Source organism: Novosphingobium sp. FG90, from assembly GCF_057808725.1.
In genome coordinates this window covers 1-104985 of record NZ_JBMDIO010000017.1, presented here as the reverse complement: position 1 = coordinate 104985, position 104985 = coordinate 1, and the positions used below count along the sequence as shown (strand labels likewise).

The 104985-nt window shown below is 66.4% G+C and carries 98 protein-coding genes and 1 pseudogene; 50 read left to right on the top strand and 49 right to left on the bottom strand.

The genetic code is table 11. From position 1 onward, the window contains the following. Window positions 1-77: 77 nt before the first annotated feature. Window positions 78-479, bottom strand: a complete 402-nt coding sequence (locus ACODRZ_RS15905) for a cupin domain-containing protein (protein WP_488971803.1) — start codon at window positions 477-479, stop codon at window positions 78-80. A gap of 287 nt (window positions 480-766) precedes the next feature. Here ACODRZ_RS15905 and ACODRZ_RS15900 point away from each other — a divergent pair, with 287 nt between their 5' ends. Further along, window positions 767-3649: a TonB-dependent receptor gene (locus ACODRZ_RS15900; protein WP_488971716.1), complete on the top strand. Its 2883-nt coding sequence runs from the start codon at window positions 767-769 to the stop codon at window positions 3647-3649. A 76-nt stretch (window positions 3650-3725) separates the two neighbouring features. Beyond that, complete coding sequence (locus tag ACODRZ_RS15895) at window positions 3726-4724, top strand: alpha/beta hydrolase (RefSeq protein WP_488971717.1); 999 nt, start codon at window positions 3726-3728, stop codon at window positions 4722-4724. 100 nt (window positions 4725-4824) lie between these two features. Here ACODRZ_RS15895 and ACODRZ_RS15890 read toward each other — a convergent pair whose 3' ends face one another. The 6 genes from ACODRZ_RS15890 to ACODRZ_RS15865 all read right to left on the bottom strand — a co-directional run bounded on the left by ACODRZ_RS15890 (window position 4825) and on the right by ACODRZ_RS15865 (window position 11940). After that, window positions 4825-5652 (bottom strand): aldose 1-epimerase, encoded by an 828-nt coding sequence (locus ACODRZ_RS15890; protein ID WP_488971718.1) that lies wholly within the window; start codon window positions 5650-5652, stop codon window positions 4825-4827. Then, window positions 5649-7097 (bottom strand): sugar porter family MFS transporter, encoded by a 1449-nt coding sequence (locus ACODRZ_RS15885; RefSeq protein ID WP_488971719.1) that lies wholly within the window; start codon window positions 7095-7097, stop codon window positions 5649-5651. The genes ACODRZ_RS15890 and ACODRZ_RS15885 overlap by 4 nt, the downstream gene beginning before the upstream one ends. A gap of 134 nt (window positions 7098-7231) precedes the next feature. Further along, window positions 7232-8122: an SMP-30/gluconolactonase/LRE family protein gene (locus ACODRZ_RS15880; RefSeq protein ID WP_488971720.1), complete on the bottom strand. Its 891-nt coding sequence runs from the start codon at window positions 8120-8122 to the stop codon at window positions 7232-7234. Beyond that, the gene (xylB, locus tag ACODRZ_RS15875; RefSeq protein WP_488971721.1) at window positions 8106-8897 is read right to left on the bottom strand and encodes a D-xylose 1-dehydrogenase; all 792 of its coding nucleotides are present in this window, start codon (window positions 8895-8897) and stop codon (window positions 8106-8108) included. The genes ACODRZ_RS15880 and xylB overlap by 17 nt, the downstream gene beginning before the upstream one ends. Before the next feature lie 132 nt (window positions 8898-9029). Then, the gene (locus ACODRZ_RS15870) at window positions 9030-10166 is read right to left on the bottom strand and encodes a fumarylacetoacetate hydrolase family protein (protein WP_488971722.1); all 1137 of its coding nucleotides are present in this window, start codon (window positions 10164-10166) and stop codon (window positions 9030-9032) included. 139 nt (window positions 10167-10305) lie between these two features. Further along, entirely contained in the window at window positions 10306-11940 is a 1635-nt protein-coding gene (locus ACODRZ_RS15865; protein ID WP_488971723.1) for a family 43 glycosylhydrolase, read from the bottom strand. A 113-nt stretch (window positions 11941-12053) separates the two neighbouring features. Here ACODRZ_RS15865 and ACODRZ_RS15860 point away from each other — a divergent pair, with 113 nt between their 5' ends. Further along, the gene (locus ACODRZ_RS15860; protein WP_488971724.1) at window positions 12054-13085 is read left to right on the top strand and encodes a LacI family DNA-binding transcriptional regulator; all 1032 of its coding nucleotides are present in this window, start codon (window positions 12054-12056) and stop codon (window positions 13083-13085) included. A gap of 174 nt (window positions 13086-13259) precedes the next feature. Here the strand turns inward: ACODRZ_RS15860 and ACODRZ_RS15855 are convergent, their stop codons facing one another. Then, entirely contained in the window at window positions 13260-14690 is a 1431-nt protein-coding gene (locus ACODRZ_RS15855) for a mannitol dehydrogenase family protein (protein WP_488971725.1), read from the bottom strand. After that, window positions 14687-16129: a glucuronate isomerase gene (gene uxaC / locus ACODRZ_RS15850; RefSeq protein WP_488971726.1), complete on the bottom strand. Its 1443-nt coding sequence runs from the start codon at window positions 16127-16129 to the stop codon at window positions 14687-14689. Before uxaC ends, ACODRZ_RS15855 begins: the two co-directional genes overlap by 4 nt. An 81-nt stretch (window positions 16130-16210) precedes the next feature. Here uxaC and ACODRZ_RS15845 point away from each other — a divergent pair, with 81 nt between their 5' ends. Continuing rightward, window positions 16211-17713, top strand: coding sequence for a UxaA family hydrolase (locus tag ACODRZ_RS15845; protein ID WP_488971804.1), 1503 nt, complete (start codon window positions 16211-16213; stop codon window positions 17711-17713). A gap of 80 nt (window positions 17714-17793) precedes the next feature. On the opposite strand, the gene ACODRZ_RS15840 is transcribed toward ACODRZ_RS15845, so the two are convergent. From ACODRZ_RS15840 to panC, 5 genes are all read right to left on the bottom strand, one after another. Next, the gene (locus ACODRZ_RS15840; protein WP_488971727.1) at window positions 17794-18354 is read right to left on the bottom strand and encodes a hypothetical protein; all 561 of its coding nucleotides are present in this window, start codon (window positions 18352-18354) and stop codon (window positions 17794-17796) included. Further along, window positions 18351-19706 carry a sensor histidine kinase gene (locus tag ACODRZ_RS15835; protein ID WP_488971728.1) on the bottom strand — a complete coding sequence of 452 codons (1356 nt, stop codon included), beginning with the start codon at window positions 19704-19706 and terminating at the stop codon, window positions 18351-18353. The genes ACODRZ_RS15840 and ACODRZ_RS15835 overlap by 4 nt, the downstream gene beginning before the upstream one ends. 25 nt (window positions 19707-19731) lie before the next feature. Further along, window positions 19732-20418: a response regulator transcription factor gene (locus tag ACODRZ_RS15830; protein WP_008829602.1), complete on the bottom strand. Its 687-nt coding sequence runs from the start codon at window positions 20416-20418 to the stop codon at window positions 19732-19734. A gap of 366 nt (window positions 20419-20784) precedes the next feature. After that, the gene (locus ACODRZ_RS15825; RefSeq protein WP_488971729.1) at window positions 20785-21549 is read right to left on the bottom strand and encodes a CsgG/HfaB family protein; all 765 of its coding nucleotides are present in this window, start codon (window positions 21547-21549) and stop codon (window positions 20785-20787) included. Between the two features lie 128 nt (window positions 21550-21677). Next, window positions 21678-22535 (bottom strand): pantoate--beta-alanine ligase, encoded by an 858-nt coding sequence (gene panC / locus ACODRZ_RS15820; RefSeq protein WP_488971730.1) that lies wholly within the window; start codon window positions 22533-22535, stop codon window positions 21678-21680. A 134-nt stretch (window positions 22536-22669) separates the two neighbouring features. Between panC and ACODRZ_RS15815 the strand changes: the two genes are divergently transcribed. Both ACODRZ_RS15815 and ACODRZ_RS15810 read left to right on the top strand, forming a co-directional pair. Beyond that, complete coding sequence (locus ACODRZ_RS15815; RefSeq protein ID WP_488971731.1) at window positions 22670-23482, top strand: division plane positioning ATPase MipZ; 813 nt, start codon at window positions 22670-22672, stop codon at window positions 23480-23482. A gap of 11 nt (window positions 23483-23493) precedes the next feature. After that, window positions 23494-23778: a J domain-containing protein gene (locus ACODRZ_RS15810; RefSeq protein WP_488971732.1), complete on the top strand. Its 285-nt coding sequence runs from the start codon at window positions 23494-23496 to the stop codon at window positions 23776-23778. Here ACODRZ_RS15810 and ACODRZ_RS15805 read toward each other — a convergent pair. The 8 genes from ACODRZ_RS15805 to ACODRZ_RS15770 form a co-directional block, all read right to left on the bottom strand. After that, entirely contained in the window at window positions 23775-24524 is a 750-nt protein-coding gene (locus tag ACODRZ_RS15805; RefSeq protein WP_488971733.1) for an SDR family NAD(P)-dependent oxidoreductase, read from the bottom strand. The genes ACODRZ_RS15810 and ACODRZ_RS15805 overlap by 4 nt on opposite strands. Window positions 24525-24538: 14 nt before the next feature. Then, window positions 24539-25420: an aldose 1-epimerase family protein gene (locus ACODRZ_RS15800; RefSeq protein ID WP_488971734.1), complete on the bottom strand. Its 882-nt coding sequence runs from the start codon at window positions 25418-25420 to the stop codon at window positions 24539-24541. 122 nt (window positions 25421-25542) lie between these two features. Continuing rightward, window positions 25543-27933: a phenylalanine--tRNA ligase subunit beta gene (gene pheT, locus ACODRZ_RS15795; protein WP_488971735.1), complete on the bottom strand. Its 2391-nt coding sequence runs from the start codon at window positions 27931-27933 to the stop codon at window positions 25543-25545. Between the two features lie 20 nt (window positions 27934-27953). Next, the gene (gene pheS, locus ACODRZ_RS15790; RefSeq protein ID WP_488971736.1) at window positions 27954-29051 is read right to left on the bottom strand and encodes a phenylalanine--tRNA ligase subunit alpha; all 1098 of its coding nucleotides are present in this window, start codon (window positions 29049-29051) and stop codon (window positions 27954-27956) included. 369 nt (window positions 29052-29420) lie between these two features. Beyond that, window positions 29421-29786, bottom strand: coding sequence for a 50S ribosomal protein L20 (gene rplT / locus ACODRZ_RS15785; protein ID WP_008829612.1), 366 nt, complete (start codon window positions 29784-29786; stop codon window positions 29421-29423). 13 nt (window positions 29787-29799) lie between these two features. Then, window positions 29800-30003: a 50S ribosomal protein L35 gene (gene rpmI / locus ACODRZ_RS15780; RefSeq protein ID WP_008829613.1), complete on the bottom strand. Its 204-nt coding sequence runs from the start codon at window positions 30001-30003 to the stop codon at window positions 29800-29802. A 202-nt stretch (window positions 30004-30205) separates the two neighbouring features. Continuing rightward, entirely contained in the window at window positions 30206-30652 is a 447-nt protein-coding gene (locus tag ACODRZ_RS15775) for a gamma-glutamylcyclotransferase family protein (protein ID WP_488971737.1), read from the bottom strand. Between the two features lie 3 nt (window positions 30653-30655). After that, window positions 30656-31465 carry an inositol monophosphatase family protein gene (locus ACODRZ_RS15770; protein ID WP_488971738.1) on the bottom strand — a complete coding sequence of 270 codons (810 nt, stop codon included), beginning with the start codon at window positions 31463-31465 and terminating at the stop codon, window positions 30656-30658. A gap of 167 nt (window positions 31466-31632) precedes the next feature. Between ACODRZ_RS15770 and ACODRZ_RS15765 the strand changes: the two genes are divergently transcribed. Next, window positions 31633-32577 (top strand): helix-turn-helix domain-containing protein, encoded by a 945-nt coding sequence (locus ACODRZ_RS15765; RefSeq protein ID WP_488971739.1) that lies wholly within the window; start codon window positions 31633-31635, stop codon window positions 32575-32577. A gap of 84 nt (window positions 32578-32661) precedes the next feature. On the opposite strand, the gene ACODRZ_RS15760 is transcribed toward ACODRZ_RS15765, so the two are convergent. Continuing rightward, window positions 32662-33597: a ribose-phosphate pyrophosphokinase gene (locus tag ACODRZ_RS15760; protein ID WP_488971740.1), complete on the bottom strand. Its 936-nt coding sequence runs from the start codon at window positions 33595-33597 to the stop codon at window positions 32662-32664. A gap of 982 nt (window positions 33598-34579) precedes the next feature. Further along, entirely contained in the window at window positions 34580-35560 is a 981-nt protein-coding gene (glpX, locus tag ACODRZ_RS15755) for a class II fructose-bisphosphatase (protein WP_488971741.1), read from the bottom strand. A gap of 171 nt (window positions 35561-35731) precedes the next feature. Between glpX and ACODRZ_RS15750 the strand changes: the two genes are divergently transcribed. Beyond that, window positions 35732-36079, top strand: a complete 348-nt coding sequence (locus ACODRZ_RS15750) for a hypothetical protein (protein ID WP_488971742.1) — start codon at window positions 35732-35734, stop codon at window positions 36077-36079. Between the two features lie 89 nt (window positions 36080-36168). Here the strand turns inward: ACODRZ_RS15750 and ACODRZ_RS15745 are convergent, their stop codons facing one another. Both ACODRZ_RS15745 and ACODRZ_RS15740 read right to left on the bottom strand, forming a co-directional pair. Next, the gene (locus tag ACODRZ_RS15745; protein WP_488971743.1) at window positions 36169-37476 is read right to left on the bottom strand and encodes a homoserine dehydrogenase; all 1308 of its coding nucleotides are present in this window, start codon (window positions 37474-37476) and stop codon (window positions 36169-36171) included. Window positions 37477-37549: 73 nt separating this feature from the next. Next, on the bottom strand, window positions 37550-38395 hold the full coding sequence (locus ACODRZ_RS15740; protein ID WP_488971744.1) for a hypothetical protein: 846 nt from the start codon (window positions 38393-38395) through the stop codon (window positions 37550-37552). A gap of 367 nt (window positions 38396-38762) precedes the next feature. On the opposite strand from ACODRZ_RS15740, the gene ACODRZ_RS15735 reads away from it, so the two are divergent. From ACODRZ_RS15735 to ACODRZ_RS15720, 4 genes are all read left to right on the top strand, one after another. Beyond that, window positions 38763-39425, top strand: coding sequence for a TonB family protein (locus tag ACODRZ_RS15735; protein WP_008829622.1), 663 nt, complete (start codon window positions 38763-38765; stop codon window positions 39423-39425). An 80-nt stretch (window positions 39426-39505) separates the two neighbouring features. Then, window positions 39506-40270, top strand: a complete 765-nt coding sequence (locus ACODRZ_RS15730) for a MotA/TolQ/ExbB proton channel family protein (RefSeq protein ID WP_488971745.1) — start codon at window positions 39506-39508, stop codon at window positions 40268-40270. Window positions 40271-40406: 136 nt separating this feature from the next. Continuing rightward, window positions 40407-40937: an ExbD/TolR family protein gene (locus tag ACODRZ_RS15725; protein ID WP_488971746.1), complete on the top strand. Its 531-nt coding sequence runs from the start codon at window positions 40407-40409 to the stop codon at window positions 40935-40937. Between the two features lie 24 nt (window positions 40938-40961). Then, window positions 40962-41396 carry an ExbD/TolR family protein gene (locus ACODRZ_RS15720; protein WP_488971747.1) on the top strand — a complete coding sequence of 145 codons (435 nt, stop codon included), beginning with the start codon at window positions 40962-40964 and terminating at the stop codon, window positions 41394-41396. Between the two features lie 74 nt (window positions 41397-41470). Here the strand turns inward: ACODRZ_RS15720 and ACODRZ_RS15715 are convergent, their stop codons facing one another. Together ACODRZ_RS15715 and pgmG are read right to left on the bottom strand one after the other, a co-directional pair. Further along, a complete protein-coding gene (locus ACODRZ_RS15715; protein ID WP_488971748.1) occupies window positions 41471-43948 on the bottom strand; it encodes a ligase-associated DNA damage response DEXH box helicase in 2478 nt (825 codons plus the stop codon). Between the two features lie 40 nt (window positions 43949-43988). Next, complete coding sequence (pgmG, locus tag ACODRZ_RS15710) at window positions 43989-45425, bottom strand: phosphoglucomutase/phosphomannomutase PgmG (protein ID WP_488971749.1); 1437 nt, start codon at window positions 45423-45425, stop codon at window positions 43989-43991. Window positions 45426-45592: 167 nt separating this feature from the next. Here pgmG and ACODRZ_RS15705 point away from each other — a divergent pair, with 167 nt between their 5' ends. The 5 genes from ACODRZ_RS15705 to ACODRZ_RS15685 all read left to right on the top strand — a co-directional run bounded on the left by ACODRZ_RS15705 (window position 45593) and on the right by ACODRZ_RS15685 (window position 50273). Next, window positions 45593-47128: a peptide chain release factor 3 gene (locus ACODRZ_RS15705; RefSeq protein ID WP_488971750.1), complete on the top strand. Its 1536-nt coding sequence runs from the start codon at window positions 45593-45595 to the stop codon at window positions 47126-47128. A gap of 99 nt (window positions 47129-47227) precedes the next feature. Continuing rightward, window positions 47228-47932 (top strand): endonuclease/exonuclease/phosphatase family protein, encoded by a 705-nt coding sequence (locus tag ACODRZ_RS15700; RefSeq protein WP_488971751.1) that lies wholly within the window; start codon window positions 47228-47230, stop codon window positions 47930-47932. A 162-nt stretch (window positions 47933-48094) separates the two neighbouring features. After that, window positions 48095-48433 (top strand): P-II family nitrogen regulator, encoded by a 339-nt coding sequence (locus ACODRZ_RS15695; protein ID WP_008832047.1) that lies wholly within the window; start codon window positions 48095-48097, stop codon window positions 48431-48433. A 14-nt stretch (window positions 48434-48447) separates the two neighbouring features. Then, entirely contained in the window at window positions 48448-49758 is a 1311-nt protein-coding gene (locus ACODRZ_RS15690; protein WP_488971752.1) for an ammonium transporter, read from the top strand. Between the two features lie 176 nt (window positions 49759-49934). Further along, window positions 49935-50273 carry a P-II family nitrogen regulator gene (locus ACODRZ_RS15685; RefSeq protein ID WP_488971753.1) on the top strand — a complete coding sequence of 113 codons (339 nt, stop codon included), beginning with the start codon at window positions 49935-49937 and terminating at the stop codon, window positions 50271-50273. Window positions 50274-50332: 59 nt separating this feature from the next. Here the strand turns inward: ACODRZ_RS15685 and ACODRZ_RS15680 are convergent, their stop codons facing one another. Then, window positions 50333-50758: a protein tyrosine phosphatase family protein gene (locus ACODRZ_RS15680; protein WP_488971754.1), complete on the bottom strand. Its 426-nt coding sequence runs from the start codon at window positions 50756-50758 to the stop codon at window positions 50333-50335. Between the two features lie 285 nt (window positions 50759-51043). Between ACODRZ_RS15680 and ACODRZ_RS15675 the strand changes: the two genes are divergently transcribed. The 6 genes from ACODRZ_RS15675 to queC all read left to right on the top strand — a co-directional run bounded on the left by ACODRZ_RS15675 (window position 51044) and on the right by queC (window position 56304). Next, the gene (locus ACODRZ_RS15675) at window positions 51044-51826 is read left to right on the top strand and encodes a cold-shock protein (RefSeq protein WP_488971755.1); all 783 of its coding nucleotides are present in this window, start codon (window positions 51044-51046) and stop codon (window positions 51824-51826) included. 177 nt (window positions 51827-52003) lie between these two features. Continuing rightward, window positions 52004-53194 (top strand): aspartate aminotransferase family protein, encoded by a 1191-nt coding sequence (locus tag ACODRZ_RS15670; RefSeq protein WP_488971756.1) that lies wholly within the window; start codon window positions 52004-52006, stop codon window positions 53192-53194. After that, complete coding sequence (argF, locus tag ACODRZ_RS15665; protein ID WP_488971757.1) at window positions 53194-54117, top strand: ornithine carbamoyltransferase; 924 nt, start codon at window positions 53194-53196, stop codon at window positions 54115-54117. Before ACODRZ_RS15670 ends, argF begins: the two co-directional genes overlap by 1 nt. After that, window positions 54114-55019 carry an Hsp33 family molecular chaperone HslO gene (gene hslO / locus ACODRZ_RS15660; protein WP_488971758.1) on the top strand — a complete coding sequence of 302 codons (906 nt, stop codon included), beginning with the start codon at window positions 54114-54116 and terminating at the stop codon, window positions 55017-55019. The genes argF and hslO overlap by 4 nt, the downstream gene beginning before the upstream one ends. 93 nt (window positions 55020-55112) lie before the next feature. Beyond that, the gene (locus ACODRZ_RS15655; protein ID WP_488971759.1) at window positions 55113-55514 is read left to right on the top strand and encodes a DUF3617 domain-containing protein; all 402 of its coding nucleotides are present in this window, start codon (window positions 55113-55115) and stop codon (window positions 55512-55514) included. A gap of 82 nt (window positions 55515-55596) precedes the next feature. Then, entirely contained in the window at window positions 55597-56304 is a 708-nt protein-coding gene (queC, locus tag ACODRZ_RS15650; protein WP_488971760.1) for a 7-cyano-7-deazaguanine synthase QueC, read from the top strand. A gap of 164 nt (window positions 56305-56468) precedes the next feature. Here queC and ACODRZ_RS15645 read toward each other — a convergent pair whose 3' ends face one another. From ACODRZ_RS15645 to ACODRZ_RS15630, 4 genes and pseudogenes are all read right to left on the bottom strand, one after another. Beyond that, the gene (locus ACODRZ_RS15645; protein WP_488971761.1) at window positions 56469-57485 is read right to left on the bottom strand and encodes an OmpA family protein; all 1017 of its coding nucleotides are present in this window, start codon (window positions 57483-57485) and stop codon (window positions 56469-56471) included. Window positions 57486-57674: 189 nt separating this feature from the next. Next, on the bottom strand, window positions 57675-58031 hold the full coding sequence (locus tag ACODRZ_RS15640) for a DUF2793 domain-containing protein (protein ID WP_488971762.1): 357 nt from the start codon (window positions 58029-58031) through the stop codon (window positions 57675-57677). 40 nt (window positions 58032-58071) lie between these two features. Continuing rightward, window positions 58072-58521, bottom strand: a pseudogene (locus ACODRZ_RS15635) (terminase large subunit domain-containing protein); the annotation flags it as partial. Next, window positions 58514-59023, bottom strand: coding sequence for a hypothetical protein (locus ACODRZ_RS15630; RefSeq protein ID WP_488971763.1), 510 nt, complete (start codon window positions 59021-59023; stop codon window positions 58514-58516). The pseudogene ACODRZ_RS15635 and the gene ACODRZ_RS15630, both read right to left, overlap by 8 nt. Before the next feature lie 188 nt (window positions 59024-59211). Here ACODRZ_RS15630 and ACODRZ_RS15625 point away from each other — a divergent pair, with 188 nt between their 5' ends. The 6 genes from ACODRZ_RS15625 (at window position 59212) to ACODRZ_RS15600 (ending at window position 63368) form a co-directional block, all read left to right on the top strand. Next, a complete protein-coding gene (locus ACODRZ_RS15625) occupies window positions 59212-59850 on the top strand; it encodes a YqaA family protein (RefSeq protein ID WP_488971764.1) in 639 nt (212 codons plus the stop codon). Between the two features lie 64 nt (window positions 59851-59914). Next, entirely contained in the window at window positions 59915-60871 is a 957-nt protein-coding gene (locus ACODRZ_RS15620; RefSeq protein ID WP_488971765.1) for a TauD/TfdA dioxygenase family protein, read from the top strand. 6 nt (window positions 60872-60877) lie between these two features. Further along, window positions 60878-61744: an alpha/beta fold hydrolase gene (locus ACODRZ_RS15615; RefSeq protein ID WP_488971766.1), complete on the top strand. Its 867-nt coding sequence runs from the start codon at window positions 60878-60880 to the stop codon at window positions 61742-61744. Window positions 61745-61751: 7 nt separating this feature from the next. After that, window positions 61752-62273: a nuclear transport factor 2 family protein gene (locus tag ACODRZ_RS15610; protein WP_488971767.1), complete on the top strand. Its 522-nt coding sequence runs from the start codon at window positions 61752-61754 to the stop codon at window positions 62271-62273. Between the two features lie 130 nt (window positions 62274-62403). Continuing rightward, window positions 62404-62709 (top strand): usg protein, encoded by a 306-nt coding sequence (locus ACODRZ_RS15605; RefSeq protein ID WP_488971768.1) that lies wholly within the window; start codon window positions 62404-62406, stop codon window positions 62707-62709. 113 nt (window positions 62710-62822) lie between these two features. After that, window positions 62823-63368 (top strand): NADPH-dependent FMN reductase, encoded by a 546-nt coding sequence (locus ACODRZ_RS15600; protein ID WP_488971769.1) that lies wholly within the window; start codon window positions 62823-62825, stop codon window positions 63366-63368. Window positions 63369-63530: 162 nt separating this feature from the next. Here the strand turns inward: ACODRZ_RS15600 and spt are convergent, their stop codons facing one another. The 3 genes from spt to ACODRZ_RS15585 all read right to left on the bottom strand — a co-directional run bounded on the left by spt (window position 63531) and on the right by ACODRZ_RS15585 (window position 65436). Further along, window positions 63531-64739: a serine palmitoyltransferase gene (spt, locus tag ACODRZ_RS15595; RefSeq protein WP_488971770.1), complete on the bottom strand. Its 1209-nt coding sequence runs from the start codon at window positions 64737-64739 to the stop codon at window positions 63531-63533. A 6-nt stretch (window positions 64740-64745) separates the two neighbouring features. Then, the gene (locus tag ACODRZ_RS15590; RefSeq protein WP_008827771.1) at window positions 64746-64985 is read right to left on the bottom strand and encodes an acyl carrier protein; all 240 of its coding nucleotides are present in this window, start codon (window positions 64983-64985) and stop codon (window positions 64746-64748) included. Window positions 64986-65073: 88 nt separating this feature from the next. Then, window positions 65074-65436, bottom strand: a complete 363-nt coding sequence (locus ACODRZ_RS15585; protein ID WP_008827772.1) for a response regulator — start codon at window positions 65434-65436, stop codon at window positions 65074-65076. Window positions 65437-65538: 102 nt separating this feature from the next. Here ACODRZ_RS15585 and ACODRZ_RS15580 point away from each other — a divergent pair, with 102 nt between their 5' ends. From ACODRZ_RS15580 to ACODRZ_RS15560, 5 genes are read left to right on the top strand one after another with little or no spacing between them, the layout of a single operon-like run. Next, complete coding sequence (locus ACODRZ_RS15580; protein WP_488971771.1) at window positions 65539-65772, top strand: DUF3572 domain-containing protein; 234 nt, start codon at window positions 65539-65541, stop codon at window positions 65770-65772. Beyond that, window positions 65769-66416, top strand: a complete 648-nt coding sequence (locus ACODRZ_RS15575; RefSeq protein WP_488971772.1) for an HAD family hydrolase — start codon at window positions 65769-65771, stop codon at window positions 66414-66416. Before ACODRZ_RS15580 ends, ACODRZ_RS15575 begins: the two co-directional genes overlap by 4 nt. Further along, on the top strand, window positions 66403-66867 hold the full coding sequence (locus ACODRZ_RS15570; protein ID WP_488971773.1) for a RidA family protein: 465 nt from the start codon (window positions 66403-66405) through the stop codon (window positions 66865-66867). The genes ACODRZ_RS15575 and ACODRZ_RS15570 overlap by 14 nt, the downstream gene beginning before the upstream one ends. Continuing rightward, on the top strand, window positions 66848-67630 hold the full coding sequence (locus ACODRZ_RS15565) for a glycerophosphodiester phosphodiesterase family protein (protein WP_488971774.1): 783 nt from the start codon (window positions 66848-66850) through the stop codon (window positions 67628-67630). The genes ACODRZ_RS15570 and ACODRZ_RS15565 overlap by 20 nt, the downstream gene beginning before the upstream one ends. Continuing rightward, window positions 67627-68769, top strand: coding sequence for a GNAT family N-acetyltransferase (locus tag ACODRZ_RS15560; protein WP_488971775.1), 1143 nt, complete (start codon window positions 67627-67629; stop codon window positions 68767-68769). The genes ACODRZ_RS15565 and ACODRZ_RS15560 overlap by 4 nt, the downstream gene beginning before the upstream one ends. A gap of 17 nt (window positions 68770-68786) precedes the next feature. Here ACODRZ_RS15560 and ACODRZ_RS15555 read toward each other — a convergent pair whose 3' ends face one another. After that, entirely contained in the window at window positions 68787-69122 is a 336-nt protein-coding gene (locus ACODRZ_RS15555) for an SEL1-like repeat protein (protein WP_488971776.1), read from the bottom strand. 323 nt (window positions 69123-69445) lie between these two features. Between ACODRZ_RS15555 and dksA the strand changes: the two genes are divergently transcribed. The 5 genes from dksA (at window position 69446) to ACODRZ_RS15530 (ending at window position 72726) form a co-directional block, all read left to right on the top strand. Beyond that, window positions 69446-69904, top strand: coding sequence for an RNA polymerase-binding protein DksA (gene dksA / locus ACODRZ_RS15550; RefSeq protein ID WP_488971777.1), 459 nt, complete (start codon window positions 69446-69448; stop codon window positions 69902-69904). A gap of 168 nt (window positions 69905-70072) precedes the next feature. After that, a complete protein-coding gene (locus ACODRZ_RS15545) occupies window positions 70073-70447 on the top strand; it encodes a PilZ domain-containing protein (RefSeq protein ID WP_488971778.1) in 375 nt (124 codons plus the stop codon). Window positions 70448-70512: 65 nt separating this feature from the next. Continuing rightward, a complete protein-coding gene (locus tag ACODRZ_RS15540) occupies window positions 70513-72042 on the top strand; it encodes an ABC transporter substrate-binding protein (protein ID WP_488971779.1) in 1530 nt (509 codons plus the stop codon). Between the two features lie 72 nt (window positions 72043-72114). Next, entirely contained in the window at window positions 72115-72504 is a 390-nt protein-coding gene (locus tag ACODRZ_RS15535) for a DUF4112 domain-containing protein (protein ID WP_488971805.1), read from the top strand. Between the two features lie 24 nt (window positions 72505-72528). Further along, the gene (locus ACODRZ_RS15530) at window positions 72529-72726 is read left to right on the top strand and encodes a hypothetical protein (RefSeq protein ID WP_488971780.1); all 198 of its coding nucleotides are present in this window, start codon (window positions 72529-72531) and stop codon (window positions 72724-72726) included. Here ACODRZ_RS15530 and arfB read toward each other — a convergent pair whose 3' ends face one another. From arfB to pabB, 4 genes are all read right to left on the bottom strand, one after another. After that, entirely contained in the window at window positions 72727-73137 is a 411-nt protein-coding gene (arfB, locus tag ACODRZ_RS15525) for an alternative ribosome rescue aminoacyl-tRNA hydrolase ArfB (RefSeq protein ID WP_488971781.1), read from the bottom strand. It lies immediately after the preceding gene. After that, window positions 73134-73808: an RluA family pseudouridine synthase gene (locus ACODRZ_RS15520; RefSeq protein ID WP_488971782.1), complete on the bottom strand. Its 675-nt coding sequence runs from the start codon at window positions 73806-73808 to the stop codon at window positions 73134-73136. Before ACODRZ_RS15520 ends, arfB begins: the two co-directional genes overlap by 4 nt. Before the next feature lie 159 nt (window positions 73809-73967). Beyond that, complete coding sequence (locus ACODRZ_RS15515) at window positions 73968-75134, bottom strand: pyridoxal phosphate-dependent aminotransferase (RefSeq protein WP_488971783.1); 1167 nt, start codon at window positions 75132-75134, stop codon at window positions 73968-73970. 158 nt (window positions 75135-75292) lie between these two features. After that, window positions 75293-77089, bottom strand: coding sequence for an aminodeoxychorismate synthase component I (gene pabB, locus ACODRZ_RS15510; protein ID WP_488971784.1), 1797 nt, complete (start codon window positions 77087-77089; stop codon window positions 75293-75295). Between the two features lie 125 nt (window positions 77090-77214). Here pabB and ACODRZ_RS15505 point away from each other — a divergent pair, with 125 nt between their 5' ends. Next, complete coding sequence (locus tag ACODRZ_RS15505; protein ID WP_488971785.1) at window positions 77215-78828, top strand: helicase HerA-like domain-containing protein; 1614 nt, start codon at window positions 77215-77217, stop codon at window positions 78826-78828. Window positions 78829-78953: 125 nt separating this feature from the next. Further along, entirely contained in the window at window positions 78954-81620 is a 2667-nt protein-coding gene (locus tag ACODRZ_RS15500; RefSeq protein WP_488971786.1) for a M1 family metallopeptidase, read from the top strand. A gap of 126 nt (window positions 81621-81746) precedes the next feature. Here the strand turns inward: ACODRZ_RS15500 and ACODRZ_RS15495 are convergent, their stop codons facing one another. The 3 genes from ACODRZ_RS15495 to ACODRZ_RS15485 all read right to left on the bottom strand — a co-directional run bounded on the left by ACODRZ_RS15495 (window position 81747) and on the right by ACODRZ_RS15485 (window position 86823). Continuing rightward, the gene (locus ACODRZ_RS15495) at window positions 81747-82526 is read right to left on the bottom strand and encodes a 3-hydroxybutyrate dehydrogenase (protein WP_330703261.1); all 780 of its coding nucleotides are present in this window, start codon (window positions 82524-82526) and stop codon (window positions 81747-81749) included. Then, window positions 82523-83692: a DUF3734 domain-containing protein gene (locus ACODRZ_RS15490; RefSeq protein WP_488971787.1), complete on the bottom strand. Its 1170-nt coding sequence runs from the start codon at window positions 83690-83692 to the stop codon at window positions 82523-82525. The genes ACODRZ_RS15495 and ACODRZ_RS15490 overlap by 4 nt, the downstream gene beginning before the upstream one ends. Before the next feature lie 377 nt (window positions 83693-84069). Continuing rightward, complete coding sequence (locus ACODRZ_RS15485; protein WP_488971788.1) at window positions 84070-86823, bottom strand: [protein-PII] uridylyltransferase; 2754 nt, start codon at window positions 86821-86823, stop codon at window positions 84070-84072. A gap of 260 nt (window positions 86824-87083) precedes the next feature. On the opposite strand from ACODRZ_RS15485, the gene lgt reads away from it, so the two are divergent. The 5 genes from lgt to ACODRZ_RS15460 all read left to right on the top strand — a co-directional run bounded on the left by lgt (window position 87084) and on the right by ACODRZ_RS15460 (window position 92482). Then, the gene (gene lgt, locus ACODRZ_RS15480; protein ID WP_488971789.1) at window positions 87084-87977 is read left to right on the top strand and encodes a prolipoprotein diacylglyceryl transferase; all 894 of its coding nucleotides are present in this window, start codon (window positions 87084-87086) and stop codon (window positions 87975-87977) included. Then, the gene (locus ACODRZ_RS15475) at window positions 87977-89023 is read left to right on the top strand and encodes a class I SAM-dependent methyltransferase (RefSeq protein WP_488971790.1); all 1047 of its coding nucleotides are present in this window, start codon (window positions 87977-87979) and stop codon (window positions 89021-89023) included. Before lgt ends, ACODRZ_RS15475 begins: the two co-directional genes overlap by 1 nt. Continuing rightward, a complete protein-coding gene (locus ACODRZ_RS15470; RefSeq protein WP_488971791.1) occupies window positions 89023-89511 on the top strand; it encodes a DUF2306 domain-containing protein in 489 nt (162 codons plus the stop codon). The genes ACODRZ_RS15475 and ACODRZ_RS15470 overlap by 1 nt, the downstream gene beginning before the upstream one ends. A 149-nt stretch (window positions 89512-89660) precedes the next feature. Then, window positions 89661-91085 carry a M16 family metallopeptidase gene (locus ACODRZ_RS15465; protein WP_488971792.1) on the top strand — a complete coding sequence of 475 codons (1425 nt, stop codon included), beginning with the start codon at window positions 89661-89663 and terminating at the stop codon, window positions 91083-91085. 11 nt (window positions 91086-91096) lie between these two features. After that, the gene (locus ACODRZ_RS15460) at window positions 91097-92482 is read left to right on the top strand and encodes a M16 family metallopeptidase (protein WP_488971793.1); all 1386 of its coding nucleotides are present in this window, start codon (window positions 91097-91099) and stop codon (window positions 92480-92482) included. A gap of 87 nt (window positions 92483-92569) precedes the next feature. Here the strand turns inward: ACODRZ_RS15460 and ACODRZ_RS15455 are convergent, their stop codons facing one another. Continuing rightward, window positions 92570-94609 carry a protein-disulfide reductase DsbD family protein gene (locus tag ACODRZ_RS15455; RefSeq protein ID WP_488971794.1) on the bottom strand — a complete coding sequence of 680 codons (2040 nt, stop codon included), beginning with the start codon at window positions 94607-94609 and terminating at the stop codon, window positions 92570-92572. Window positions 94610-94706: 97 nt separating this feature from the next. Here ACODRZ_RS15455 and ACODRZ_RS15450 point away from each other — a divergent pair, with 97 nt between their 5' ends. The 4 genes from ACODRZ_RS15450 (at window position 94707) to ACODRZ_RS15435 (ending at window position 98688) form a co-directional block, all read left to right on the top strand. Further along, complete coding sequence (locus ACODRZ_RS15450; protein WP_488971795.1) at window positions 94707-96368, top strand: alkaline phosphatase family protein; 1662 nt, start codon at window positions 94707-94709, stop codon at window positions 96366-96368. Then, window positions 96365-97606 carry an FAD-dependent monooxygenase gene (locus ACODRZ_RS15445; protein WP_488971796.1) on the top strand — a complete coding sequence of 414 codons (1242 nt, stop codon included), beginning with the start codon at window positions 96365-96367 and terminating at the stop codon, window positions 97604-97606. The genes ACODRZ_RS15450 and ACODRZ_RS15445 overlap by 4 nt, the downstream gene beginning before the upstream one ends. Before the next feature lie 132 nt (window positions 97607-97738). Next, window positions 97739-98152, top strand: coding sequence for a LysR family transcriptional regulator (locus ACODRZ_RS15440; protein ID WP_488971797.1), 414 nt, complete (start codon window positions 97739-97741; stop codon window positions 98150-98152). Further along, the gene (locus tag ACODRZ_RS15435; RefSeq protein ID WP_488971798.1) at window positions 98119-98688 is read left to right on the top strand and encodes a substrate binding domain-containing protein; all 570 of its coding nucleotides are present in this window, start codon (window positions 98119-98121) and stop codon (window positions 98686-98688) included. Before ACODRZ_RS15440 ends, ACODRZ_RS15435 begins: the two co-directional genes overlap by 34 nt. Window positions 98689-98796: 108 nt before the next feature. Here ACODRZ_RS15435 and ACODRZ_RS15430 read toward each other — a convergent pair whose 3' ends face one another. From ACODRZ_RS15430 to ACODRZ_RS15415, 4 genes are all read right to left on the bottom strand, one after another. Beyond that, window positions 98797-100149, bottom strand: coding sequence for a c-type cytochrome (locus ACODRZ_RS15430; protein WP_488971799.1), 1353 nt, complete (start codon window positions 100147-100149; stop codon window positions 98797-98799). Continuing rightward, entirely contained in the window at window positions 100146-101915 is a 1770-nt protein-coding gene (locus tag ACODRZ_RS15425) for a GMC family oxidoreductase (RefSeq protein WP_488971800.1), read from the bottom strand. Before ACODRZ_RS15425 ends, ACODRZ_RS15430 begins: the two co-directional genes overlap by 4 nt. Beyond that, window positions 101912-102667, bottom strand: coding sequence for a gluconate 2-dehydrogenase subunit 3 family protein (locus ACODRZ_RS15420; protein ID WP_488986212.1), 756 nt, complete (start codon window positions 102665-102667; stop codon window positions 101912-101914). The genes ACODRZ_RS15425 and ACODRZ_RS15420 overlap by 4 nt, the downstream gene beginning before the upstream one ends. Before the next feature lie 129 nt (window positions 102668-102796). Next, window positions 102797-104836, bottom strand: coding sequence for a TonB-dependent siderophore receptor (locus tag ACODRZ_RS15415; RefSeq protein WP_488971802.1), 2040 nt, complete (start codon window positions 104834-104836; stop codon window positions 102797-102799). Window positions 104837-104985: the final 149 nt, after the last annotated feature.

Here is a 104985-nt window from a genome sequence, read left to right as displayed (position 1 = left end):
GCCGACCCGATACACCGGAGCGACGTGTACGGCGCCGCTCCGGATGTTGGGGCTTGTAACCTATTTGGTTATGAATGTCAAGGTTTCACAGGCGGATTGGGATAGGCGATCACCAGCGACAGCGGTTTTTCTCCCCGTTGCCAGATGCCGACCACGGCGCCGTCATAAAGGTAGGCGGTCATTCCCGGCATCAGCTTCGCGCGCCTGCCGTCGGACACCACTTCGCCCTCGCCCGAGAGCACGTAGTAGACTTCGTCATGGGCGATGGGGTGTTCACCGATCGCCGCGCCCTTGTGAAGCACGCGGCGGCGGAATTCCATCGTGCGCGGGGCAGGTGCGGCATCGGAAATGCGATAGGCGGTGCTCATGCCGATGGCGCCGTGTGGAGGGGCCTCATCACGAACCGTATCGCGCTCGTCGATCACCGCCATCGTTGGTGCGGGCGCCGCGACCGCGGCTTGTCCGTTGGCGGCAAGCATAAGAATAAGAACGATAAAACCGGATTTTCCCTTGCCACTTTTCATGCCGAATCTCCCTTTGCCAGAGGTTCTTGACACCGCGACCTCACTGCTGCACATATTGATGACACCGGTTACCAAGGATCGCAAGGATGATCCTCGGAATGGGTGGGGCGATTTTTGGAGGTCGCCTGCGAAGCTCCGCAAGGGGCGGGAGTAGAGGTGCCGGAACCACGCGCGCGACAGTCGCGCTTTCTTCTGACACCGGTATCATTTTTGACCCGACGGGGTCGTGAGGGGATGTTGTCATGCGCCAGCATGTTACCGGAATTTCGCTTTTGAAGGCTGCCCTGTTCGCGGGCAGCGCACTCGTGTCGTCGGCTGCGATGGCGCAGGATGCCGCGCCCGCAGAGCAGCAAGCGACGGATGCCGCCGCGCCCGCGGACGAGACTGCCAGCGCGAACGACATCATCGTCACCGGCTTTCGCCAGTCGTTGCAGGCCGCGCTCAACGTGAAGCGCGAATCGATCTCGGCGGTCGACGCTGTCGTGGCCGAGGACATGGCGAAGTTCCCCGACCAGAACCTTGCCGAATCGCTCCAGCGCATCCCCGGCATCTCGATCCAGAAGGACGGCGGCGAAGGCCGCGCGATCACCGTGCGCGGCCTCAGCGCGCAGTTCACCCGCGTTCGCGTCAACGGGCTGGAGACGATCGCGACCAGTTCGGACGGCGCCTCCGCCAACCGCGACCGCTCGTTCGACTTCAACGTTTTCGCCTCGGAGCTGTTCAGCAGCCTCGTCGTCCACAAGACCGCCGAAGCCAGCCTCGACGAAGGTTCGCTGGGCGCGGTGGTCGATCTCAACACCGGCAATCCGCTGGCGGGCAAGGCGGGCTTCACCGGCGTGCTCAACGTGCAGGGTTCGTACAACGACCTGTCGAAGAACGTCGGCCCGCGCATGGCCGGGCTGCTGTCGTGGCGCAACGATGCGGGCACCTTCGGCGTCAACCTCTCGGCCGCCTATTCGCACACCGACACGATCGAGAACGGCAACAACTCGGTGCGCTGGGCGCAGGCCTATTTCAATTCGGTCGACGGAACGCCCTGCTACTACTCGGACGTCGGGCCGACCGGCGGCGTGCCGGTAAGCTCGGGCGGCGGCTATCGCCCCTCGGCGGCGTGCGACGCCGCCAGCCTCGCGTTCCACCCGCGTATCCCGCGCTACGGCGTGGTCGAGCATGATCGCAAGCGCCTCGGCCTGACCGGCTCGATCCAGTTCGAACCCACCGACAAGACCAAGTTCTCGATCGACGGGCTCTATTCCTCGTTCAAGGAAACCCGCGCCGAGCAGTGGCTCGAAGTGCTCGCCCGTTCGAACGAGCGCCGCTTCGACGTCGTCGATCCCGTGTACGACGACAACGGCAACATGGTCAGCGCGACCCTGAACAACGCTTACGTCCGCACCGAAAGCTACCTGCGCAAGTCGGAGACCGAGTTCTGGCAGGTCGGCGCGACCTGGGACCAGGACGTCAGCGACAGTTTCCGCTTCACCGTGCTGGGCGGCATGTCGCAGTCGAACGCCGACATCCCGGTCGAAACCACGATCGCCTACGACAACAAGAACGCCAACGGCTTCAGCTACGACTATTCGGACATGAAGTCGCCGGTGCTCAGCTATGGCATGGACGTCACGGACCCGGCGAACTTCCAGCTCGCCGAAATCCGCGATCGCCCGTCCTACGTGAAGAACAAGTTCAAGACCGCGCAGCTGCGTACCGAGTGGGACCTGACCGACGGCTTCACCGTCAAGGCCGGTGCGGTGTGGCGGCGCTACAACTTCCAGACCCAGCTGTTCATGCGCGATACCGCCGCATGCGGGGCCAACGGCACGCAGGACCTGATCCTCGGCACCGTGACCTGTTCGTCCAGCGTCTACGGCCTGCCGGTGACCTCGGGCATCTCGCAGCTAGTGAGCCTGGGCGATGCCGGACAGCCCGGCGGCACCACTAGCCAGTGGATCGTCGCCGATATCGCGAACGCCGCAGACTACACCAATCTCTATGGCCGCACCGCCAAGGAGGACTTCGGCAACAATCGCCGGGTGCAGGAGACGACCTCGGGCGGATACCTGCAGTTCGACGTCAAGGGCGACCTCTTCGGCCTGGAGTATGCCGGCAATGCGGGCATCCGCTATGCCCATACCGACCAGAAATCGACCGGCTACTCCGCAGGCGTCGCCGCGACCGTGCAGCGCACCTATGACGACTGGCTGCCTTCGATGAACCTTGCGTTCTACCCGCGTCACGACGTGATCCTGCGCGGTGCGATCGCCAAGGTCATCACGCGCCCCGCGCTGAGCAACCTCAATCCAGGCGGCTCGGTCGATGGGTTCAACTACCGTGTGAACTTCGGCAACCCGTTCCTCGATCCCTATCGCGCGACCAATTTCGATGCGTCGATCGAATGGTATTTCGCCCCGCAGGCACTGCTTTCGGTGGCTGGCTTCATCAAGAAGATCCAGAGCTTCCCGGTCGCCGGGCAGTACACCGCCACCCTGCCGCAGCTTGGCCTCGGCCGCGATGTGCTGGGCACCAGCACGCCTGCCTACATCAACTACGACCCCAATCAGGAATACGTGGTGTCGGCGCAGGTCAACGGCGAGGGCGCGACGCTCAAGGGCGTGGAAGTGGCGCTGCAGCTGCCCTTCACCTTCCTGCCGGGCATCCTGAGCCACACCGGCTTCCAGGGCAACGCCACTTTCATCCAGAGCAAGGCCGACTACACGATTACCGGTCCGGCGGTTTCAGCCTGTACCCGCGTGACGGCCGCCTGCTCCCTGGTCGGTGTTCCGGACACCTACACCAATACCCTGCTCGGCGTGTCGAAGCGCGCCTGGAACGCGACCGTCTATTATGACGACGGCAAGTTCAGCATCCGCGGCTCGGTCAGCTATCGCGGTCCGTTCGTGGACGGCACCAGCGCGACCAACAACATCTTCGAAGGGTACGGTTCGTACACCAGCGTCGATGCGGCGATCCGCTACAAGGCGACCGAATGGCTGGAACTGTCGATCGACGGCAACAACCTGACGGACGAGTACCGCTATCGTTTCAACGACATCTACGCGAACCGCAATTACGAGAACAATCACTTCGGGCGCACGATCCTGTTCGGCGCGCGCGCGAAGATCTGATCTCCTCCCCTGACGCGGGGTTCACGGGTTCCGGCCCGTGGGCCCCGCTCCTTTTTGTTTTCCAAGGGAGACCGGTGTGGATTTCGATCGCAGAACCCTGATCGCAGGTTCGCTTGCCGCTGCTGGCTTCGCCTCATCGGCCCGTGCCCAGACACCGCCTCCCGCTGCCTCCAAGGCGCTGCCGCCAGGTCTGCCGCAGCCGACCGAAACCATCGACCTGTGGCCCAGGGGAGCCCCCGCGCGCCTCAGGGCGCCGCTGACCGAGACGGTGGACGAACGCTCCACCGACGCCCTCGTCACCGACCGCGCGGTCCATGGCGTCACCCGCCCGCGCATGGTGGTGTTTCGCCCGGACCGGCCCAACGGCGCGGCGGTGATGATCACGCCGGGCGGCGGCTACGCTCGCATCGTGGTCGACAAGGAAGGCTACGAGATCGCGCGCTGGCTGACCGCGCGCGGCTTCACCGCTTTCGTCCTGTTCTACCGCCTGCCGGGCGAGGGCTGGTCGAGCGGCCCCGACACCCCGCTCGCCGACGCGCAGCGCGCCATGCGCCTGATCCGCCACCGCGCGAAGGACTTCGCGATCGACCCCGAGCGGGTCGCGGCGATGGGCTTTTCCGCCGGGGGACACCTCTGCGCCGACCTTGGCGCGCGGTTTGCCGCGAAAGTCTACGATCCCGTGGACGAAGCGGACAAGCTCTCCGCCAAGCCGTTCTGCGCCGCGCCGATCTATCCGGTGGTGAGCATGGACCCGGCCATCGCCCATGCCGGATCGCGGGGCCTGCTGCTCGGCCCCTCGCCGACGCCGGAGCTTGAGGCCGCGCATTCGCCCGACCGCGTGGTCCCCGCCGATGCGCCGCCGCATTTCCTCGTCCATGCCGAGGACGACGACGTCGTGCCGGTGGAGAACACCGTGCGCCTGCGCGCGGCGCTTAAAGCCCGCAAGGTGCCGGTCGAGGCGCATTTCTTCGCGCAGGGCGGCCACGGCTTCGGCCTGCGCCGCGCCATCGGCAAGCCGGTCGAGATATGGCCCGAGATGTGGCGGGCCTGGGCGCGGACGGTCGGGTTCGGGTGACGATGCACGTTGCCCTTGGGGCTTCGACAGGCTCAGCCTGAGCGGTGGTGAGAGGTTTACTCTATTTCCGCTCAGCCTGAGCTTGTCGAAGGGTCAGACGCTACGCCTGGACCACCATCGTCAAAGCCCGCGCCTCACCCGGCTCCAGCGCCGTCATGCCGCCGTCCGGGTGCGCGAAAGCATTCGGCATCGCCGTCGTCGGCTCGATGCACAGGAAGTCCTCACCGGGCGGGGCATAGAGGTGCAGGAAGCCGGCCTCGGGCGAAGTCACGCTGACGGTTCCGAGCCGCGCCTCGCCCTGCCAGCCGAACCAGCAGTTGTCGGTCAGCGCCACGGGATCGGGCACCGCTCCGGTCGCGAAGTCGCCGAAGGCATCGGCGGGCGCGGTCTCGCTCGGGATGAAGCGCGCGTCGCTGAGCCACGCACCATCGGCGGCGAAGGTCACCCGCGCACCGGGATCGCGCACGAAGTAAGGATGCTGGCCGAGCGCGCAGGGCATGGTGCGGTCGGACTGGTTGACCACCTCCAGCGTAACGCGCAGCGCGCCGTCTTCCAGCACGAAAGTCTGGGTGGCGGACCAGTCCCACGGCCAGTGCCCATCCGCCGAATGTATGCACGCGAGGACTGCGCGGTCGGCCTCTTCCGCGCGCACCATCCATGGCATGATCCAGCCGAGGCCATGGATCGGGTGCTCGAAGCCCGCGACATTGCGGGGCAGGGCATAATCCTCTCCCGCAAATGTGAAGCGTCCGTCCGCGATGCGGTTGGCGTAAGGCACCAGCGGGAAGCAGGCGGCGTCCAGCGGGCTGACGGCATCCGCCGGGGTGGGGCGCAGGATGTCCCTGCCGCCGACCGCGAACGAACCGATCGACCCGCCCAGATGCGGCAGCAGCGTCGCTTCGCTGCCGCCCGAATGCAGCTGGATCAAGCCGCCATCTCCTCAAGCGTGCGGCCGCGCGTCTCGGTGACCATCGCGCGCACGAAGAAGAACGAGAGGAAGGCGCTCAGCGCATAGAATCCATATGTCAGCGGCAGGCCGAGCCCGGCGGCCATCGCCGGGAAGCTGACCGAGATGCCGAAGTTGGCGATCCACTGCGCGAAGCCCGAGACCGCCAGTGCCGAGCCGCGAATCTGGTTGGGGAACATCTCTCCCAGCATCACCCACATGACCGGCCCCCAGCTGACGTTGAAGAACACGACATAGGCGTTGGCCGCGATCAAGGCCACAGTACCGGTCTGGTCCGACAGGGTCAGGTGGCCGCCTGCGAAGCTGCCGCTGGCGAAGCACACCGCCATCGTCCCCAGCGTCACCGCCATGCCCGCCGAGCCGACCAGCAGCAGCGGCTTGCGCCCCAGTTTGTCGACCAAGAGCACGGCCACGAGGCAGGCCAGGATCGAGAGCGTGCCCGAGAGGATGTTGATGAGCAGCGCGTCGCTCTCGGAAAAGCCGACCGACTGCCACAGGACCGCGCCGTAGTAGAACACGATGTTGATGCCGACGAGCTGCTGGAACACGGCAAGCCCGATGCCTGCCCATACCAGCTTGCGCAGGCGGCCGGTTGCGGGATCCCTGAGGTCGGCGAAGCTCGGCCGGTGGTGGTCGGCGGCGATGGAGAGGAGGCTCGCGCGGATGTCGGCGATCATCTTCGCGGCCGTTTCCGCGCCGAAGATGCGGGTGAGGACGGCCTGGGCCTCGGCCTCGCGCCCGCAGGCGACGAGATAGCGCGGGCTTTCCGGGATCATGAACAGCGCGAAGAGGTAGATCACGGCCGGGATCACCTGCATCCAGAACATCCAGCGCCATGCCGGCAAGTCCAGCCACAGTGGGTCGGTGCTGGAGCCCGCATGCTTCGCCAGTGCCCAGTTGGCGACGAAGGCGCCGGTCAGGCCGGTGATGATCATGATCTGCTGCAGGCTGGAAAGCCGTCCGCGGATCGAGGCGGGAGTGACCTCGCTGATGTAGACCGGCGCCAGCACGCTCGCCGCGCCGACGCCGACGCCGCCGATGAAGCGGGCGATGATGAACAGCAGCGAGGAGGTCGCCGCGCCCGCGCCAAGCGCGCTGACGACGAACAGGGCGGCGCCGATCATCATGACGCTGCGGCGGCCCCAGACATCGGCGAGGCGGCCCGCCACGAAGGCGCCCACCGCGCAGCCCAGCAGGATCGCGCCGACGTTCAGCCCGGTGCCCAGCGCGGAGAGGTCGAAGGCACTCTCCAGCCCGTCCTGCGTGCCGTTGATGACGCCGCTGTCGTAGCCGAACATGAAGCCGCCGATCGTCGCCACCGCCACGATCATGGCGACGAAGGCCATGTTGACCTTGCCCCCGTACTCCACGCCAGCGGGCGCGCTGCCCATGTCTATCGCCGCCATTCGCTCACATCCTCTTTTTATAAATCAGGTCTGCCTGGTCATGTCGTCAGAACCAAGCCTTCCATTCGCCCCAATCCCTGCCGGTCATTGCGAGCATGACGCCGCAATGACGAGGGGCGGGTGATCGGCACAAGCTAGCTCGCGGGGTATCCCGCCGGGAGGCCCGGCACGTCCACCGCGAAGGTGAAAAGATCCCCGGCATGGGGTTGTGCCGCCAGATCGGCTGCTGACAACCCTTTGCGCGCGCTTGTCGCATAGACGGTGCGAAGGTCCGCGCCGCCGAATGCGATCTTGGTGACGTTGGCGACCGGGAACTCCACCCGGCCGAGAAATTCGCCATCGGGCGTGAAGCGGGCGACGCCCCAGCCGCCGAACAGGCCGACCCAGACCGTGCCCGCACTGTCCACCACCGGGCCGTCGGGATAGCCCATGCCGTCCGGGATGCGCGCGAAGAGCCGCGTCTCGCCGGGGTGTCCGTCCGCGCCGACGCGGGCGGACAGGATCACCCGTTCCAGCGTGTCGACGAAGTAGACGGCGGCACCGTCCGGCGAGAAGGCCGGGCCGTTGGTGATGACCATCGGCTGCGGGGAAAGCGCGGTGCAGGCGCCGCCGTGGAGGCGGTAATAGCCGCCGCTCGGCGCTTCCTCGGCATTGTCCATGGTGCCCAGCCACACCGAGCCGTCCGGATGGACGGCGGCGTCGTTGAGGCGGTTGCCGGGCAGGTCGGGCTCGACCGCATGGAGCAGCGCGAAGGCATCCTCCTCGAGACGGTGCACGCCCGCCTTCGCACCGACCAGCAGCGCGCCATCGGCCAGCGGGATCACCCAGCCGGGCTCCTCCGGCGCATCGATGGTGTCCAGCACGCCGCCTGGCGGGTCGAAACGGTGAAGCTTGTGGCCTTTGATGTCGACGAACCACAGACATTCGCGCGCGGCGTCCCACACCGGGCCTTCGCCCAGCGTCGCGCCGACCCTGCAGGCGACTCGAGGAGTCATGGGCGGCGTCATCTCAGCGCCAGCCGGCATCGACGAAATACTCGTGCCCCGTGCACATCCGCGCATCGTCGGAGGCGAGGAACAGCGCCAGCGCCGCGACGTCGGCGGGCTGGACGCGGGACTTGAGGCACTGCGCGTCAAGGATCTCGCGCTCGCCTTCGGGGGTGTACCACTTCTCCTGCCGCGGTGTCTGGACGTTGCCGGGCACGATCGCGCAGACGCGAATGTTGCGCTCGCCCAGTTCGCGGGCCATCGCGCGGGTCATGCCCTCGATCGCGGCCTTGGCGGTCTGGTAGAGCGAGAGCTGGTCGAGCGCGAGGTGCCAGCTGATCGACCCGAAGTTCAGGATCACGCCGCCGCCCGCCGCTTCCATGAAGGGTACGGCGGCCTGCGCGGCGAAGAACAGGTGGCGCAGGTTCACCGCCATGCGCTCGTCCCAGTATTCCGGCGTGACGTCGGCGATGGCGTGGCGGTCGTCGTTGGCGGCGTTGTTGACGAGGACGTCGAGCCCGCCCAGCGCCGCGTGCGCCGCCGCGATCTCGGACTTCACGAAGTCGAGGTCCTTGAGGTCACCCGCCACGAAGCGCGGCGTGAAGTCCACCGTGCCGTCAAGGCTTGCCACCAGCGCTTCGGAAGGTTCGGCGGCGATGTCGACGAAGGATACTTTCGCCCCCTGGCGCGCAAAAGCCTCGACCAGCGCGGCGCCTATGCCCGAGCCGCCGCCCGAGACGAACACCCCCTTGCCCGCGAGCGAGGGAAAGCGCGCGACCTGCGCGGTGGGGGAGGGCGTCGTGGTGGTCAACATGGCAGTCCTTCGAAATGCAGGTATTCGTAAGCGGGAGAGATGCGCCCCGGCCGCAAACCCCGTTCGTCATTGCGAGCGAAGCGAAGCCATCCCGGGCGGTTTGCACTGCCTCGCAATGACGGGGAGAGAGGTTCAGGCAAGCGCGTCGGCCTTTGCGCCGATCAGTCCGCGCGCGGCGAGGTTGCGGTAGAGCGCGGAAATTCCGGTCTCCCAGGCAGGGGCATCGCGCGAGGTGGCGACGGTGTTGACCAGCGTGCCGAGGCGGTCGCTGGAGATCGTCACCACGTCGCCGACCTTGTGCGTGAAGCCGCGTCCCGGCGCATCGCGGTCCTGCGTCGGTGCAAACAGCGTGCCGAGGAACAGCACGACGCCGTCCGGGTACTGGTGCTCGGAAAAGCACTGGCGCAGCAGCTCCAGCGGCGGGCGGCTGATTTCCGACATGCGGCTCTCGCCTTCGAGGAGGAAACCTTCCGGCCCCTCGATGCGCAGCAGAACCTGCGCGTTCTCTACATCGGCGACGGTGTAGCCCGTGTCGAACAGGCGCACGAACGGGCCGATCGAGCAGCTGGCGTTGTTGTCCTTCGCCTTGCCGAGCAGCAGCGCCGAGCGGCCCTCGAAATCGCGCAAGTTGACGTCGTTGCCCAGCGTCGCGCCCACGGCCCTGCCGCGCGCGTCGGAGAGCAGGACGATCTCCGGTTCCGGGTTGTTCCAGTCCGAATCCGAGCGCACGCCGATCGTGGCACCCGATCCCACGGTGGAGAGCACCGGCGACTTGGTGAAGACTTCCGCGTCCGGCCCGATCGCGACTTCGAGATACTGCGACCACATGCCGTCCTCGATCAGCGCCGCCTTGAGCGCTGCCGCCTCCGGGCTGCCGGGCACGACCGAGCGGATCGAGCCGCCGATGCGCTCCTCCAGCCCGCCGCGCACCGCCTGCGCCTTGTCGGCATCGCCGCGCGCGCGTTCCTCGATCACGCGCTCCAGCGCGGAAACGGCGAACGTCACGCCCGCTGCCTTCACGCACTGCAGGTCGATCGGGCTGAGCAGGGTGGCGCTCGCCAGCACGTCCTCGGCGGCGCCAAGGGCCTTGCCCTGCGCGGGATCGAAGGCGCCCGCATCGACGAGGTCGGCGACGGTCGGCGCGGCGCCGCTCATATCGTAGACCGCGCCGCCGCTCAGCAGCACCGGCGTCGGCCCTTCACCAAGGTCGAGGCGGCCGAGGAACAGGCCGTCCTTCCAGTCGGCGGGGAGCATATCGAGCGAGGTCATGCCGTTTGTCCTTTACGTCGGGGTAGCTATCTTTAAGTCGTGCGTGTCCGAGGGGGCTTCGACAGGCTCAGCCTGAGCGGATTTGAGAGCGATCCCCCATTCCCGCTCAGGCTGAGCCTGTCGAAGCCCCCGCGTCCGCTCACAGTGCGCGGAACTTGAAATTGCTGAAGCGTGCCTCGCCCTGTCCGGCCGAGTAGAGCCCCGGTCGCAGCATCAGGAAGCCGCCGCGCACATTGTGGTGATAGCCGGAGACTTCCATGCCCCGGTCGAAGCGCTTCCACGTCTTCCCGCCGTCGCCGCTGGTGTGGAAGGCGACGATGTGGCGGTCATTGCGCACCCGCATCAGCATCTTGCGGCCGTGGTAGTTGGCCGGGCGCCCGCGCTCGATGCCGTACTGGTGCGTTACGAACTTGGCCGCGTCGAAGCCCAGTCCGCAGTAGAGTTGCTGGTCGTAGAACAGCAGCAGGCCAGCGGTGACGCCGGGGTCGATGTCGATCTCGCAACTGAATTCGTAAGCCTGGTCGCCCGCGATCAGCAGCAGCGGCGAGGAATCGACCGGGGCCTTGCCGGTGGCGGTCAGGTGCAGCGTGTTGTTTGCCACCCGCGCGCGGTCGCGCTCGGTCGGCGAGGGCTTGAAGAAGTTCCAGCGCCGCCCGATCTCCAGCGTCGAGAAATCGTCCGACAACGGCATCCCGTGCGGACCGGCCTTGCGGCCGCCTTTGGGCGCGCGGATCGGCTTCGACAGATCGCCGCCTTCCATGCGGAACCAACCGTCGGCGGTCCAGCTGACGGGGTCGAGCAGGGTCTGGCGGCCGAGCGTCCAGAAATCCTTCTCGAAGCCGTGGTAGACCGACCACCAGTCCCCGGCAGGCCCCTCGAACAAAGTGGCGTGTCCGCGCGACCACCAGGCTTCGGACAAGTCGGTGGTGCGCACGATCGGGTTGTGCGGGCAGTTCTCCCAGGGGCCGTGGATCGACTTCGAGCGCGCGGCGATCACCATGTGTCCGGTGGGCGGACCGGCGGTGCCGCCCACGGCGGTCACGAGGTAGAAGTATTCGCCGCGCCGCACGATCTTGGGGCCTTCGGGGGAGAATCCCTCGACGTCCCAGTCCTCCGGGTAATGCCAGGGGTCGTAGACGTGCTCTACCGCGCCGACGGTCGAGAGGCCGTCCTCGGCCAGCCGGATGCGGTCGCCGCCCGAAAGGAACAGCCAGCGCGACCCGTCCTCGCCGACCGCGTGGCCGGGGTCGATATGGTCGGGCAGGCCGAGGCTGACGGGTTCGCTCCACGGGCCTTCGGCCTTGTCGGCCCAGACTACGTACTGTGCGTTGGGCGTGGCCTTGACGGTGAAGTAGATGAAGAAGCGGCCGCCGTGCTTGCTGATGTCCGGCGCCCAGACCGAGCCTAGGTTCTTCGTCAGCGCGGCGGTGAGGGGCCGCCAGTTGATGAGGTCCGCCGAATGCCACACGACCAGACCCGGATAGGAATCGAAGGTCGAGAAGGTCATGTAATAGTCCTTCCCGTCGCGCACGATCGTCGGGTCGGGATGGTCGCCCGCCATTAGCGGGTTGAGATAGGTGCCGTTGCCCTGGTCCGGGATGCGCTGGTCGTCGAAGCCGCGCCGGTACTTCGAGGCACTGTTCGAGGCGGGCTTCGCAGGCGCGGATGCGGCGGCCGTGGCTGCGCTGGCGCTGCCCGCCATCGCCGTCAGCGATGCCGCGCCGCCGGCTGCGCCCAGCGCTGCGGTCAGGGCCTCTCGGCGGTCGAACTTCATGCCTCTCTCCGGTTCTGGTCTGATTTATGCTAGCGCTATCATTTGTAGGGCAAGTGTCAACGAAAATCGCAGGAACGCTTGATCGTGTCGGCGCAGGCCATACAAGCCTGCAGATGCACGAAATCCCTGCAAGAGCCCGCGACGGCGACCCCACCATCGAAGACGTGGCCGCTGCCGCCGGGGTGTCGATCCGCACGGTCTCGCGCGTGCTGAACAAGTCGCCCAAGGTGAATGCCGAGACCCGCCAGCGGATCGAGGCCGCGATCGCCGCGCTCAACTTCCGGCCGAGCGCGCGGGCAAGGGCGCTGGCGATGCGGCGTTCGTTCCTGATCGGGCTGATCCACAACGACCGCAACGCGCTGGTGCTCGATTCCATCCAGCGCGGCGTCGTCGCCCTGACCGCGCCGCGCGGCTACGAGGTGATCGTCCACCCCACCCCGCTGGAGGCCGAGGCGGCGATCCGCGACGTGCTGGGCTTCGTCGAGCGGTCGCGCGTGGACGGACTGGTGATCCTGCCGCCGGTCTCGGGCGTGCCGGGGCTGGCCGAGGCGCTGGCGGAGGCGCAAGTGCCGGTGGCGGCGCTGTCCTCGGTGCCGATCGCGGGCTTTGCCGACGTCATCGTCAGCGAGGAGCGCAGCGCGGGCGCGCAAGTTGCGCGGCACCTGCTCGATCTGGGGCACCGGCGGCTGGGCATCGTCAACGGTCCCGCCGATACGGCCTCAGCCATGGAGCGCCGGGCGGGCTTCATCGAAGAGGCGACGCGCGCCGGAGCCAGCGTGGCCGAAGCGCCGGGCGACTACGACTTCGCCTCGGGCGTGGCGGGGGCGGAGCAGCTTCTGGCCCTTGCGGAGCGGCCGACCGGGATTTTCGCGGCCAATGACATCATGGCGGCAGGCGTGCTGAAAGTCGCCGCAGCGCACGGGATCGCGGTGCCTGCGGGGCTGTCGGTGGTGGGCTTCGACGGCAGCCTGGTGACGCGGATGCTGAGCCCGGCGCTGACCTCGGTGCTGCGGCCCTTCGGAGACATGGCGGCGGCGGCGGCCGAGCGGCTTATCGCGAGGATCGAGGGCGGCGAGGCGCCGGAGCCGTTCGAGGTGGAACTGCGCGTGGTTCCGGCGGAATCGACGGGGCCGGCGCCTAAGTAACCGGCCGTCGCCTCAAAGGCTTCGCCACCCTGAACTTGTTTCAGGGTCCATGGTGCCTCCTGCCCGGAACTTCGGGCAGCAAACCGACGGGGCCGCTGGTGACACGCCCCCTCATGTCAAACCTCCCGATGGACCCTGAAACAAGTTCAGGGTGACGAACTGTAATGCGAGGGCTTACGCCGCCACCGGCTCCAGCCGTCCCCCGTCCAGCGCTGCCAGCCCGGCTTCCACCGCGCCGACGAAGCGCGCGTCGGTGGCCAGATCGCCGAACACCTCGCGCATGGCCAGAACGCTGCGCCAGTCACCCGCACGCTCCAGCAGCGGGGCGGCGAGGGGATCGGTGATCGTGCGCCCGTCCCGCGCCGCGCCTGCAAGGAAGCGCAGCCATGCCGCGATCGGCAGCGCCAGCCGCTCGACCGGGCGCCCGGCCGCCAGCGCCTCGCGCGTGGTGTCGAGCAGGCGATAGGGCAGCTTCTGCGACCCGTCCCAGGCGATCTGCGACAGCAGGTGCCGGATCTCGGGATTGCGGAAGCGCGCCAGCACGTCGGAGATGTAGCCGCCAAGGTCCAGCCCGGGAGGGGGAGCGATCGACGGTGCGATGTCCTCGCGCATCAGGCGTTCGGCGAAAGCGGCGAGTTCACTGTCGGCCATCGCCTCGCCGACCGTCTCCAGCCCGCGACCAAGGCCGATATAGGCGAGCGACGAATGCGCGCCGTTGAGCAGGCGCAGCTTGGCCTTCTCGAACGGGCGCACTTCGCTGGCGAACGTCACGCCTGCGAGATCGAGCGCCGGTCGCTCTCCGGCGAAGCGATCCTCGATCACCCACTGGGTGAACCGTTCGCGCTGGATCGGCCAGGCGTCTTCCAGCCCGGTGGCGGCCGCGATGCGGGCGCGCAGGGCATCGTCGGTGGCGGGGGTGATCGAGTCCACCATCGCATTCGGGAACGCGACATGGTCGGCGATCCAGCGGGCGGTGTCGGGATCGATCGCCTCGGCCAGCGCGATCGTCGCGGCCTCCAGCTTGCGGCCGTTGTCGGTGAGGTTGTCGCAGCATAGGACCGTCACGCCGGGCAGCCCGGCAAGACGGCGCGCCTGAAGCCCGCGCACCAGCCAGCCGGTGAACGAGCCCGGCGTCCAGTCTCCGGACCGCGAGGCATCGAGGTCCGCCTTGATGGCCGGATTCGCGAAATCCAGCGCTCCGTCCGCGCCGAGGCAGTAGCCCTTTTCGGTCACGGTGGAACTGACGATGCGGGTGTCCGCATGAGTCAGCGCGCCGAGGATCGCGGCCGGATCATCCTTGGTGAGAACGCCGCCGATGGCGCCGATCACGCGATACGCGACCTCGGTGTCCAGCAGGGCCAGCGTATAGAGCCCGTCCTGCGGGTTCAGCGCATCGGCCACGCCGCGCGAATTGAGGCTCACGCCGGTCAGTCCCCAGCGCGGGTCCTGCGCCAGCAGCGTGTCGAAGGCGGCCGCCTGATGCGCGCGGTGGAACGCGCCCGGCCCGAAGTGGACGACGCCCCGCTTCACCGCCGAACGGTCGTACTGCGGCCGGACTACGTCTGCGGGGAGGGCGGAAAGGGTGCTGTTCGAAAGACGGGTCATGCCGGTTCCACCTCGCGCGCGGGCGCTTCGAGGCCGTAGGCCTTGCGCACCAGCCCGACGGTCAGTTCGTGGGCGAGTTCGGCAGCCTCCCAGTCCTCCATGCGGTGCTCGGCGACGAGGCGGGCGAGGAAGCCGCAGTCGATCCGCCGCGCGACGTCGTGCCGCGCCGGGATCGACAGGAAGGCGCGGGTGTCGTCGTTGAAGCCCACGGTGTTGTAGAAGCCCGCCGTCTCGGTGGTCATCTCGCGGAAGCGGCGCATGCCTTCCGGGCTGTCGTGGAACCACCATGCCGGGCCAAGCTTGAGGCACGGATAGTGCCCCGCCAGCGGCGCGAGTTCGCGGGCGTAAGTCGTCTCGTCCAGCGTGAAGAGGATGACCTTGAGGTCCGGCTCGTTGCCGAACAGGTCGAGCATCGGGCGCAGCGCCTCGACGTACTCGGTGGCGCGCGGAATGTCGGCGCCCTTGTCGCGGCCGTGGCTGGCGAAGAGGCGGGCGTTGTGGTTGCGGGTGGAGCCGGGATGGATCTGCATGGTCATGCCGTCCTCCACGCTCATGCGCGCCATTTCGGTGAGCATCTGGGCGCGGAACAGCTCGGCCTCGTCGGCGTCGGCTTTCCCGCCCATGACCTTGGCGAACAGCGCCTCGCATTCCAGCGTCGAGAGGTTGGCGGTGCGGGCAGTGACGAAGCCGTGGTCGGTCGCCGTCGCGCCCATCGCGCGGAAGTCGGCACGGCGCTTGCGGTGCGCGGCAAGGTACCCGGTCCAGCTCTCGACGTTCTCGCCGGACAGGTCGGCGAAGCGCACGATGTCGCGCGCGAAGCTGTCATGCTCGGGGTCGATTACCGAGTCGGGGCGATAGGTGGTGACGACCTTGCCCTGCCAGCCCGATGCCTGAATCGCCTTGTGGTGCTTCAGATCGTCGCCCGCGCCCTCGGTGGTGGCGAGCAGTTCGATGTTGAACCGCTCGAACAGCGCACGCGGGCGGAAGGCGGGGGAGGCGAGGGCCTCGCCGATAGTGTCGTAGTAGAAGTCGGCGGTGCTCTCATCCAGCGCCACGTCGATGCCGAAGACTTCGCCGAAGACGTGGGGCAGCCACATGCTCGACGGGGTGCCACGGAACAGCTTCCAGTTCGCGGCGAACAGGCGCCAGGCCTCGCGCGGGTCGGTGGCGGGCATCACGCCGCCTTTACGGGGCACCGCCAGCGCGTCGAGATCGATGCCTTGCGAATAGAGCATGCGGAACAGGTAGTGGTCGGGCGCGAGGAGCAGCTCGGTCGCGTTGGTCCAGGCCGCGTCGGTGGCGAACCATTCCGGGTCGGTGTGGCCGTGCGGGCTGACGATCGGCAGGCCGGCGATTTCGGCATAGAGTTCGCGGGCGATGGCGCGCGTCGTCGGGTCGGCCGGCAGCAGGCGGTCGGGGTGCAGCGAGAGCTTGGGCATCCTTGGGACTCCTCGGGGAGAGTGCGTTTGCGGCTCGATTACCGAGTTGTGCCAGCGCTGGCAATGCTGTATCGGCGGGCCATGGTCGAAACGCTTTCCAAACCCGTCACCGTGATGCGGATTTCCGCCGAGGATCACGTCGCCGTCGCGCTGGAGCCGCTTGAGGCAGGCGCCGAGGTCGTGGTGGACGGGCAGGCGATCCACTTGCGCGATGCGATTCCGGCGGGCCACAAGTTCGCCGTCATGCCGATCGCCGAGGGCGCGCCGGTGCGCCGCTATCGTGCGCCGATCGGCCTCGCCACCCGCGACATCGCGGTGGGCGAGCATGTCCATGTCCACAACGTCCGCACTGCGCTTTCGGGCGAGAATGCCTACGCCTTTTCCGGTGTTCGGGCGGAGGAACACGTAGCGCAGTCCTCGCGCAGCTTCCGGGGCTATGTGCGGCCGGACGGCAGCGTTGGCACGCGCAACGAATTGTGGATCCTGCCCACGGTCGGCTGCGTCGGCCGCCTCGGCGAGCGGCTGGCGGCGAAGGGTAATCTGCGGGCGCCCGCGAACGTCGATGGCGTCCATGCCTTCAACCACCCGTTCGGCTGCTCGCAGCTGGGGGCGGACCTTGACGGAACGGCGGCGGTGATCGCCTCGCTGGCGCTCAACCCCAATGCGGGCGGTGTGCTGCTGCTGGGCCTCGGCTGCGAATCGAACCAGCTGGAAGAACTGCTCAAGCGCATTCCGGAGGACCGCCGCGACCGTCTGCGGGTATTGCGCGCCCAGTCGGAGAGCGACGAGTTCGCCGCCGGAGAGGCGCTGATCGACGAACTGCTGGGGTTGATGGCCGGGGATCGGCGCGAGGACGTGCCGCTCTCGAAGCTGCGGCTGGGCGTGAAGTGCGGCGGCTCGGACGCGATGAGCGGGCTCACCGCCAATCCGCTGATCGGGCTCATGGCCGATGCCGTCACCGATGCGGGCGGCGCGGCGATCCTCACCGAAATCCCTGAGATTTTCGGCGCCGAGAACCTGCTGCTCGAACGCGCCACCAGCGAAGAGGTGTTCGACAAGCTCTCGGGCCTCGTCAATTCCTTCAAGCGCTACTTCATCGAGAACGGCGAGCCGGTTTCCGAGAACCCCAGCCCCGGCAACATCGCGGGCGGCATCACCACGCTGGAGGAGAAGTCGCTGGGCGCGGTGCAGAAGGGCGGTCTTGCCCCGGTCTGCGACGTGATCGGCTATGGCGAGCGGATTTCCACGACTGGCCTTACGGTGCTCGAAGCGCCAGGCAACGATGCCGTCTCCACCACCGCGCTGGCGGCGGCGGGGGCGACGATCACGCTGTTCTCGACCGGACGCGGGACGCCGCTCGGCAGCCCGGTGCCGACGATGAAGATCGCCTCCAATCACGCGCTGGCCGAGCGCAAGCCGGGCTGGATCGATTTCGATGCCGGGCTGGTGCTGGAAAAGGGTATGACCGGCGCTGCGGACCTGCTGCTCGACCGCATCATCGCGGTTGCGAGCGGGGAGCTGGCACGGAACGAGAGCAATGACGAGCGGGCTATCGGGATATGGAAGCGCGGGGTTACGCTGTAAGCGCTCGCTCGCCCCATCTTGATCGCGTCATTGCTTCGCTTCGCTCGCAATGACGAAACGAGTGAATCTGGGGCCTGGACCTACTCCACCACCAGAAAATATTCCGCCGTGCGATTGCCCCCGTTCCGCACTTCGATGACGTAGCGCTGGGTGAACAGCGGTATCCAGCGGCAGGCGCGGCGCGCGTCGGCGGTGGTGCAGACCGGGCGGCGCTCGGCGTCCAGCACTTGCAGGGTTACCGGCGTATCGCCCGGCGTCGAGAGCGCGATGCTCGCCTTCCTGCCGGAGAGGAACACCTGCTCGAAGCTGTCGCTGGTTCCCGGCTGCGCCTTGCCGGTCCGGTAGCCGGGGCCGAGCGGGCTGCCGCGCAGCGGGGCCTGTTCGTTCGGGACCAGTGCGCGCCATGCGGGCACCGGGTCCTCTCCCTGCCATCCGTCGAGCGGCCGCGCGCCCGCGCGCTCGATCACGCCGAGCGCGCGGGCCAGCCCCTCGTTGTCGGCCCGGCCCTGCGCGCTCTGGGCGGAGGACAGCGCCAGCGCGACCCGTTCGTTGACGTCGGGCGCATCGTCCTGAGCGAGCGCAGGCGCCGCCGCCAGCACGGCAGCAGTGAAAATCGCGGGAATGCGCAGCAATGGGCTCATCGTCTGAACTCCGGAGCAACGGTGAAGCAGGCGCCTCTTTCGCCGGGCGCGAGCGAAATCTCAAGATGGTGCCGCGCGGCGATTGCACGGCACAGCGCGAGGCCAAGGCCTGCGCCCTCGGTGCCGAGCGAGCTGCCGCCGCGGGCGAACTTCTCGAAAATCCGGTCGCGCTGGTCCTCGGGAATGCCCGGTCCGTCGTCGCTGACGATCAGCACCGGCCCCCGTCTCAGCGTCAGGCGAACCGTACCACCGGGCGGCACGAACTTGAAGGCGTTGTCGAGGAGGTTGGTGATCAGCCGCGTGAGTGACATTTCCTCGCCCTGGATGGCGACTTCGGGCTCTATGTCGAGGATCAGGCGATGCCCTGATTCCTCTGCGCTGTCGGCGTAGAGTTCGCCCAGCCGCGCCGCCAGGCCGCTGAGGTCCACCGGGGCGAGGCCGTGCCGGTCGCCGCGCCGGGCTTCGCTGGCGGCAATGTCCAGCAGCGATTCGAGCATGCGGATAATGCCCCGGATCTCGGTCCGGGCATCGGCGATGCGCGCGGCGGTCTCGGCATCGGGCGTGGCAGCCAGCGCCTTCACCAGCCGGTTGTCGAGATGCATCAGCGGCGTGCGCATCTCGTGCGCGACATGGTCGGTCGTCTCGCGGTGGGCGGCGGCGAGGCGCTTGAGGCGGGCGAGGGCGTTGCCCGAGTGCGCGGCCAGTTCGTCGATCTCGTCGTGCCCGGCCGAGCCGCGCGCCAGTTCCTCCAGCGCGGCGTCGTCGGGCTGGCGGAAGGCGGCGTTGATCCGCTCCAGTCGTCCCGCAAGGCGATGCGCGGCGGTCCACCCGCCGAGCGCCACCGCCAGTGTTGCCAGCACACCGCCGGTCAAGAACACCAGCGCCACCTGCCGCAGCAGCATGGAAAGGTCACGATACTCGTGCGCGACCAGCAACTTGAGGTTCGGGCCGAGCTGGGTGGCACGCGCAAAGGCGCGCTCGCCCCCTTCGATGCGAATGTCGGCGGCCTCGGAGATCCCGGCGTGCAGGCCCGGCCATTCGGTCAGGTCCCCGGCGATGCGCTTGCCCCGCGCGTCGGCGAGGAGGTAATGCGCCGGGTCGCCGTTGCGCGGCTGCAGGGCGAGGCGGTCCTTGATGCGCTTGGCCAGTTCGTCACGGTCGCCGCTGGCGTAGATGTCGACCATGCCCGCAAGATCGACGTCGACCGCGCGTTCCAGCGCCTGCCGGTTTGAGCGCTCGATCGTGGCATTGGTCAGCAGCCACAGCCCGAAGGTGATCACCGCCGCCGTGGCGATCGCCCAGAGGACGATCTGGGCGAAGATCGAATTGCGGATGAAAGCCAGCCGCTTCATGGGGATACGCGGCGCGTGAAAACGCTCACCGCCCGTCCAGCAGCCTGTAGCCGGAGCCCCAGATCGTCTCGAGCGCGGGCTTGTCGAAGCCTTCCTCAAGCTTGCGGCGGAGGCGGCCGATGTTGACGTCGACCACGTTGGTCTGCGGATCGAAGTTCATCTTCCACACGTCGCGCAGCAGCATCTCGCGCGTCAGCACTTCGCCCGCGTTCTCCATGAAGTAGCGGAACAGCTCGAATTCCTTGGGGCTGAGCGCAAGGTGGCGGTTGTCGCGAAAGGCGGTGCGCGCCTTCACGTGGCATTCGAACGCGCCGTAGAGGATCACGGCGGAATGTTCGCGCCCCGAGGAGCGGCGGTGCAGGGCGCGCAGACGGGCGAGCAGTTCCTCGCCCTCGAACGGCTTGGCGAGGTAGTCGTCGGCGCCCGCGTCCAGCCCTTCGGCGCGGTCGGTCGTGCGGCCGAGCGCGGAGAGCAGCAGGACCGGCGTGCCGACCCCGCTTTCGCGCAGCCGCGACAGGATGGTGATGCCGTCGAGGTCGGGCAGCATGCGATCGAGGATGATGACGTCGAAGCGCTCCGCCCCGGCGCGCTTCAGGCCGTCGTTGCCGGTGGCGCACCAGGTCAGCGAGTCGCCCGAAAGGCTTGCCAGTTCCTCGACTTGCGAGGCGGCGCGGGAATCGTCCTCGATGTAGAGGATGGACAGGCCGCTCATGCTGTCCCTGTTCTCGGGGAAGTGCCGACGACGGCCGACCGATCGTTTCCGCGAGGAAGGCCCTCCCGGCTCCCCACGCGATACGATCCATCGGCCGCCGCCGGGCTGGACGGAGCCGGATGCCGCCTAAGGGGACTGGGACGACGGCATGCCCGGTTCCGAAACGGGTCGGGACCATGCGAAACGACACAAGTGCCGCGATGGGAAAGCGAGGTGCGAATGGCATTGTCCCCCGGCCGCGATGCGCGGGCTTTCGATCCGCGCATCGCCGCTCAGTTCATGTCGGCGCAGTGGATATACGACAGCGTCCCGCCGGTCGCCTGACAATACCTGTTAAGCAAGGCAGGCGTCCGGGAAGCCGTCCTGTCAATTCGCCTTGGGCGCTGCCGCCGAGGCATCCACCGGAAGGCCGCCCAGCTCGGTGACCAGCTTGGTATAGGCGTCGAGATAGGCGAGCACGATGATCTGGCCGATCTGCGTGTTCTGGTAGCCGCCGCCACCGGCCGCTCCGAATGTGCCGCCGAAGAAGCCGCCGCCGCCCGCGCCGAAGCTGACGTCCGACTTGCGGGCATAGCCCTCGGTCAGCGCCTCTTCCACGGTGGTGCGCGAATTGACGATCGAGAGGGTGACGTTCGCCTCGCCCTTCTTGACGTTCAGACCGCCCGCGATGGCACCCACGCCGCGCCCGAACAGGCCGCCGACGCCGCCCAGCACGCCGCCGAGGCCGCCGCCGCCCGAATTGTTGTTGGTCGAGACGATGTCCGGCTGCAGGAAGTAGTCCGCCGCCTTGATCTGGCCCTTGCCGATGTTGGAGCCCTTCTGCAGTTCACCCTGCTCGGCGAGGGCGCGCTCCATGGCGCTGTTCTGCAGCGAGCGGCCGCGATTGACCATGGTGAAGCAGCCGGACTTCTGCACGAAGACGCGCAGGATCGCCTCGGGACTGCCCAGGCTCAGTTCGCGCCACCACTGGGTGTCGGGCTCGATGATGGCGACGGTGCCCAGGTTCTTGCGGCACATGGGGATCGACTGCTGGCCCTTTTCCTGAAGCTTGCGCCCGGAGGACTGGTCGGCGAGGGCGGGGGTGGCCGCAAGGGTGGTGAGCGCGGCCAGCGTGCAAACGAACGTCTTCATCAGTAGTGCTCCCTATTCAGTCGCGCGAAAGCGCGATGCGCCCAATCCCCTAGGCGACGAACTCCTTATGCGTTCACTCTTGCACGAACAAATGACGATGTCTGTGAGAATCTTTCGCAAATACAACGTCAGGAGGGATTTACCGCCATGTTGTCGATGAGCCGCGCCGGGCCGATCCGGGCCGCCACGATAAGCCGCATCGGCCGGTCCGAACGCGCCGTCAGGAGCATCAGGTCATCCGCGTCGCGCAGTTCGGCGTAGTCCACCGAGCGGAAGCCACCCGCGACGATTTCGGCCTGCAGCCTGGCGAGGGTTTCGGGCACGTCCGCGCCCGCCTCGATCGCGGCGATGGCGCTGCGCATCGCGGTCGGCAGCGCGACGGCCGCCGCGCGTTCATCGGCCGAGAGATAGGCGTTGCGCGAGGACATCGCGAGCCCGTCCGCCTCGCGCACGGTCGGCACGCCCAGGATGGCGTCGGCCGCCGGGCGGGTGAGGTCGAGATCGCGCGCCATGCGGCGGATGACGGCCAGTTGCTGCCAGTCCTTCTCGCCGAACAGGGCCAGGTCGGGCATGACCTGGTTGAACAGCTTGCACACCACGGTGGCGACGCCGTCGAAGTGGCCGGGCCGCGAGGCGCCGCACAGGCCCTCGCTGACCCCGGCGACCGCAATGCTGGAGGCGAACCCGGCCGGGTACATCGCCTCGACCGTGGGAGCCCAAAGCAGGTCCACGCCTTCGGCTTCCAGCAGCGCCGAGTCGCGGGCAAGCTGGCGCGGATAGGCGTCGAGATCCTCGTTCGCGCCGAACTGGAGCGGGTTGACGAAGATCGACACGACGACGGCCGCGCCCCGGCTTTTCGCCTCGCGCACCAGCGTCAGATGGCCGTCATGCAGGGCGCCCATCGTGGGTACGAACGCGACCTGACCGGTCTTGCGAAGCTTGGCAACCGCATTGCGCAGTGGATCAAGGGCGTGGACGGTTTGCATTGGGCTTGGCTGCTCCGGTATGATGGGTGCGACCGAAAGGTGCGGTTCGGGCTTTAGCCCTGGCGCGCCTGCGGGGGCAATGATTTCAACGTCGGGCCGGGCGACCGGTCTCGCGCGAACAGGATAACGGTCACGTGACAGCGCATCGCATCGTCTTCGCCAACGAGAAGGGCGGCACCGGCAAGTCCACCACCGCCGTCCATGTCGCCATCGCGCTTGCCTATCAGGGCGCGAATGTCGCCTGCATCGATCTCGACCACCGCCAGCGCACGCTCTACCGCTACCTCGAGAACCGCATCGAGACCGAGCGCAGCCGCGAGATCGCGCTGCCCGGCGCGCGTTTCGCGGTCTACGACGGTGACGACGTCGGCGAACTCGACGACCTCGCCGAGCAGATCGCCGACGGCTACGACTTCCTCGTGTTCGACACGCCCGGCCGCGACGATCCGTTTGCCCGCCACGTCGCCACCACGGCCGACACGCTGGTGACGCCGCTCAACGACAGCTTCGTCGATTTCGACCTTCTCGGGCAGGTGGAAAGCGAGACCTTCAAGGTCAAGCGCCTCTCGTTCTACGCCGAAGTCATGTGGGAGGCGCGCAAGAAGCGCGGCCTCAAGACCATCAACGAAGGCCGCCGCGAACTGGACTGGGTGGTGGTGCGCAACCGCGTCCAGCACGTCGAGGCGCGCAACATGCGGCGTATCGACGGGGCGCTGCAGGAACTGTCGAAGCGCGCGGGCTTCCGCGTTGCGGCGGGCCTGTCCGAGCGCGTGATCTTTCGCGAGCTGTTCCCCTCGGGCCTGACCCTGCTCGACAAGGGGCACCTCGGCGATCTCGGCACCAGCCACCTCGTCGCGCGGCAGGAGCTGCGCGGGCTGGTGGCGGGGCTCAACCTGCCGGTGCCGGTACGGCGGGAGTCCGAAACGGCCTTCGCCGCCGCAGGCTGACGGGAAAGCCCATGATCAAGCTGCTCTGGCTGGTCGCGCTCGGCTGCATCGTGTGCCGGATGCTGATCGGCCGCTGGCCCTGGGAGAAGAAGCGCAAGGTCGCCGGGCCGTCCTTCGAGACGGCGCAGGCGCGGGCGCTGCTGGGCGTGGACGCGGGCGCCGACCGGCGCGACATCGTCGAGGCGCACCGCCGCCGCATCGCGCAGGTCCACCCCGACAAGGGCGGCAGCTCCGAGCAGGTGCACGAGGCGAATGCCGCGCGCGACCTGCTGCTGGCGCTGCTGCCGGCGGATTAACCTTCCCGCGCGACCTGGAACCCGGCGAAGGACTGGTTCACCGGCATCAGTTCCAGCGTGTTGATGTTGACGTGCGGGGGCAGGGTGGCGACCCACAGGACGGTTTCGGCGATGTCCTCGCCGGTCATCGGGTTCACGCCTGCATAGAACGTGTCGGACGCGGCCTGATCGCCGCCGTTGCGCACCACGGTGAATTCCGTCTCGACCATGCCGGGCTCGATCGAGGTCACGCGCACGCCGGTGCCGCTCAGGTCCGAGCGCAGGCCGAGCGAGAACTGGCGCACGAAGGCCTTGGTGCCGCCGTAGACGTTGCCGCCGGTGTAGGGGTACGTCGCCGCCACCGAGGACAGGTTCACGATCGCGCCCTTGCGCGCGATCAGGCCCGGCAGGAGCTTGTGCGTCAGCGAGACGAGGCTGACGACGTTGGTGTCGATCATCGTCTTCCAGTCGGCGAGGTTGGATGCCTGTGCAGGCGTTGCGCCGAGCGCCAGCCCTGCGTTATTCACGAGGCAGTCGATCTGCGCGAACGCGCCGGGAAGCGCCGCCAGGGCGGCGTCGCGGGCGGCTTCGTCACGCACGTCGAACACGGCGCCGTGGAACAGGTCCGCGCCCAGTTCGTCGGTCAGCGCCTGCAGCCGTTCGGCGCGGCGGCCGGTGCCGATCACGCGCCATCCGGCCTTCACGAAAGCGCGCGCGCAGGCTTCGCCGATACCGGAGGTCGCGCCGGTTACGAGGACGGTCTTCATTGGGGGTATGCTCCTTAATCGGCCGAGAGGACGGTGACGTCCATGCGGAAGCTGCGCGCCTCGCCGGGCGGCAGCGTGATGACGCCCGGCTTCTCGCGGAAATCGCCGGTAAAGCCAAGGGGATCGGCATGCCCCTGCCATGGTTCGATACACAGGTAAGCCGCGCCGGGCTTCTGCCAGATGCCCAGCATCGGCGTGTCCGGGAAGGCGATGGCAAGCTGCGTGCCCCCCGGAGCGCCATATGTCAGCGCGCGGCTGGAGAGGCGGTCCCAGATCACCGCGTCATCCTCGAACAGCGCGGCGTCCAGGGGCAGGATATGGCCCTCCACCGGCGTGGCGACGGGCTCGGGCAGGAGGAGGCCGGTGGGGCCGTCGAGGCGGCGGATCGGCTGGGGTTCGGGCTGCTCGAAAGCGACGACGTGGTCGGCCTTGGTGGCACCGCCGGGCAGGGGCCAGGCGAAGCCGGGGTGAAAGCCAAGGCTGAAGGGCAGCGATGCCTCGCCGGCGTTGACCACCCGCGCCTCGGTGAACAGCGCCGTGCCTTCCAGCCGGAACGCCATCTCCAGCACGAAGGCGAACGGATAGACGCTGCGCGTTTCCGGGCTGTCGGTCAGGCGGAACAGCGCATGATCGGTGCTCGCTTCCACGACCTCGAACACCGACTTGCGGGCGAAGCCGTGGCGGGGCAGGGCGTATTCCTCGCCGTCCAGTCGGTAGGTGTCGCCGTTCAAGGCCCCGACGATCGGGAACAGCAGCGGTGCATGGCCGGTCCAGAACGCCGGGTCGGCGTCGGTCATGTACTCACGGCCGAGGCTGTCGGTCAGCGACCACAGTTCCGCGCCCAGCGGGTTGATCCGGGCGGTGAGATCGCCGGAGGAGATGGTCACGAAGTCCACGTCGGTCCCCTATCGTCATCCCGGCGAAGGCCGGGATCGCTGTCCGTGAACCGGCAGGGCGGATCACGGACAGCGCTCACCTAAAGACCGCCAGCGGTCCCGGATCAAGTCCGGGACGACGATCAGCCCCGCAGCACCGCGCCCAGCTTGGCGGCGGCGGCGGTCACCTTTTCGCTGATCGCCTTGAGGTCGGCTTCCTTGTAGCTGGCCTCGACCGGCTGCAGCGTGACTTCGAGCGCCAGCGACTTCTGCCCTTCTGGCACGCCATTCCCGCGGAAGTCGTCGAACAGACGCACCGCGACGATGTTCGCCTTGTCCGCGCCCTGCACCAGCCGCATGAGATCACCCGAGGGCAGCTCCGCCGGGACCAGGAAAGCATAGTCGCGCGTCACCGCCTGCAGCGCCGGGGGCGCGTAGGAGACGCGGGCGAAGGTGGCTGCGCCCTTCTTGCCGGGAATGGCGTCGAGGAACAGTTCGGCGACCGCCACCGGCCCATCGACGTCGAACTGCTTGGCAGTCTTCGGATGCAGCATGCCGAAGCGCGCCAGCACCGGCTTGGGGCCAAGGCGCAGCGTCGCCGACTGGCCGGGGTGGAACTGGGGGCCAGCCTCACCCATGACCTGCAGCTTGTCGACCGGGGCGCCGGCCTCTGCCAGCAGCGCCAGCACTTCGGCCTTGGCGTCATAGGCGTCGAAGGTGGAAGCCTTGCCGGTCGCCCAGCCGCGCGCGGTCTTCTCGCCCGCGAGGACGACGGCCAGCGTCAGCCGCTCGTCGCTCGCGCCGCCGTTACCGCGCAGGTAGCGGCGGCCGATCTCGAACAGGCGCAGCGAGGCCGCGCCGCGATCGAGGTTGCGCTTGGCTGCCATCAGCAGGCCCGGCAGCAGCGAGGGGCGCATGGCCTTCATGTCCTCGCTGATCGGGTTGGCGAGAACCCACAGCGGACCTTCGGCGAAAGCCTCGGCGGCGGGCTCGGGCAGGAACGACCAGGTGACGGCTTCCTGCAGCCCGCGCGCGGCAGCAGCGCGGCGCACGCGACGCTCTAGCGCCTGCGCCGGGGTGGCGGTGGGCTTGGCGACGCCGTCGGCGCGGGGAAGCGGCACGCTCTCGACCTTGTCGAGACCGTGGATGCGCACGACTTCCTCGACGATGTCGGGCGCGCCATCGACGTCGGGACGCCAGCCGGGGACGGTGACAGCCCAGTCGTCGCCTTCGACCACAGAGAAGCCGAGGCTTTCCAGAATGCGCTGCTGCTCGCCGGGGGTGACGGTGACGCCGCCCAGCTTCTCCACCAACGAAGGCGCGAAGTGGACGATCTTGGGCGTGCCCGGAGCAGCGCCCGCGCGCACGATCTCCGACACTTCACCGCCGCACAACTCGACGATCAGGTTCGTCAGCAGGGCCAGGCCGGTGTCGAGGAACTGCGGGTCGATCCCACGCTCGAAGCGACCACGCGCGTCGGACGTCAGGTTGAGCTTGCGGCCGGTCTTGGCGATGCGCTCGGGATCGAAGTAGGCGATTTCGAGCAGGACGTCGGTGGTGGCATCGCCACAGCCCGAGTGCTGCCCGCCCATGATGCCCGCGATGTCGTGGACGCCGCTGTCGTCGGCGATCACGGTCATCTCGGCGTCGAGCGTGTAGGTCTTCTCGTTCAGCGCCTCGACCGTCTCGCCTTCCACCGCGCGGCGGGCGACGACGGCGCCGGTCAGCTTGGCGAGGTCGTAGGCGTGCGCAGGGCGGCCATACGTCAGCATCACATAGTTGGTCGCATCGACCAGCGCCGAGATCGGGCGCTGGCCCGCGGACTTGAGCGCATCCTGCAGCCACTGCGGCGAAGGGCCGTTCTTCACGCCCTTGATGACGCGGCCGTAGAATGCCGGGCAGCCCTCGGCGTCATCGGTGCGCACCTCGACCGGGCAGGGGAAGGTGCCTGCGGCCTCGGGCGCGACGATCGGCTTCAGCGTGCCGAGGCCCGCTGCCGCGAGATCGCGGGCGATGCCGTAGACGCCCATGCAGTCCGGACGGTTGGGGGTGATCGACACGTCGATGACCGGATCGGCGCCGTGATACTGCGCGAAGGGCGTGCCGACGGGCGCATCCTCGGGCAGTTCGATGATGCCATCGTGGTCCTCGCCCAGCTCCAGCTCGCGCGTGGAGCACATCATGCCGTTCGATTCGACGCCGCGCACGGCCGCAACCTTGAGGGCCATGCCGTTCACCGGCACCACCGCGCCCGGCAGGCCGAGCACGCCGACGAGGCCCGCACGCGCGTTCGGCGCGCCGCAGACCACGGTGAGCACCTTGTCGCCGGTGTCGACGGTCAGGACCTGCAGCTTGTCCGCCTGCGGGTGCTTTTCAGCCGTGAGAACCTTGGCCACGCGGAAGCCTTCCAGCTTCGCGGCGGGGTCCTCAATGCCTTCGACTTCTAGGCCGATGGCGTTGAGCGTGGCGGCGATCTGCTCGATCGTCGCGTCGGTTTCCAGGTAGGTCTTCAGCCAGGAGAGCGAGAACTTCATGTCTTGTAATCCTTCCCGCCTTATGCCGGCGTACCGACGCCGCCCGAAAGGGTCGGCACGTCGAGGGCGGAGAACCCGTAGTGGGAGAGCCAGCGCACATCGCCGTCGAAGAAGGCGCGAAGGTCGTCCATCCCGTACTTGAGCATGGCGAGGCGATCGACGCCGATGCCGAAGGCGAAGCCCTGCCATTCGTCAGGGTCGATGCCGCCCGCCGCGATGACGTGGCGGTTGACCATGCCCGAACCGAGCACTTCCATCCAGGCATGCCCCGGCGCATCGCCCGAGCCGCCGACGACCCTGCGTCCGCCCTGGCTGGAATAGCCCACGTCCACCTCGATCGAGGGTTCGGTGAAGGGGAAGTAGCTGGGGCGCAGGCGCAGGACGATGTCGTCGCGCTCGAAGAAGGCCTTGAGGAAGGCTTCCAGCGTCCACTTCAGGTGGCCGAGGTGGATGCCCTTGTCGATGACGAGGCCCTCGATCTGGTGGAACATCGGGGTATGCGTGGCGTCGCTGTCCGAACGGTAGACGCGGCCCGGCGCAATGATGCGGATGGGCGCACCCTGCTGGATCATCGAGCGGATCTGCACCGGCGAGGTATGCGTGCGCAGCAGCATCTCGCGGCCGTCGTCGTTCCTGTCGGGGAAATAGAACGTGTCATGCATCGCGCGCGCCGGGTGGCTCTCGGGCATGTTGAGTGCGGTGAAGTTGTGCCAGTCGTCCTCGATCTCCGGCCCGGTGGCGACCGCGAAGCCGAGGTCGGCGAAGACTTCGGCCAGTTCGTCCATCACCTGCGAGACGGGATGCACGGCGCCGCACGGAGTGGCGGGCGCAGGGAGCGAGAGGTCGATCGTCTCGGCGGCAAGGCGCGCGTCGAGCGCGGCGGTTTCGAGGGTGTCCTTGCGGGCGGTGAGCGCATCGCTCACGCTTTCGCGCAGGGCGTGGATCTTCGGACCCTCGACCTTGCGGGCTTCGGGGTCGAGTTTGCCCAGCGTCTTGAGCAGGCCCGAGATCGAGCCCTGCTTGCCCAGAAATTCGACGCGCAGGGACTCCAGCGTATCGAGATCATCGGCGCCCGCAATGCGGGATAGCGCCTCCTGGCCGGTTGCTGCGTGGTCCACTGGTCGTCTCACTGTTGAATGTTCGAGGTCTGGTGCTGCGCTCCTTAGGGAGAAGGGGCGCGGATCGCAATGAGTGTGGGGCGGTTGCGGGCACTCTCGCCCCGCTCTTCGTCACCCTGAACTCGTTTCAGGGTCCATCGGGCCGACAGCCTGCTGGTGTAGTCCCTGAAACGCCATTGGGGCGCTATGGCCCGATGCTCCGGATCACGCTGCACGATGGACCCTGAAACGAGTTCAGGGTGACGGGTGAAAGGAGGAAACGTCGCGCGCCGCAAGCGCGAAAAGGGCGCGGACGGCACATGCCATCCACGCCCCCAATCACGTTGCCGCAATCGCGCGATGAAGCTGAGGAGCTTCTGCGTGGGTGGCTTACGCCGCCGCCGGCAGAGCTGCCTTCGCCTGCGCGATGACGGTGCTGAACACGCCGCCTTCGTTCATGGCGAGGTCGGCCATCGTCTTGCGGTCCAGTTCGATCCCGGCGAGCTTCACGCCATGGATGAACTGCGAGTAGGTCAGGCCTTCAGCGCGGACGGCCGCGTTGATGCGCTGGATCCAGAGCGCGCGGAACGTGCGCTTCTTGATCTTGCGGTCGCGGTACGCATACTGGCCGGCCTTTTCGACGGCCTGGCGTGCGACGCGGATGGTGTTCTTGCGGCGACCACGATAGCCCTTGGCCTGGTCCAGAATCCGCTTGTGCTTTGCGCGGGTGGTAACACCCCTCTTGATACGGCTCATTCGTCAGTACTCCTCAGTTGAGCCCGTAGGGCGCCCACTTCTTGATGACCTTGGCATCGGCGTCGGAAATGACTTCGGTGCCGCGGTTCTGGCGGATGTACTTGCCGTTATGGCTCATGAGGCGGTGGCGCTTGCCGGCTACGCCGTGCTTCACCTTGCCGGTGGCGGTGAGCTTGAAGCGCTTCTTCACGCCGCTCTTGGTCTTCAGCTTGGGCATTTTCGTCTCCTTTGATCGGGACACGTCCCGCCGGCCATGGCAGCCCTTTTCGCCAGGCCGACCCGCGAATCTCCGTTGCGGGAGACTCGACCGTGTCGATTGAAGGACGCGCCCTTAGTGGGAGACTGAGGGAAAGGCAAGCGGCCCGTTAGAACGCGGGGGCTTCGACAAGCTCAGCCTGAGCGGGATCAAAGGTTTTCTCTCAAATCCGCTCAGGCTGAGCTTGTCGAAGCCCCTTCGGCCATGAGGTCCGGGATGGCGAGTAGGGGGTGCCACGGATGCTGCGCAGCCATTCGAGGAAGTCCGGGCCGATGGGGCGGCCATCCGGCAGACCATTTCGCCAAACATAAGTCTGCGCGCTGACCCGCCCTGCGCTCGTGCGCACCGGCAGGGCAAGGCGCCGATACTCGCGCCCCTCGTAGGTATCCAGCCGCGCGAGGTCACCCGGTCGCAGCTGCAATTCGCACAGCACCCCGCGCACCTGCCCCGCACCCGGCCCGAGGGCCGGATACCAGCCGCGCGTGTCCGGGACCGCATAGAGCCGCCCCGGCACCCGGCCCGGCTCTGCCCGGATCAGCCGCGACGCGATCCACTGCGCCATCGGCGTATCCGCATCGGGGCGCAGGGTACCGTAGAAGAACAGTTTCAAGGGTCAGTCGTGGTGATGATCGTGCCCGTGGTCATGAGCATGGTGCAGGGCCTCGATCACGTCCTCCAGCCTCGCCGGATCGCCGATCGCCAGCACTTCGCCGCCCGATGTCGCATTGAGCGGCTCGCCGTTCCAGTCGCACATGGTGCCGCCCGCGCCTTCGACGATCGGTACCAGCGCCGCCCAGTCATGCAGCTTGAGCCCGGCCTCGCAGACGAGGTCGATGTGGCCGCTCGCCAGCAACCCGTAATTGTAGCAGTCGCCGCCGAACATCATGCGCTTGTGGTCGGTCTTGGCCGCCAGCGCCATGAAGTGATCGCCTTGCACCTGATCGAAATACTGCGGCCCGGTGGTGGCCAGCATCGCATCGGAGAGTTCGCGGCAGGGTCGGGTGCGCACTTCGCGCCCGTTGAAGGTGGTGGCGTGGCCGCTGGCGCCGACCCAGCGCTCGTTCAGGATGGGCTGGTCGATGATCCCCAGCACCGGCCAGCCGTCCACCAGCAGCGCGATCAGTGTGCCGAAGGTCGCGCGACCGCCCATGAACGCAATGGTGCCGTCGATCGGGTCGAGCACCCAGGTTCGGTTCGAGCCGCCTTCCTCCGTGCCGAATTCCTCGCCGATGATCGAATCGCGTGGCACTTCAGCCTTGAGGATGCGGCGCATCGCTTCCTCGGCCGCCCGGTCGGCCACGGTGACGGGCGAGGCGTCGGACTTGCGGTCGGCGGCGAGGCCGGTGCGGAAGTGGGGGCGAATCGCGTCACCGGCCGCATCGGCAAGGCGGAGCGCAAGGGCGATGTCCTGGTCGAGTTTCATGTCGCCTGCTCTGCCTTCCGGACGGTGATCGGGTCAAGCGCCTTGGAAGAGGGTGTTACCTGCAAGAAAATACTAGGAATCTAACAGCCCTTGTAGATTTTCTCGCATTGCCCCGGAGCCGCCGCGCAATTATCGCTTTTTCGGGGCATCTTTAAAACAGAGTAACCATGCAACGCAGGAATCGCCCTGCGGTCGATCCCTCGATTGCGCCGCAGCAGGGCATGACACGTGACGGGCAACCCTTGTCCTACAACCGCGCGCCATCGCCGGACCTCGCGCCCTGGCTGGGGCGGCTCTATGTCACGAAAGTAGACTTGCCCAAGGACTACACCGTGTCCTGCGGGCTGTTCAGCGACACCGCATGCGTGCGCGTGCAGCTGGCGGGGGACTGGGCGGCGCAGACTGCCGATGGTGAGGTCACGACTCGCCGCGGGGCATTCTATTTCGGGCCTCATTCGCGGCGGATGCCGATTACGGTGACGGGCAGCTTCGTCAGTGTCGGGTATGTGATCCGCCCGGGTACGGGCACGTCGCTGAAGCTGCCACGTGTCGGAGAATTCCTCGACAAGGTGGTGCCGACCGACGTGATGACCGCGCCTTCGGACGATTTCCTGCAGGCGTTGGACCCCGACGCCACGCCGGAGGAATGGCTGCAGTCGATCGAGGACCTGGTCCGCCGTCAGGTCGAAGGGCTGGGCGGGGCGGAGCCGGACCCCGTGACCGCGCAGTTCGAGGAGATTTCCCTACGCGATCCCGGCATCTCGGTCAGCGATGCGGCGGCCGAATGCGGGGTCGATCGCCGCAAGCTGGAGCGCGTGGTCAGCCGCGACTTCGGCCTGCCGCCCAAGCAGGTGCTGCGCCGCGCGCGCGCGCTCGACATGGCGAGCCACTTGCGCGGCGTCGCCGATTCGCGTGAGGGGGAGGAGATCGCCCTGCGCTATTACGACGAGAGCCATCTGATCCACGAGTTCACCGAACTGTTCGGCATGTCGCCGCGCCAGTTCGTCACGCGCCCGCAGCCAATCCTGACGCTGGCCCTCGAATCGCGCCAGGCACGGCGGCTCGAGGCGCTGCACCGGATCGAGCCGGGACAGGCGCGGCCCTGGGAATAGCCGGTAGGGCATGAAAACGAAGAACCCCGGGGCAGCGTCCTGCAGCCCCGGGGTTCTTCGTTCTGGAAGCGACGGATCGCTGGATCAGTCGAACAGGCTCGACACGGAGCTTTCATCGGCGATGCGGCGGATGGCTTCGCCGAGCAGCGGGGCGATCGGCAGGATGCGGATCTTGTCCGAAGCCTTGGCGGCCTCGGTCGGCATGATCGAATCGGTGATGACCAGTTCCTTGAGCGCGGAATTGGTCACGCGGTTCACCGCCGCGCCGGAAAGGACGCCGTGGGTGATGTAGGCGGTGACGCTGGCGGCGCCCTCGTCCATCAGCGCCTGCGCGGCGTTGCACAGGGTGCCGCCCGAATCGATGATGTCGTCGATCAGGATGCAGGCGCGGCCCTTCACGTCGCCGATGATGTTCATCACTTCCGACTGGCCGGGCTTGTCGCGGCGCTTGTCGACGATCGACAGCGGCGCATTGTCGAGGCGCTTGGCCAGCGCGCGGGCGCGCACCACGCCGCCGACGTCGGGCGAGACCACCATCAGCGACTGGTCGCCGTAGCGGGCCTGGATGTCGGCCGCCATGACGGGGGCTGCGAACAGGTTGTCGGTGGGGATGTCGAAGAAGCCCTGGATCTGGCCGGCGTGCAGGTCGACCGAGAGGACGCGGTCGGCGCCGGCTTCGGTCAGCAGGTTGGCCACCAGCTTGGCCGAGATCGGGGTGCGCGGGCCGGGCTTGCGGTCCTGGCGGGCGTAGCCGAAGTAGGGCACGACGGCGGTGATGCGCTTGGCCGAGGCGCGGCGCAGTGCGTCGATGCAGATCAGCAGTTCCATCAGGTTGTCGTTGACGGGGTAGCTGGTCGGCTGCACCACGAAGACGTCCTCGCCGCGCACGTTCTCGTGGATTTCCACGAAGATTTCCTCATCCGCGAAACGGCGGACGGCGGCATCGGTGAGCGGCAGTTCGAGATACCCTGCGATCGCGCGTGCGAGCGGCAGGTTGCTGTTGCCGGACATGATCTTCATTTGCGAATCCCCGTGACGGTTCCTGGCGGTCGGTCGTTGGGACCGGCCCTGTAGCCGGGTGTCGCCGGATTGCAATAGTCGGCGGCCGATTGTCACCGCATCGGCCCGATTTGAGGCAGGGTTGCGGGGTGAGGAGTGGGGATGGGAGCGGCGATTCAGGATCAGATCGTCATCCCAGCGAAGGCTGGGACCGCTATGACCATGATGCACCCTTTCGGCGGCACCGTACCAGCTTCATCCCGGCCTCGCCGAGAGGCTGCGACATGGCGAGAGCGGTCCCAGCCTTCGCTGGGATGACGATGGTGTTTGAGCGATGACTTTGGGGTGGAGATGTGACCGGTCCGGATAAGGCTTCGTCATCCTGAACTTGTTTCAGGATCCATCGGGCGGTTGGTCCCGGAGCGTGGAGGCTTGAGCCGCCATCTCGATTGCCCGATCATAAACTGAGCTATCGGCTCGATGGACCCTGAAACAAGTTCAGGGTGACGGCGGATTGGGTGGATAGTTGCCGATCCGCCGAAGCGTTACTGCTTCCTCGAGCGCTTGATTGCTGATGTGAACAGGCTGACCGAGAAGATTGCGAGCGCAAGGCCGAGAATCGACCCAAATGCGCCCATTGTCGCTTGGGCAAGTAAGGCCAGAACAAAAGCTAAGCAGCCCGCTGTGACCGAAACGCTAATCGGATAATTGTCTAAACCTCGCATGCCGCACACATGCCAGTGGCATCAAACGGCCGCAATGGGGCGCCTACCGAGGGTCTGCTTTCCTACACACGGCGGGCTCGGGTACATTACGCCTATGTCCCGTCCGCCGCTCACCTTCCGCCACAAGGTTACACCACAAGGTGACACCTCACCCGCACAAGGTGACACATCCAGCGCAAAATGTGTCACCTTAGGCCCGCAAGGTGACACTTTCCGGCCCAAGGTGACACCTTTTCCCCCTGGACCGTGTCAACCGTGTAAACCTGCGTCACCTTGCGTCAGATTCGATGCTCGCCCCTGATCCAGCGCACGGTGCCCGAACTGGCGCGCATGACGACGCTTTCGGTGGTCATGATGCCGCCCTTGCGCCGCTTCACCCCGTCGAGCAGCGAGCCGCTGGTGACGCCGGTGGCGGCGAAGATGCAGTCGCCTTTGGCCAGTTCCTCCAGCTTGTAGATCTTGTCGAGGTCCTTGATGCCCCACTTGCGCGCGCGGGAGCGCTCGTCGTCGTTGCGGAACAGCAGGCGGCCGTTGAACTGCCCGCCGACGCAGCGCAGCGCCGCCGCCGCGAGAACGCCCTCGGGCGCGCCGCCCGAGCCCATGTAGAGGTCGATGGTGGTGTCCTCGTCGGTCACCGCGATGACGCCCGCCACGTCGCCGTCGCCGATCAGCACGACGCCGCAGCCGATCTCGCGCAGTTCGGCGATCAGCGCCTCGTGGCGGGGGCGGTCGAGTACGCAGACGATGATGTCCGAAGGCTTCACGCCCTTGGCCGCCGCCACCGCCTCGACGTTCTGGGTCGGGGTTTTCTTGAGGTCGATCACGCCGTCCGGATAGCCGGGGCCGACCGCGATCTTTTCCATGTAGACGTCGGGCGCGTTGAGCAGGCCGCCTTCCTCCGCCGCCGCCAGCACCGCCAGCGAGTTCGGCCCGGCCTTGGCGGTGATGGTGGTGCCTTCGAGCGGGTCGAGCGCGATGTCGATCCTCGGCCCCTTGCCCGGAGCGCCGCCGACCTTCTCGCCGATGAAGAGCATCGGCGCCTCGTCGCGCTCTCCCTCGCCGATCACGACCGTCCCGTCGATGTACAGGCCGTCAAAGGCCTTGCGCATTGCCTCGACTGCGGCATGATCGGCGGCCTTCTCGTCTCCGCGCCCGATGAGGGTCGACGCGGCGATGGCGGCAGCCTCGGTGACGCGCACCATTTCGAGGACAAGAACGCGATCGAGTACATGACTGGCGGGGGTAGTGTTTTCGGACATGTTCACTCCGGATTAATCCAGGGAGGCAAGATTTTCATCGATTAGACAGAGGACTTTGAATTGTCGAGAAGCTGGCTATACCCTTTCGCAATCGCAATAATCGCTCCCGCCCCGGCGATTGCCCAAGACGCTTCCGGCGCTTCTGCAGAAGATCGTGCGATCGCCGAAAAGATGCTGGGAACAGGTGGCCGCATCACGAAGGATACTTCGCGCAACGCCTGTCTGCGAACCATGAAGCAGGGCGAGATCGTGGTCTGTGCGCCGACGCCGGACCAGTACCGCGTCCCCTCCACCGGAGACGACGACCCGACTGGGGTGGGCGCCAACGACGGGCGGCCGCGCACGCCGGACGTCTCGGGCAACGGTATCTTCAAGGGCAAGGCGACGATGAGCGGCCTGTGCATGATCCCGCCGTGCCCGCCCGAGCAGCCCTACATCATCGACCTGTCGACGATCCCGGAGGCTCCGGCCGGTTCGGACGCCGACAAGATCGCCAAGGGCGAACTGCGCGCGCCGTGACGGCAGCGTCCCGGAGTGGCGGCTCCGGGAGTGCTCAGGAATAGAACGTACAGGAAGAATGCCTCCGAAGAGGCACCCCCGCCCCCTTCTCAGGCGCCGATGATCTGCATCACCAGCGGCTTAGCGGTCAGGCTGTCCGACCCGTCGAGAATGCGCATCGCCTCGGTGACGGCGCTCTCCGGCCCCGGATGCGTGACGACCGCCAGGATGACTTCGCCGTCCTGATCGGGATCGCCCTTCTGGATCAGGCTCTCGATCGATACGCCCGCATCGCGCATGGCGGCAGTGATGTCGGCCAGCACGCCCGGACGGTCGGGCACGGTGAAGCGGATGTAGGAGCTGCCCACGCGGTGCCCGGTCTCGGCCGGTTCCATCGCTTCCAGCTCGCCTGCGGGCATAGAGAATGCCGCACCCTTTTCGCCGCGCGCAATGTCGATGATGTCGGCGACGACGGCGCTGGCGGTCGGCCCGTCACCGGCGCCCGCGCCCTGGAACAGCAGGCGGCCCATGAAGTTGCCCTCGGCGACGACCGCGTTGGTTGCGCCGTCGACATGGGCGAGCGGGTGATCGATCGGCACGAGATGCGGACGCACGCGCTGGAACAGACGGGGAGCACCGCTCGCGGTGTCCACTCCGGCCATGCCGAGCAGGCGGATGACGTAGCCGAGCGAGCGGGCCTGCTCGATATCGGCGGCCTTGACGCGGCTGATGCCCATCGTCTCCACCGCATCGAAACGCAGCTGCGAGCCGAAGGCGATCGCGGCGAGGATCGACAGCTTGTGCGCCGCGTCGATGCCCTCGATGTCGAAGGTGGGATCGGCCTCGGCATAGCCAAGCCGCTGCGCCTCGGCGAGTACGTCGCCGAAGTCCGCACCGGTGTCCTCCATGGTCGAGAGGATGTAATTGCAGGTGCCGTTGAGGATGCCGTAGACGCGCTCGATGGCGTTGGCGGCGGCGCCTTCGGACAGGCCCTTGATGACCGGGATGCCGCCCGCGACGGCCGCCTCGAACTTGAGGGCGACGCCCTTCGCCTCGGCGGCGGCGGCCAGTTCAAGGCCGTGATGCGCGATCATCGCCTTGTTGGCGGTGACGAGGCTCTTGCCGCCCGCGATCGAGTTGCGGGCGAGGGCGAGGGCCGGGCCGTCCGAGCCGCCGACCATCTCCACCACCACATCGACGTCGCCCCGCGCGGCGAGGGCGGCGGTATCGTCCACCCAGTCGTAGCGCGAGAGATCGACGCCGCGGTCCTTGGTGCGGTCGCGCGCGCTGACGGCGGCGATGCGGATCGGGCGGCGGGCGCGGCGGGCGATCAGCTCCGCGTTGGTCTCGATGAGACGGACGACGCCGGTGCCGACGGTTCCCAGTCCGGCAAGCGCGATATTCAGCGGTTCGGCCATGCTAGCTCCTTGTTCGGGAGCGCGCACTAAGGCAGGCCGTCGTTGAATTCCAGTAGGAACGCCAATCGCTATGTCACTTAAGTGTCCGGGCGCAGGGGCCAAGCTGGTTCAGCACCATCCGGTAATCGGCGATGGCCTGCTGCTGCTCGGCGAAGCTGCCAGAGACATTGGCGTCGGTGGGCGGCGTTTTCGGCAGGAAACAGGCGAGGCGATACCATTCCAGCGTATCGGGCGCCGGCGGATGCCCGAGGTCGGCGACGAGTTCGGAAAACGAGACGCCCCAGGCCGGCGCCTGGCCCTGTTCGTGCTTTACCGTGATCGAGGCGGCCGAGTTGTCGTGGGTATTGAGGAAGATCTGCGTCTCCCCCTGTCCCGCGAGATTGCCAGGCACGAACAGCATCTCGCGCACGCCGGTGATCTTCGCTGGCGCATCGGGTGCGACGAGGGCCTGCAGGATCGAACGCAACCGGGCCTCGCGCCCGGGCGTCGAAATCTGCTGCGCCGTCGGCCAGACCAGTTGGAGTTCGCCGGGGCGCCCGGGGACCGCGCGGGCGAACAGGAACACGACCTGCTTCTTCAGCTTGGGTGCCTTGCCCTTGGCATCGAGCGGCAGGTCGACGAGATAGGTGACCGATTCGCCGAGCGGCGCCTTGCCCACGAGCAGGGCTCTGGTCTTTGCCTCTATATAGAAGCGTCCATGCCCGGGGGTGAGGCCGCGCGCGCGTTCGTTCTCCACCCGGGTCATCTTGGCGATCTGGACCTGCACCACGAGACCTGCCGAATCAGCTAGGTCGGCGATGTCCGCATAAGTGACTTCACCGGGCGTCTCGAGTGGCCCTTGGGCGCTCGCCGCAAGGGGCGCGAGCGCGAGATAGGCACCCGCCAGGGCCGCTGCAAGGGGGCGCGAATTCAAAGGCATGGACGATAAACTCCGTGGAAATGCGATGGCTTATAGCCGCTGAGTGGGGCCAACTCAAAATTGCACTGGATCAATTTGAGCTAACCGGGCATGAATCGTGCGTTAACCCCCGTCGGGCCGATAAGGCGTTGCGTGGGGTGGGCTTCGTCGTTAAGAAGCCTGCAAAATGGGGCAAAAACAGCAAAAGCTCCTCGGTTCGCCTCCCGTTTCGTATTGTCGTCGGATGGGCAGACTGTTAGCCGTCAGGGTGGGTAATTTGGAGTTTCGTCATGGGTTCCCTCTTTCCGGGGGGGAGTCCATGGGCGCCCTTGGGCATGTTCTTCCGGGAACCTCTGTCCGGGGCTTGGTAATGGAGTGATGCGTCTGAATGGCTTACGCTGACCAGCAGATGAGCACCAACAAGGTTGTTGCTCTTGTCATTGTCGCCTTGATCCATGTCTTCGTCGGCTATGCGCTCGTCACCGGCTTGGCCTATGAGGCGGCGAAGAAGGTCATCAACAAGGTGACCACTGTGGATATCAAGGAAGAGAAGCCCAAGGAGGAAGAGCCGCCGCCGCCTCCTCCGAAGGAAGATACGCCGCCGCCGCCTATCGTGGCGCCGCCGCCGCCGATCAACATCGCCCCGGCTCCGCCGCCGGTGCAGACTGTGATCACCCCGCCCCCGGCTCCGCCGGTGGTGATCCAGACCGCAGCGCCGCCGCCGGCTCCGCCGCCGCCGCCGCCCGGTCCGTCGAAGGCTCGTGGCGTCAAGCCGAAGGGCCAGGGCAGCTGGGCCGCCCGCATTCAGTCGAACTACCCGACCCGCGCTGCTCGTGAAGAGCGCGAAGGCCGCGTCGGCGTTCGCGTGACTGTCGGTGGCGACGGCAAGGTTTCGGCCTGCTCCGTTTCCGCTTCGAGCGGCAGCCCGGATCTGGATGAGGCCGCGTGCGACGGTATGCAGCGCTATGCGCGCTTCGACCCGGCGCTCGACGCGGACGGCAACCCGATCTCGTCGTCGTACTCGACCGCGATCGTGTACAAGCTCAACTAATCTCCAAGGGATCGGTTCGGGTCATTGGGTAATTCGACCGCTCCGATCACATCCTGCATTCTTCTTGAGAGGTAACTCGCATGCTTATCGTTGACATCCTTGCCGCCGCGGGCGCGCCGCAGAACAAGTTCGGCTTCGCCGAAGCGCTCGAGCAGGGCGGTTTCATCGCTTACGCGACCGTGATCATCCTGGGCATCATGTCCTTCGGTTCGTTCTACATCCTGTTCACCAAGTGGTTCGAACAGTCGAAGATCCTGCGTCAGTTCAACACGATCCGCACGACCTTCTGGAAGGCTCCGACCCTGCGTGAAGGCGCTGCCAAGCTCGAGAAGAACAGCGCGTGGCGTCAGCTCGTCGAAGACGGCATCGCCGCTGAAGACCAGCACGCCAAGATGACCGACTCGCTCGAAGCACACGACTGGCTGCATGGCTCGCTCGCTCGTTCGGAAGCGACCATCAACGCTCGCCTCGCCGGCGGCCTGCCCTTCCTCGCCACCGTCGGTGCGACCTCGCCGTTCATCGGTCTGTTCGGTACCGTCGTCGGCATCTACCGCGCTCTGATCGCGATCGGTCTCGCCGGTTCGGCTTCGATCGACAAGGTCGCGGGTCCGGTCGGTGAAGCTCTGATCATGACCGCGCTCGGTCTGCTCGTCGCCGTTCCGGCCGTGCTTGCCTACAACTACCTGCAGGCTCGCAACAAGCGCATCGCCGAACTGCTGACCGGCTTCTCGAACGACGTTCTCGCGAACATCAACTCGAAGGGCGCCATCAAGCCGACCGTCGCTGTCGCTGCCAAGGCTGCTCCGGCTCCCGCCAAGCCGGCCGCTGCTCCCGCCAAGCCGTAAGAGCACGGGGACCCAAGCGGATCGCCTCACGCACGTGACGTGATCCGCCCCCGTCGGGGTCAGGAAAACGCGGCGGCTCGAAGCATGCGAGAAGTCGCCGCAGGCCCCCAGGCAACGCAAGGATTAGGATAAGACTATGGCGATATCCACGGGCGGAGGCGGTGCAGAGACACCGATGTCCGACATCAACACGACGCCGCTCGTCGACGTCATGTTGGTGCTGCTCATCATCTTCCTGATCGCGGTCCCGGTCGCGATCCAGACGATCGAGAAGCTGCGCATTCCCGTCATCGTAGCTCAGGAGTCGAAGGACAAGGTGGAGAACCTCCTCCTTACCGTCTCGACCACCGACGCTTCGGGCAAGAGCGCGGGCGAACCCGGTTTCCAGGGTGCGAACCGTGGCGGTGAATGCCGCATTTACATCAACAACGTGACTCCGGTGACTTCCGAGGAACTGCGTGACCAGGCCTTCAAGCGTCTCGACGCGATCGTGAAGCGCGAAGGTGGCCCGCAGGCTCTCATGGCGAATCCGGATCTCATCCCGCAGGTCCACATTCGCGGTGACGTCGAAGCGCCTTGGCGCTGCGTTGCCGGTGCGATCTACAACGTCCAGATCTCGGGTTATCCGACGGTTGGTTTCATCACCAACCCGATCGATCCGAACTGACGCGCGGAACAGGAGTAACATCTCATGGCAATGTCAGGCGGCAAGGAAGATGGCTCGCCGATGATGGAGATGAACACGACGCCGTTGATCGACGTCATGCTCTGCCTCCTCATCATGTTCATCATGTCCATCCCGGTTGCGACGCACTCGATCGACATCGATCTGCCCGTCGCGACCCCTCCGACGGACACTCCGCCTCCGATCGATCCGGTGAAGAACAAGATCGTGCTGACTCAGGACAGCAAGATCATGTGGAACGGAACCCAGATCGACCAGGGGCGTCTGGTCCAGACGCTCGAAGCCACGACCCGCATGACCCCCGAGCCGGAACTTCAGTTCCAGCCCGAGCCGGAAGCCAGCTATGAGCTGTCGGCACAGGTTCTCGAGGTCATCAAGGCTTCGCAGGTCACGAAGTTCGGCTTCGTCGGCAACGAACAGTTCGCGACTTTCGGCAAGTAAGCCGCGAGGTCACAGACTGGTCCCGCAAGGGGCACCCAAAGGGGCGGAGCGATCCGCCCCTTTTTGTTGTGCCTTCAATCCTCGTCGGCAGGATCCATGCGCATCGCGACCGATGCCAGGCTTTCAGCCTCGAGCAACAGGTCATCGTCGGCTGCGCCGGACGGCAGGCTCTCCCGTCCGATCATCGAAAGTGCGGGCACCGAAAGCGGACTGATCCGGTCAAGTCTCACATGGTCGATCTCGCGGGCTGCGCGGTCGAGCACGTCGGCCACGCGCGCCACGTCGGTCATCCGTGCCCGGGCGTCGGCCCAGGCAGCCTCGATCAGCAGATGGTCGGGCTCGTACTTGCGCAGCACGTCGTAGATGAGATCGGTCGAGAACGTGACCTGCCGCCCGGACTTCCGCTTGCCCGGTTGCTGCCGCTCGACAAGCCCGGAAATAACCGCCACCTCGCGGAAAGCGCGGCGCAGCAGGTAGGATTGCTGGACCCAATCGACGAATTCGTGCGTCAGGATATCGGGAGAAAGCAGCGCGGCCGGATCGTCTACGGCCTTCAGACCCCAGACCACCAGGGTATAGTCGGTGGCTACGAACCCCAGCGGCCCAAGTCCCCGGTCCTCCATGCGCCGCGTGATCAGCATGCCCAGCGACTGGTTCGCGTTCCAGCCTTCGAACGTATAATAGCTCGTATAGGCGAGCTGCCGATGGGGGAAGCTTTCGACCAGCAGCCGTCCGGGCGCGGGCAGGTGCGATCGCCAGTCCTGCACTTCCAGCCACTCGCGCACGTCGTCCGGGAACCGCGCCCATCCGGCCCGGTCCGAAAGCATCGCGCGTACACGGTCGGCGAGGTGTGTCGAGATCGGCATGCGCTGGCCCATATAGCTCGGGATCGTCGCCGAGCGCTTCGCTGCCCGCACGACCAGTTCCAGGTCCTTGAGCGATTCGACCTCGAGGTCCATTCCCGCAAAGCGGAACGTGTCTCCGGGCTCGAGGCTTGCCCCGAAGCCTTCCTCGACCTTGCCGAGCGAGCGCCCGTTCCGGAAGCGCACGTCGAGCATCTCGGCATCGACGATGATTCCGGCGTTGAGGCGATGGCGCGCAGCATGCTCGGGGTGGGTGAGGCGCCATGTCCCGTCCTTCTCGCGCACGATGCGGCGGAAGCGGTCGTAAGAGCGCAGCGCGTATCCGCCGGTCGCGACGAATTCCAGCACGCGACGGAAGACCGCCTCGTCTACCCAGGCATAACTGAGCGAGGAGCGAATCTCGCTCAGCAGGGCTTCTTCGCGGAACGGTCCGGCGCACGCTATCGCCATCACATGCTGGGCGAGTACGTCCAGGCCGCCCGGGCGGAAGGCGTCGCCGTCGCGCTGCCCTTCGCGCACCGCCTGCTGTGCGGCAAAGGCTTCGAGGAACTCGAAGCGATTGCCGGGAACCAGCACTGCCTCGCTGGGACTGTCGAGCCGGTGGTTGGCGCGGCCTATTCGCTGCAGCAGGCGCGATGACCCCTTGGGAGCGCCCATCTGCACGACGAGGTCGATGTCGCCCCAGTCGATGCCCAGATCGAGGCTGGCGGTGCAGACCAGCGCACGCAGTTTGCCGTCGGCCATGGCCGCCTCAACCTTGCGGCGCGCCTCGCGTGAAAGCGAGCCGTGATGAATGCCGATCGGCAGGTTGTCTTCGTTGGCGTCCCACAACTCCTGGAAGATGTACTCGGCGAGGAAGCGCGTGTTGGTGAAGACGAGCGTCGTGCGGTGCGCCCTGATCTGTTCGATCAGTTGAGGTATCGCCCAGGTTGCCGCATGGCCGCTCCATGGAATTCGCTCCTCGCGGGGGATGAGGATCTCGACCTGGGGTTCGGCGCCCGGCTCGCCCTCGACCAGTTCGACACTATCGATGTCGCCCCATGGAGCCAGCCAGCCGCGGTATTCGTCGGGATCGGCGAGAGTGGCGGACAGCGCGGCACGCTGGAGGCCTGGCGCTATCGCCTGCAACCGCGTGAGCGCCAATGCGAGCAGGTCGCCGCGCTTGCCGGTCGCGAAAGCATGAACCTCGTCGACGACAATGCGTTGGAGGCCGGCGAAAAGGTCGGGCGCCTCCGGATAGCTGAGCAGCAGCGACAGCGATTCGGGCGTAGTCAGCAGGATATGCGGCGGCCGGGCGCGTTGCCGGGCCTTGCGATCCGACGGCGTATCACCGCTGCGCGTTTCAATGCGGATCGGCAGCCCCATTTCCTCGACGGGGGCGAGCAGATTGCGCTGGACGTCGGTGGCCAGCGCCTTGAGCGGGGAAACGTAGAGCGTGTGCAGGCCCTCGGCCGGTTTGCCTGAGCCGAGCCGCGACGCGCAGAAAGCGGCCAGCGTAGGCAGGAAGCCGGAGAGCGTCTTGCCTGCACCGGTATCCGCCACGAGCAGCGCGTGCTTTCCTCTGTCCGCGGCGGCGAGCATCGCCTGCTGATGGCTGCGGACACGCCAGCCGCGCGAATCGAACCACCCGGAGATCTCTGGCGGTATTTCTCCGGCGGGTGTCGCTATCGCGGGCATATCGAAGAGCATATCGGCACCATGGAGTAAAAGCACCGCAGCGGATGCAGTTTCACGGCTTTCGTTGAAGCTGTTCCGCCGTCATCCGGGGAAGCCCTGAGGCTGCAAGCTCATCGTCGATCTGCGCCAGCAGGCGCTGAAGACCTTCAGACGTATCGCTTTCGGCCCGTGCGGTCAGGGCTGCCTGAGTGTTCGATGCGCGCAGCAGCCACCAGCCATCCGGGGTATCGACACGCACGCCATCGATCAGCTCGACCTGGACTCCCGCCTCGCTCAGCCTCTGCACCACGTCCTCGATGACCGCGAACTTGCGTGAATCATCAACAGGGAAGCGCAGTTCCGGAGTGTCGATCAGCGCCGGCGTCGTGTCGCGAAGCGCGGTTATGCTCGATCCAATGCGGATAGAAGCCACAATTGTACGGATGGCCGCATAGAGCCCGTCGTCAAAGCCAAACCAGTCGTCAGCAAAGAAGAAGTGGCCGCTGGTTTCGCCGCCCAGCAAGGCGCCGGTTTGCTTCATCCGAGCCTTGATGTGCGAGTGCCCTGCAGGGGCCATCTCGACCCGACCATTCATGGCACGCACACCGTCGAAGATCGTGCGAGATGCTTTTACGTCGGCGATCACGCCTGCGCCGGGGTGGCGGTGCAGCAGGTCGCGCGCGAAGATGAGCAGCAGTCTGTCTGCGTTCACCACGCGCCCAAGACCGTCGACAACGCCGATTCGATCAGCATCGCCATCGAAAGCTAGTCCGAAGTCGAGGTTCTTCCGCGCGACCAATTCCCGCAAGTCTGCGAGATTGGCGTCGATCGTTGGGTCCGGGTGGTGATTGGGGAACCGTCCGTCCACTTCGGAGAAAAGCAGATGATGTTCGCCCGGCAATTGCGACAGCAAACCTTCCAGCGCAGGCCCCGCCGCTCCGTTGCCCGCATCCCATCCGATCCGCAGTCGATCAAGCGCGCGCCCATCGCACCCGACCAACCCTTCGAGCAGTCGGCTGATGTAGGTTGGGAGAACATCACGGTTCTCGATTCTGCCCCGAAGCTCTGCACGCGGGCAATTGTCCGTGGCGACCATGCCTCCGATCCGGATGATGTCAGGCCCGAAGAACGGCGCCCCCGCAAATACCAGCTTGAAGCCGTTGTGATCGGCGGGATTGTGGCTGCCAGTTACCTGAATGCCGCCGTTCACCTCTGGAATTGAGGCTTCGGCGAAATAGAGCATCGGTGTCGGGCCGAGGCCGACGCGGATGACGTTCACTCCGGCATCGGCAAGACCTTCGACCAGCGCGGCCTCGAGAGCGGGCGAACTCAAACGACCGTCGCGTCCCACGGCAATGGCGCCCGTATTGCCCAGGACGGCCCCGAAGGCGCGGCCCAGTGCATATGCATCCGTATCGAAGAGCGTTTTGCCATATATTCCGCGGATGTCGTATTCGCGCAGTATGCTCGGATCGAACCGATGATCTAGGGGTGGCCTAGGCTTGGTCATTTCTCGCTCTTGTCCTTGGGCAAACCATGACGCCGCAGTCATGTTCATCCTTAGCGGATAGTGGATACCGGCCAACCATCATCGGCGTTGTCGGAAGGCGGTGTCATCAGATCGATGTCATGGCGCCGGGACTTTCCTTCTCGGCCCCAGGCAACTAAAGCGCGCCGATGAACACCGCGCCTCACCAGTCCCGCCGCACTTTCGCGATCATCTCGCACCCTGACGCGGGCAAGACCACGCTGACCGAGAAGCTGCTGCTGCAGGGCGGCGCAATTCACCTCGCGGGGCAGGTCAAGGCGCGCGGTGCCGCGCGGCGCGCGCGGTCGGACTGGATGAAGATCGAGCAGCAGCGCGGCATTTCCGTGACCAGTTCGGTCATGACCTTCGAGCGCGACGGCATCACGTTCAACCTGCTCGATACGCCGGGTCACGAGGACTTTTCGGAAGACACCTACCGCACGCTCACGGCGGTCGATTCGGCGATCATGGTGATCGACGCGGCAAAGGGCATCGAGCCGCAGACCCGCAAGCTGTTCGAGGTCTGCCGCCTGCGCTCGGTGCCGATCATCACCTTCATCAACAAGGTCGACCGCGAAGGCCGTGCCTGCTTCGACCTGCTGGACGAAGTGGCCGACATGCTGGCGCTCGACGTGTGCCCGATGTCCTGGCCGGTCGGCATGGGCGGCGTGTTCGAGGGTATCCTCGACATCGCCAGCGGCGGCATCAGTCGCCCCGAAGGCCCATCGAAGGAATTCCTCGGCAAGATCGACCAGGGTGCCGCGCTGCCGTCGGCCGTAGCAGAGGAACTGGAACTGGCGCAGGCGGGCTATCCCGAGTTCGACGTAGAGGCCTATCGTGCAGGCGACCTGACGCCTGTATATTTCGGCTCGGCGCTCAAGAACTTCGGCGTTATGGAACTGATCGACGCGATCTCGCGCCACGCTCCGCCGCCGCGTCCGCAGCCTTCGGACCAGGGCAAGATCGAGCCGGACAACAAGGAAGTCACCGGCTTCATCTTCAAGGTGCAGGCCAACATGGACCCGATGCACCGTGACCGCATCGCGTTCATGCGCCTCGTCTCGGGCACCTTCAAGCGGGGCATGAAGCTGACGCCCTCGGGCCTTGGCAAGCCGATCGCGGTGCACTCGCCGATCCTCTTCTTCGCGCAGGACCGCGAGATCGCGGACAATGCCGAGCCCGGCGACATCATCGGAATTCCCAACCACGGCACCCTGCGCGTGGGTGACACTTTGTCGGAAAAGAACGACGTGCGCTTCGTCGGGCTGCCCAACTTCGCCCCGGAAATCCTGCGGCGGGTGGCACTGAAGGATCCAACGAAGACCAAGCAGCTTCGCAAGGCGCTCGACGACTTGTCCGAAGAGGGCGTGATCCAGGTTTTCTACCCGGAGATCGGCTCGCAATGGATCGTCGGCGTCGTCGGACAACTGCAGCTCGACGTGCTGATCAGCCGCCTCGAGGCCGAGTACAAGGTCGAGGCGGTGCTGGAAGGCTCCCCGTTCGACACTGCGCGCTGGCTGAAGGGCGACGACAAGGCGCTGCGCGACTTCGGGGAATTCAACAAGATGAACCTCGCCCGCGATCGCGACGGCGACCCGGTGTTCATGGCCCGCTCCGCCTGGGACGTGGGCTATCAGCAGGAACGCAATCCCGACCTGACGTTCAGCGCGACCAAGGAACGCTGAGCGGCACACAGCGGCACTCAACGACACCACAATGGCACATGAAGGAACCTGACGCGGCTCCGGCGGATTGCTAAGACGGTCACCCGTCGGAGCCGTTCGTTGCAGATAAAGTTCGCCAGCTACAACATCCACAAGGCCGTTGGTCTCGACCGGCGACGCGATCCCGAACGCATCCTGACCGTGCTCAAGGAAATCGACGCCGACGTCATTGCCCTGCAGGAAGTCGATCGCCGCTATGGCCGCCGGATGGCGGTGCTGCCGCTCGAAGCGATCCATGCCGCGACCGACTACGTTGCCGTCCCCATGTCGATGAAGCCCGACAGCCTCGGCTGGCACGGCAACGCGATCCTCGTGCGCAAGGGCATCGATCTCGTCGAGGCGTCGCCGGTTCCCCTGCCGGTGCTGGAGCCGCGCGGCGCGGTGCGGGCCGATCTCATGGTCGAGGGACGGCGCATGCGCGTGGTGGGTATGCACCTCGACCTGTCAGGTATCCGGCGGCGGCACCAGGTCCGCTCGGTGCTGTCCCACTGCGCCGATTGTTCCGAGCGTGTGCCCACGGTGATGATGGGCGACCTCAACGAATGGGCGCAGCGTGGCGGCTGCCTGCGCGAGTTCGACCGGAGCTGGCAGGTCCTCGCTCCGGGGCGCAGCTTTCCCTCGCGTCGGCCCATGGCGCTGCTCGACCGGATCATTGTCTCCGCCGAGTGGGAAGTGCTGGGAACCAACGTGCACCACAGCCCGTTGTCCGCCATAGGCTCGGACCATCTGCCGGTCTGTGCCTCACTTGTGTTGCCTAAATTTTAGGCAACTGCTCATGAATCGGGCGACGTTGCGTGCTTCCCGCGCGATCTTCGGTTTATCCACCTGCTGAATCACCACCGATTCTTGCTTGTTGGTAAACTGGCACGACCCTTGCTTAGTAACTTGTTAGCCGGCGCTGGGGCCGGTGGCTAACAGGGGATAGGCATGAAGTTCATCATCGCCATCATCAAGCCCTTCAAGCTGGACGAGGTTCGCGAGGCCCTTGGGGGTATCGGCGTCGCGGGCATGACCGTCTCGGAAGTGAAGGGCTTTGGTCGCCAGAAGGGTCAGACGGAGATCTACCGCGGCGCCGAATACTCGACGAACATGCTGCCCAAGGTGAAGATCGAGGTCGCCGCGCCTGACGATCTGGCGCCCAAGATCGTCGAGACGATCCAGCAGGTCGCGAGCACCGAGGCCATCGGTGATGGCAAGATCTTCGTCCTGGACCTCGCTTCGGCCGTGCGCATCCGCACCGGCGAGGCAGGCGACACCGCGCTCTGAGGGGAGCTTTCATGATGAACCGCAAGCTTATCGCCAAGGTTTCGGGGGGCATCGGCGCGACGCTGACGTCGCTGGCCGTTTCCACCGCCGCCTTCGCGCAGGATGCGACGCCGACCATCGACAAGGGCGACACCGCCTGGATGCTCACGTCGACCCTGCTCGTCTTCCTGATGATCCTGCCCGGCCTCGCGCTGTTCTACGGCGGCCTGACCCGCTCGAAGAACATGCTGTCGACGATGACGCAGATCGGTGCGGCGGCTTCGCTCGCCATGCTCATCTGGGTCATGTACGGCTATTCGATGGCCTTCGGTGAGGGCGGCAACGCCTTCGTGGCGGGCTTCGGCAAGGCGTTCCTCAAGGGCGTCACCCCCGATTCGGTTTCGGGCACCATTCCCGAATACGTCTTCGCCTGCTTCCAGATGACTTTCGCCGCGATCACCGTCGCGCTGGTCCTGGGTTCCACGGTCGAGCGTATCAAGTTCTCGGCGGTCATGGTCTTCGCGGTCGTCTGGCTGACGATCGTGTACTTCCCGATCGCGCACATGGTCTGGGCACCGACCGGCTACTTCTTCGGCCTCGGCGCGCTCGACTACGCGGGCGGCACCGTGGTCCACATCAACGCCGGTGTCTCGGCGCTGGTCGCCGCGATCATCCTCGGCAAGCGCAAGGGCTTCCCGAGCGAGCCGATGCCGCCGCACTCGCTGACGCTGACGTTCGTCGGCACCGGCCTGCTGTGGGTGGGCTGGTTCGGCTTCAACGCCGGTTCGGCTCTCTCGGCGAACGGCGCGGCTTCGCTCGCCATGATCAACACGTTCGTCGCCACCGCCTCGGCCGGCCTGTTCTGGATGCTCGCAGAGCGTCTCGCGGGTCACAAGGGTTCGGCCCTGGGCTTCTGCTCGGGCGTCGTCGCCGGTCTCGTCGCGGTCACTCCGGCTGCCGGCAACTCCGGCCCGTTCGGCGCGATCGTGCTGGGCGCCGTGGCTTCGATCATCTGCTTCTTCGCGGTCAGCAAGCTCAAGCCGATGCTCGGCTATGACGACGCGCTCGACGCATTCGGCGTCCACGGCATCGGCGGCATCGTCGGCGCCATCGGCACCGGCATCGTCTATGCTCCGTCGCTCGGCGGTCCCGGCAAGCCGGACTTCGTCATCGGCACGCAGTTGGTGATTCAGATCGAGGCGGTTCTCGCTACCGTGGTGCTCGCCACCATCGGCACCGTGATCGCGATCTTCATCGCCAAGGCAGTCACCGGCCTGCGCGTCACTCCCGAAGTCGAAGCCGACGGCCTCGACATCGGCGAGCATGGCGAGCGCGCCTACAACTAAGAATCTCCAGTTTGGCGGCGGCGGGAACTTCCTCCTCTCCTCCCTCCCGTCGTCGCCAACCGATGTTCCTCCTGCGAACACAACCTTCAAAGGGCCGGAGCCAGCCGCTCCGGCCCCTTTTTTATGCGCGTGATGTGTGGGATGCTGCTGCGGCGGGCGGCATAGGGGGAACGGGCATGAAATACGTCACGGCCATCATAAAGCCGTTCAAGTTCACCGAAGTGAAGGAGGCACTGGCCGCATCCGGCGTTTCGGGCCTGACCGTTTCCGAGGTCAGCGGTTTCGGCCGCCAGAAAGGGCAGACCGAAGTCTATCGAGGCGCTGAATATGCCTCGAGCATGTTGCCCAAGCTGCGGCTGGAAATCGCTGTCACCGATGAGATGGCGCCGCGCGTCGTCGAGATCGTGCGGGTGCACGCCAACAACGACGAGATCGGCGACGGCAAGATCTTCGTGTTTACGCTTGACCGCGTCGTGCGAATCCGCACCGGCGAGCAGGGTGACGACGCGCTATAGCCTCTGGCCGCGCACCCCGAGCCGCCATTTCGAGCGATGGACTCTGTCGAAGTATCGGCTCAACGGCCGGCGGAGAGCATCTCTATCAGTTGGCGAACCGGGCTGACGTCGTAGCCGGCGGCGGCCGCTTTGGAGGCAATCACGGCCGGGCTGTCGCCCGCCTTGGCGCGGGCCAGCGCCCACAGCAGCGTCGAGCGCGTGCCCGAGCGGCAATAGGCCAGAACCGGCCCCTCGACGTCGAGCGCCTGCTCCATCGCATCGACCTGTGCCTGGCTGAAACCGGCGTGAGTCACGGGAATCGCCACATAGTCGATGCCCGCAGCGCGGGCGGCGGCTTCGATCGCGTCGCCTGGCGTCTGGTCCTCGCTCTCGCCCTCGGGGCGATTGTTGACGATTCGCACGATGCCCAGCGCCCTGGCTTCGGCGATCATGTCGACGTCGATCTGCGGGCTTGCGAAGACGGTCTCGGTAATCTGGCGGAACATCTGCGCATTCTCCCGTAATCGAGTGGCCGGAAAGCCATGGGCAAGCGGCCTTCAAGACGCTTCACGCCCGCGAGGCAAGCCCATTCGTCGCTAAAAATCGGCTAATTCGTCGCGAAGCACTGCAAAGACCTCGCATTTCCGTTCGCCAACCCGTTTTGAGTCGTGTAAGAGTCATGTTCGCAGGAGAGGGTCGGGCTTTGCCCGGCCGCTCGCCTGACGTTTGGCGTGGATCGTCCGCCCGCCTGACGAATACTTCTGGGGCGCAGCGAAGGTACGCTAGTAGACATGGGTTTTGATAGAGGTCGTCGCGGAAGGGGACGCGACAATAAGCGGGGCGGAGAAGACGAGTTCGATCCGTTCTACGCTGGTGGCGGAGATCGCTTCGGCGGCGGTGATCGCGGCGGTTTCGGCGGCGGCGGCTTCGGTGGCGGTGACCGTTTCGGCGGTGGCGGCGGCTTCGGCGGCGGTGGTGATCGCGGCGGCTTCGGCGGCGGTGGTGGCGGCTTCGGCGGTGGCAACCGTGGCGGCGGCTTCGGCGGTGGCGGCGGCTTCGGCGGCCGTGGCGGCGGCGGCATGCCCGCACAGGTCGTCGGCCAGGGCAAGGGCGTCGTCAAGTTCTTCAACGCAGCGAAGGGCTTCGGCTTCATCCAGCGCGACGAAGGTGGCGACGATGTGTTCGTGCACATCAGCTCGGTCGAGCGCGCCGGCCTTGAAGGCCTGGCTGAAGGCCAGCAGCTTGAATTCCAGCTCGTCGATCGTGGCGGCAAGATCTCGGCGACCGACCTCGTGGTCGTTGGCGACGTGATCCCCGTCGCCAAGCGCGAGCCGGCGCCGCAGCGCCAGCTCACCGGCGAGAAGGCAACCGGCACGGTCAAGTTCTTCAACTCCATGAAGGGCTTCGGCTTCATCACCCGTGATGACGGTCAGCCGGACGCATTCGTGCACATCAGTGCGGTTGAGCGTTCGGGCATGTCCGGCCTCAACGAGGGCGACCAGGTTGAGTTCGACATCGAGGTCGATCGACGAGGCAAGTACTCGGCGGTCAACCTGCAGCCGCGTCAGGGTTGATCCTGCCTGCACTCCTCCCGGCCAGAACTCCTTAAGGACGTTTGACCCGGAGACTGCAAACATCTAAACGCGCGCAAATGGCGGTCCGGTAGGGCCGCCATTTGTCGTTTGCGATCTTCAAAGCGAGATTTCTCTACGGCCCTCGTCCAGGGGCTCGATTCTGCAAGGAATACCGACATGTCCATTACCCCGCTGATGCCCGTATATCCCCGGTGCGGCGTGCGTCCCGTTCGCGGCGAGCACTGCCATCTCATCAGCGAGGACGGTCGTCGATTCCTGGACTTCGCCAGCGGTATCGCTGTGAACGTGCTCGGCCACTCGCACGCGGGCCTGATCGGCGCCATCCAGAAGCAGGCCGAGACGCTTATGCACGTCTCCAACCTCTACGGCAGCCCGCAGGGTGAGGCGATCGCCAAGCGGCTCGTCGACCTGACGTTCGCCGACACAGTGTTCTTCACCAATTCCGGCGCCGAGGCGGTCGAGTGCGCGATGAAGACCGCGCGCGCCTATCACCAGTCGGTCGGCAACGACCAGAAGTATGAGCTGATCACCTTCAACCAGGCTTTCCACGGCCGCACGATGGCAACGATCAGCGCCTCCAGCCAGGAGAAGATGCACAAGGGCTTCCTGCCCCTGCTGCCCGGCTTCAAGTACGTCGAGTTCAACGACCTGGAGGCCGCCAAGGCCGCCATCGGCCCGAACACGGCGGGCTTCATGGTCGAGCCGATCCAGGGCGAAGGCGGGATCCGCATCGCCACCGACGAGTTCATGCAGGGCCTGCGCGCGCTGTGCGACGAGCATGACCTGATGCTCATCCTCGACGAAGTGCAGAGCGGCGTCGGCCGCGCCGGCACCTTCTATGCCTACGAGCAGTACGGCATCGAGCCGGACATCATGGCGACCGCCAAGGGCATCGGCGGCGGTTTCCCCGTCGGCGCCTGCCTCGCCACCGAGAAAGCGGCGCGCGGCATGGTCGCGGGCACGCATGGCTCGACGTATGGCGGCAACCCGTTCGCGATGGCCGCCATCGGCGCGATCCTCGACGTCGTTCCCGACGAGGCGTTCCTCGCCGACGTGCGCGCCAAGGGTGAGCGGATCAAGGCCCGCCTGGAGCAGTTCATCGGCAATTATCCCGATCTCTTCGAGCTGGTGCGCGGGCGTGGTCTGTTCATCGGCCTCAAGATGAAGGTCGAGCCGCGCGCTTTCGTCGCGCACGCGCGCGACAACCACGGACTGCTGACCGTTTCGGCGGGCGACAACGTGGTGCGCGTACTGCCGCCGCTCGTCATCGACGACAGCCACATCGACGAATTCATGGAAAAGCTTTCCGCCGCTGCGGCGAGCTACAAGACCGAAGAGACCGCGTGATGAGGGATTTCCTGAGTCTTTCCGATGCAGGCGGCGACACGATCGCCGCCATGATCAACGATGCGATCGACCGGAAGACGGCGCGCAAGGCATGGCCGAAAGGCCGTGCCGACGCCGATGCACCGCTCGCGGGGCACACGCTCGCGATGATCTTCGAGAAGAACTCCACCCGCACGCGCGTCTCGTTCGACATGGCTATGCGCCAACTCGGCGGCTCCGCGCTGATCCTGGAGGCCGGCTCGACCCAGATTGGGCGGGGCGAGTCGATCGCCGACACGGCGCGGGTGCTCAGCCGCATGGTCGACGCGATCATGATCCGTACCGACGATCACGCCAAGATCGAGGAACTCGCCCACTACGCCGACGTCCCTGTCATCAACGGCCTGACCGACCTGTCGCACCCTTGCCAGATCGTTGCCGACCTGCTGACGATCGTCGAGCACGGGCACGCGCTTCCGGGCCTGCAGCTGGCATGGCTGGGTGACGGCAACAACGTCGCCAACTCGCTGATCGAGGCGGCGGGGCTGATGAAGTTCACGATCCGCATCGGCGGTCCGGCGGGTTACGAACCGGACGCCGGGTTCATCGCGCGGTGCCACGCTGCCGGGGGCGAGGTCATCCTGACCAACGACCCGCAGGAAGCGGTAGCGGGCGCGCAGGTCGTGGTCACCGATACCTGGGTCTCGATGGGTCAGGCCGGCGGTGAGCAGCACGTGGCGGCGATGCAGCCCTATCAGGTCAACGCGGCGCTGATGGCCGCCGCGCGTCCCGAGGCGACCTTCCTTCACTGCCTGCCGGCGCACCGCAACGAGGAAGTCACGGACGAGGTCATGGACGGCCCGCAGTCGGCTGTCTGGGACGAGGCGGAGAACCGCATCCACGCCCAGAAGTCGGTCTTGCTCTGGGCATTGGGCAAGCTGTGAACGACGAGGACCTGCTGCGCGACGACACCGGCTTCGACCGGGTACTGGGCTTCACCGTGTCCGCGCGCCACGTGCGCGGGCGCATGGTCCGGCTTGGTCCCGTGCTGGAGACGGTGCTGTCGGCACATGACTACCCCGGGGTGGTCAAGCACGTGCTGGCCGAAGCGCTGGTCCTGACGGCGCTGATGGGCTCGCTGCTCAAGGAGGAGAACGCGCAGCTGACCTTCCAGGCGCAGGCCGAGGGCGGCGCGGTGGATCTTCTGGTATGCGACTATCGCAACGGTGAACTGCGCGGTTACCTGCGCCACGACCCCGAAATGGCCGGGGCGCTGGAGGAAGACTGCTCGCTCGAGACGATGTTCGGCAAGGGTTATCTTGCGATCACTTTCGATCTGGCCACCAGTGGCGAGCGTTACCAGGGCATCGTGCCGCTGGAAGGGGAATCGCTGGCGCACGCCTGCGAGAGCTATTTCGCGCAGTCGGAGCAGCTACCCACGCTGATCCGCATCGCCGTGCGCTCGAACGGGCCGCGATGCGTGGCGGGCGGTATCCTCGTGCAGCACTTCCCCGATGGCGAGGAGGGGCGTGAGCGCCTTCACGTCAAGGAGGACCATCCGGACTGGGAGCATGTTGCTATCCTTGCCGGGACGGTGCAGTCCTCCGAACTGGTCGATCCGGTGCTCACTCTGGAGCAGCTGGCGTGGCGCCTGTTCCACGAGGAAAGCGAAGTGCGCGTCGAACCGCTGCTGCCGTTGAGCCGCGGCTGCCGCTGCACCGTAGAGCACTATATGTCGATCCTATCGAAGTTTCCCGAGGATCAGCTTGAGGACATGCGCGACGATGATGGGCACATCCCGGTCGACTGCGCGTTCTGTTCGAAGGTTCTGCGCGTCCCGGCGTGAACGTCATATTTTCGCCATGCCGATGCGCGACTTGAATTCCGGGGCGCCCCTGCCGATGTTGTGTGCGGCGGGACGTTTTCAGGGTGCGACGGAATGTTTTCTAGGTCTTTTCTTGCGGTTCTTGGTCTGGGCGCCTGCCTGGCGGCTGCCTTGCCCGCCTATGCGCAGAAGCAGTCGCTCGGCATGCTTGATGAACTGGCGCACGGCGGCTGGGAATTGCGCGAACGCGGCGGGCCGGTTCGCAATATCTGCCTGGATAGCGGGCGTCGGCTGATCCAGCTGCGGCACCCGGGCGTGCCGTGCAGTACCGTCGTGGTCGATGACCAGGCTGATCAGGTGACGGTGCAGTACACCTGCCGCGGGCAAGGCTACGGGCGTACCCAGATCCGTCGTGAGACGGACGGGCTCGTGCAGATAGACAGCCAGGGCATCGTCAATGGGCTGCCTTTCGCGTTTTCGGCTGAAGGGCGCCGAACGGGCGAATGTCGCGGCTGAGGGGCCGGACGGACGAGATCGGGGGCCGGGGACCGCTCATTTGATCGTTGTCGTCGCGGCGCAAGGGGCGTAGCGGGACATGATGAATGAAGAGACATCCCCTCCGTCGGCTTCGATCGGTCCGCAAGCCGTGGTGCTCCTGTCCGGCGGCCTCGATTCCATGGTTTCCGCCGGTATTGCACGCGAACGTGGCTTCGCCGTCAACGCGCTGACCATCGACTACAACCAGCGGCACCGGCGTGAACTGGACGCTGCTGCCGAGATCGCCCGCGTCATCGGTGCGCAGCGCCATGTCGTGCTGCCGCTCGACCTGAGGCGCTTTGGCGGATCGGCCCTGACCGATGACATAGCAGTGCCCAAGGATGGGGTCGGTACGGACATTCCAGTGACGTATGTGCCAGCGCGCAACCTGGTGTTCCTGTCGCTGACGCTGGCATGGGCCGAGGCGATCGGCGCCAACGACATCTTCATCGGCGTCAATGCGCTGGACTACTCGGGCTATCCCGATTGCCGGCCGGAGTTCATCTCTGCCTTCGAGAACATCGCCGCGCTGGCGACCAAGGCCGGGGACGAGGGGCAGAAACTGCGTATTCACGCCCCGCTGCAGTTGATGAGCAAGGCCGATATCGCCCGCGAGGCGGACCGCCTTGGTCTCGATCCGGGCATGAGCTGGTCTTGCTACGATCCGCAGCCTGCTGGTCGCGCCTGCGGGCTGTGCGACAGTTGCCGTCTGCGCAAAGGCGGCTTCGAGGAAGCGGGCCTTAACGATCCGACGCCTTACGCGGCCTGATCGTCGATCCAGGCAATGCACAAAAGGAAAGCCCGGTGAGCGATCTCACCGGGCTTTCCTTTTGTGCCCGTTACCGTTCCGGTCCGCCATTGCCTTGACATGAGGATAAAAGAAAAGGGGGCCGGATTGCTCCGACCCCCCGATCTTGTACCGTTGCCGGTCGCTTACATGCCCGAACCCGGACCGTAAGTGATCTCGACGCGACGGTTCTGCAGCTCGCGCACGCCGTCCGCAGTCGGAACGCGCGGGTTGGCTTCACCGAACGCCTGGCTCGAGATCGAGCCGTCGGGGATGCCGTGGCTGGTCAGGTACGCACGGACCGAAGCGTTACGACGCTCCGACAGGCCCATGTTGTACTTCGGCGTACCCGAACGGTCGGTGTAGCCGGCCAGCATGATCGGCACGCTGTCGCAGTTCGCGTAAGCGCTGACGGCGCTGTCGAGAATGGTCGACGCTTCCGGCGTGATGTCCGACTTATCCCAGTCGAAGAACACGATGTACGGACCCTTGTTGCAGACCGGAGCCGGCGGCGGGGGCGGAGGAGGCGGCGGCGGGGGCGGCGGCGGGGGCGGCGGGGGCGGCGGGGGAGCAGCTTCCTGTCCGCCGAAGTTGTACGCCAGGGTGCCGAGCAGCGAGTGCGAACGCCAGCGGGTGCTGATGTTCTCGCCGGCCGGGCCGACGAGGTCGACGTTCGACACGTTCATGAAGCGGTACTTCAGACCCACATCCCAGTGCGAGCTGAGCGGAGCACGGATGCCCGCGATCGCCTGCCATGCGAAGCCGCTGTCCGAATCGTCGATCACGTCCGCGTGGACGCGAGCGACACCGGCGCCGCCGCCGACGAAGCCCTGCAGGCCGTCGTCCGGACCGAAGTCCAGAAGGCCGTTGACCATGAACGACAGGTTGCTGGCATCAGCGCCGCCCGAGTTCTTGATCGCGGCCTGGCGATAGCTGGCTTCGGTTTCGAGACGGAACGGGCCGAAGTCGTAACCGAGCGTCGCGCCGCCGTCGAAGCCCTTCTTGAAGTCGATCGTGGTGCTGTCACCGTCGACGACAGTGTCAGCGTCTTCGACGATCATGCCGCCGAAGTCGAGTTCGAGATACCACGACTTGTCGCGCGCGAGCGCGGGAGTGGCGAAGGCGGTCGAAGCCAGCGCCAGTCCAAGGACGAGTTTCCTCATACGTTTCCCCTACAAAGAGATTTGGAGCCACCGAGTGCGAGAGTGTCTAACCCCTTGGCTTTACGTGTGCAAGCGCACATTAAGCGCGACTGTTGCAAATATGTCGCGTTTGCGGGAGCTTGGGAGGTCGTTGCGCCCTCACTATCCAGAATCTGCAACACCCCTGAAACCCCTGTTTCCTTGCACCCGTCAAGCCGAAGGCAGAATACCCAAGGCCTGGAGAGCCGAGACCAGATCGTTGATCGCGGTCCGAGCCTCCCCATCAACACTCGTCCCTCCAAGTGGTTCCACCGGGAGCGAAGCTTTTCTCCACAAACCAAAAAACAGCATCTCGGCGCCGCGTGAGGCATCGAATACGCGCAGGCCGTCGCGGGGGATGACGAAGGCCCAGCCGGAGCCGCGAGACAGGGCAATGGCACCGTCCCGCCCCGACCAATCGCCGGAGGCATCGGCACCGACGATCCAGGCGTCGTTTTCTAAGGGATTTTCCGGGGGCGAACTCGCTTCGCCGCACACCAGGCAGTGCATCAATGCATCACTCAGCATAAGCGCTTCGTTGACGAACAGCTCCTTCTGCGCTTGCCCGGAATGCGTGGCTGTGTTGGGGACCGCGCAGCGATTCGGGCTCGGCGGCGGAGTAGAGCGTGGCCTGCGCGCCGTTCGGCCATGTAAGGCGGCGCAGCGAGGGTTCGAACACCGGACGCCGCCATGGCGCACCGACGTTGAGCAACCCGCTCTCGCCCTCGACCATCACGGTACGCGCTTCGGTGAGGTTGGCGGCGACGAGGGCGATGCGTGCGGAGGGCTCGGCCTCGGCGATGGCGGATGCCCATTCGGCGCCGCAGCGGGTCTTGCCGAAACCGCGCCCGGCCATGACCAGCCACACGCGCCAGTCTCCGGCCGGGGGAAGCTGCCCGGGGCGCGCCCAGAGCCGCCAGTGCCAGTTCCATTCGCGGCGTTCCTCGGGTTCGAGGGCGTCGAGATGGCTTTCGATCTCGGTCGGGGTAGCGTCGCGCAGCCAGTCATGGTCAGCCATCGGCAGCGTCCTTCATTTCCGCGTTGCGGCGGGCGAGGACCTGGCGGCGCAGCTGTTCCAGCTTGGCGTCGATGGCGGCGCGCACGACCGCGACGTCCTCGTTTTCGCGCATGGCGCGTTCGCGGGCCACGTTCTCGCGGTGGAGGCCGAGCAGGCGCAGGGCGTTGGCGTTGTCGAACTTGACCGCGCCGTCCTTGGCCTCGCCGAAGCGCAGGCGGTGGAGCACTTCGAGTTCGAGGTTCTGGTAGCCTTCGAGCAGCGCGGTCTGCCACTTGCGGGCGAACTCCTGCTCCACCCGGCGCACCTTGTAGGCCCGCGCGGGGTGGACTTCGGCAATGGCGGCCGCGGCGGTGACGTTGGACGTTTCGGCCAGCGCCGCAAGGAAGTACGTGCGCCAGTGCTGCGGAATCTCGCCTTCTTCCTGTTTCTTCAGGGACGGACGGATCTTGGTTCGCGGACGGCGCGACCTGGCGCCGGGCGAAGCCTGCTTCGGCTCGACCATGTGGGGGATCCTGTACTGGAGAGGCGGGCAGGTCGGCGAAAGCGACCTTGCATCGGCGGTGTTCCTGATATGTACCAATCTGGCGTAAGGAAGTCAAGACAAAATAACCAAATGGGTTTTTGTTTCGCGCTTGCCGCACTGCAGCGTCGTCCCTAATCAGGGCGCGACCTAAGCGGGGGAATCTGGAAATGCTGCGCGGCCTCTACGAATGGACCATGGCCAAGGCCTCGCACCGCCACGCGGGCTGGTGGCTGGCGGCGTTCGCCTTCATGGAGGCAAGCTTCTTCCCGGTGCCGCCGCATCCGCTGCTGGGCCTGATGTGCCTGGCCGAGCCGAAGAAGGCGATTCGCTACGCCGCCATCGCGACGCTCGCCTCGGTGGCGGGCGGACTGCTCGGCTACGCGATCGGCCACTTCGCCTATGCTGCTTTCGGCGAGGCGTTGCTTCGCGCGCTGCACTTGTCGGAGAGCTTCCCCAAGGCTGCCTGCTATTTGCGCGACTACGGGGCCGAGATCATCATCGTGAAGGGCGCCACGCCGATCCCCTTCAAGCTGCTGACGATCACGGCGGGCTTCATCGGCATGAACCTGCTGGTGTTCGTGGGTGCCTCGATCGTCTCGCGCTCGATCAGCTTCATGATCGTGGGCGTGCTGTTCCGCCTGTTCGGCGCGCCGATCAAGGCGGTGATCGACAAGCACCTGGGCAAGGTGACGGTGGGCTTCGTGGTCCTGATCATTGCCGGATTCCTTGCCGTGTCGCTGCTTGGCGGCGGCTCGAAGCAGACCAATGAGAAGTGCGCCTCGGCTGTGGCGGCAAAAACCGTCTGAGCGCTTTGCCTCGGCGATGCGGCCGACCTAGCCTCCCTCCCGACAACAGATCGGGAGAGAGGCCGTGTCGTTCAGTATCAGTCCGCTGCAGGAAGACCTGCCCTTCGGCATACGCATCCGTGGTCTGACGCTCGCCGCGCTGCAGGACAAGGCGCTGCGTGACCGGATCGACGCGCTGTTCGTCCGGCACGGGATGATCGTGTTCGAGGACGTCGAGCAGAGCGACGAGATGCAGTTGGCGATCTCCGGCTGCTTCGGCCCGCTCAAGGAACATCCGGTCAAGGGCGTGTCCCGCGTCGATTCGGCGCGCCTGCCGGGGGTGATCGAGATCCGCAGCCGACGCGGCAAGGGTATCGTCGAGGTCGACGGGCGGCAGGTTTCGCACTGGCTGCCCTGGCATTTCGACCACTGCTACAACGACGAACTCAACCGTGCGGGCGTACTGCGCTCGGTCGAGCGGGTGGAGGAGGGCGGCATCACCGGCTTCCTCGACGGAGTGGCGCTCTACGCCGAGTTCCCGCAGGACTTGCGCCGCCGGATCGAGGGCGCCGAAGTCGCCTATCGCCTCGAGACCCAGTTCGACGACCTGAAGTTCGGCTGCCCCGGCCAGTATCGCATGATCGAGCCCAAGCCGATGCCTGAAGGCTTCGCGGAGCAGGTGGCGGCGATGCCGCGTGCGATCCATCCGGCGGTCTGGACCCGCCCCACCGGCGAAAAGGTGCTCCACGTCTCGGCCTACATGGCGCAGGGCATCGTCGGTGACGAGACCGCCGGCGGCAACGCCCTGCTGGAAGAGGTCTGCCAGCAGATCAACCGGCTGGGGACGCGCTTTTCGTACCAGCACAAGTGGCGGCCGGATGACATGGTCATCTGGGACAACTTGCGGATGCTGCACTGCGTATCGGGCAACGATCCCGACGAGGAGCGGCTGATGTATCGCACCACGATCGCGGGAGACTATCGCCTCGGTCGCTGGGAGACGGCGCCGGGAGATGCCGTTTCCGCCGATGCGATGGCATAACCGGCCATGGCGAAGATCGATGTTAATGGCCTGACCCTGGACTACGAGCTGATCGGCGATGCAGGCGCGCCGCCGCTGGTGCTGACGCCCGGCGGCCGCTACGCGCGTGACACGGCAGGCGTGCCCGAACTGGGCGCGAAGCTGGCCGAGGGCGGTTACCGCGTGCTCCTGTGGGACCGCCCCGGCTGCGGGGCGTCCGACATCGCCTTCACCGCGCCCAGCGAATCGGTGATGAACGCCGAGGCGCTGGTCGGCCTCGTCGATGCGCTGGAACTGAGGGACGTAACGCTGGCGGGCGGCTCTGCGGGCTCGCGCATCACGCTGATGGCGGCGGCGCGCATGGCGGCCAACGTTCGCCGCATGGCGATCTGGTGGATCAGCGGCGGGCCGGTGGGGCTGGCGGGCCTGGCATGGTACTATTGCGGAGACCAGATCGCGGCCGCCAGCAAGGGCGGCATGGAGGCCGTCGCGCAGCTTCCGAGCTGGGCCGACCAGATCGCACGCAATCCCCGGCTGCGCGACATCCTGCTGGCGCAGGATGCCGATGCCTACATCGCCACCATGCAGCGCTGGGGCAAGGCCTTCGGCTATTCCGACGCCTCGCCGGTGCCGGGCATGGCCGAGGCGGACTTCGCCCGGTTGACCATGCCGGTGCTGACGTTCCGCTCGGGCCACAGCGACATGGCGCATACGCGCGAGACGTCGGAATGGGTTCATCGCCTGCTGCCGGCATCGACGATGGTGGAGCCACCCTGGGGCGACCAGGAGTGGAACTACGTCTCGACCTTCCCGGAGGACCTCGCCGCCCGCAGGGGCCGGTTCGAGCGCTGGCCGCTGCTGGCGCCGATGCTCCTCGACTGGTTCGGGCGCTGACCGGGCCATGGACCTTTCGGAACTGATCGACCGCCACGCCATCCATCAGGTGCTGCTGCGGTACGCGCGCGGCCTCGACCGGCTGGACAACGCGCTTGCGCGCAGCTGCTACTGGGACGATGCGATCGAGGATCACGGCCATTTCGTAGGCACGCCCGACGACTTCATTCGCTGGGCCGACGGCACCACGCTGATGTTCGAGGCGACGCAGCACGCGATTCTCAACCATGTCTGCGACCTGCAGGGTGACCAGGCGTTCTGCGAGACTTACTATCACTTCTCGGGCGTGACGGCCGAGGGGCCGAACTTCATGTCGACCGGTCGCTACGTCGATCACTTCCGCAAGCGCGACGGGGAATGGCGCATCGCCAACCGGGTCACCCTCGTCGAAGGCACCTATGACGTTCCGAAGGCCGCGCTCGCGCCGCCGCCGGGCAGTGCCTACACGCCGCAGGCGCCCAGCCAGGCCAGCCGCGACTGCAGCGATGTGAGCTACCACCGCCCACCGGTTCCACGTCGGCCGGGTTAGCGGTGGGAACGGCTCCCCCTTTCGTTTCATTTCCGGAATTTTCCGCCCCGCGACAACCGCTTGACTGCCGTAACAGTTGTGTCATCCTTCCATTGCTGCACCGCAAGGTAGCGGTGCCGGAAGGAGGGCTATGGCTGGTCGGCCGGTTGGAGCTTCGTCGGATTTCCGCGGGTCAGCGGATTTTCTAAGGCAGCTTGAGGGCTATGGCCTCACGACTGTCGAGATCCACTATTTCCTGCCCGATCATCCCCGGTTCCTGCAGCTTTTCGCTTTCCAGCAATACGACGTGGCGCCGCGCTTCCCGGTGCTGCGCGATTTCCTCGACTACTGGACGCGAGAGATCGAAGGGCCGCTCCATTCGGTGCGGATCGCGCACAATCACCTGATCGGGCCGCAGGAATGGCGGGCCGTGGACGGGATCATCTCGATCCACTGACGGGACATTGCCGGGACATCGCTACACGGGTGGCAGGGAACCGGCGCGGGAAGGTCTTGTTCCTGACATGCTGCGCGCCGATAACCGGCGTCATCCGCAAAGAGGAGACAGCCATGTCCAAGATCGTCGTCGTCGTAGGCAGCCTTCGCACCGAGTCCTTCAACCGCAAGCTGGCTGAGGCGCTGATCCGCCTGCCGGCCGCAGAGGGGCATGACTTCACCTTCGCCGACATCGGCTCGCTGCCGCTCTACGATCAGGATGACGATGGCGACCAGGCCGAGAGCGTCAAGGCGCTGAAGGCGCTGGTTTCGGGTTCGGACGGCGTGATGTTCGTGACGCCGGAATACAACCGCTCGATGCCGGGCGTGCTCAAGAACGCGATCGACAATGCCTCGCGGCCTTATGGGCAGAGCGCCTGGGCGGGCAAGCCTGCGGGGGTGATCGGCGTGTCGGTGGGCGCGATCGGAACGGCGCTGGCGCAGCAGCACTTGCGCAACGTGCTGGCCTATCTCGACATGCCGACGCTCGGCGCGCCCGAGGCGTTCCTGCAGTGGAAGGACGGGCTGTTGAACGAGGACGGCACCGTGGGCGCGCAGTCGGCCGATTTCCTCGGCCGCTGGATGAAGGCTTTCCTGAACTACGTGGCCATCCATAGCTGACGTAGTTCCTCCCCGAGCTTGCTCGGGGAGGGGGACCACTCGAAGAGTGGTGGAGGGGCACAGGCCGGAATTACATGGGCCGGAGGGGCAGCGCTTTGCGGCGCGTGCCCCTCCACCATGCTGCGCATGGTCCCCCTCCCCCGATGGGGGAGGAATGCGAGGTCAGATGATCCCCACCGCCGTGCCGGCGCGGGTGAACATGCCGATGATCTGCTGAACTTGCTCGGCCGAATGCTCGGCGCAGAGCGAGCAGCGCAGCAGCGTCATGTTCGCGGGCGTCGCCGGCGGGCGCGCGAGGTTCACGTAAAGACCTTCGTGCAGCAGCGCTTCCCACATCATCGCGCCGCGTTCCAGATCGGGCATGATGACCGAGATGATCGCGCTCTGCGGCTCGGTGGTGCCGAGCTGGAAGCCTGCGTCGGTCAGGCCCTTGTGCAAGGTGCGCGAGCTGTCCCACAGGTGCGCGCGCTTGTCGGCGGCGGTCATCAGCTTGCGGATCGAGGTGGTCGCGGTGGCGACGACGCTCGGCGGCAGGCTGGCGGTGAACACGTAGGGGCGGCAGACCAGGCGCATGATCTCGAACTTGGGATGGTTCGAGACGCAGAAGCCGCCGACGGTGCCGACCGACTTGGAGAAGGTGCCGATGACGAAATCGACGTCGTCGAGGCAGCCCTGCTCCTCGGCCACGCCGCGTCCGTTGGGGCCGATGAAGCCCATCGAGTGCGCCTCGTCGACCAGCACCATCGCGCCGTACTTCTTGGCGACCGCGATCATCTCCTTGAGCGGGGCGATGTCGCCGAGCATCGAGTAGACGCCCTCGAGGATCACCAGCTTGCCGGCGCCCTCGGGAATGCGCTTGAGGCGCTTTTCCATCGCCTCGATGTCGTTGTGCTTGAACGGCACGACTTCGGCGTCGCCCATCTTGCAGCCGTCCCAGATCGAGGCGTGGCTGTCGATGTCGAGGACGATGTAATCGCCCTTGCCGGCGATGGTCGAGATGATCCCGAGGTTGGCCTGGTAGCCGGTCGAGAACACCATCGCGTGGTCCATGGCGTAGAAGTCGCAAAGCGCCTCTTCCACCGCCTTGTGGCCCGCGTAGGTGCCGTTGAGTACCCGGCTGCCGGTCGTACCCGAGCCGAAGTCGTCGAGCGCCTGCTTGCCCGCCGCGATCACGTCGGGGTCGAAGGTCATGCCCATGTAGTTGTAAGTGCCCAGCAAAATCGTCTCGCGCCCGTTGCACATGGCGACGGTGGGGGAGATGACGCGCTCCATGACCAGCCCGAACGGATCGGTCACGCCGGTGGCCAGAAGATCGCTCCGCATCTTGATGAGCGGATCGAACTTGCTGAAAAGGTCAGTAGTATCAGACATTTGCAATCAGCCCTTGAGCTTGACCACGGCATCGACGAGCTGGCCGTAGTTCTCGATCTCGGCCTGGGCATTCATCGAGATGATGATGTCGAACTCGTCCTCGATGGCGGCGACGAAGTCCATCACCGTCAGGCTGTCGAATTCCAGGTCGTCGGTGAAACGGGTGGCGTCGGTCACTTCGACGCCCTTCTTGTTGAAGGGCTCGATCAGCGCGGCGATGCGGGCCGAAGTCTCTGCGCGGTCCATGGGTACTTAACTCCGAAAGCGTCGGGCGGCTCTCTGGCCGGGAATTGCGGCGCAAAAGCGGCGCGGGTGCAACATGTCAAGGGCGCGCTTACAGCAGCGCCCGTACCGCCTGCATGAACGGGCCGATCGAAACCGGCTTGGCCAGATAGCCTTCCGCCCCGGCCTCGCGGATGCGTTCCTCGTCGCCCTTGCCCGCATAAGCGGTTACCGCGAGCACGGGAATCGTGCGCAGGACCGGGTCCTTCTTCGCCGCTTCGATCAGGTCCAGACCCGAGACATTGGGCAGCTGGATGTCCATGATGACGAGATTCGGCACGAATTGCCGCGCCTTGTCGAGCGCGTCGAGACCATCGGCACACGGCTCCACCGCGTAGCCCTGACTGCGAAGCACGTCGCAAAACAGCTTCCGGTTGAGATCGTTGTCCTCGACAACGAGGATTCGCTTTGCCATTCGACGCCCTGATGACCATCTGGGGTAATACGCCCCGTCTATTCCGTCCGAGTGAGACTGACAATTCTTCGAGAGCCCTCATCCCCATCCGATCCGCAGGCGTTGGCCCTGAACGCCCTCGGCTGGGTGCTGAGCGATCAGGACCGCGCCGAGCGTTTCCTCTCGCTCACCGGCCTGACGCCGGAGGAACTGCGCGCCTCGCTGGGTGAACCCTCCACGCTGGGCGCGGTGATGGATTTCCTGTGCGCGCACGAGCCGGACCTGCTGGGCGCGGCCGATGCGCTGGGCGTCCAGCCCGAGGTGCTGGTTGCCGCACAAAGGAAGCTGGGCGCATGACGAAACCGCTGCTCATCACCGACTGCGACGAAGTGCTGCTCCACATGATCAAGCACTTTCGCGACTGGCTGGCCGAGGAAGAAGGCGTCCACTTCGACATCGAGAACGGCGAGTTCTACAAGTCGATGCGCCGGATCGGCAGCGACACACCACTGGAACAGGCGGAGATGTGGGCCTTGCTCAACGGCTTCTTCGATTCGCAGATGCACCGCCAGACGCCGATCGAAGGCGCGGTGGAGGCGATCGCCGCGATCCGCGAGCACGCCGATGTGGTGGTCCTGACCAACCTCATGGATTTCCGCCGCGAAGCGCGTGAGGCGCAGCTGATCGAGCACGGCATGCCGCTGCGCGTCTTCACCAACCAGGGGCCGAAAGGCCCGGCGCTCCAGGCGATCCTCGACGAGTACCAGCCCAGCCGCGCGGTCTTCATCGACGACCTGTCGCAGCATCACGGGTCGGTCTTCGAGGTTTCCCCCCAAGTTCGCCGACTGCACTTGTGCGGCGAGCCGAAGATCGCCCCCAACATCAAGTGCGCCCTCCAGCTCGGCCACGCCCACGCGCGGATCGATGACTGGAAGGCCGCGCTCCCCTGGCTGCTCGACAGCCTGACCCGCGAAGAAGAGGAATTCCATGAGCAAGATTGATGACCGTCTCGCCGAACTCGGCCTGACCCTGCCCGCAGCGGCGGCCCCGGTCGCCGCTTATGTCGCCGTGGTCGAGACCAATGGCTTGGCCCACGTTTCCGGCCAGCTCCCCTTCGTCGACGGCAAGCTCGTCACCGGCCGTCTGGGTGAGGACGTCGCCGTCGAGGCAGGCACCGAGGCCGCGCAGGCCTGCGGCGTGATGATCCTGGCGCAGCTGAAAGCCGCGCTCGGCTCGCTCGACCGGGTGGAGCGGATCGTCAAGCTGGGCGGCTTCGTCAATTCGACCGGCGATTTCACCGACCAGCCCAAGGTAATCAACGGCGCCTCCGAGCTGATGGTCGCGGTCTTCGGCGATGCCGGCAAGCATGCGCGCAGCGCGGTCGGCGTGCCGGTGCTGCCGCTGGGCGCCGCCGTCGAAGTGGACGCCATCGTTGCCGTTCGCCCTGCTTGATCGCTGGCGTGCACCTGCACCCGATCCGCGCAAGGTCGCGTGGATCGGGGCGCAGGACTATGCCCATCGCGGGCTGCACGGAGCAGGCGTGCCGGAGAACTCGCGCGCGGCTTTTGCCAAGGCCATCGCGGCGGGCAACGGCATCGAACTCGACGTGCAACGTTCGAGCGATGGCCAACCCGTCGTCTTTCACGACGACACGCTCGACCGCTTGACCGGCGAGAGCGGCCCGACCGAGCGCCGCAGCGCCGCGCAACTGGGCACGATCACGCTGAAGGTCGCGGGAGGGGCAGACACCACCGAGACCATTCCCAGCTTGCGGCAGGTCCTGGCGCAAGTCGGCGGCAAGGTTCCGGTGCTCATCGAGATCAAGTCGGATCGCAAGGTTCGCATCGCTGCGCTGTGCCTTGCGGTACGGCGCGTGCTGGAGGGCTATACCGGCCCGCACGCTGTGATGAGCTTCGATCCGCGGGTCTCGCGCTGGTACTGGCGGCATTCCCCGCACACCGTGCGCGGCCTGATCGTCTCCGAGGGCGAGGACCGCGCGCTTCCCGGCAAAATCCGCCGCCGCCTGTGGTTGTGGCACGCGCGGCCGGATTTCCTCGCCTACGACGTGCGCGACCTGCCGAGCCGCTTCGCCGCTGCCCAGCGCCGTCGGGGCCTGCCTGTCGCGACCTGGACCGTGCGCAAATCCGAACACGACGAACGCGCGGAGGCCTATGCCGACGCGGCGATCTTCGAAGTGCGCGAAGGGGATGCGTGAGCGAGGGCAGCTTCACCGTTCGCCTGCTCGGCGCCGTGGGCGATTTGCCTGCCGATCAGTGGGACACACTGACCGATGGCACGAACCCTTTCGTCAGTCATGCTTTCCTGACCGCTATGGAACGGTCGGGCAGCGTTGGCGGCCGCAGCGGGTGGACGGCGCTGCCGCTGGTGATTGATGGTCCGGATGGCGCGCTCGCCGCCGCGCTTCCCGCTTATCTCAAGGAGCATTCGCAAGGGGAATACGTCTTCGACCATGCCTGGGCGGACGCCTGGCACCGTGCGGGCGGATCGTATTACCCCAAGCTCCAGATCGCGGTGCCGTTCACGCCCGCTACCGGGCCGCGCCTGCTGACGCCGCACCCGGAACTCATGCTGCCCCTGCTGCGCGCGGCGGAGACGCTGTGCCGCGATAACGGCCTGTCCTCGGCCCACGCGACTTTCATCGAGCCGGCGCAAGTTCCGGTGTTCGAGAACGCGGGATGGCTGCTGCGCGAGGATATCCAGTTCCACTGGGAGAATCGCGGCTACTCGACGTTCGATGACTTCCTTGCCGCCCTGTCCTCGCGCAAGCGCAAGGATCTGCGCAAGGAACGCGAGAAAGCGCAGGAGGGTGTCGAGATCAGGGCGCTGTCGGGCGAGGAGATCACCGAGGCGCACTGGGATGCCTTCTGGGATTTCTACCAGGACACCGGCGCGCGCAAATGGGGCCGCCCCTACCTGACGCGCGAGGCGTTCAGCCTGCTAGGCTCGATGATGGCTGACCGCATCCTGATGGTCCTTGCCTTCATCGACGGACATCCGGTGGCGGGCGCGCTGAACTTCATCGGCGGCGAGGCGCTATACGGGCGCTACTGGGGCGCCGTGGTCGACAAGCCGTTCCTGCACTTCGAATTGTGCTACTATCAGGCGATCGACGCCGCGATCCGGCTCGGCCTGAGCCGCGTGGAGGCGGGCGCGCAGGGCGGGCACAAGCTGGCGCGAGGCTACGAGCCGGTGCGAACGATCTCGGCGCATTACATCGTCCACGACGGCTTGCGTGCCGCGATCGCCGACTATCTTGAACAGGAGCGGGCAGGCATCGCCACCGACCAGCTGCGGCTGGGCGGGCATTCGCCCTTCAGAAAGGACGACACCTAAGGCAGAGGGCCAGGCTCTCAGGCTGCCTTGCGGACGGCTGCGCCCAGCCACTGTCGCGCGCGGCGCTGGGCTTCGGCGATTTCGCGGGCGGTCATGTCGTCGGCCACTTCGGCGCGGCAAACGGCAGCTTCCTCGTGACCGCCAACGGCGGCAAGGTTGAACCACTTGTGCGCCTCGATCAGATCGCAGGGCGCGCCGTGGCTGCCGGTGGAGAAGGCGACGCCGAGGTCGAAATAGGCGGAAGCATCGCCTTGTGCGGCGGCGGACAGCGCCTCGGCGATGAGCATGTCGCCGGCGAAGTCGTTCGTGGCGGCCGGTACGGCGAGATCCTGGTTAGTCCAGACAGTTTCCATCGTAATCCCCGTGTCTTCCCAAAGGTTGTGACCGCGCGGACCCCAATCGTTTGCAAATGGCCGCTGCGCTCGATTTGGCCAATCTGGATCACGGCGCTCAAGAAATGGTTAACAGCGATTGCGCATGGTCCCCTCTGCCAGATTAACTCTGTGTCACCCCGAGACTGCGTTAAGAATTTTGTGGAGTGTCACGCATATACGCTTGTGCCGGTAAGAGTGCGGAATTATAGGCCGCCTCAACTGCGGATCGTTGTACGGTTACCGGAAAAATTCGGGGCTGCAGGGCGTTGGCGATCTGTGGAAGCACTGCGGAGTTTCTCTGGATGGCAACGGCCCTAGCTGACGAAATCGATGTACTCGCCAAGGCGAAGCGCGCAATTGGCGGCGCCTACATTTCCGAACCCAATGAAGAATACATGAACGAGGCTCAGCAGGATTATTTCCGGCGGCTGCTTCTTGCATGGAAGAAATCGATTCTGGATGCGGCGGCGGGCACGCTGCAGCAGCTTCAGGACGGCCCGATTCGCGAGCCTGACCTCAACGACCGCGCGTCTAGCGAGACCGACTGGGGCATCGAGCTGCGCACGCGCGACCGCCAGCGCAAGCTGATCGCCAAGATCGATTCGGCCATGCGCCGCATCGAGGAAGGCGAGTACGGCTACTGCGAGGTCACCGGTGAGCCGATCGGCCTCGGTCGCCTTGAAGCCCGTCCGATCGCGACCATGACGGTCGAGGCGCAGGAAGCGCACGAGCGTCGCGAAAAGGTCTCGCGCGACGACTGATTGTCTCGAACAATCAGGTCAAGACCCGGCTCCGACCCTGTCCGGAGCCGGGACATTAAGTCTTTGTTTGCCATTGGTGGCTAGGAATATGGGCCAATACGCGATAGTTTATCGCGTATTGGCGGCACGGTCGTGACGTGCATTCTGAAACGCCCGGACGAAGATCGCATGAACCAAGGTGAAAATCGGCAGATCGCGCGCGACAGCCTGTTCCTCATGGCTGACCTTCGCGTGGACGGTCTCGACGGCGATTTCCGGATCAAGGTCCGCAACCTCTCGGCAGGGGGCATGATGGGCGAAGGCACGGTGCGCGTCGTGCGGGGCACCGTCGTCTCAGTCAACATCCGCAACATCGGCTGGGTCGAGGGCTCGGTCGCGTGGGTGCAGGAAAACCGCTTCGGCGTCGCTTTCCGGGAAGATATCGACCCCCGTCTCGCTCGCGCGCAAGCTGGCCAGGCCGGCAAGGTCGAGCACATGACGCCCGACTACCTGCGCAACCATCAGGCACCCGCCACCGACGCGACGTTGCTGCGCAAGATCTGAGCGCGCAGGCGGAAAATTCCCGCGCGCCGGTTGCGGGGCTCGGGAAATCGGCTACTCCCTGTTCCATGCTGTCCAAGCGCCAAGCCTCGCGGGTGCTGGCCGTTGCGGCCGCCTTCATGCTCGCCTCCTGCAGCGGCTACGACAATTCGGCGCTGGGTGTTGCCGTGGTCGGGGAGCCGGACGATCCCTTTTCCGAAAGCGCCGACCTTTCAGCCGGAGCCGTACTTGTCCGGGCCTCGACGGTGGAGGGGCTGGTCGCCTTCGACGACGCGGGCCGCGTCATCCCGGCGCTGGCGGACCGCTGGATCGTCACTGACGATGGCCAGAGCTATATTTTCCGCCTGCGCGACGGCAACTGGGCGACCGGAGAGCCGATCACCGCCGATTCGGCGCGCCGCGCGATCAATGCCGCGCTCAAGGCGCTCGACGACGGGCCGCTGGCACACGACCTCGCGGGCATCGACGAGGTCCGTGCCATGGCTGGGCGCGTCATCGAAATCCGGCTGACAAGGCCGATGCCCTACCTGCTCCAGCTTCTCGCCCAGCCGGAACTGGGGCTCTACCGCAAGGGGCAGGGCACCGGCCCGATGAGCATGACCCGCTCGGGCGGGATGGCGACGCTCAGTGCGATCGATCCTGCGAAGCTGGGGATGCCGCCGATCGACAAGTGGGCCGAGCGAACCCGGCAGATTCACTTGCGCGCCCTCCCGGGTGCGCAGGCGGTGGCGGCATTCAACGACGGCAGCGTCGATCTCGTGCTTGGCGGGCGGCTGCAGGATTTCCTTCAGACCCGCTCGGTCGGCATTCTGCGCGGGACGATCCAGCTCGACCCGGTCGTCGGCCTGTTCGGCCTGCACGTGATGAACGACGAGGGCTTCCTGTCCGAGCCCGCCAACCGCGAGGCGCTGGCGATGGCGGTGGATCGGGAAGGGTTGATCGCGCCCTTCGGCGTCGGGGGCTGGTCCGCGACCACGCGCATCGTCACGCCCAGTCTTGACGGCGATCTCGGCACCATCGGCGAGCGCTGGGGCGGTCAGACGCTGGACGAGCGTCGGGCAGTGGCCATGGCGCGCGTGCGGGCATGGAGCGGATCGTCGGGAGCACGAACCCTGGCCCCGCACTTTCCCGCGACGGGTGCGTCCTCACCTGCAGTGCACCGAGTCCGCCTGACGCTCTGGCTGCCCGAAGGGGGGGGCTCCACGGCCCTGTTCAACCGGCTGGCCGCCGACTTCGGGATGATCGGCGTTGGCCTCGAGCGGGCCAAAGATATCGACGATGCCGATCTTGCGCTGATCGACGATGTCGCCCGCTATCCGCGCGCGGCGTGGTATCTCAATCGCCTGTCATGCCATGCGGGGCGTGGGCTCTGCTCGCAGGAGGCGGATGCGCGCGTGGCCGAGGCGGCCGGTGCGGCCACGCCCGCCGAACGGGCCGCCCTGTTGACCGAAGCGGAGGCGGAACTGACCGGCGCCAACGTCTTCATTCCCTTCGGAACGCCGATTCGCTGGTCGCTGGTGCGAGGCAGCGTAGACGGGTTTTCGGTAAACCCATGGGGATGGCATCCCTTGATGCCGCTGGCGTGGCTTCCCAAATGATTGTCAGCGGCACCTGAGACCGCTGTTCGACAAGAGGCTGGGAAATACGTGGTTAATCAATCCGCACGGCGTATGGACTTCGAGCTTCCGCTTGGAAATGATCCGGTATCGGTGCGACGCCGAGTGGAAGCGCTGGAGCGCGTGCTGGAACGAGCGTTCACAGTACCAGGCATCCGCCGTCAGGTCGGTCTTGACGCGGTTGTCGGGCTGGTCCCGGTCGCGGGAGATCTCGTTGCGGCGGCAATGGGCCTGTACCTTGTTTGGGAGGCGCGCAACCTTGGCATGTCGAAGTGGCAACTGGCCCGCATGACCGCCAATGTCGGGTTTGATACGCTGGTTGGCGCTATCCCCGTTGCGGGCGACCTGTTCGATTTCCTGTTCCGCTCGAACAGCCGCAACCTCAAGATCATTCGCAAGCATCTCGACAAGCATTACCCGCATACCCGGGTCATCGACGCCTGACGTGTCTGCGGCTATGAGCGAGGCATGAGATCCGCTGTCCTGGCCATGGCCCTGTTCGCGCTGGTTGCCTGTTCGAAGTCCGATTCCGCGCCCGGTCCCGGTGGCGTGACGATGGGCGAGGCGCGCGCGCTCGACGAGGCGGCAGCGATGCTGGACGAGCGGCGCCCGCCGGAAGGGGCTACCGTGCCGTCTGAAGCGCAGGCTACCGGGGCGGTGCAGTAATCAGTCGAAGCTGACCTTGCCGCGCCCGGCCTTGACCGAGCCGCGCAGCTTCTTGCCCTTCAGGCGCTGTTCCTTGCCGACGCGGTTGAGGCGGCTCTTGGCGCGCTTTTCAGGCAGCTTATGCGCCTCGGTAATAAGGTCGGCGAGGCGTTCGCGGGCATCGGCGCGGTTGGCTTCCTGCGTGCGGAAGCGGCGCGCGGTCAGCACCAGTTCGCCGCGCGCCGTCATCCGGCTGCCTGCGAGTTCCCTGAAGCGGGCGAAGACCGGCGGGGCGAGGCGCAGGGCGTAGATGTCGAGGCGCAACTGCACCGCCGTCGCCACCTTGTTGACGTTCTGCCCGCCCGGGCCGGTCGAGGCGATGAAGCTCTCGGTCGCGAGAGCCCAGGCGCGCTCGACGACCTCGTCGCTCATTCGGGGGCTGCTTCCGGGGTCACGTCCTCGAAACCGAGGGCGGCGAAGTCGGCGGGCAGGGGCGCGACCGCCACGATCGGCGCTTTCTCACCGCGCGGAACGGTGAGGCCGGCCGCATGAAGCATGGTGCGCGGGGCGCCGCCCTTGGCGCCGTAGACCGGATCGCCCAGCAGCGGGAAGCCGAGGCCCGCTGCGGCATGGACGCGAATCTGGTGGGTGCGGCCGGTCTCGGGGCGGAATTCCACGAGGGTCAGGCCGTTTCGTACATCCAGCTTGCGCCAGTGGGTGACGGCAGGCTTGCCCTTGCGCGCCGGGATCATGCGCCAGCCGTCCTTCGCTGTGCTGACCTTGGAGAGGTTGAGCGCGATGGTGCCTTCGTCCTCGGCCACTTCGCCCGCCACGATGCCGAGGTAGCGCTTTTCGACCGTGCGCTCCTCGAAGGCGGCGGAGAAGCGCTTGAGCGCCTTGGGGTTGCGCGCCAACAGCAGGCAGCCCGAAGTGTCGCGGTCGAGGCGGTGGACCGGCGCGGGTTCGCGCTGGAAGCCGAGCTTGAGTTCGTCGAGCCGGTCTTCCAGGCAGTGCCCGCCCGCGCGGGGACGGTCGAGCGGAAGGCCCGCAGGCTTGTCGATGACGAGCGCTTCGCCGTCTTCGAAGAGGATTTCGAGTTGCATCATCGTTTCTTTCGTCGTCCCGGCCTGCCGGCCGTGAACCGTGTTACCCTCGCCGCGGCTTCGACAAGCTCAGCCTGAGCGGGATTTGAATACTTGCTCTCAACCCGTTCAGGCTGAGCTTGTCGAAGCTCCTCGGCTCGAAAAGCAGTGGGTCTGTCCTCAGTCCACCGCCTCGGCAATTCGTCTGCAGGCCTCGACCAGCTGGGCCTCATCGGCCGCGAAGCTGATGCGGAAGCCGTCGCGCCCACCGAAGGCCGAAGCCGGGACGATCGCGACGCCGTGATCCAGCAGGTGCAGCGCCAGCTTGGCGTCGTCGCCAAAGCGCTCCATCAGCGGTGCAGCATCGACCATGCAGTAGAACGCGCCGTCGGGCACCGGCGTCGACAGGCCCGGGATCGCGTTGATTGCAGAGACCACCAGGTCGCGCCGGGCGCGGAAGCGTTCGCACCACTGGCTGAGGAATTCCTGCGGCCCCTCGAAAGCGGCCACGGCGGCGGCCTGGCTGATCGAGCAAGGGTTGCCCGAGGAGTGCGACTGCAGGCGCTCCATCGCCTTGATGAGCCACTCCGGCCCGGCGGCGACGCCGATGCGAAAACCCGTCATCGCGTGGCTCTTGGAGACGCCCGAGACGGTCAGGATGCGGTCCGCAAGGTCCGGGCACAGGTTCGCCAGCGTGGCGTGAGGTCCGCCCGTATAGTTGATCGGGGCGTAGATATCGTCCGACATCACCAGCACGCGCGGATGATGGCGCAGCACCTCGCCGATGCCGAGCAGCGTCTCCGCCGGCAGGCAGGCGCCGGTCGGGTTGCCGGGGCTGTTGAGCAGCACCCACAAGGTATTCGGCCCGATCTGCGCTTCGAGGTCTGCGGGCGTGAAGCGGAAGTTGTCCTTGGCGTGGGTGTGCAGGGGCACGACCTTGCCACCGGCGAAACGCACGATTTCCGGGTAGCTGACCCACCATGGGGCTGGGACGATCACCTCGTCGCCCTCACTGATCGTGGCCAGCATGGCATGGAAGATCGCCTGCTTGCCGCCCGCGCTGACGGTCACTTGCGACGTCGGAACCTCGATCCCCAGGTCGCGTGCGAAGTGCAGCGCGGCGGCCTGCTTGAGCAGCGAGGTGCCGCCCACGGGGGTGTACTTCGTCTGCCCGCCGTCGAGCGCGGCCTTGGCGGCTTCCAGCACGTGCGGCGGGGTGGCGAAGTCGGGCTCGCCGACCGAGAGCGAGATGATGTCGCGCCCGGCTTCGCGAAGCTGGGTGGCGCGGTCGGTCATCGCCGTGGTCTGTGACGGGGCGATGCGGGAAAGGGCGGTGGACAAGTGCATTGTGGGGCGTCTCTTAGAACAGGAGCCGAGGATCGCAAAGCATCGTCCGGCGGGGGCTTCGACAAGCTCAGCCTGAGCGGAATTTAAAGACCTGCTCTCAAAACCGCTCAGGCTGAGCTTGTCGAAGCCCCATCAGGCCGACCACGACCATCTACCATTTACAGCAACCGCGCCGGGATCAGCCCGCGCAGGGCATTGCCGATGAGGAACCCGCCGGCCAGATCGTCCAGCGTCAGCTCCGCTTCCACCGCGCGGCCTTCCTCCAGCAGCGAACGGCGCAGCACGCCCGGTAGCAGGCCCAGCGTCGCGGGCGGGGTCAGCAACGTGCCGTCGCGCTCGACGAACAGGTTGGTGAAGCAGCCCTCGGTCACGAGGCCATCGTCGCGCAGCAGAATCGCCTCGTCTGCGCCATTGGCTCGCGCCACTTCGAGACCCTTGTCGTAGAAGCCGCGATCAGTGGTCTTGTGGGCGAGGCGCCAGTCGCCGCTGTCCACCGGCAGGCGCAGCACAGCGACGCTTGCGGGCTCGGCGAGAGTGTCGGGCAGATCGGTCAGTTCCAGCGAGAACGCCCCGGTACGGCCGACGACGAGGCGCAGCTTCGACGGAGCTTCGGCCTCGAAGCACAGCGCCTGGATGGCGTTGCGCACCGCGTGCCGATCGAACCCGAAGCCCAGCGCGGCGGCGCTCGCGGCAACACGTTCGAGGTGCAGTTCGAGCAGCGCGATGCCCGTCTCGGGCGTGAAGCGCATCGTCTCGATCAGATCGAAGTTTGCAGGTGACACGACTTCCCCGGCAACCTGCACTTGCGACTCTCGCACGAAACCCCCTTTGACCAGGCATTCCCGCCATTCGGGAAGCGCTTGCGAATCCGCGACCACGGCGGACCCGACCCCTAGGACAGCGCGACCGTCACGGTCGAGACGCAGAGTGCGGATTGCCACATTGAAAGCCGCATCGCCAGAGGGTTCGATATAACCGATGGACCCGCAGTACACTCCGCGCGGCGCACTCTCGACCTCGGCGATCAGTTCCATGGCGCGGATCTTCGGCGCGCCGGTGATCGAGCCGCAGGGAAACAGCGCGCGCAGGAGGTCGAGCGCGCCGCGTCCTTCAGGCAGAGTGGCGCGCACCGTCGAAACCATCTGGTGAACGGTTGGATAACTTTCGATTATAAAAGGATTTTCCACCCTTACACTGCCTGCCTCGGCCACGCGCGACAAGTCGTTGCGCATGAGGTCGAGGATCATCAGGTTCTCGGCGCGATCCTTGGCGCTGGCGGCGAGATCGGCGGCGAGCGCGGCGTCCTCGGCGGCGCCGCGGCCGCGCGGGCGAGTGCCTTTCATCGGCCGCACTTCGACCTCGCGGCCCGAAAGGGTGAAGAACAGTTCCGGCGAGAAGCTGAGATGCCAGCGCGCGCCGTCGTGGATCACCGCGCCGTATCCGGCCGCCGCGCGCGGGCGCAGCGCGGCGTAGAGCGCCAGCGGATCGCCGCTCCATGCCCCGACTAGCGGCAGGGTGAGGTTGGCCTGGTAAATGTCGCCAGCTTGAATCGCACCGTGGATCGCGGCGAAAGCCTGCTCGTAGTCGCCGAGGTCGATCCGGGGCTCGAGCGGGCCGATTGCCGGGCGCTCCGACCGGGCGCGACCGGAAAGCCAGAGCGGCACCTGGGCGGGCGAGAGCGCCTCGTAGCCTTCGAAGGCCCCGAACCATAGCAATGGGCCTCCGGTGTCGCGCTGGCGTCCGGCAAGGCGCGGTTCCAGCGCCAGTCCGGCCTCGTAGGCGAGGTAGCCGGCAAGGTGCAGGCCATCCCGCGAAAGCGCCTGCAGGCGTTCGAGGGCGGGCAGGACGTCGCTGCCGCGCATCGCCACGACGGTTTCGCGGGGCGCGCGGTAGAGCCGGGCTTCGGAGGCGCCTTCGCTGCGGGCGTCATCGAGGAGGACGAAGGGGGCGGTCATGGGATCGGGCGGCGCTTTAGCGGCAGTTTGTCCGCCCGTACACCTCGTCGTCCCGGACGACGATATGTTGCTATGCGCTTCCATCGCGCTACACCGATGCTGCGACAGGGCTTGGAGATGACGGGATGAGCGAGATTTTCCTCGGACTTGGCGGCGGCAGCAATGGAGAGGGCGGAGAGCGGCAGGTGCTGCGGCTCGACCGCGCCAACCGGCATGGCCTGATCGCGGGGGCTACCGGCACCGGCAAGACCGTTACCCTGCAGACCATCGCCGAGCAGTTTTCCGCCGCCGGGGTGCCGGTGTTCCTGGCCGATGTGAAGGGCGACCTCTCGGGCATCTGCATGGCCGGCAGCCCGCAGTTCAAGAACGCCGCCATTCTGGAATCGCGGGCGAAGGAAAGCGGCATCGCCGACTATGCCTATGCCGACAATCCCGCGGTTTTCTGGGACATTTACGGCGAGCAGGGCCATCCGGTGCGCACTACCATCTCCGAGATGGGGCCGCTGTTGCTGGCCCGGCTGATGGACCTCAACGAGACGCAGGAGGGCGTGCTCAACATCGTCTTCCGGCTGGCCGACGACGAGGGACTGCTGCTGCTGGACCTCGAAGACCTGCAGGCGATGCTCGCTTACGTGGCACTCAACGGCACCCAACTGGCCACTAAGTACGGCAACGTGTCCAAGGCGAGCGTCGGAACCATCCAGCGACAGCTCCTCGCACTGGAGAGCCAGGGTGCGGCGCAGTTCTTCGGTGAGCCCGCGCTGGAGATCGCCGATTTCATCAAATGCGACGATCAGGGACGCGGCTACATCAACGTGCTCGCCGCCGACAAGCTGATGCGCAGCCCGAAGCTCTACGCAACGTTCCTGCTCTGGCTGCTGTCCGAGCTGTTCGAGGTGCTGCCCGAGGTCGGCGATCCCGAGAAGCCCAAGCTGGTGTTCTTCTTCGACGAGGCGCACCTGCTGTTCGACGATGCGCCCAAGGCGCTGCAGGACAAGGTCGAGCAGGTCGTCCGTCTCGTCCGCTCCAAGGGCGTGGGCGTCTACTTCGTGACGCAGAACCCGATCGACATTCCCGAGGAGATCGCCGGGCAGCTGGGCAACCGCGTCCAGCATGCGCTGCGCGCCTTCACCCCGCGTGACAAGCGCGCGATCAAGGCGGCGGCCGAGACCTTCCGCATCAACCCCAAGCTCGACGTCGAGGCCGCGATCACCGAGCTTAAGGTGGGCGAGGCGCTGGTCTCCACGCTGGGTGACGACGGCGCGCCTTCGGTGGTGCAGCGCACGCTGGTGGCGCCGCCGCGCTCGCGGCTGGGGCCGATCACCGACAAGGAGCGCGCGATCGTCCAGTCGATCAGCCCCTTCGACGGCAAGTACGATACCCGCGTGGACCGCGAGAGCGCGGAGGAAGTGCTCGCCGCCAAGGCCGCCGATGCCGCCGCGACAGCGCAGGAAGTCGAGGAAAAGGGCCGCGAGGAAGTGGCCAAGCAGGAACGCAAGAGCCCGGGCTTGTGGGACGGCATCGGCGGCAAGGTCGCCAAGGCCGCCGCCGGGGCCGCCGCCGCCAGCGCCGGGTCGATCCTCGCGCAGACGATGCAGGGCAAGAAGAGCCGCGCCAGCCCCAAGGCCTCGGCCGCCAGTGCCGCTGCCGGGACCGTGGGCGACGCGCTGGGCAAGGCGATCGGCTTTCCCGGCCTCGGCCGTTTTGCGCGCAACCTCATCGGAGGGCTGATGCGCTAGTGAGGGGCGTCGTCGTCCCGGACCTGCTCCGGGACCGGTGGCTATCTTCAGGTGGGCGGTCGCCGCGCGCGCGGCTACGCGGGCCGGTCACGGCCGGCGGTCCCGGAGCAGGCCCGGGACGACATATGGCCTTGTTGCTTGCGCTGTTGCTGATGTGCCTTGCGGTCGCCGCGCGCGCGCAGACGATCCCGCTCGGGCAGTTGGACGATGCCGCCCGGCCCACTGCCTATCGGCTGGACCTGACCATCGACCCTTCACGGCCGCGCTTTTCCGGCCATGTCGAGATCGATGCGGTACTGGCTGCACCCGCCTCCACCATCACGCTGCACGGGCGCGGGCTCGCCATGTCCCGTGTGCTTGCGATCGTCGGAGGGCGCACGATCGCGGGGCGCTGGCGGCAACTGGACCCCGTCGGCGTGGCGCAGGTCTCCTTTGCCGAGGCGCTTCCCGCCGGACCGATCACGCTGGCCTTTGATTACGAGGCGCCTTTCGCCGATGGGCCGGCGGGACTGTTCCGGGTTCAGGTCGAAGGCGCATGGCATGCCTGGACTCACTTCGAGGCGATCGACGCGCGGGCGGCCTTCCCGGGTTTCGACCAGCCCGGCTTCAAGACGCCCTTCACGCTCACCTTGCGGACTCCGCCGGGGCTGACCGCGATCGGCAATGCGCCGGAACAGGGGGCGCCCGCGATCGAAAACGGGCTTGCCGTCCACCGCTTCGCGCCCACGCCGCCGCTGCCCACGTATCTCGTCGCGATCATGGTCGGCCCTTTCGCCACGCTGGGGGCAGACGCGCCGCCGGAGGGGCCGCGCACGGAATCGCTTCCCTTGCGGATCGCCTCCACCCGGCAGAACGCCGACCGGCTCGCCTTCGCCCTTGACGGCACGCGCCGGATCACCGCGTTGCTGGAGGACTATTTCGGCACGCCCTTTCCCTTTCCCAAGCTGGATCAGGTCACCACGCCGATCCTGCCGGGGGCCATGGAGAACGCGGGCGCGGCGCTCTACCGTGACGACCTGCTGGTGATGGATGCCGACGCGCCCGTCACTCAGCAGCGTGCGTTCGGCGTGACCGTCGCGCATGAGCTGGGCCACCAGTGGTTCGGAAACCTCGTTACCCCCGCCTGGTGGGACGACCTGTGGCTGAACGAGAGCTTCGCGAACTGGATCGGCTACCGCATCGGCAATGCCTGGCGTCCGGACCTGGGCATCGCGGGAGATGCGCTGGGCTCGGGCTACGAGGCGATGGAGACGGACGCGCTGCTTGCGGGGCGGCCGGTGCGCCAGCCCATCGATGACAGCCGCCGGATCGATACCGCCTTCGATGCGATCACGTATGGCAAGGGCGGGCATGTCGTCGGCATGGTGGCGGCATGGCTGGGCGAGGAGCGGTTTCGCGAGGGCGTGCGCCGCTACATCGCCGCGCATCGGGGCGGCAGCGCGACCAGCGAGGACTTCTTCGCCGCGCTTGCCGAAGTCGCGGGCAATCCGAAGCTGGTGCCGGCGATGCGCAGCTTCGTCGAGCAGCAGGGCGTGCCGCTGCTGGCCATGCGGCGGGACGGGGACCGGGTTCTGGTGACGCAACTGCGCTACACGACGGCAGGCGTGGCCCCGCCTGAAACGCGCTGGACGATCCCGCTGTGCTTTCGGCGCGGGAGCGCGCAAGGAAGCACACAAGGAAGCACACAAGGCGATGAAACGCGCCGCTGTTTCATCATGGACCAGCACACCCAGAGCTTCACGATGCCCGGGGAAGGCCCGGTGTTTCCCAATGCGGGCGGCACCGGCTACTACCGCTTCGAACTGACGGCCGGGCACTGGCAGGAACTGATCGCCCGGGCCGACACCCTGCCCGGCGGCGAGGCACTGGCGCTGGTGGATTCGCTCTGGGCCTCGATCCGCGCCGGGCGGGGGACCATCGGCGAGATGGCGCGGCTGGAGCGCAAGCTGATCCGCCACTCGGATCCTCATGCCGCCGACGCGGCCGACAAGGCGCTGTCGAAGCTGGTACGCGAGAACATCGTCGGGGCATCCGGTCGGCGCGGGTTTCGCTTGCTGCGCGAAAAGCTCTATGTGCCGCTGCTCAGGGAATACGGCTTCGATCCGCGTGCGGGCATCTATGCGCACGAAGCGGCGGCGCGGGCGCAGCGGCGTGTGCAGGTGGTCAACGCGCTCGTCGGCACCGGAGCAGGGCGGCAACTGCGAAAGCAGCTGGATGCGGCTGCGGTGGCCTATCTGACGGGCGACCGGGGGGCGCTGGATCCGGCCTGGTTCGACCATGCCTTCGATCTGTACCTCTACGACCGCGCCCTCTCAGACCATGATGCGGCTGCCGTGCGCACCCTGCTGGAGAAGGCGCTGGCATCCGAGGACCCGGTGTTCCGGCCGGCGGCTCTGGCGGCAGTGGCGCGCACGGGGTTTCCCGAGATGGCGGCGTGGCTGCTGGCGCTCGATGATCCGCGCCTGCGTGAAAGCGAGCGGCGCGACCTTCTCGACGGGATCATGGCGCGCAGCGCGAGCCGGGAATACGGCTATGGCTGGGCGCTCGGCCATGTCGAGGGGCTGCTGCGCGGAGCGGACGGGCAGGCGTTCTCGACCAGACTGCCGCAGATGCTGGGGCGGTTCTGTTCGGTGGCCTGGGCGGACCGGATGGCGCGGGACTTCAAGGGTGCCTTTGCAGGTACGCCCGGCGCCCTGGAACTGGACCGCGCGATTGAACGGGTGCGCAACTGCGGCTTGCTCGACGACATGATGGGGCCGCAGATCGATGCGGAATTCGCGACGCTGCGGTAGTTTTCAGTTCCTCCCCGAGCCTGCCTGGCAGAGCGGTCGAGGGGGAGCGTTTCAGGAAGTTGCGCCTCCGTCAGCCCTTCGGGCTGCTACCTCCCCATCGCTTCGCGACGGGGAGGATTGGCGCGCTTACTCCATGAACCAGCCGTGGCTTGCCACCAGCGACTGCCCCGTCAGCGCATTGGTCGGGAAACCGGCGAAGAACAGCGCGACTTGCGCGATGTCGTCCACGGTGGTGAACTCGCTGTCCACCGTGCCGCCCAGCATCACGCGGCTGATGACCTCGTCCTCGGATATGCCAAGTTCCTTCGCCTGTTCGGGGATCTGCTTGTCCACCAGCGGGGTGCGCACGAAGCCCGGGCAGATCACGTTGGTGCGCACGCCCTTCTTGCCGCCTTCCTTGGCGATCACGCGGCTGAGGCCCAGCAGTCCGTGCTTGGCGGTGACATAGGCGCTCTTGAGCGGGCTTGCCTCCTTGGAGTGGACCGAGCCCATGAAGATCACCGAACCCGACCCCTGCGCGTACATGTGCGGCAGGACGGCCTTCGAGGTCAGGAACGCGCCGTCGAGGTGGATCGCCAGCATCTTCTTCCAGTCGGAATAGGCGTAGTTCTCGACCGGGTTGACGATCTGGATGCCGGCGTTGGAGACCAGCACGTCCACCGTGCCCCAGGCCGCGACCACCTTGGCGACGCCGTCGTTCACCTGCTCCTCGCTGGTGACGTCCATCGCCACGGCCATCGCCTGCCCGCCGCTGGCGACGATATCGTCGGCGGCCTTCTGCGCGGCTTCGAGGTTGAGGTCGGCGATCACCACCTTGCCGCCTTCACCGGCGTAGATGTCGGCGATGGCCTTGCCGATGCCGCTGGCGGCGCCGGTGACGATGCAGACCTTGTCCTTGAGCTTCATGCTGCTGCTCCATTTGAGGAATTCGAGGCGAGGGGATGTTTCAGGCGGCTGCCTGCGCGGTCTCCGGCAAGGTCGAAAGTCACGATCTCATCGGGGTCGATGTCGCGGTTTACCCAGTCCGGATGGCGCAGCGAATGCTCGGCGTCGACATGGCCGCAATGCCAGTGCTCGTCGATGGTCAGGCGCGAAAATTCGTAGTCCTTGGAGTTCGTCTCGTAGCCGTGCGCGCGGTTGATGAGATGCATCACCGCGACCGCGCCTGCCGGGCGGCAGTCGAGCAGGCGGGCGAGATCGGGGTCGTCCTGGAATTCCTCGGGCAGTCTGCGGGCGAGGCGCTTGGCGGCGGCGCGCAGCTTCTGGAGGGCTTTCGAGGTGTCGGTATTGAGCCGGGTGCGGCTGGAAAAGCGGATGTCCTTCTCGCGCTGGGCGATGTCGGCCATCGAGGTCGGCACGATCCCGCGCGAGGAGAACAGGTCCACCTGGTAGACGTTCATCTCCTGCATCGAGCGGTTGTCGAGCACGTATTGCAGCGGCGTGTTGGAGACGAGGCCGCCGTCCCAGTACCATTCGCCGTCGATTTCCACCGGCGGGAAGCCGGGGGGCAGGGCGCCGCTGGCCATGATATGCTCGGGGCCGATGGTGCGTTCGGTGTTGTCGAAATAGGCGAAGTTGCCCTTGAGCATGTTGACCGCGCCGACGCTGAAGCGGGTTTCGGCGCGGTTGAGGCGGTCGAAATCGACGAGGTCGAGCAGCGTGTGGCGCAGCGGCGTGGTGTCGTAGTAGCTCAGGCGCGAGAGGTGGTTCGGCCACTCGGGCAGCGGCATCGGCCAGCGCGGGGTGAAAAAGCCGGGAAGGCCCATGGTGGCGGCATATTGCGCGGAGGCTTCGTTGAAGGCACGGCGGGCGAAGCCGATCGGTTCGTCGAGGCGGTATTGCAACTCGCGTGAGATGCCGTGCCAGAACTTCTTGAGCGCGGGGATGCGGTCCTGAGGGGCGTTTCCGGCGATCAGGGCGGCGTTGATCGCGCCGATGCATATGCCCGCAACCCAGTCGGGAGCGATGTCGCGTTCCGCCAGCGCTTCGTAGACACCAGCCTGATAAGCGCCGAGGGCTCCGCCGCCCTGCAGCACGAGTACGGATTGGGGATCGGGATCAGGTGCGTTCACGGCGCCATCCTGTTTGAGAGGAACCTGTTGCGGTGCAACATGTGGCGTACCGGGAGGTTCCTTTCAATCTGCATTTGCGAGAGGTTGCGCAAATGCCCACCCCGCTGCGACTAGGGCCGGTGGCCCAAGTCTCGCTCCCCTCCCGCAAGCGGAAGGGGCGTTGTACAGAACGTTCTCGCCCCGCTGTCGTCACCCTGAACTTGTTTCAGGGTCCATCGCGCCTCATACCCAGTGCTTTGCTGCAGCAAACCGGGAGCGCCGATAGTGACATGAGCCTGCAGGTACGACCGCCCGATGGACCCTGAAACAAGTTCAGGGTGACGGGATGAAGCAGGTTGATCTCGATGCTGGAGGGGCTGGGTGTGGTGCCCTTCTTCTCAAGCCTCCACTTCCTCAAGGCTCGGCTCGCTGGCAGCTTCCAGCAGGCGGCGTTCGATGGCCTTGATGCGCGGTGTGGCGGTGATCTTCTCGCCCAGCAGGTCCGTCACGTAGAAAGTGTCCGCCGCCCGCTCGCCATACGTCGCGATATGGGCCGAGTGGACCATCAGCTTGGATTCGAACAGCGCATGTGCCAGCCGGTTGAGCAGCGCCGGGCGGTCGCGCGCGTTGATCTCGACCACGGTGAAGCGGTTCGACGCCTTGTTGTCGAACAGGACGCGCGGGCGCACCTCGAAGGCGTCGGCGCGCGGGCGCGCGTCGGGCTTGGCGACCAGCTGCGGCAGGATCTTGATGCGGTTGGCGAGCGCGTTCTCGATGGTGAGTTCGAGGCGGCGTAGCTGCCCGTACTCCATGAAAGGCCGTCCCAGCGGGTCCTGCACGAGGAAGTTGTCGACCGCGCGGCCGGTCCGCGTCGTGTGGATGCGCGCGTCGATGATGTTGCCGCCCGCCAGATGGATGCCCCCGGCGATGCGGTAGAACAGGCCGGGGTGGTCCGAGGCGATCACCGTCACCAGCGTCGCCCCGCGGGCCGGGTAGTATTCGGTCGAGATCGACAGTGGTTCGTCGTCCGAAGCATCGAGCTGGATGAGGTTGCGGGCGATGACGTCTTCGGGCTCGGCGATCCAGTAGGCGTCGCCGAGGATCGCGCCGACCTTCTCGACCAGTGCGGCATAGGCGCCGCCCATCGCCTCGACCTGCGCCTTCTTGGCCTCGACCCGCTTGGGACGACCGAACTCTGCGTGCCCGAGACGCAGGCGTTCCTCGGCCGCGCCGTAGAGCGTGGCGATCAGCTGGCGCTTCCACGAATTCCAGGTGCCCGGCCCGACCGCGCGGATGTCGACGATGGTGAGCACCGTCAGCTGGCGCAGGCGATCAACCGACTGCACGACCTCGACGAAGTCGGCGATGGTCTTGCCGTCCGACAGATCGCGCTTCATTGCGGTGGCGGAGAGCAGCAGGTGATGGCGCACCAGCCAGGAGACCAGTTCGGTCTCCTCCTCGTCCAGCCCGAAGCGCGGGCACAGCTTGAGCGCGATCTCGGCGCCCAGCACCGAGTGGTCGCCCTTGCGGCCCTTGGCGATATCGTGGAGCAGCACCGAGACGTAGAGCGCCCGGCGCGAGCGGACCTTGTGGATTACCTCATGCGCGAGGGGGTGGTCGTCCTTCAGTTCGCCCTTCTCGATGCGGGAGACGAGGCCGATGGCGCGGATGGTGTGCTCGTCCACCGTGTAGTGGTGGTACATGTCGAACTGCATCTGCGCGTTGACGCGGCCGAATTCAGTGACGAAGCGGCCGAACACCCCCGCCTCGTTGAAGCTGCGCAGCGCCACTTCGGGGTTCCGGCGGCTGGTGAGCAGTTCCATGAACAGCTCATTGGCGCGCTTGTCGCTCCGCACCTCGTCCTTGATCAGCGCGGCATCGCGCGAGATCAGGCGCAGGGTCTCGGGGTGGATTTCCAGCCCCTCGCGCTCGGCGAGGACGAAGATTTCGATCATCCGGACCGGATCGCTCTCGAACCAGTCGTCCGAGGGCGCGCGCAGACGGCCGCCGAACACCTTGTAGCCCTTGAGCAGCCGTTCGCGGGCGCGGAAACCCGCCAGCAGCCCGCGCGGCTGGCGCTTGGCGAACTGCTCGTCGAGCTGCGCGAGGAACACGCCGGTCAGGCTGCCGACGACCTTGGCCTGCAGGAAGAACATCTGCATGAACCGTTCGACCGCGCTCTTGCCGGGCCGGTCGGAGAAATTCATGCGCGCCGCCACTTCGCGCTGGAGGTCGAAGGTCAGGCGGTCCTCGGCGCGGCGGGTGATGGTGTGAAGGTGGCAGCGCACCGCCCAGAAGAAGTTCTCGGCGCGGCGGAAACTGCGGTATTCCTTGGCCGTCAGCAGCCCCACGTCGACCAGTTCGGCGGGGGAGCGGACCTTGTGGATGTACTTGCCGATCCAGTAGAGCGCGTGAAGGTCGCGCAAGGAGCCCTTGCCCTCCTTGACGTTGGGCTCGACGACATAACGGCTGTCGCCCATGCGCTTGTGGCGTTCCTCGCGCTCGGCCAGCTTCTCGACAACGAACTGCCGTTCGGTGCCGGAGACCACGTCCTTGAAGAAGCGGGCGCGGGCCTCTTCGTACAAGTCCTGATCGCCCCAGACGTAGCGGCCCTCCAGCATCGCGGTGCGGATCGTCAGGTCGGACTTCGACATGCGCACCATGTCGTCGAGCGAGCGGCTGGAATGGCCGATCTTGAGCGACAGGTCCCACATGAAGTAGAGCATCGCCTCGATCACCTGCTCGCACCAGGGCGTCTGCTTGATCGGGGTGAGAAACGCGATGTCCACGTCGGAATGGGGGGCCATCTCGCCCCGGCCGTAGCCGCCGACCGCCATGATCGTCAGCCGCTCGCCCTTCGATCGGTTGCCCGCCGGGTAGACGTTGGTGACGACGTGGTCGTGGATCACGCGGATCAGCTGGTCGGTGAGGAACGCCTGCGCCTCTGCCACCTCGTGCCCGGCGGAGGGCTTGGCGTCGAGGCGGCGGGCTATTTCGTCGCGCCCGTCGGCAAGGGCGGTGCGCAGCGTTTCGACGATGTAGCGCCGCCCCTTGGCGGCGCCGTAGGCTTCCACCAGCTTCTCGATCGTCTGCACGAGTTCGCGCCGGTCGATCACGGAACGGGGGGAGGGGATTCGGATCACGCTGCTCATGCGTCCTGACTTAGAGACTGCCTTGGAATTGGGAAAGTATTCGTCTTGCCGGATGGGGCTTCGACAGGCTGTGCCTGACCCTTCGACAAGCTCAGGGTGAGCGGGGGTGGTGTAAGGCCGCCCCCTCCATTCCGCTCAGGCTGAGCTTGTCGAAGCCCCATCGGCATACGCCCCATACCGCGCGAAAGTGAAAAGCCCGCTACCATCGGGCATCGCCCTATGCCAGAAGGCCGCGAAATGAAGCATACGAGGTCCGCCACTTGTCCCTGACACTGCTTGCCGCCGCCGCTCAGGCGCCAGAGCCCATCTACTGGGTCAATCTCGGCCTCAAGAACTACCTGTTCCGCATCGGCAGTTTCGAGCTGCGCTGGTACTCGCTGGCCTATCTGGCGGGCATCGTGCTGGGTTACTGGCACCTCAGCCGCATGATCCGCGAGCCCGGCGCGCCGATGGCGCAGCGCCATGCCGACGACCTGTTCTTCTACTGCACCGTCGGCATCATCCTTGGCGGACGCCTCGGCTATGCGACCTTCTACACCGGCGGCGGCTCCGACATCCCGAGCCTGTGGCTGCACCCGGCCGAACTGGTGAAGCTGTGGCACGGCGGCATGAGCTTCCACGGGGGCCTCATCGGGGTGATGCTGGCGATGGCCTGGGTTTCCTGGCGCAACCAGCTCAGCCTGATCCGCGTGGCGGACTTCGTGTCGGTATGCGTGCCCTTCGGCATGATGTTCGGGCGCCTCGCCAACTTCGTGAACGGCGAACTGTGGGGCCGCGTCGTCTCCGGTCCGCTGCCCTGGGCGATGGTCTTCCCCGACGCCGGGCCGCTGCCGCGCCACCCCAGCCAGCTTTACGAAGCCGGGCTCGAGGGCCTGCTGATGATCATCGTCATGCTCACGCTCTACTGGAAGACCCGCGCGCGCTTCCGGCCCGGCCTGCTGGTCGGCGTCTTCACCACCGGCATCGCCTCGGCCCGCTTCATCGTCGAGTTCTTCCGCGAGCCTGACGCCCAGCTCCAGCGCTTCGCGCAGGTCACCGGCCTGTCGATGGGCCAGTGGCTGACGATCCCGCTGATCCTGCTCGGCCTGTTCCTGATCGCCCGTGCGCTGACCAAGCCCGAACTTTCGACCCGGCGTCCGATCGAGATCACCTGATGAGCGAAGAGTCGCTTTCGGCCGTCTTCCGGCGGCTGATCGCCAATTACGGGCCGATTTCGCTCCAGCAGTACATGGGCGAATCGAACGCCCGCTATTACTCCGGCAAGGACCCGCTGGGCGGCGCGGGCGATTTCGTCACCGCGCCCGAGATCAGCCAGATGTTCGGCGAACTGATCGGCCTGTGGCTGACCGATATCTGGATGCGCGTGGGCGCTCCGACAAAGGTGCACTACGTCGAACTCGGCCCCGGTCGCGGCACTCTGGCGCGCGATGCGCTGCGGGTCATGCGCAAGCAGGGACTGAGCCCCGAGGTCCATCTCGTCGAAGGCTCCGAGGCCCTGCGCGCCGAGCAGCGCAAGGCAGTGCCCGATGCGCAGTGGCACGCCGACATGGACAGCCTGCCCACCGACGGCCCGCTGCTGCTGGTCGGCAACGAGTTCCTCGACGCGCTCCCGGTGCGCCAGATGGTGAAGACGACGGCGGGCTGGCGCGAGCGCATGGTCGGCCTCGAAGGCCACCGTTTCGTGCCGGTTGCAGGCGATCGCCCGATGGATGCGGCGGTCCCCGAGTACCTCCTCAACGCGCCCGAACAGACCCTGATCGAGACCTGCCCCGGCGCGGCCGCCGTAGTCGACGAGATCGCCCGCCGCCTTCAGGGGCAGGGCGGGACGGCGCTGCTGATCGACTACGGTTATGTTGAAGAGCGCACCGGCTCGACCCTGCAGGCGATCCGCGCGCACGCTAAGGTCGATCCCTTCGCGCATCCCGGTGAGGCGGATATCACCTGCCTCGTCGATTTCGCGACGATGGCCGAAGTCGCCGTCGCGGGCGGTGCGCGCCATCTCGGCACGGTGACGCAAGGGGCGTTCCTGCGCGCGCTCGGAATCGAAACGCGCGCCGCGCAACTTTGCGCGGTTGCACCGCAACAATCTTCTGCCATAAACTCCGACAAGGATCGACTGATCGACGAGGGGCAGATGGGGGAATTGTTCAAGGTCATGGGGCTGGCCGCGCAGAGTTGGCCAAACGGCGCAGGCTTCTGATGGCCAGCGTGGCAAAGTCCATCGCGCCCGATCGGCTGGAGAAGCTGCTCGGGGCACTGGCGCTCGTCATGTTGGGGTTTGTCGCCGTCGCGGTGCTCAAGGGCATAGCGGAATGGGCGAACATTCCAGGCGTCATCTGGCTGCACCTGTTCACGATCGTCGTCGCTCTGGCGCTGACGCCGGTGCTGCTGTGGAAGCGGCGCGGCACGCCCGGCCATCGCGCGCTCGGCTATGCCTGGGCGGCGGCGATGTTCCTCACCGCCGTAGACAGCCTGTTCGTGACCACGAAGCCGGGCCATTTCACCGTGATCCATATCCTTTCGGTCTTCACCATCGTCATGGTGCCGGTGCTGGTGCTCGCCGCGCGCAAGGGCAACGTCGCGCGCCATCGCCGCACCGTGCGCGGTCTGATCATCGGCGCGCTGCTGATCGCGGGCTTCTTCACCTTCCCGTTCAACCGGCTGCTGGGGCACTGGCTGTTCAGCTGAATGCGGCGAAGCCGTTCGTCGATGGGCCGATGTCGCTTGTCGATTGCAAACCGGCCGCTCACGGATAGTCTGGCATCGCCAAGCGGTTACGCTCCCGGCTTCTCCTGCCGGGGCGTATCAACAGGGACACATCCGGGAGCACCATCGCCATGAGACTCGGCACCGTTCGTCGCGCCGTTCTGCTAGCCGCCGCCTCGCTGGCGGTCCTCTCCGCTCCGCCCGTGCTGGCGGCTCCCAAAATCGCTACCGCTCCGGCGCCCGCAAAGACACAAGTGCCGGTCCAGTACCACAAGCTCGCCAACGGCCTGAAGGTGGTGATCTCGCCCGACCATTCGGTGCCCACCGCCACTGTCGGCGTCTATTACGGCATCGGTTTCCGCATCGAGCCCAAAGACCGCACCGGCTTCGCGCACCTGTTCGAGCACATGATGTTCCAGGGCTCGAAGAACCTCGGCAAGGCGGAGTTCATCGGCCTCGTCAACGCCAACGGCGGCGTCCTCAACGGCTCCACCCGGTTCGACTTCACGAACTACTACGAGGCGATCCCGAGCAACACGACCGAGACGTTCCTGTGGGCCGAGGCGGACCGCATGAAGGGTCTCGACATCACGCAGGACAACCTGACCAACCAGCAGGGCGTCGTGAAGAACGAGGTCAAGGTCAACGTCATCAACCAGCCCTACGGCGGTTTCCCGTGGCTCGACCTGCCGCAGCTGGCGAACACGAACTGGTACAACGCGCATAATTTCTATGGCGATCTCAAGGAGATCGACGCGGCGACGCTGACCGACGTGCAGGCGTTCTTCAAGGACTACTACGCGCCCAACAATGCGGTGCTGGTCGTCGCGGGCGACGTCGACCCGAAGCAGGTCATGGCCTGGACCGAGAAGTATTTCGGGCCGATCCCGGCCTCGGGCGCACTCAAGTTCCCGGACATTTCCGAGCCGCGCCAGATGGCGGAAAAGCGCTCCGAAAAGACCGACCTGCTGGCACCGCAGCCGGCGCTGGCATGGGCCTACCATGTCCCGCCTAAGCACACGCCCGAGTGGGCGGCGATGCGGTTGATCGACCTCATGCTGATCCAGGGCGCGGACAGTCGGCTGACGCGCGTGCTGGTCAACCAGAAAGGCTATTCGGGCAATGTCTCGGGCGGGATCAACTGGCCGCTCGGCAGCGCCTACGACTATAATGGTCCGATGCTGTGGTCGGCGTTCCTGATCCACGGGCCGGAAGTGACCGACGACGCCATCCTCGCCGACATCGATGCGGTGGTGAAGGACCTGCAAGACAACCTCGTCGCCCCGGCCGAGCTTGCCCGTGCCAAGACCAAGGCACGCTCGGAAATCTACGATACCGTGGGCGACGGCTATCGCTTCGGGCTGGTCAACCTGCTGGCCAGCTTCGCCTTGTTCGACGACAATCCGGGGCGGATCAACCGGATGGAGGCGGAGATCGAGAAGGTCACCCCCGACCTCATCCGCAAGACTGCGCGCGAATACCTGCGTTCGACCAACCGTACCGTGATCAGCCTGAAGCCCGGCGCCGCCGCCGCGGCTCCGGCGGCCGCGAAGTGAGGGAGGGCATCATGATCCGGAATCTTCTCCTCTGTGCCACTGCGCTGGCGCTGACCGCCGCTCCTGCTTTGGCAAAGGAAGCGCCGCCCGCCCCGGCCGCGCCCAAACCCTTCGCGCTGCCGCCGCTGACCGAATTCACGCTTGCCAACGGCATGAAGGTGACGATGGCGCAGCACGGTAACGTGCCCAAGGTCACGATCGTCGCCAGCGTACGCACCGGCAATATCGATGACGGCCAGAACGTCTGGCTCGCCGACCTCACCGGCGCCTTGATGCAGAAGGGCGCAGGGGGGCGCGACGCCTCGCAGCTGGCCGAGGCGGCCGCCGGTATGGGCGGTTCGCTGGCGTTGTCGACCGGGCTCGATTCCAGTTCGGCTATGATAGACGTACTGGGCGAATCGACGCCCGATGCCGTCGCCCTCGTCGCCGACCTGCTCCAGCGCCCCGACTTCAAGGCCGAGGAACTGGAGAAGGTCCGCGCCGACATGCTGCGGGGCCTGATGGTGGCCAAGTCCACCCCCGGCTCGATCGCGTCCGAGGCGTTTTCGGCGGCGCTTTACCCTGAGCATCCCTATGGCCGCACCTTCCCGACGCCGCAGCAGCTCTCGGGCTACACGCTGGAGCAGATCAAGGCGTTCCATGCCGCCAACTTCGGCGCCGCGCGCACGCACCTCTACATCGTCGGGCGCTTCGACCCGGCGACGGTGCGCGCGGCGGTCGAGAAGGCGTTCGGCGGCTGGGCGCCGGGCGCTGCGCCCACTGCACTGCCCGTGCCCGCCGAGCCCGCGCCCAAGGTGATGCTGATCGACCGCCCCGGCGCGCCGCAATCGACCGTGTGGATCGGCAAGCGCGTGGCCAAGCCCGGCTACGACATGGATTTCCGCGCCACCAACACGCTGCTCGGCGGCTATTTTTCCTCGCGCATCACCCGCAACATCCGCGAGGATAAGGGCTATACCTATTCGCCCAGCGCCTCGCTGTCGCAGCGGGTGCAGGGGGCGTTCTGGGTCGAAGACGCGGACATCACCGCCGAATCGACCGGGCCTGCGATCACCGAGATCTACAAGGAGATCCGGCGCATGCAGGACACCCTGCCGACCGATGCCGAAGTGCAGGGCATCCGCAACTACATGAACGGGACCTTCGTGCTCGGCCTGTCCTCGCGCGATGGGCTGGCCGGGTCGCTGGCGAACCTCGACGTGCAGGGGCTGGGGGTGGACTACCTCAATGGCTACGTCGGCCGGGCGAGTGCGCTCAAGGCGGCGGATTTCCAGACCGCCGCGAAGCGCGAGCTGCCGGTTGACAAGCTGAGCGTGGTGATCGTCGGCCCGCTGGAGAGCGTGCGCCCGCAGCTTGAGAAGGTGCCGGAGATCGCGGCGAAACTGCCGAAGAAGTAAGTTCGAGGCGTCTCGGATTTCCGGGACGCCTCCCTCACCTCGTCATTGCTTCGCTACGCTCGCAATGACGAGGCGAGGGAGGGACGACTACCCGCCCGCCTTCTCCGCCAGCAGGGCGGGCGTAAGCACCTGAGGCAGCGTTTCGGCCCGTCCGTCGCGGCCATACCAGACGTAGAGGGGAACCCCCGCCGCGCCCTGCTCGGTCAGGTAGCGGGTGATTGCCGGATCGCGCCGTGTCCAGTCGCCGCGCAGCACCACGACCCCGGCCTTTTCGAATGCGACCTGTGTATCGAGGCGCTCGATCGCGGCGGCCTCGTTGACCTTGCAGGTGAGGCACCAGTCGGCTGTCATCCACACGAAGACCGGCTTGCCGCTTGCGCGCGCCTTCGCCAGCGCTTCGGGGGAGAAAGGCATGGCCTTGATGACCGAGGCTTCCTCCTGCGCCTGCGGGCGCGGTTCGGGCATCGTCAGCACGCCGATCGCGAGTACCGCTAGCGTCGCGAAAGCAGGCATGAGCGCGCGTTTCCCGGAGCGTTGCGCGCGTCCAACGAGGCCCAGCAGCGCCAGCACCAGCGCCGCGAGCGCCGCGACGTAGGCGAGCGACGCCGAGCCACCGAGGCGCCAGATCAGCCACCCCAGCGCCAGCGCCGTCAGCCCCATTGGCACTGCCATGACCCTCCGGAACGTCACCATCCACTTGCCCGGTCGGGGCAGCCGCGCGCGCAGGGCGGGCACGAAGGCGACGGCAAGGAACGGCCATGCGATGCCAAGGCCCAGCGTCGCGAACAGCGTCATCGCGGGCACGACCGGCAGCAGCAGCGCCGCGCCCATTGCGCTCGCCATGAACGGGCCGGTGCAGGGCGTCGCCACGAAAGCGGCGAGCAGGCCGGTCGCGAAGGCCCCCTGCGGAGAGCCTGCCGAGGCGAAGCCGGGGACGGAAAACTCGAACAGGCCCAGCAGGTTGGCGGTGATCGCCACCGCCAGCGCGAAGAGAGCCACGACGACGACCGGCTCCTGCAACTGGAACGCCCAGCCGACCTGCTCGCCGCCCGCCCGCAGCGCTAGCAGCACCGCGCCGAGGCCGAGGCAGGCGAGGATCACGCCCGCCGCATAGGCGAGGCCTTCGATCCGCGCATGGGCCTCGCTCTCCCCGGCGCGGGCGAGGCTGAGGGCCTTGAGCGAAAGGATCGGGAAGACGCAGGGCATCACGTTGAGCAGCAAGCCGCCCGCCAGCGCCGCCAGCAGCAGCCAGGGCAAGGCGGGGAGCTTGGGCGCTTCGCTTCCCGCGAGCATGGTGCCGCCGCTCGGCACCGGGCCGGGTCTGGCGGTCAGGGCGATGCCGTTGCCTGCCGCATCGAGGCGCAGGACGGCGTCGATTCCCTCGGCATTCTGCGGGGCGAAGCGGGCGCGGGGGATCGTCACCAGCAGCATGTCCCCCTTGCGCGAGAAGGCTTGCGGGGCGGCGTAGTCGATCAGCTTGTCTTGCTGCACGAAGAGGTGCGGGGCCTCCAGCGGGACCGACGCCGGGAGCGGGATGGCGATGCGCAACACCTTGTCATTCAAGGAAAAAGCGGCCGGAGCATCGAGCGGCGCGGGCAGGCGCTGGGTCCATGTGTCGAAGCGCGGATCGTGGGGGGCGTCAGGGGCGATCTCGGCCCTGAGTTCGGCGCGTTCGGGGACGCAGATCTGCTCGGTACAGGCCAGCCACTGGGCCTTCACATGCACGGGAATCCGCCCTTTTCCGGCGGGCACGGTGACCGGGACCAGCACCGCGTACTCGCTTTCGTAGACGTGGTTCATCAGCCCCTGAACCACCAGCGTCTGCGGCACCGGATAGCGCGGTTCTCCCGTTTTCACGCCCTCAGGCACGTCCCATGACAGTTGCATGCCGAGGCCCGCATCGCCCGGATTCAGCCAGTATCCGTGCCATCCCGCCTCGGGCGTCATGCGGATGGCGAGGGTGGTCTTGCCATCCTTCACCGGCCCCGCGAGCAATTCCGCCGCAATGTGTGTGGGGGCTTGTGGCGGCGCTGCATGAGCGGGCACCCAAAGGGACACAACGGCACCTAGCAGCACCATGAGATGACACAGAACTGTCACAGGCAGTCGGTAGCGGCGCTTTTGCATGGTGCTCCGTGGGGCTTGGCGAGTCTTGCGCCGGGTCGACGATCGCGTCATCGCAGCATCTGCATCCAACGCTCGGACTTTTCAAGGAACCTCCCCGATGCGCCTGCCGCTCTCCTCGCTAGTCGTCGCTCTTGCGCTCGGCGCTTCCGCTCCCGTCTTCGCGCAGGAGGCCGCTCCGGCCCCGGCGGCTCCCCAGAGCCCCCCGAAGCTGATCGTCGCGATCTCGGTCGACCAGTATTCGTCGGACCTGTTCCAGCAATATCGCGAGCGCTATTCCAAGGGCCTCAATCGTCTGCTGCAGGGCGCCGTGTTCCCCTCGGGCTTCCAGTCGCACGCCGCGACCGAGACCTGCCCCGGCCACTCCACCCTGCTGACCGGCGTGCACCCCAACCGCACCGGCATCCTCGCCAACAGTTGGTACGTCCCGGGCATCGGCCGCGAGGACAAGGAGGTCTACTGTTCGGAGGACGAGACCAACCCCGCCAGCAATTCGCAGGACTCGGTCATCAGCCCGATGCACCTCAAGGCGCCGACGCTGGGCGATCTGCTCAAGGCGAAGAACCCCGCCACCCTCAACGTCGCGGTTTCCGCCAAGGACCGCGCGGTGGTGATGATGAGCGGCCATACCTCGGACGCCGCCTACTGGATCAAGGGCAAGGGCTTCGTCACCTATGACGACCGCAAGCTCTCCGCCGCCGCTATGGCCGAGAACGCCGCGATCGCCAAGGCCGTCGAGGCGGGCGACGGCGACCTTCCGGTGCCGGGCTGGTGCGCGCCTTACGACCACGCGGTCAACCTCGGCAGCTTCTCGATCGGCACCTTCCGCTTCGCCAACAAGGCGGGCGACTACAAGTCCTACCTCAATGGCCCGCGCGTCGACGACGTGACCACCGACATGGCGATCCGCCTGCTCGACGAGATGCCGCTGGGCAAGGACGACGTGCCCGACGTGCTCTCGGTCAGCTATTCGGCGAACGACAAGGTCGGCCACGCCTTCGGCACCGAGGGCGTCGAGATGTGCATCCAGCAGAACGTTCTGGACGCGACCATCGGCCGCCTGCTTGCCGCGCTCGACGCGCGCGGGATCGACTATGCGGTGGTGCTCAGCGCCGACCACGGCGGCATCGACGCGCCCGAGCGCCTGAAGCTGCAGGGCGTGCCCGAGGCCAGCCGCCTCGACCCCTCGCTGACCGACAAGGGCCTCTCCGCCTCGGTTTCGAAGGCGACCGGCATCGTGCCCAAGGACGGGCCGCTGCTCTACGGTGCGGGCGCTTCGGGCGACATCTGGCTGAACGCGGGACTGACGGCGGCGCAGCGCAAGAAGGTCATTGCCACGCTCATGACGCAACTCAAGGCCAATCCGCAGATTTCGGGCGCCTACACCGCCGACGAACTCGCGAAGGTGAAGGTCCCCGCCGGGCACCCGCAGGACTGGACGCTGATCGAGCGCGTCGCCGCCTCGTTCGTGCCGGGCCGTTCGGGCGAGGTGCTGATGATGACGAAGCGCGCGGTCGTTCCCGGCGTCGCTCCGCGTCCCGGCAGCGCCTCGACCCACGGCAGTCCGTGGGACTACGACCGCCGCGTACCGATGCTGTTCTGGCGCAAGGGCCTGACCACCATGGAGCAGCCCCAGCCGGTCGAGACGGTGGACATCGCGCCGACCCTCGCCGCGCTCGTCGGCCTCACCGAGCCTGCAGGCACGTGGGACGGAAGGTGCCTCGACATCTACGCCGGGGAGGCCGATAGCTGCTCGCGATGAGCGACTCGAATACCGTTAGCACGGCGCCGGAAAGGCGCGACCTGATCATCTTGGGCGGCGGTCTCGTCGGCATGACGCTGGCGCTCGCCGCTGCCCGGGCGGGCATCACCGCCCATGTGGTCGACCGCGCCGACCCGGCCGATCTGGTGGCCGAAGGCGCGGACGGCCGCGCCTCGGCGATCTCGACCGCGAGCTGGAACCTGTTCACCAACATCGGCCTCGCGCCGGCGCTGGAGAAGCTGGGCTGCCCGATCGCCTCGATCGCGGTGACCGACGGCATGAAGCCCGGCCGCATCGACTTCACGCCCAAGGCCGAGGAAGGTTCTCTGGGCCGCATGTTCGCCAACCGCGACTTGCGCATCGCCCTGTTCGATGCGGCGCGGCAGGAGCCGAACATCGCCTGGCACGTCCGTACCGAGGCCGTGCGTAAGGATCGCGGCGCTCACGGGGTCGAGGTGGAACTCTCGGACGGGCAGGTGATCCGGGGCTCGCTGCTGGTCGCGGCGGAAGGCCGCCAGTCGCCTACCCGCGACGAGGCGGGCTTCGCGCTCGCGAAGTGGGAATACAATCACCGCGCTTTCGTGACTGGGCTGTTCCATGAAAAGCCGCATGACGGCACCGCCTGGGAAATATTCTACCCGGCGGGGCCTTTCGCGCTGCTGCCGCTGCTCGACGATGCGCAAGGGCGCCACCGCAGTGCGCTGGTCTGGACCGTGGCGGAAAAGGATGCGGCGGGCGTCATCGCCATGCCCGATGCCATGTTCGTGAACGAAGTGTTCGAGCGCATGCACGGCATCTTCGGCAAGATCGAGCTGTCGGCCCCGCGCATGAGCTATCCCTTGCGCTTTCACCACGCCGGGCGCGTGGTCGAGGAGCGGCTGGCGGTGATCGGTGATGCTGCCCACGGCATGCACCCGATCGCCGGGCAGGGCCTGAACCTGGGCCTGCGCGACGTCGGCGCGCTGGTGGAAGTGCTGGTGGAAGGCATGCGCCTCGGCCTCGAACCCGGCGATGCGCAGATGCTGGCGCGCTACGAGAAGTGGCGCAGCCTCGACAGCCTGATGGTGATGGCCGCGACCGATGGGCTGACCCGCCTGTTCGGCATTCCCGGCCGGACGGCCAGCGCCGTGCGCCGCCTCGGCATGGGCGCGGTGCAGCGCACCCCGCTGCTCAAGCGCTTCTTCATGGATGAGGCACGCGGCATGTCGGGCAAGCTGCCGGAACTGCTGCAGGCCTGACCTTCGCGAAAAGGGCGAAGGGTGGGGGAAAGCACGGCGCCGCGCCCAACGGCGTGATCTGGAAAGAAAGTCGTCGCCATTCTTGTATGATCGGAGATAATCAAACCGACGTCGATACAAGGAATAGCGAGCATGACCGGCAAAGTGAGCCTGCTGACCCGGGTGGACCGGATCGGCGATCTGCGTGCGATAGAGGCTATCGCGCGCAATGGGAGCCTCACCGCTGCTGCGCAGGAACTGGGCATTTCGCTGACGGCGATCTCCAAGCGCCTGGGCCGGATCGAAGAGGCCATCGGCGCCCGCCTGGCGCAGCGCAGCACCCGCCATCTCAATTTGACCGAGGAAGGAGAGCGCTTCCTCGAAATATGCCGCACGGTCCTCGACGCCATCGACGCAGCCGAGGATATGGACATGCGCCGACCGCAGGGGCTGGTGCGGGTCAGCGCGGCGGGGCCTTTTCCCAGCGTCAGATCGCCCCGCGCCTGGGGGATTTCATTGAGGCATTCCCGGGCGTGTCGGTACAGGTTCTGTCGAACAACCAGTTGATCGATCTGGTGAAGCACAAGGTCGATGTCGCGTTTCGGCAGGCGCCGCTCGACAACAGCAGCTACATCACCAGGACGATCGGCCCGGACGCGGAATTCCTGTGTGCTTCTCCGGCCTATGTGGAGCGGTTCGGCATGCCCGGCCATCCGCAGGATTTGCGAAACCACCGATGCATGACGACCGGCGATCCGGCGCCGCGCAGCTGGACGCTCTATCGTGGTGACGAGACTTTCGTCGCGCCGCTGACCAGCTTCATAGGCGCGACGGACGGCGAAGTGCCCCACGTCGCTGCGCTTCAGGGCCACGGCATCGCCATGAAATCCAGCTGGGACGTCATCGACGACATCCGCGAGGGGCGTCTGGTGCGTATCCTGCCCGATTGGTGGGGACGTCCACGGACCTTGCGGGTGGTCTACCCCGTGCGCTCGCACCAGCCTCGCCGTATCCAGGCTTTTGTCCGGTTCATGGAAGGCGAACTGCGTGCGGCAGCGGCAGCGGCTGAACATCTCGGCATCTTCATGACGACCACCGGCTGATGCCGAAGCAACCGCAGCCGGCCCATCCGGCCAACCCCTGAGGGGGCCGCAAACGCCCGGGGTCGTCGACGGACCCTTGCCGGCGAGGCAAGGGTGTCTTTCGGCCGATCACGGTTCCGTGTGGGTGAGCGGTGAGCGCGCCTTCATCGCCTTGCGAGCCGTGGCCGCCTGACCTTCCGTAACCGCGGGGGCCGCATTGCCGAAGGCATTGCGCACATACGTCAGGACCGCAGCCATATCGGCATCGCTCAGCTTCCACGCGAAGGACGGCATGCCTCCGGTTGTCGGGTTCGTTGCGGTTCCCGCGCCGCGCCCACCGGTCATCAGGACATGCAGCTGGCTTGAGGGATCTGCGGCCAGCTGAGCGGGGTTGCTGCGGAAGCCGACGGCGAGCCCGGGCAGTCCCTCACCTTGCTGGCCATGACATGCGGTACAGTTCACCTGGTATACGTGGCGCCCGCGCATCATCACGGGATCGGTCTGCGCGATCGGTTGCGGAGGCTTCGCGCCGGAGCCGGGCAGCGATCGCAGGTAGGCGACCATCGCCGCATTGTCCCGGGGCGTCAGATGCTGGGTCGAATGCTCGACCGCTTCGGCCATCGGACCCGCAGCGATCGCCTGGTGGTTCCAGCCCTGCTGCAGATAGGCGACCGACTGTTCGGCAGTCCAACCGCCGATACCGCGATAGTCGTTGCCGGTAATCTCGGGCGCGTGCCAGCCCTGCAGGGTGCCCCCTTCGAGGTAGGCGCTGCTGTCGCCGCCGAGGAGGTTCTTGGCGGTATGGCAGCTTGCGCAATGGCCCGGACCGTCGACAAGATATCGACCCCGCTCCATCTGCGCGCTTTCACCCTGACGCCGCGCGAATCCGCTGTTCTCGAAGAACAGCAGGTTCCAGCCCATCATCAGCTGACGCACGTTGAACGGGAACGGCAGGCCATTGGCCTTCACCCTGGCGGCATCAGGCTTGATCGTCGCCATGTAGGCCCAGAGATCATGGACGTCCTGGTCGGACAGCCTGGCGTAGGCCGGATAGGGCATGGCCGGGTACAGGAAGTTCAACGTTCCGGGCTTGCGGCCATGACGAAGCGCGTTGAAGAAATCGCGCTCCGTCCACGTCCCGATACCGGCGTCGCGATCGGGCGTGATGTTCGTCGATACCAGCGTGCCGAAAGGCGTTTGCAGGCTGTAGCCGCCAGCGTAAGTCGCCCCCTTCTGCTCGAAGTTGGTGTGGCAGGCCGCGCAGTCGGACGCGATCGCGACGTAGCGCCCGCGCGCCACGGCAGCCGCATCCGGCTTGCTGATATCCGCAAGCTGTACGCGGTCATCCGCCACGCTGGAGCGCGACAAGTCGTTGTTGATGGCAAGGGCTCGTCCGGCAACGACGGCAAGCAGCACGCCCGCGCATCCGGCGAGCATGGTGGCGCGGCGGTGGCGCGCGGCAAAACGCATGAGCCGCTTCATGCCGTCACCAGCGGTGCGGGCGAGCGCACGTAATCGTTGATTATCGCGTGCGCGGACCAGAGAGCCAGCGCCCCGACCGTACCCGTCGGATTGTAGCCACCATTGTTCGGGAAGGCCGACGCGCCCATCACGAAGACATTGTGAACGTCCCAGCTCTGCAGGTAGCGATTGAGCGCGCTGGTGTTCGGATCGTCGCCGATCACCGCACCGCCGATCGTGTGGCTCGAGCGTTGCTCGTAAGGGGAATTGCGCCCGGCCGCCGAGCTGTACATCTCGACCTTCGTGGCGCCGGCTTGCCTGGCGATGTCGGCAGCCTTGCCGGAGATGAATTGCGCCATGCGGCGATCGTTACCGTTATAGTCGAAAGTGACGCGCAGCAGCGGCTGGCCATGGCGGTCACGATAAGTGGGGTCGAGGTCGAGGAACACGTCGCGGTGCGGCATGCTCGTCCCCTGGCCCATGATCGGCGAGTAGGTCTGGTAGGCGTCGCGGAAGCCTTCCTTCCATCCCGCGCCCCAGCGCGGCGTGCCTTTGGGCAACGCGCCCGCCAAACCGATCGGCCGACCATTGGTGCTGTTCACCAGGATCCCTGCGCCGCCGATGAAGTCGACATCGCTGTGATCGAAATTGTCGGCGTTGAACTCGTCGATCTGGAGGCCCAGCGCGCCGGCGCCGATATAGGGGTTCAGGCGATCATTGCCGAACCATGCGTCGGCGCCGGACATGGTCTGGTAGCTGTAGTTGCGCCCGACTACGCCCTTGCCGGTCTTGTGGTCATACGGCGTGCCGATGCCGGAGAGCAGCAACAGGCGCACATTATCCATCTGATAAGCCGAGATGACGACGATATCGGCCGGTTGTTCCCATTGCGAACCGTCGCTGGTCACGAAAGTCACGCCGGTCGCGGTCTTGCCATCGGGTGCCTTGTTGACGCGCAGCACTTCGGCATTGGCGATGATCTGGAAGTTGTCGCGCTTGGTTAGAGCCGGAAGGATGCAGGCCTGGGGGCTGGACTTGGACCAGTTGCCGCAGCCGAAGAACTCGCAATAGCCGCAGTAGGTGCAAGGTCCCATGCGGACCCCCAGCGGATTGGTATAGGCCTCGGAGATGTTGCCCGCAGGGATCGGAAACGGCTTGTAGCCCATTTCCTTTGTCGCCTTCTCGAACAGGTCCATCAACTGCGTGTTCTTCAGCGCGGGCGTGGGATACTCGCCCGAGCGCGGCCCCTCGAAGGGGTTGCCGCGCGGCATGATCCTGCCCTCGATGTTGCCTGCCGTGCCGGACGTTCCTGCCAGTGCTTCGAAGCGGGCGTAATAGGGCGCCAGGTCATCGTATGTAAGGCCCCAGTCCTGAAGCTGCAGACCGTCCTCGATCTTCCCGCGGCCGTACCGTTCGATAGTGCGGCTGTGGACCTGGAAGTCCCAGGGATTGAAGCGCCAGGTCATACCTGCCCAGTGCGTGCCCGCACCGCCGACGTTCCATCCGAACTGGTAGGCACTGTAGTCGCGGACCGGCAAGGCCCGTTCACCGGGCGTGTTGCGGAAAGTCAGCGCTTCGACGGCAGGGGGCTGCAGCATCCCGCGCCGCGTGCCCCAGCGCAGTTCGTCGGTATCGACCGCCGGCGGGAAGTCCGTCGCGGTGTCGCGCCAGGCGCCACGTTCGATCGCGACGACATTGAGGCCGGCACGAGTGAGTTCTTCGGCCATGATCGAACCGGACCAGCCCAGTCCGACGATGACCGCATCGACTTTGTTACGGCGGTTCATGCGTTACGCTCCGGATCGAGAAGGCTGACAGGTTCGATGGCGAGTTTTTCGCCGCGCTTGTCGATCACGTCGCGGAAGTCATAGCGAGCGCCTGGAAAGCCGATCATCTTCCAGCCGGCCATGTCCCTGTTGCCGCCGTACAGGGGATCGGCAAGGAAGCCCTCACGCACGTTGGCGAGCATCAGTTCGAAAAAGGCGCGCGAATCGCCCGCCTTGCCGAGGTCCGCGCTACCGCCCTCAAGTTCGTGAAGCATCGCGTCCTGTTGCGCGCCATCGAGATCGGCGAAGGCGGCCCCGTGGCGCTGGCGGGCCAAGGCGTCGAGCCCGGCAAGACCGGAGCGATAGCGTTCGGCAGGCGTGGCGGGATGCTGCCACCCCTGTTCCGGCGTGCCCGGCATGAAAGGGCCGCTGCGATAGGTCGCGGATGCCTTGCCGAAGGGGCCGGCCAACTGGCGATCGAGGAACTCCACGCAGCCGCACTGGGTTGCGGAAGGCGACAGGGCATCGGCCGGGATGAGCCGGTCGAAGACAGCGGAGACAGCCCGCTTCTCGGTCGCGGTGAGGTAGCCGCCCTGGCCAGGGTCGGGAACCGCATCTGGCGAGAGATCGGTAGAACCGGGGAAGATCGTGACGAGCTGTGCCCACACGGCCTTGCTCGCCGCGGCCATCAAGACGAATACCGATCCATATGCGACGAGCGACCGCCGCGTTATCCCGGCGATCCAGCGCCCGTGACCATGCCATTTATCCATGACGCCCTGTAGCATCGCGAAGAGGCGAGATTATCGCGAAGCAGGCAAGTCTATCTGAATGGTACGGCTATAGTTCTGCCCAAGGCATTGTAAAACCTGATGTTGGCAGGATTCCCGCCGATGAAGATTTCAGAACTCGCGGCGCAGCTCGACCAGCAATGTACGAGGACGGCCGACAAAGGCTCCGCGAATCTCGTCAAGGGTCGATACCGCATAAGTACGGTCGAAGATGTTCTCGACGCGCAGCATGACCTCCGCGAAGCCGAGGCCCTTGGTGATGCTGCCGTCGAAGACCGTGTACGACCTGATCTCGTTACCCCGGCGATCGGCCTGGCGGGAGACGTAATTGCCGCCCATGGCCACTGCCAGATCCCACGCGGGGACCTGATAGCGGGACCAGAGCCCGGCTTGATGACGCGGCGCATTGGGAAAGCGGATTCCGAACGAGCTGTCGATCACTTCGCCGGGCACGCTTCGGGTGATGCGCGCGTCGTTGTAGGCGTAGTTTGCCGTCACCACCCAGTTCGGGGTCACGTCAGCGGCGAGCGTGAATTCGACGCCCTTGCTGGTCACTTCACCCAGCGGACGAAGCTGTTCTTCGCCATTCACCGGCGGGATATCGGGATCGGCCTGAAGGATGTTGTTGCGGACGATCCGGTACAGGGCAACCGATGGCTGCAGTCGCCCTCCCAGCAGCATGCCCTTGGCACCGATCTCGAACTGACGGCTGGCGACCGGCGCAAAGGGACCTCCCACGGCAGCGGTCTGGGAACCCGGGTCCTGCGGCTCGAAGCTCTGCGAATAGCTGCCGTATATGGAGAGGTCCGATACCGGCTTGATCACCGTACCGACCCGCCAGCTTAGCCGGTCGCCGGAGGTCACCGGCTCGCCGATATCGCGATCGTCGAACCAGTCCTGGCGCAGGCCGCCCACCAGGATGATGCGGCCGAACGCCATCTGGTGCTGCGCATAGATGCCGTAACGATGGGCAGCCGCATCGCTGAAATCGCGGCGCCCGGCGGTAAGGTCGTAGCTCGCGACAGGCACGACGCCATAGACCGGGGTCCGCAGCGACAATGTCGGTACGCCGACGCGAGTGCGCTGCCCGAGCGACCACAAGCTCTGCCAGTACCAGTCGCCGCCCAGCGAGGTCGTATGCTCGACCGCGCCGGTCCTGAAAGTCGCGGACATATTGCCGGAGAAGGTGAGACCCTGGATATCGCGGTGCTGGCGACGGAATTCGCGCGAGATGGCATCGACGACCCCATCCCGGTCGGTATCGAGGCGGCCGACCGGATCGTGGAAGTCCTGATCTTCCTTGTAACGGAACCAGCGGGTAGCCACGTTGGCGGTGATCGCGCTGGAGAAGCGATGGTCCAGTCGTGCTTGCGCCACGGTCCCGTTCAGTTTCGTGAAGTCCCCGGCTTCGTTATGATTCCAGCTGCGCGAAGCGAGAAAGTCGCCATCGGAACTCGTGGGGATGCCGCGCAGACGGTTGCCGGGAAGCTTCTGGCGGAAATGCGTCAGCTGTACGATCAGCTTGGTTTCGGGAGCGAGGCGAATGCCGAGCCCGCCGTCCAGCATGGTCGATTCATTGCGGGTGAATCGCTGCACGGTGTCATAGCGCTCGTAGAACGCGCCAAGGCGGCCGGTAAGCGTGCCCGACGATTCCAGCGCGCCGGTGATCTCCCCCGAGGCACCCAGCCGATCATAAGTGCCGGTCATCACCCGGACGTTCGCCGCGAACTGTTCGGAAGGCTTCTTCGTCACATAGTTGATCATGCCCCCTGGCGCACTGGCGCCGTACAGCATGCCGACCGGCCCCTTCAGAAACTCCACCCGTTCAACGCCGAACAGGCTGGGCACGGAAAAGCTCTGGAAGGGATCGCCGCGGAGCCCATCGTAGAAAATGCCGTCCTGGCGAAAGCCGCGATAGGTGACGGTCGCATATTGGTTCTGCGTCACGCCGGCGACGTTGCGATACAGATCCGTGATGTCGCGGGCGCCCTGGTCGCTGATGAGGTCAGCGGTGATGACCTGCAGCGATTGCGGGATGTCCATTGGGTCGGCCGCGATCCTGCCGATCTCGGTGTCGGTTACCCGATAGCGTTTCTCTGCCCGTCCGCTGACGATGATGTCGTCCTCTGCCTCCGTTTGGGCTTGAGCCATTGCAGGTGCCGGTACGACGAACGCAGATACGAGCAGAAGATGTTGCGGCTTCACGGATGTCCCCTGTGCAGGGCCATGATGCAAACCGGCCTAGCCTGTTTTATTCACGAAGGCGGGTGATAGGGTTGGCGGGAGTGGCGTAAGCGATT

Excerpts from the sequence above, each read along its gene's own strand:
- ACODRZ_RS15725 (WP_488971746.1), top strand. The coding sequence starts at position 40,407 with ATGGCGATATCCACGGGCGGAGGCGGTGCAGAGACACCGATGTCCGAC.
- ACODRZ_RS15805 (WP_488971733.1), bottom strand. The coding sequence starts at position 24,524 with ATGAAGACCGTCCTCGTAACCGGCGCGACCTCCGGTATCGGCGAAGCC.
- ACODRZ_RS15615 (WP_488971766.1), top strand. The coding sequence starts at position 60,878 with ATGGCGAAGATCGATGTTAATGGCCTGACCCTGGACTACGAGCTGATC.
- ACODRZ_RS15535 (WP_488971805.1), top strand. The coding sequence starts at position 72,115 with ATGGACTTCGAGCTTCCGCTTGGAAATGATCCGGTATCGGTGCGACGC.
- ACODRZ_RS15645 (WP_488971761.1), bottom strand. The coding sequence starts at position 57,485 with ATGAGGAAACTCGTCCTTGGACTGGCGCTGGCTTCGACCGCCTTCGCC.
- ACODRZ_RS15530 (WP_488971780.1), top strand. The coding sequence starts at position 72,529 with ATGAGATCCGCTGTCCTGGCCATGGCCCTGTTCGCGCTGGTTGCCTGT.
- ACODRZ_RS15735 (WP_008829622.1), top strand. The coding sequence starts at position 38,763 with ATGGCTTACGCTGACCAGCAGATGAGCACCAACAAGGTTGTTGCTCTT.
- ACODRZ_RS15425 (WP_488971800.1), bottom strand. The coding sequence starts at position 101,915 with ATGAACCGCCGTAACAAAGTCGATGCGGTCATCGTCGGACTGGGCTGG.
- queC (WP_488971760.1), top strand. The coding sequence starts at position 55,597 with ATGAATGAAGAGACATCCCCTCCGTCGGCTTCGATCGGTCCGCAAGCC.
- ACODRZ_RS15855 (WP_488971725.1), bottom strand. The coding sequence starts at position 14,690 with ATGACCCGTCTTTCGAACAGCACCCTTTCCGCCCTCCCCGCAGACGTA.
- pgmG (WP_488971749.1), bottom strand. The coding sequence starts at position 45,425 with ATGACCAAGCCTAGGCCACCCCTAGATCATCGGTTCGATCCGAGCATA.
- ACODRZ_RS15420 (WP_488986212.1), bottom strand. The coding sequence starts at position 102,667 with ATGGATAAATGGCATGGTCACGGGCGCTGGATCGCCGGGATAACGCGG.
- ACODRZ_RS15540 (WP_488971779.1), top strand. The coding sequence starts at position 70,513 with ATGCTGTCCAAGCGCCAAGCCTCGCGGGTGCTGGCCGTTGCGGCCGCC.
- ACODRZ_RS15625 (WP_488971764.1), top strand. The coding sequence starts at position 59,212 with ATGCTGCGCGGCCTCTACGAATGGACCATGGCCAAGGCCTCGCACCGC.
- ACODRZ_RS15825 (WP_488971729.1), bottom strand. The coding sequence starts at position 21,549 with ATGAAGACGTTCGTTTGCACGCTGGCCGCGCTCACCACCCTTGCGGCC.
- ACODRZ_RS15570 (WP_488971773.1), top strand. The coding sequence starts at position 66,403 with ATGAGCAAGATTGATGACCGTCTCGCCGAACTCGGCCTGACCCTGCCC.
- pheT (WP_488971735.1), bottom strand. The coding sequence starts at position 27,933 with ATGAAGTTCTCGCTCTCCTGGCTGAAGACCTACCTGGAAACCGACGCG.
- ACODRZ_RS15430 (WP_488971799.1), bottom strand. The coding sequence starts at position 100,149 with ATGAAGCGGCTCATGCGTTTTGCCGCGCGCCACCGCCGCGCCACCATG.
- ACODRZ_RS15520 (WP_488971782.1), bottom strand. The coding sequence starts at position 73,808 with ATGCAACTCGAAATCCTCTTCGAAGACGGCGAAGCGCTCGTCATCGAC.
- ACODRZ_RS15500 (WP_488971786.1), top strand. The coding sequence starts at position 78,954 with ATGGCCTTGTTGCTTGCGCTGTTGCTGATGTGCCTTGCGGTCGCCGCG.
- ACODRZ_RS15515 (WP_488971783.1), bottom strand. The coding sequence starts at position 75,134 with ATGCACTTGTCCACCGCCCTTTCCCGCATCGCCCCGTCACAGACCACG.
- ACODRZ_RS15770 (WP_488971738.1), bottom strand. The coding sequence starts at position 31,465 with ATGAAACTCGACCAGGACATCGCCCTTGCGCTCCGCCTTGCCGATGCG.
- ACODRZ_RS15415 (WP_488971802.1), bottom strand. The coding sequence starts at position 104,836 with ATGGCTCAAGCCCAAACGGAGGCAGAGGACGACATCATCGTCAGCGGA.
- ACODRZ_RS15760 (WP_488971740.1), bottom strand. The coding sequence starts at position 33,597 with ATGAAGATCATGTCCGGCAACAGCAACCTGCCGCTCGCACGCGCGATC.
- ACODRZ_RS15810 (WP_488971732.1), top strand. The coding sequence starts at position 23,494 with ATGATCAAGCTGCTCTGGCTGGTCGCGCTCGGCTGCATCGTGTGCCGG.
- ACODRZ_RS15675 (WP_488971755.1), top strand. The coding sequence starts at position 51,044 with ATGGGTTTTGATAGAGGTCGTCGCGGAAGGGGACGCGACAATAAGCGG.
- ACODRZ_RS15640 (WP_488971762.1), bottom strand. The coding sequence starts at position 58,031 with ATGCTGAGTGATGCATTGATGCACTGCCTGGTGTGCGGCGAAGCGAGT.
- ACODRZ_RS15695 (WP_008832047.1), top strand. The coding sequence starts at position 48,095 with ATGAAGTTCATCATCGCCATCATCAAGCCCTTCAAGCTGGACGAGGTT.
- ACODRZ_RS15670 (WP_488971756.1), top strand. The coding sequence starts at position 52,004 with ATGTCCATTACCCCGCTGATGCCCGTATATCCCCGGTGCGGCGTGCGT.
- ACODRZ_RS15575 (WP_488971772.1), top strand. The coding sequence starts at position 65,769 with ATGACGAAACCGCTGCTCATCACCGACTGCGACGAAGTGCTGCTCCAC.
- ACODRZ_RS15445 (WP_488971796.1), top strand. The coding sequence starts at position 96,365 with ATGAGCGACTCGAATACCGTTAGCACGGCGCCGGAAAGGCGCGACCTG.
- ACODRZ_RS15715 (WP_488971748.1), bottom strand. The coding sequence starts at position 43,948 with ATGCTCTTCGATATGCCCGCGATAGCGACACCCGCCGGAGAAATACCG.
- glpX (WP_488971741.1), bottom strand. The coding sequence starts at position 35,560 with ATGTCCGAAAACACTACCCCCGCCAGTCATGTACTCGATCGCGTTCTT.
- ACODRZ_RS15730 (WP_488971745.1), top strand. The coding sequence starts at position 39,506 with ATGCTTATCGTTGACATCCTTGCCGCCGCGGGCGCGCCGCAGAACAAG.
- ACODRZ_RS15585 (WP_008827772.1), bottom strand. The coding sequence starts at position 65,436 with ATGGCAAAGCGAATCCTCGTTGTCGAGGACAACGATCTCAACCGGAAG.
- ACODRZ_RS15765 (WP_488971739.1), top strand. The coding sequence starts at position 31,633 with ATGCAACGCAGGAATCGCCCTGCGGTCGATCCCTCGATTGCGCCGCAG.
- ACODRZ_RS15835 (WP_488971728.1), bottom strand. The coding sequence starts at position 19,706 with ATGAAGCGGCTGGCTTTCATCCGCAATTCGATCTTCGCCCAGATCGTC.
- ACODRZ_RS15630 (WP_488971763.1), bottom strand. The coding sequence starts at position 59,023 with ATGGTCGAGCCGAAGCAGGCTTCGCCCGGCGCCAGGTCGCGCCGTCCG.
- ACODRZ_RS15880 (WP_488971720.1), bottom strand. The coding sequence starts at position 8,122 with ATGCCGGCTGGCGCTGAGATGACGCCGCCCATGACTCCTCGAGTCGCC.
- rpmI (WP_008829613.1), bottom strand. The coding sequence starts at position 30,003 with ATGCCCAAGCTGAAGACCAAGAGCGGCGTGAAGAAGCGCTTCAAGCTC.
- ACODRZ_RS15605 (WP_488971768.1), top strand. The coding sequence starts at position 62,404 with ATGGCTGGTCGGCCGGTTGGAGCTTCGTCGGATTTCCGCGGGTCAGCG.
- ACODRZ_RS15465 (WP_488971792.1), top strand. The coding sequence starts at position 89,661 with ATGAGACTCGGCACCGTTCGTCGCGCCGTTCTGCTAGCCGCCGCCTCG.
- pabB (WP_488971784.1), bottom strand. The coding sequence starts at position 77,089 with ATGACCGCCCCCTTCGTCCTCCTCGATGACGCCCGCAGCGAAGGCGCC.
- argF (WP_488971757.1), top strand. The coding sequence starts at position 53,194 with ATGAGGGATTTCCTGAGTCTTTCCGATGCAGGCGGCGACACGATCGCC.
- uxaC (WP_488971726.1), bottom strand. The coding sequence starts at position 16,129 with ATGCCCAAGCTCTCGCTGCACCCCGACCGCCTGCTGCCGGCCGACCCG.
- ACODRZ_RS15600 (WP_488971769.1), top strand. The coding sequence starts at position 62,823 with ATGTCCAAGATCGTCGTCGTCGTAGGCAGCCTTCGCACCGAGTCCTTC.
- ACODRZ_RS15495 (WP_330703261.1), bottom strand. The coding sequence starts at position 82,526 with ATGAAGCTCAAGGACAAGGTCTGCATCGTCACCGGCGCCGCCAGCGGC.
- ACODRZ_RS15870 (WP_488971722.1), bottom strand. The coding sequence starts at position 10,166 with ATGACCTCGCTCGATATGCTCCCCGCCGACTGGAAGGACGGCCTGTTC.
- ACODRZ_RS15475 (WP_488971790.1), top strand. The coding sequence starts at position 87,977 with ATGAGCGAAGAGTCGCTTTCGGCCGTCTTCCGGCGGCTGATCGCCAAT.
- ACODRZ_RS15900 (WP_488971716.1), top strand. The coding sequence starts at position 767 with ATGCGCCAGCATGTTACCGGAATTTCGCTTTTGAAGGCTGCCCTGTTC.
- ACODRZ_RS15460 (WP_488971793.1), top strand. The coding sequence starts at position 91,097 with ATGATCCGGAATCTTCTCCTCTGTGCCACTGCGCTGGCGCTGACCGCC.
- ACODRZ_RS15545 (WP_488971778.1), top strand. The coding sequence starts at position 70,073 with ATGAACCAAGGTGAAAATCGGCAGATCGCGCGCGACAGCCTGTTCCTC.
- dksA (WP_488971777.1), top strand. The coding sequence starts at position 69,446 with ATGGCAACGGCCCTAGCTGACGAAATCGATGTACTCGCCAAGGCGAAG.
- ACODRZ_RS15655 (WP_488971759.1), top strand. The coding sequence starts at position 55,113 with ATGTTTTCTAGGTCTTTTCTTGCGGTTCTTGGTCTGGGCGCCTGCCTG.
- xylB (WP_488971721.1), bottom strand. The coding sequence starts at position 8,897 with ATGTTGACCACCACGACGCCCTCCCCCACCGCGCAGGTCGCGCGCTTT.
- ACODRZ_RS15690 (WP_488971752.1), top strand. The coding sequence starts at position 48,448 with ATGAACCGCAAGCTTATCGCCAAGGTTTCGGGGGGCATCGGCGCGACG.
- ACODRZ_RS15470 (WP_488971791.1), top strand. The coding sequence starts at position 89,023 with ATGGCCAGCGTGGCAAAGTCCATCGCGCCCGATCGGCTGGAGAAGCTG.
- arfB (WP_488971781.1), bottom strand. The coding sequence starts at position 73,137 with ATGAGCGACGAGGTCGTCGAGCGCGCCTGGGCTCTCGCGACCGAGAGC.
- ACODRZ_RS15740 (WP_488971744.1), bottom strand. The coding sequence starts at position 38,395 with ATGCCTTTGAATTCGCGCCCCCTTGCAGCGGCCCTGGCGGGTGCCTAT.
- ACODRZ_RS15845 (WP_488971804.1), top strand. The coding sequence starts at position 16,211 with ATGGTCGAAACGCTTTCCAAACCCGTCACCGTGATGCGGATTTCCGCC.
- ACODRZ_RS15885 (WP_488971719.1), bottom strand. The coding sequence starts at position 7,097 with ATGGCGGCGATAGACATGGGCAGCGCGCCCGCTGGCGTGGAGTACGGG.
- panC (WP_488971730.1), bottom strand. The coding sequence starts at position 22,535 with ATGCAAACCGTCCACGCCCTTGATCCACTGCGCAATGCGGTTGCCAAG.
- ACODRZ_RS15840 (WP_488971727.1), bottom strand. The coding sequence starts at position 18,354 with ATGAGCCCATTGCTGCGCATTCCCGCGATTTTCACTGCTGCCGTGCTG.
- ACODRZ_RS15440 (WP_488971797.1), top strand. The coding sequence starts at position 97,739 with ATGACCGGCAAAGTGAGCCTGCTGACCCGGGTGGACCGGATCGGCGAT.
- ACODRZ_RS15505 (WP_488971785.1), top strand. The coding sequence starts at position 77,215 with ATGAGCGAGATTTTCCTCGGACTTGGCGGCGGCAGCAATGGAGAGGGC.
- ACODRZ_RS15750 (WP_488971742.1), top strand. The coding sequence starts at position 35,732 with ATGCTGGGAACAGGTGGCCGCATCACGAAGGATACTTCGCGCAACGCC.
- spt (WP_488971770.1), bottom strand. The coding sequence starts at position 64,739 with ATGTCTGATACTACTGACCTTTTCAGCAAGTTCGATCCGCTCATCAAG.
- ACODRZ_RS15720 (WP_488971747.1), top strand. The coding sequence starts at position 40,962 with ATGGCAATGTCAGGCGGCAAGGAAGATGGCTCGCCGATGATGGAGATG.
- ACODRZ_RS15865 (WP_488971723.1), bottom strand. The coding sequence starts at position 11,940 with ATGAAGTTCGACCGCCGAGAGGCCCTGACCGCAGCGCTGGGCGCAGCC.
- ACODRZ_RS15905 (WP_488971803.1), bottom strand. The coding sequence starts at position 479 with ATGCTTGCCGCCAACGGACAAGCCGCGGTCGCGGCGCCCGCACCAACG.
- ACODRZ_RS15685 (WP_488971753.1), top strand. The coding sequence starts at position 49,935 with ATGAAATACGTCACGGCCATCATAAAGCCGTTCAAGTTCACCGAAGTG.
- ACODRZ_RS15485 (WP_488971788.1), bottom strand. The coding sequence starts at position 86,823 with ATGAGCAGCGTGATCCGAATCCCCTCCCCCCGTTCCGTGATCGACCGG.
- ACODRZ_RS15705 (WP_488971750.1), top strand. The coding sequence starts at position 45,593 with ATGAACACCGCGCCTCACCAGTCCCGCCGCACTTTCGCGATCATCTCG.
- ACODRZ_RS15455 (WP_488971794.1), bottom strand. The coding sequence starts at position 94,609 with ATGCAAAAGCGCCGCTACCGACTGCCTGTGACAGTTCTGTGTCATCTC.
- ACODRZ_RS15450 (WP_488971795.1), top strand. The coding sequence starts at position 94,707 with ATGCGCCTGCCGCTCTCCTCGCTAGTCGTCGCTCTTGCGCTCGGCGCT.
- ACODRZ_RS15610 (WP_488971767.1), top strand. The coding sequence starts at position 61,752 with ATGGACCTTTCGGAACTGATCGACCGCCACGCCATCCATCAGGTGCTG.
- rplT (WP_008829612.1), bottom strand. The coding sequence starts at position 29,786 with ATGAGCCGTATCAAGAGGGGTGTTACCACCCGCGCAAAGCACAAGCGG.
- ACODRZ_RS15860 (WP_488971724.1), top strand. The coding sequence starts at position 12,054 with ATGCACGAAATCCCTGCAAGAGCCCGCGACGGCGACCCCACCATCGAA.
- ACODRZ_RS15745 (WP_488971743.1), bottom strand. The coding sequence starts at position 37,476 with ATGGCCGAACCGCTGAATATCGCGCTTGCCGGACTGGGAACCGTCGGC.
- ACODRZ_RS15830 (WP_008829602.1), bottom strand. The coding sequence starts at position 20,418 with ATGAGCGGCCTGTCCATCCTCTACATCGAGGACGATTCCCGCGCCGCC.
- ACODRZ_RS15590 (WP_008827771.1), bottom strand. The coding sequence starts at position 64,985 with ATGGACCGCGCAGAGACTTCGGCCCGCATCGCCGCGCTGATCGAGCCC.
- ACODRZ_RS15555 (WP_488971776.1), bottom strand. The coding sequence starts at position 69,122 with ATGGAAACTGTCTGGACTAACCAGGATCTCGCCGTACCGGCCGCCACG.
- ACODRZ_RS15680 (WP_488971754.1), bottom strand. The coding sequence starts at position 50,758 with ATGTTCCGCCAGATTACCGAGACCGTCTTCGCAAGCCCGCAGATCGAC.